At 41.5% G+C, this 111,367-nt stretch carries 115 protein-coding genes, 4 tRNA genes and 1 pseudogene (1 of these 120 cut by a window edge); 51 read left to right on the top strand and 69 right to left on the bottom strand.

Annotation, left to right across the window (positions count from 1 at the left end; translation table 11 throughout):
- Both CP948_RS00595 and hemN read right to left on the bottom strand, forming a co-directional pair.
- Positions 1-638: the 5' portion of an ABC transporter ATP-binding protein gene (locus tag CP948_RS00595; RefSeq protein WP_096600024.1), read on the bottom strand. 280 nt of this gene lie to the left of the window's left edge; the window shows 638 of its 918 coding nt (coding positions 1-638); its start codon is at positions 636-638; its stop codon lies beyond the left edge, outside the window.
- The gene (gene hemN / locus CP948_RS00590; RefSeq protein WP_096600022.1) at positions 635-2,005 is read right to left on the bottom strand and encodes an oxygen-independent coproporphyrinogen III oxidase; all 1,371 of its coding nucleotides are present in this window, start codon (positions 2,003-2,005) and stop codon (positions 635-637) included. The genes CP948_RS00595 and hemN overlap by 4 nt, the downstream gene beginning before the upstream one ends.
- A gap of 42 nt (positions 2,006-2,047) precedes the next feature.
- Here hemN and CP948_RS00585 point away from each other — a divergent pair, with 42 nt between their 5' ends.
- The 4 genes from CP948_RS00585 to CP948_RS00570 are packed head-to-tail and all read left to right on the top strand — an operon-like array spanning position 2,048 to position 4,799.
- Positions 2,048-2,602 (top strand): nucleotide exchange factor GrpE, encoded by a 555-nt coding sequence (locus CP948_RS00585; RefSeq protein ID WP_096600020.1) that lies wholly within the window; start codon positions 2,048-2,050, stop codon positions 2,600-2,602.
- A 7-nt stretch (positions 2,603-2,609) separates the two neighbouring features.
- Positions 2,610-3,107 (top strand): LabA-like NYN domain-containing protein, encoded by a 498-nt coding sequence (locus tag CP948_RS00580; protein ID WP_096600018.1) that lies wholly within the window; start codon positions 2,610-2,612, stop codon positions 3,105-3,107.
- Positions 3,104-4,051, top strand: coding sequence for a ketopantoate reductase family protein (locus tag CP948_RS00575; RefSeq protein WP_096600016.1), 948 nt, complete (start codon positions 3,104-3,106; stop codon positions 4,049-4,051). The genes CP948_RS00580 and CP948_RS00575 overlap by 4 nt, the downstream gene beginning before the upstream one ends.
- The gene (locus tag CP948_RS00570; protein ID WP_096600014.1) at positions 4,011-4,799 is read left to right on the top strand and encodes an HAD-IIA family hydrolase; all 789 of its coding nucleotides are present in this window, start codon (positions 4,011-4,013) and stop codon (positions 4,797-4,799) included. Before CP948_RS00575 ends, CP948_RS00570 begins: the two co-directional genes overlap by 41 nt.
- Here CP948_RS00570 and CP948_RS00565 read toward each other — a convergent pair.
- From CP948_RS00565 to CP948_RS00550, 4 genes are read right to left on the bottom strand one after another with little or no spacing between them, the layout of a single operon-like run.
- A complete protein-coding gene (locus CP948_RS00565) occupies positions 4,744-5,796 on the bottom strand; it encodes a polysaccharide deacetylase family protein (protein ID WP_096600012.1) in 1,053 nt (350 codons plus the stop codon). The genes CP948_RS00570 and CP948_RS00565 overlap by 56 nt on opposite strands.
- A complete protein-coding gene (locus tag CP948_RS00560; RefSeq protein WP_096600010.1) occupies positions 5,793-6,887 on the bottom strand; it encodes a glycosyltransferase family 4 protein in 1,095 nt (364 codons plus the stop codon). The genes CP948_RS00565 and CP948_RS00560 overlap by 4 nt, the downstream gene beginning before the upstream one ends.
- Positions 6,865-7,737, bottom strand: a complete 873-nt coding sequence (locus CP948_RS00555; RefSeq protein WP_096600008.1) for a SurA N-terminal domain-containing protein — start codon at positions 7,735-7,737, stop codon at positions 6,865-6,867. The genes CP948_RS00560 and CP948_RS00555 overlap by 23 nt, the downstream gene beginning before the upstream one ends.
- On the bottom strand, positions 7,680-8,510 hold the full coding sequence (locus tag CP948_RS00550; RefSeq protein ID WP_096600006.1) for a peptidyl-prolyl cis-trans isomerase: 831 nt from the start codon (positions 8,508-8,510) through the stop codon (positions 7,680-7,682). Before CP948_RS00550 ends, CP948_RS00555 begins: the two co-directional genes overlap by 58 nt.
- 70 nt (positions 8,511-8,580) lie before the next feature.
- On the opposite strand from CP948_RS00550, the gene CP948_RS00545 reads away from it, so the two are divergent.
- Positions 8,581-9,978 (top strand): FAD-binding oxidoreductase, encoded by a 1,398-nt coding sequence (locus CP948_RS00545; RefSeq protein ID WP_096600801.1) that lies wholly within the window; start codon positions 8,581-8,583, stop codon positions 9,976-9,978.
- Here CP948_RS00545 and CP948_RS00540 read toward each other — a convergent pair.
- The 3 genes from CP948_RS00540 to atpC are packed head-to-tail and all read right to left on the bottom strand — an operon-like array spanning position 9,975 to position 11,633.
- Positions 9,975-10,523, bottom strand: coding sequence for a DUF507 family protein (locus CP948_RS00540; protein ID WP_096600004.1), 549 nt, complete (start codon positions 10,521-10,523; stop codon positions 9,975-9,977). The two genes, CP948_RS00545 and CP948_RS00540, sit on opposite strands and share 4 nt — an antisense overlap.
- Positions 10,524-10,537: 14 nt before the next feature.
- Positions 10,538-11,245, bottom strand: coding sequence for a tRNA1(Val) (adenine(37)-N6)-methyltransferase (locus tag CP948_RS00535; RefSeq protein WP_245810028.1), 708 nt, complete (start codon positions 11,243-11,245; stop codon positions 10,538-10,540).
- Positions 11,235-11,633 carry an ATP synthase F1 subunit epsilon gene (atpC, locus tag CP948_RS00530; RefSeq protein WP_096600000.1) on the bottom strand — a complete coding sequence of 133 codons (399 nt, stop codon included), beginning with the start codon at positions 11,631-11,633 and terminating at the stop codon, positions 11,235-11,237. The genes CP948_RS00535 and atpC overlap by 11 nt, the downstream gene beginning before the upstream one ends.
- 42 nt (positions 11,634-11,675) lie before the next feature.
- On the opposite strand from atpC, the gene nadA reads away from it, so the two are divergent.
- Both nadA and ispG read left to right on the top strand, forming a co-directional pair.
- Positions 11,676-12,629 (top strand): quinolinate synthase NadA, encoded by a 954-nt coding sequence (gene nadA / locus CP948_RS00525; protein WP_096599998.1) that lies wholly within the window; start codon positions 11,676-11,678, stop codon positions 12,627-12,629.
- The gene (gene ispG / locus CP948_RS00520; protein WP_096599996.1) at positions 12,626-13,690 is read left to right on the top strand and encodes a flavodoxin-dependent (E)-4-hydroxy-3-methylbut-2-enyl-diphosphate synthase; all 1,065 of its coding nucleotides are present in this window, start codon (positions 12,626-12,628) and stop codon (positions 13,688-13,690) included. The genes nadA and ispG overlap by 4 nt, the downstream gene beginning before the upstream one ends.
- Before the next feature lie 9 nt (positions 13,691-13,699).
- Here the strand turns inward: ispG and CP948_RS09025 are convergent, their stop codons facing one another.
- The 4 genes from CP948_RS09025 to CP948_RS00505 form a co-directional block, all read right to left on the bottom strand.
- Entirely contained in the window at positions 13,700-14,497 is a 798-nt protein-coding gene (locus tag CP948_RS09025; RefSeq protein WP_338033535.1) for a transposase, read from the bottom strand.
- Positions 14,498-14,584: 87 nt separating this feature from the next.
- The gene (locus tag CP948_RS09020) at positions 14,585-14,749 is read right to left on the bottom strand and encodes a hypothetical protein (protein WP_338033534.1); all 165 of its coding nucleotides are present in this window, start codon (positions 14,747-14,749) and stop codon (positions 14,585-14,587) included.
- Between the two features lie 580 nt (positions 14,750-15,329).
- Positions 15,330-15,968, bottom strand: coding sequence for a 3'-5' exonuclease (locus CP948_RS00510; protein WP_096599994.1), 639 nt, complete (start codon positions 15,966-15,968; stop codon positions 15,330-15,332).
- 36 nt (positions 15,969-16,004) lie between these two features.
- Positions 16,005-17,075 (bottom strand): cytochrome-c peroxidase, encoded by a 1,071-nt coding sequence (locus CP948_RS00505; protein ID WP_096599991.1) that lies wholly within the window; start codon positions 17,073-17,075, stop codon positions 16,005-16,007.
- Positions 17,076-17,163: 88 nt separating this feature from the next.
- Here CP948_RS00505 and CP948_RS00500 point away from each other — a divergent pair, with 88 nt between their 5' ends.
- The gene (locus tag CP948_RS00500; RefSeq protein ID WP_096599989.1) at positions 17,164-18,357 is read left to right on the top strand and encodes a TRC40/GET3/ArsA family transport-energizing ATPase; all 1,194 of its coding nucleotides are present in this window, start codon (positions 17,164-17,166) and stop codon (positions 18,355-18,357) included.
- On the opposite strand, the gene uvrA is transcribed toward CP948_RS00500, so the two are convergent.
- Positions 18,321-21,125 carry an excinuclease ABC subunit UvrA gene (uvrA, locus tag CP948_RS00495; protein WP_096599987.1) on the bottom strand — a complete coding sequence of 935 codons (2,805 nt, stop codon included), beginning with the start codon at positions 21,123-21,125 and terminating at the stop codon, positions 18,321-18,323. The genes CP948_RS00500 and uvrA overlap by 37 nt on opposite strands.
- 161 nt (positions 21,126-21,286) lie before the next feature.
- Here uvrA and CP948_RS00490 point away from each other — a divergent pair, with 161 nt between their 5' ends.
- Positions 21,287-23,566 carry a DNA gyrase/topoisomerase IV subunit A gene (locus tag CP948_RS00490; RefSeq protein ID WP_096599985.1) on the top strand — a complete coding sequence of 760 codons (2,280 nt, stop codon included), beginning with the start codon at positions 21,287-21,289 and terminating at the stop codon, positions 23,564-23,566.
- On the opposite strand, the gene CP948_RS00485 is transcribed toward CP948_RS00490, so the two are convergent.
- Positions 23,535-24,791 carry a ComEC/Rec2 family competence protein gene (locus CP948_RS00485; RefSeq protein WP_096599983.1) on the bottom strand — a complete coding sequence of 419 codons (1,257 nt, stop codon included), beginning with the start codon at positions 24,789-24,791 and terminating at the stop codon, positions 23,535-23,537. The genes CP948_RS00490 and CP948_RS00485 overlap by 32 nt on opposite strands.
- Before the next feature lie 44 nt (positions 24,792-24,835).
- Between CP948_RS00485 and CP948_RS00480 the strand changes: the two genes are divergently transcribed.
- On the top strand, positions 24,836-25,147 hold the full coding sequence (locus tag CP948_RS00480; RefSeq protein ID WP_096599981.1) for a GYD domain-containing protein: 312 nt from the start codon (positions 24,836-24,838) through the stop codon (positions 25,145-25,147).
- Here the strand turns inward: CP948_RS00480 and CP948_RS00475 are convergent.
- The 3 genes from CP948_RS00475 to CP948_RS00465 are packed head-to-tail and all read right to left on the bottom strand — an operon-like array spanning position 25,128 to position 27,596.
- Positions 25,128-25,745, bottom strand: coding sequence for a phosphoribosylanthranilate isomerase (locus CP948_RS00475; protein WP_096599979.1), 618 nt, complete (start codon positions 25,743-25,745; stop codon positions 25,128-25,130). The two genes, CP948_RS00480 and CP948_RS00475, sit on opposite strands and share 20 nt — an antisense overlap.
- Positions 25,738-26,397 carry a type I 3-dehydroquinate dehydratase gene (gene aroD, locus CP948_RS00470; protein WP_096599977.1) on the bottom strand — a complete coding sequence of 220 codons (660 nt, stop codon included), beginning with the start codon at positions 26,395-26,397 and terminating at the stop codon, positions 25,738-25,740. Before aroD ends, CP948_RS00475 begins: the two co-directional genes overlap by 8 nt.
- Positions 26,391-27,596, bottom strand: coding sequence for an argininosuccinate synthase (locus CP948_RS00465; protein WP_096599975.1), 1,206 nt, complete (start codon positions 27,594-27,596; stop codon positions 26,391-26,393). Before CP948_RS00465 ends, aroD begins: the two co-directional genes overlap by 7 nt.
- A gap of 30 nt (positions 27,597-27,626) precedes the next feature.
- Between CP948_RS00465 and ychF the strand changes: the two genes are divergently transcribed.
- Positions 27,627-28,727: a redox-regulated ATPase YchF gene (gene ychF, locus CP948_RS00460; RefSeq protein ID WP_096599973.1), complete on the top strand. Its 1,101-nt coding sequence runs from the start codon at positions 27,627-27,629 to the stop codon at positions 28,725-28,727.
- On the opposite strand, the gene CP948_RS00455 is transcribed toward ychF, so the two are convergent.
- From CP948_RS00455 to dapF, 4 genes are all read right to left on the bottom strand, one after another.
- Positions 28,717-29,760: a glycosyltransferase family 4 protein gene (locus CP948_RS00455; RefSeq protein ID WP_096599971.1), complete on the bottom strand. Its 1,044-nt coding sequence runs from the start codon at positions 29,758-29,760 to the stop codon at positions 28,717-28,719. The two genes, ychF and CP948_RS00455, sit on opposite strands and share 11 nt — an antisense overlap.
- A 118-nt stretch (positions 29,761-29,878) precedes the next feature.
- Complete coding sequence (locus tag CP948_RS08935) at positions 29,879-30,004, bottom strand: ArsB/NhaD family transporter (RefSeq protein WP_245810027.1); 126 nt, start codon at positions 30,002-30,004, stop codon at positions 29,879-29,881.
- 71 nt (positions 30,005-30,075) lie between these two features.
- Complete coding sequence (locus tag CP948_RS00445) at positions 30,076-30,477, bottom strand: arsenate reductase ArsC (protein ID WP_096599969.1); 402 nt, start codon at positions 30,475-30,477, stop codon at positions 30,076-30,078.
- Between the two features lies 1 nt (position 30,478).
- Positions 30,479-31,318: a diaminopimelate epimerase gene (gene dapF / locus CP948_RS00440; RefSeq protein WP_096599967.1), complete on the bottom strand. Its 840-nt coding sequence runs from the start codon at positions 31,316-31,318 to the stop codon at positions 30,479-30,481.
- A gap of 63 nt (positions 31,319-31,381) precedes the next feature.
- Here dapF and CP948_RS00435 point away from each other — a divergent pair, with 63 nt between their 5' ends.
- Positions 31,382-31,753 carry a hypothetical protein gene (locus CP948_RS00435; protein ID WP_245810026.1) on the top strand — a complete coding sequence of 124 codons (372 nt, stop codon included), beginning with the start codon at positions 31,382-31,384 and terminating at the stop codon, positions 31,751-31,753.
- The gene (locus CP948_RS00430) at positions 31,753-32,406 is read left to right on the top strand and encodes an endonuclease V (protein ID WP_096599965.1); all 654 of its coding nucleotides are present in this window, start codon (positions 31,753-31,755) and stop codon (positions 32,404-32,406) included. The genes CP948_RS00435 and CP948_RS00430 overlap by 1 nt, the downstream gene beginning before the upstream one ends.
- Here CP948_RS00430 and CP948_RS00425 read toward each other — a convergent pair.
- Positions 32,403-33,383 (bottom strand): NAD(P)H-dependent glycerol-3-phosphate dehydrogenase, encoded by a 981-nt coding sequence (locus tag CP948_RS00425; protein WP_096599963.1) that lies wholly within the window; start codon positions 33,381-33,383, stop codon positions 32,403-32,405. The two genes, CP948_RS00430 and CP948_RS00425, sit on opposite strands and share 4 nt — an antisense overlap.
- 24 nt (positions 33,384-33,407) lie before the next feature.
- Between CP948_RS00425 and CP948_RS00420 the strand changes: the two genes are divergently transcribed.
- Positions 33,408-34,283, top strand: coding sequence for a DUF86 domain-containing protein (locus CP948_RS00420; RefSeq protein ID WP_096599961.1), 876 nt, complete (start codon positions 33,408-33,410; stop codon positions 34,281-34,283).
- A 4-nt stretch (positions 34,284-34,287) separates the two neighbouring features.
- Positions 34,288-35,316 carry a zinc-binding dehydrogenase gene (locus CP948_RS00415; RefSeq protein WP_096599959.1) on the top strand — a complete coding sequence of 343 codons (1,029 nt, stop codon included), beginning with the start codon at positions 34,288-34,290 and terminating at the stop codon, positions 35,314-35,316.
- Here the strand turns inward: CP948_RS00415 and CP948_RS00410 are convergent.
- The 13 genes from CP948_RS00410 to murB all read right to left on the bottom strand — a co-directional run bounded on the left by CP948_RS00410 (position 35,313) and on the right by murB (position 49,283).
- Positions 35,313-38,345, bottom strand: a complete 3,033-nt coding sequence (locus tag CP948_RS00410) for an efflux RND transporter permease subunit (RefSeq protein ID WP_096599957.1) — start codon at positions 38,343-38,345, stop codon at positions 35,313-35,315. The two genes, CP948_RS00415 and CP948_RS00410, sit on opposite strands and share 4 nt — an antisense overlap.
- Complete coding sequence (locus CP948_RS00405; protein ID WP_096599955.1) at positions 38,336-40,327, bottom strand: heavy metal translocating P-type ATPase; 1,992 nt, start codon at positions 40,325-40,327, stop codon at positions 38,336-38,338. The genes CP948_RS00410 and CP948_RS00405 overlap by 10 nt, the downstream gene beginning before the upstream one ends.
- Before the next feature lie 134 nt (positions 40,328-40,461).
- The gene (locus CP948_RS00400; RefSeq protein WP_096599953.1) at positions 40,462-40,890 is read right to left on the bottom strand and encodes a nitrous oxide reductase accessory protein NosL; all 429 of its coding nucleotides are present in this window, start codon (positions 40,888-40,890) and stop codon (positions 40,462-40,464) included.
- A complete protein-coding gene (locus CP948_RS00395; RefSeq protein WP_096599951.1) occupies positions 40,887-41,429 on the bottom strand; it encodes a DUF2231 domain-containing protein in 543 nt (180 codons plus the stop codon). Before CP948_RS00395 ends, CP948_RS00400 begins: the two co-directional genes overlap by 4 nt.
- Positions 41,426-41,620: a hypothetical protein gene (locus CP948_RS00390; protein WP_143441260.1), complete on the bottom strand. Its 195-nt coding sequence runs from the start codon at positions 41,618-41,620 to the stop codon at positions 41,426-41,428. The genes CP948_RS00395 and CP948_RS00390 overlap by 4 nt, the downstream gene beginning before the upstream one ends.
- A 16-nt stretch (positions 41,621-41,636) precedes the next feature.
- Positions 41,637-43,004 carry an efflux RND transporter periplasmic adaptor subunit gene (locus CP948_RS00385; RefSeq protein ID WP_096599947.1) on the bottom strand — a complete coding sequence of 456 codons (1,368 nt, stop codon included), beginning with the start codon at positions 43,002-43,004 and terminating at the stop codon, positions 41,637-41,639.
- Entirely contained in the window at positions 43,001-44,173 is a 1,173-nt protein-coding gene (locus CP948_RS00380) for a TolC family protein (RefSeq protein WP_096599945.1), read from the bottom strand. Before CP948_RS00380 ends, CP948_RS00385 begins: the two co-directional genes overlap by 4 nt.
- 40 nt (positions 44,174-44,213) lie before the next feature.
- Positions 44,214-44,486 (bottom strand): hypothetical protein, encoded by a 273-nt coding sequence (locus CP948_RS00375; RefSeq protein ID WP_096599943.1) that lies wholly within the window; start codon positions 44,484-44,486, stop codon positions 44,214-44,216.
- Positions 44,483-45,565 carry a cell division protein FtsZ gene (gene ftsZ / locus CP948_RS00370; protein WP_096599941.1) on the bottom strand — a complete coding sequence of 361 codons (1,083 nt, stop codon included), beginning with the start codon at positions 45,563-45,565 and terminating at the stop codon, positions 44,483-44,485. The genes CP948_RS00375 and ftsZ overlap by 4 nt, the downstream gene beginning before the upstream one ends.
- A gap of 13 nt (positions 45,566-45,578) precedes the next feature.
- Complete coding sequence (gene ftsA / locus CP948_RS00365) at positions 45,579-46,835, bottom strand: cell division protein FtsA (protein ID WP_096599938.1); 1,257 nt, start codon at positions 46,833-46,835, stop codon at positions 45,579-45,581.
- A 2-nt stretch (positions 46,836-46,837) separates the two neighbouring features.
- Positions 46,838-47,563 carry a cell division protein FtsQ/DivIB gene (locus CP948_RS00360; protein WP_096599936.1) on the bottom strand — a complete coding sequence of 242 codons (726 nt, stop codon included), beginning with the start codon at positions 47,561-47,563 and terminating at the stop codon, positions 46,838-46,840.
- A gap of 3 nt (positions 47,564-47,566) precedes the next feature.
- Entirely contained in the window at positions 47,567-48,424 is an 858-nt protein-coding gene (locus CP948_RS00355; RefSeq protein ID WP_245810059.1) for a D-alanine--D-alanine ligase family protein, read from the bottom strand.
- Positions 48,405-49,283 carry a UDP-N-acetylmuramate dehydrogenase gene (murB, locus tag CP948_RS00350; RefSeq protein ID WP_096599931.1) on the bottom strand — a complete coding sequence of 293 codons (879 nt, stop codon included), beginning with the start codon at positions 49,281-49,283 and terminating at the stop codon, positions 48,405-48,407. The genes CP948_RS00355 and murB overlap by 20 nt, the downstream gene beginning before the upstream one ends.
- A 34-nt stretch (positions 49,284-49,317) precedes the next feature.
- On the opposite strand from murB, the gene CP948_RS00345 reads away from it, so the two are divergent.
- A tRNA-Phe gene (locus CP948_RS00345) sits at positions 49,318-49,390 on the top strand.
- A gap of 154 nt (positions 49,391-49,544) precedes the next feature.
- Here the strand turns inward: CP948_RS00345 and CP948_RS00340 are convergent.
- Positions 49,545-50,306: pseudogene (locus CP948_RS00340) on the bottom strand (tRNA (5-methylaminomethyl-2-thiouridine)(34)-methyltransferase MnmD); the annotation flags it as partial.
- 15 nt (positions 50,307-50,321) lie between these two features.
- Between CP948_RS00340 and CP948_RS00335 the strand changes: the two are divergent.
- Complete coding sequence (locus CP948_RS00335; protein ID WP_096599929.1) at positions 50,322-51,230, top strand: tetratricopeptide repeat protein; 909 nt, start codon at positions 50,322-50,324, stop codon at positions 51,228-51,230.
- A 1-nt stretch (position 51,231) separates the two neighbouring features.
- Here the strand turns inward: CP948_RS00335 and pdxA are convergent, their stop codons facing one another.
- From pdxA to CP948_RS00315, 4 genes are read right to left on the bottom strand one after another with little or no spacing between them, the layout of a single operon-like run.
- Positions 51,232-52,197 (bottom strand): 4-hydroxythreonine-4-phosphate dehydrogenase PdxA, encoded by a 966-nt coding sequence (gene pdxA / locus CP948_RS00330; protein ID WP_096599927.1) that lies wholly within the window; start codon positions 52,195-52,197, stop codon positions 51,232-51,234.
- Positions 52,194-52,853: a rhomboid family intramembrane serine protease gene (locus tag CP948_RS00325; protein WP_096599925.1), complete on the bottom strand. Its 660-nt coding sequence runs from the start codon at positions 52,851-52,853 to the stop codon at positions 52,194-52,196. The genes pdxA and CP948_RS00325 overlap by 4 nt, the downstream gene beginning before the upstream one ends.
- 21 nt (positions 52,854-52,874) lie before the next feature.
- Entirely contained in the window at positions 52,875-53,693 is an 819-nt protein-coding gene (locus CP948_RS00320) for a DNA-methyltransferase (RefSeq protein ID WP_096599923.1), read from the bottom strand.
- Positions 53,690-54,160, bottom strand: a complete 471-nt coding sequence (locus CP948_RS00315; protein ID WP_096599921.1) for a hypothetical protein — start codon at positions 54,158-54,160, stop codon at positions 53,690-53,692. Before CP948_RS00315 ends, CP948_RS00320 begins: the two co-directional genes overlap by 4 nt.
- 84 nt (positions 54,161-54,244) lie before the next feature.
- Between CP948_RS00315 and CP948_RS00310 the strand changes: the two genes are divergently transcribed.
- From CP948_RS00310 to CP948_RS00295, 4 genes are read left to right on the top strand one after another with little or no spacing between them, the layout of a single operon-like run.
- Positions 54,245-55,447, top strand: coding sequence for a hypothetical protein (locus tag CP948_RS00310; RefSeq protein ID WP_096599919.1), 1,203 nt, complete (start codon positions 54,245-54,247; stop codon positions 55,445-55,447).
- A 20-nt stretch (positions 55,448-55,467) separates the two neighbouring features.
- On the top strand, positions 55,468-56,688 hold the full coding sequence (locus CP948_RS00305) for a baeRF12 domain-containing protein (protein WP_096599917.1): 1,221 nt from the start codon (positions 55,468-55,470) through the stop codon (positions 56,686-56,688).
- Positions 56,685-57,281 (top strand): LabA-like NYN domain-containing protein, encoded by a 597-nt coding sequence (locus tag CP948_RS00300; RefSeq protein ID WP_180764074.1) that lies wholly within the window; start codon positions 56,685-56,687, stop codon positions 57,279-57,281. The genes CP948_RS00305 and CP948_RS00300 overlap by 4 nt, the downstream gene beginning before the upstream one ends.
- Positions 57,248-58,216 carry a bifunctional riboflavin kinase/FAD synthetase gene (locus tag CP948_RS00295; protein ID WP_245810025.1) on the top strand — a complete coding sequence of 323 codons (969 nt, stop codon included), beginning with the start codon at positions 57,248-57,250 and terminating at the stop codon, positions 58,214-58,216. The genes CP948_RS00300 and CP948_RS00295 overlap by 34 nt, the downstream gene beginning before the upstream one ends.
- Here the strand turns inward: CP948_RS00295 and CP948_RS00290 are convergent.
- The 3 genes from CP948_RS00290 to yajC are packed head-to-tail and all read right to left on the bottom strand — an operon-like array spanning position 58,193 to position 60,356.
- Complete coding sequence (locus CP948_RS00290) at positions 58,193-58,486, bottom strand: hypothetical protein (protein WP_096599915.1); 294 nt, start codon at positions 58,484-58,486, stop codon at positions 58,193-58,195. The genes CP948_RS00295 and CP948_RS00290 overlap by 24 nt on opposite strands.
- 15 nt (positions 58,487-58,501) lie before the next feature.
- A complete protein-coding gene (gene purH / locus CP948_RS00285) occupies positions 58,502-60,019 on the bottom strand; it encodes a bifunctional phosphoribosylaminoimidazolecarboxamide formyltransferase/IMP cyclohydrolase (RefSeq protein ID WP_096599913.1) in 1,518 nt (505 codons plus the stop codon).
- A gap of 1 nt (position 60,020) precedes the next feature.
- On the bottom strand, positions 60,021-60,356 hold the full coding sequence (yajC, locus tag CP948_RS00280; RefSeq protein ID WP_096599911.1) for a preprotein translocase subunit YajC: 336 nt from the start codon (positions 60,354-60,356) through the stop codon (positions 60,021-60,023).
- A gap of 43 nt (positions 60,357-60,399) precedes the next feature.
- On the opposite strand from yajC, the gene accD reads away from it, so the two are divergent.
- Complete coding sequence (accD, locus tag CP948_RS00275; protein ID WP_096599909.1) at positions 60,400-61,248, top strand: acetyl-CoA carboxylase, carboxyltransferase subunit beta; 849 nt, start codon at positions 60,400-60,402, stop codon at positions 61,246-61,248.
- On the opposite strand, the gene CP948_RS00270 is transcribed toward accD, so the two are convergent.
- Positions 61,229-61,831: a TetR/AcrR family transcriptional regulator gene (locus tag CP948_RS00270; protein WP_096600793.1), complete on the bottom strand. Its 603-nt coding sequence runs from the start codon at positions 61,829-61,831 to the stop codon at positions 61,229-61,231. The two genes, accD and CP948_RS00270, sit on opposite strands and share 20 nt — an antisense overlap.
- Before the next feature lie 33 nt (positions 61,832-61,864).
- Between CP948_RS00270 and CP948_RS00265 the strand changes: the two genes are divergently transcribed.
- From CP948_RS00265 to CP948_RS00235, 7 genes are read left to right on the top strand one after another with little or no spacing between them, the layout of a single operon-like run.
- Positions 61,865-62,569: a dienelactone hydrolase family protein gene (locus tag CP948_RS00265; RefSeq protein ID WP_096599907.1), complete on the top strand. Its 705-nt coding sequence runs from the start codon at positions 61,865-61,867 to the stop codon at positions 62,567-62,569.
- A complete protein-coding gene (locus CP948_RS00260) occupies positions 62,566-64,587 on the top strand; it encodes a carbon starvation CstA family protein (RefSeq protein WP_096599905.1) in 2,022 nt (673 codons plus the stop codon). Before CP948_RS00265 ends, CP948_RS00260 begins: the two co-directional genes overlap by 4 nt.
- Entirely contained in the window at positions 64,584-65,192 is a 609-nt protein-coding gene (gene hisG / locus CP948_RS00255) for an ATP phosphoribosyltransferase (RefSeq protein WP_096599903.1), read from the top strand. The genes CP948_RS00260 and hisG overlap by 4 nt, the downstream gene beginning before the upstream one ends.
- Before the next feature lie 19 nt (positions 65,193-65,211).
- Positions 65,212-66,993, top strand: coding sequence for a cellulose biosynthesis cyclic di-GMP-binding regulatory protein BcsB (locus CP948_RS00250; RefSeq protein ID WP_143441259.1), 1,782 nt, complete (start codon positions 65,212-65,214; stop codon positions 66,991-66,993).
- Positions 66,990-67,766, top strand: coding sequence for a hypothetical protein (locus CP948_RS00245; protein ID WP_096599899.1), 777 nt, complete (start codon positions 66,990-66,992; stop codon positions 67,764-67,766). The genes CP948_RS00250 and CP948_RS00245 overlap by 4 nt, the downstream gene beginning before the upstream one ends.
- On the top strand, positions 67,741-69,621 hold the full coding sequence (locus CP948_RS00240; RefSeq protein ID WP_096599897.1) for a glycosyltransferase family 2 protein: 1,881 nt from the start codon (positions 67,741-67,743) through the stop codon (positions 69,619-69,621). Before CP948_RS00245 ends, CP948_RS00240 begins: the two co-directional genes overlap by 26 nt.
- On the top strand, positions 69,621-71,045 hold the full coding sequence (locus CP948_RS00235) for an LTA synthase family protein (RefSeq protein WP_096599895.1): 1,425 nt from the start codon (positions 69,621-69,623) through the stop codon (positions 71,043-71,045). The genes CP948_RS00240 and CP948_RS00235 overlap by 1 nt, the downstream gene beginning before the upstream one ends.
- A gap of 8 nt (positions 71,046-71,053) precedes the next feature.
- On the opposite strand, the gene CP948_RS00230 is transcribed toward CP948_RS00235, so the two are convergent.
- Genes CP948_RS00230 through smpB form a run of 3 tightly spaced genes read right to left on the bottom strand, consistent with a single transcriptional unit; the run spans position 71,054 to position 73,122 of the window.
- Complete coding sequence (locus CP948_RS00230) at positions 71,054-71,698, bottom strand: hypothetical protein (RefSeq protein WP_096599893.1); 645 nt, start codon at positions 71,696-71,698, stop codon at positions 71,054-71,056.
- Positions 71,695-72,633 carry a DNA polymerase III subunit gene (locus CP948_RS00225; RefSeq protein ID WP_096599891.1) on the bottom strand — a complete coding sequence of 313 codons (939 nt, stop codon included), beginning with the start codon at positions 72,631-72,633 and terminating at the stop codon, positions 71,695-71,697. The genes CP948_RS00230 and CP948_RS00225 overlap by 4 nt, the downstream gene beginning before the upstream one ends.
- Before the next feature lie 18 nt (positions 72,634-72,651).
- Positions 72,652-73,122: an SsrA-binding protein SmpB gene (smpB, locus tag CP948_RS00220; RefSeq protein ID WP_096600791.1), complete on the bottom strand. Its 471-nt coding sequence runs from the start codon at positions 73,120-73,122 to the stop codon at positions 72,652-72,654.
- A 52-nt stretch (positions 73,123-73,174) separates the two neighbouring features.
- Between smpB and CP948_RS00215 the strand changes: the two genes are divergently transcribed.
- From CP948_RS00215 to CP948_RS00200, 4 genes are read left to right on the top strand one after another with little or no spacing between them, the layout of a single operon-like run.
- Positions 73,175-74,035 (top strand): permease, encoded by an 861-nt coding sequence (locus tag CP948_RS00215; protein ID WP_096599889.1) that lies wholly within the window; start codon positions 73,175-73,177, stop codon positions 74,033-74,035.
- Between the two features lie 25 nt (positions 74,036-74,060).
- Entirely contained in the window at positions 74,061-74,414 is a 354-nt protein-coding gene (locus CP948_RS00210; RefSeq protein WP_096599886.1) for a roadblock/LC7 domain-containing protein, read from the top strand.
- A gap of 10 nt (positions 74,415-74,424) precedes the next feature.
- The gene (locus CP948_RS00205; protein WP_096599884.1) at positions 74,425-75,117 is read left to right on the top strand and encodes a DUF4388 domain-containing protein; all 693 of its coding nucleotides are present in this window, start codon (positions 74,425-74,427) and stop codon (positions 75,115-75,117) included.
- Positions 75,117-75,665, top strand: coding sequence for a GTP-binding protein (locus CP948_RS00200; protein WP_096599882.1), 549 nt, complete (start codon positions 75,117-75,119; stop codon positions 75,663-75,665). Before CP948_RS00205 ends, CP948_RS00200 begins: the two co-directional genes overlap by 1 nt.
- On the opposite strand, the gene argC is transcribed toward CP948_RS00200, so the two are convergent.
- From argC to CP948_RS00170, 6 genes are read right to left on the bottom strand one after another with little or no spacing between them, the layout of a single operon-like run.
- Positions 75,662-76,684 (bottom strand): N-acetyl-gamma-glutamyl-phosphate reductase, encoded by a 1,023-nt coding sequence (gene argC / locus CP948_RS00195; RefSeq protein WP_096599880.1) that lies wholly within the window; start codon positions 76,682-76,684, stop codon positions 75,662-75,664. The two genes, CP948_RS00200 and argC, sit on opposite strands and share 4 nt — an antisense overlap.
- Positions 76,669-77,109 (bottom strand): 30S ribosomal protein S9, encoded by a 441-nt coding sequence (rpsI, locus tag CP948_RS00190; protein ID WP_096599878.1) that lies wholly within the window; start codon positions 77,107-77,109, stop codon positions 76,669-76,671. The genes argC and rpsI overlap by 16 nt, the downstream gene beginning before the upstream one ends.
- Positions 77,106-77,540, bottom strand: a complete 435-nt coding sequence (rplM, locus tag CP948_RS00185) for a 50S ribosomal protein L13 (RefSeq protein ID WP_096599876.1) — start codon at positions 77,538-77,540, stop codon at positions 77,106-77,108. The genes rpsI and rplM overlap by 4 nt, the downstream gene beginning before the upstream one ends.
- A gap of 48 nt (positions 77,541-77,588) precedes the next feature.
- The gene (rph, locus tag CP948_RS00180) at positions 77,589-78,350 is read right to left on the bottom strand and encodes a ribonuclease PH (RefSeq protein WP_096599874.1); all 762 of its coding nucleotides are present in this window, start codon (positions 78,348-78,350) and stop codon (positions 77,589-77,591) included.
- Positions 78,347-79,768, bottom strand: a complete 1,422-nt coding sequence (atpD, locus tag CP948_RS00175; protein ID WP_096599872.1) for a F0F1 ATP synthase subunit beta — start codon at positions 79,766-79,768, stop codon at positions 78,347-78,349. The genes rph and atpD overlap by 4 nt, the downstream gene beginning before the upstream one ends.
- Positions 79,769-79,779: 11 nt before the next feature.
- Positions 79,780-80,649, bottom strand: a complete 870-nt coding sequence (locus CP948_RS00170) for a F0F1 ATP synthase subunit gamma (RefSeq protein ID WP_096599870.1) — start codon at positions 80,647-80,649, stop codon at positions 79,780-79,782.
- Positions 80,650-80,689: 40 nt separating this feature from the next.
- Between CP948_RS00170 and lysS the strand changes: the two genes are divergently transcribed.
- Entirely contained in the window at positions 80,690-82,384 is a 1,695-nt protein-coding gene (gene lysS / locus CP948_RS00165; RefSeq protein ID WP_096599868.1) for a lysine--tRNA ligase, read from the top strand.
- On the opposite strand, the gene CP948_RS00160 is transcribed toward lysS, so the two are convergent.
- From CP948_RS00160 to CP948_RS00150, 3 genes are read right to left on the bottom strand one after another with little or no spacing between them, the layout of a single operon-like run.
- On the bottom strand, positions 82,353-82,745 hold the full coding sequence (locus tag CP948_RS00160; RefSeq protein WP_096599866.1) for a RidA family protein: 393 nt from the start codon (positions 82,743-82,745) through the stop codon (positions 82,353-82,355). The two genes, lysS and CP948_RS00160, sit on opposite strands and share 32 nt — an antisense overlap.
- Entirely contained in the window at positions 82,742-83,491 is a 750-nt protein-coding gene (locus CP948_RS00155) for a YebC/PmpR family DNA-binding transcriptional regulator (RefSeq protein WP_096599864.1), read from the bottom strand. The genes CP948_RS00160 and CP948_RS00155 overlap by 4 nt, the downstream gene beginning before the upstream one ends.
- 17 nt (positions 83,492-83,508) lie before the next feature.
- Positions 83,509-84,348, bottom strand: coding sequence for a YicC family protein (locus CP948_RS00150; RefSeq protein WP_245810024.1), 840 nt, complete (start codon positions 84,346-84,348; stop codon positions 83,509-83,511).
- Positions 84,349-84,380: 32 nt separating this feature from the next.
- On the opposite strand from CP948_RS00150, the gene CP948_RS00145 reads away from it, so the two are divergent.
- The 3 genes from CP948_RS00145 to CP948_RS00135 are packed head-to-tail and all read left to right on the top strand — an operon-like array spanning position 84,381 to position 88,101.
- Positions 84,381-85,220 carry a DNA adenine methylase gene (locus CP948_RS00145; protein ID WP_096599860.1) on the top strand — a complete coding sequence of 280 codons (840 nt, stop codon included), beginning with the start codon at positions 84,381-84,383 and terminating at the stop codon, positions 85,218-85,220.
- 20 nt (positions 85,221-85,240) lie between these two features.
- A complete protein-coding gene (locus CP948_RS00140) occupies positions 85,241-86,197 on the top strand; it encodes an ABC transporter substrate binding protein (RefSeq protein ID WP_096599858.1) in 957 nt (318 codons plus the stop codon).
- Positions 86,194-88,101: a sensor histidine kinase gene (locus CP948_RS00135; RefSeq protein ID WP_096599856.1), complete on the top strand. Its 1,908-nt coding sequence runs from the start codon at positions 86,194-86,196 to the stop codon at positions 88,099-88,101. The genes CP948_RS00140 and CP948_RS00135 overlap by 4 nt, the downstream gene beginning before the upstream one ends.
- Here CP948_RS00135 and argJ read toward each other — a convergent pair.
- Positions 88,098-89,234, bottom strand: coding sequence for a bifunctional glutamate N-acetyltransferase/amino-acid acetyltransferase ArgJ (gene argJ / locus CP948_RS00130; protein ID WP_096599854.1), 1,137 nt, complete (start codon positions 89,232-89,234; stop codon positions 88,098-88,100). The genes CP948_RS00135 and argJ overlap by 4 nt on opposite strands.
- 27 nt (positions 89,235-89,261) lie before the next feature.
- Here argJ and CP948_RS00125 point away from each other — a divergent pair, with 27 nt between their 5' ends.
- The 4 genes from CP948_RS00125 to hemL are packed head-to-tail and all read left to right on the top strand — an operon-like array spanning position 89,262 to position 91,535.
- Positions 89,262-89,567 (top strand): DUF190 domain-containing protein, encoded by a 306-nt coding sequence (locus CP948_RS00125; RefSeq protein WP_096599852.1) that lies wholly within the window; start codon positions 89,262-89,264, stop codon positions 89,565-89,567.
- Positions 89,558-89,932 (top strand): fluoride efflux transporter CrcB, encoded by a 375-nt coding sequence (gene crcB / locus CP948_RS00120; RefSeq protein WP_096599850.1) that lies wholly within the window; start codon positions 89,558-89,560, stop codon positions 89,930-89,932. The genes CP948_RS00125 and crcB overlap by 10 nt, the downstream gene beginning before the upstream one ends.
- Complete coding sequence (locus CP948_RS00115; RefSeq protein WP_096599848.1) at positions 89,929-90,252, top strand: DUF190 domain-containing protein; 324 nt, start codon at positions 89,929-89,931, stop codon at positions 90,250-90,252. The genes crcB and CP948_RS00115 overlap by 4 nt, the downstream gene beginning before the upstream one ends.
- A 5-nt stretch (positions 90,253-90,257) precedes the next feature.
- Entirely contained in the window at positions 90,258-91,535 is a 1,278-nt protein-coding gene (hemL, locus tag CP948_RS00110; RefSeq protein ID WP_096599846.1) for a glutamate-1-semialdehyde 2,1-aminomutase, read from the top strand.
- Here hemL and CP948_RS00105 read toward each other — a convergent pair.
- The 5 genes from CP948_RS00105 to CP948_RS00085 are packed head-to-tail and all read right to left on the bottom strand — an operon-like array spanning position 91,527 to position 95,333.
- Positions 91,527-93,194, bottom strand: coding sequence for a lytic transglycosylase domain-containing protein (locus CP948_RS00105; RefSeq protein ID WP_096599844.1), 1,668 nt, complete (start codon positions 93,192-93,194; stop codon positions 91,527-91,529). The genes hemL and CP948_RS00105 overlap by 9 nt on opposite strands.
- Positions 93,191-93,400: a DNA-directed RNA polymerase subunit omega gene (gene rpoZ / locus CP948_RS00100; protein WP_096599842.1), complete on the bottom strand. Its 210-nt coding sequence runs from the start codon at positions 93,398-93,400 to the stop codon at positions 93,191-93,193. The genes CP948_RS00105 and rpoZ overlap by 4 nt, the downstream gene beginning before the upstream one ends.
- On the bottom strand, positions 93,397-93,900 hold the full coding sequence (locus CP948_RS00095; protein ID WP_180764073.1) for a DsrE family protein: 504 nt from the start codon (positions 93,898-93,900) through the stop codon (positions 93,397-93,399). The genes rpoZ and CP948_RS00095 overlap by 4 nt, the downstream gene beginning before the upstream one ends.
- An 8-nt stretch (positions 93,901-93,908) precedes the next feature.
- A complete protein-coding gene (gene metK, locus CP948_RS00090) occupies positions 93,909-95,045 on the bottom strand; it encodes a methionine adenosyltransferase (RefSeq protein WP_096599838.1) in 1,137 nt (378 codons plus the stop codon).
- Positions 95,046-95,084: 39 nt separating this feature from the next.
- On the bottom strand, positions 95,085-95,333 hold the full coding sequence (locus tag CP948_RS00085) for a hypothetical protein (RefSeq protein ID WP_096599836.1): 249 nt from the start codon (positions 95,331-95,333) through the stop codon (positions 95,085-95,087).
- Positions 95,334-95,414: 81 nt separating this feature from the next.
- Here CP948_RS00085 and trmFO point away from each other — a divergent pair, with 81 nt between their 5' ends.
- Entirely contained in the window at positions 95,415-96,743 is a 1,329-nt protein-coding gene (gene trmFO, locus CP948_RS00080) for an FADH(2)-oxidizing methylenetetrahydrofolate--tRNA-(uracil(54)-C(5))-methyltransferase TrmFO (RefSeq protein ID WP_180764072.1), read from the top strand.
- Here the strand turns inward: trmFO and CP948_RS00075 are convergent.
- Both CP948_RS00075 and CP948_RS00070 read right to left on the bottom strand, forming a co-directional pair.
- Complete coding sequence (locus tag CP948_RS00075) at positions 96,714-96,932, bottom strand: DUF2905 domain-containing protein (RefSeq protein ID WP_096600789.1); 219 nt, start codon at positions 96,930-96,932, stop codon at positions 96,714-96,716. The genes trmFO and CP948_RS00075 overlap by 30 nt on opposite strands.
- Positions 96,932-98,062, bottom strand: a complete 1,131-nt coding sequence (locus CP948_RS00070) for an NAD(P)H-dependent flavin oxidoreductase (RefSeq protein WP_096599830.1) — start codon at positions 98,060-98,062, stop codon at positions 96,932-96,934. Before CP948_RS00070 ends, CP948_RS00075 begins: the two co-directional genes overlap by 1 nt.
- A gap of 65 nt (positions 98,063-98,127) precedes the next feature.
- On the opposite strand from CP948_RS00070, the gene bioA reads away from it, so the two are divergent.
- Together bioA and CP948_RS00060 are read left to right on the top strand one after the other, a co-directional pair.
- A complete protein-coding gene (gene bioA, locus CP948_RS00065) occupies positions 98,128-99,474 on the top strand; it encodes an adenosylmethionine--8-amino-7-oxononanoate transaminase (RefSeq protein WP_096599827.1) in 1,347 nt (448 codons plus the stop codon).
- Positions 99,471-100,169, top strand: a complete 699-nt coding sequence (locus CP948_RS00060) for a biotin--[acetyl-CoA-carboxylase] ligase (RefSeq protein WP_096599824.1) — start codon at positions 99,471-99,473, stop codon at positions 100,167-100,169. Before bioA ends, CP948_RS00060 begins: the two co-directional genes overlap by 4 nt.
- Here CP948_RS00060 and fmt read toward each other — a convergent pair.
- From fmt to eno, 4 genes are read right to left on the bottom strand one after another with little or no spacing between them, the layout of a single operon-like run.
- A complete protein-coding gene (gene fmt / locus CP948_RS00055) occupies positions 100,166-101,062 on the bottom strand; it encodes a methionyl-tRNA formyltransferase (RefSeq protein WP_096599821.1) in 897 nt (298 codons plus the stop codon). The two genes, CP948_RS00060 and fmt, sit on opposite strands and share 4 nt — an antisense overlap.
- Entirely contained in the window at positions 101,059-102,147 is a 1,089-nt protein-coding gene (gene ribD / locus CP948_RS00050; RefSeq protein WP_096599818.1) for a bifunctional diaminohydroxyphosphoribosylaminopyrimidine deaminase/5-amino-6-(5-phosphoribosylamino)uracil reductase RibD, read from the bottom strand. Before ribD ends, fmt begins: the two co-directional genes overlap by 4 nt.
- Positions 102,134-102,463, bottom strand: coding sequence for an FtsB family cell division protein (locus CP948_RS00045; RefSeq protein WP_096599815.1), 330 nt, complete (start codon positions 102,461-102,463; stop codon positions 102,134-102,136). Before CP948_RS00045 ends, ribD begins: the two co-directional genes overlap by 14 nt.
- Positions 102,414-103,697: a phosphopyruvate hydratase gene (gene eno / locus CP948_RS00040; RefSeq protein WP_096599812.1), complete on the bottom strand. Its 1,284-nt coding sequence runs from the start codon at positions 103,695-103,697 to the stop codon at positions 102,414-102,416. The genes CP948_RS00045 and eno overlap by 50 nt, the downstream gene beginning before the upstream one ends.
- A gap of 45 nt (positions 103,698-103,742) precedes the next feature.
- Here eno and dnaX point away from each other — a divergent pair, with 45 nt between their 5' ends.
- The 7 genes from dnaX to CP948_RS00005 all read left to right on the top strand — a co-directional run bounded on the left by dnaX (position 103,743) and on the right by CP948_RS00005 (position 111,319).
- Positions 103,743-105,188, top strand: coding sequence for a DNA polymerase III subunit gamma/tau (dnaX, locus tag CP948_RS00035; RefSeq protein WP_096599809.1), 1,446 nt, complete (start codon positions 103,743-103,745; stop codon positions 105,186-105,188).
- On the top strand, positions 105,139-105,399 hold the full coding sequence (locus tag CP948_RS00030) for a hypothetical protein (RefSeq protein ID WP_096599807.1): 261 nt from the start codon (positions 105,139-105,141) through the stop codon (positions 105,397-105,399). Before dnaX ends, CP948_RS00030 begins: the two co-directional genes overlap by 50 nt.
- Before the next feature lie 69 nt (positions 105,400-105,468).
- Positions 105,469-105,541: transfer RNA gene (locus tag CP948_RS00025), tRNA-Thr, on the top strand.
- A 15-nt stretch (positions 105,542-105,556) separates the two neighbouring features.
- Positions 105,557-105,640, top strand: a tRNA-Tyr gene (locus CP948_RS00020).
- A gap of 2 nt (positions 105,641-105,642) precedes the next feature.
- Positions 105,643-105,717: transfer RNA gene (locus CP948_RS00015), tRNA-Gly, on the top strand.
- 18 nt (positions 105,718-105,735) lie between these two features.
- A complete protein-coding gene (locus tag CP948_RS00010) occupies positions 105,736-108,969 on the top strand; it encodes a helicase-related protein (protein WP_245810023.1) in 3,234 nt (1,077 codons plus the stop codon).
- The gene (locus CP948_RS00005; protein ID WP_096599802.1) at positions 108,959-111,319 is read left to right on the top strand and encodes an Eco57I restriction-modification methylase domain-containing protein; all 2,361 of its coding nucleotides are present in this window, start codon (positions 108,959-108,961) and stop codon (positions 111,317-111,319) included. The genes CP948_RS00010 and CP948_RS00005 overlap by 11 nt, the downstream gene beginning before the upstream one ends.
- Positions 111,320-111,367 lie beyond the last annotated feature (48 nt).

Raw genomic sequence — 111,367 nt, 5'->3', positions numbered from 1 at the left:
TCTGCTATCCTCTCTACAGCCCTTATATCGTGGGTTATGAGCAGAGTACTTATCCCTCTCTCCTTTAGTTCTGCAAAAAGGTCAAGTATTTCCTTCCTGACAGTAGCATCAAGGGATGCAGTTGGCTCATCTGCGACGATAAGCTCAGGAAACAGAGATACCGCTCTGGCTATGGCAACTCTCTGTCTTTGGCCCCCAGAAAGCTCATGAGGTTTTCTATTAAGAAGCTCCATAGGAAGCTTTACCATTTGAGCCACTTCTTCCACTCTCCTTTTTCTGTCCTTGAGTTTGTGGATCACCATTGGTTCTTCTATTATCTGCCTTACCTTCATGTAAGGATTGAGAGAGGAAAGGGGATCTTGGAAAACTGCAGAGACCTTTTTTGTGTATTCTTTGCCCATATTCCATATGTCTTTACCCCTTAGCTTTACGCTACCTTCTGTTGGTCTTTCGAGCCTTAGGATCACTTTACCTATGGTAGTCTTACCGGAACCACTCTCACCTACCAAGGCAAAGACCTCTTTTTCCTTTATACTAAAGCTTACTTTTCTTACAGCAGGATGATATGCGTGTGTAAGTAGCCCTCTGCTTATCTTATAAACTTTACTTAAGGAGATGACTTCAAGAAGACTACTCATATGGTTCTGGAAAACCTAAGCTCCTTTTTGTTTCTGATATGTTCATCAAAGACCATGGCTATGTTTCTTATGAGAAGCCTCCCTTCGGGCTTTATCTGTATCTTCCTATCTTTTACTTCAAGAAGACCGTCGGATTCCATAGCTTTAAGCTTTTCAAGTTCCTTTTCAAAGTGCTCCTCAAAACTTATACCAAACATATCTTCTATCTTCTTAAAAGAGCACTGGAAGTTGCACATAAGGTCCATGATCACCTCCCTTCTTATTATGTCTTCGTAAGTTAGCAAGTATCCCCTCATAATGGGTAGCTTACCCGCATCTATAGCCATGTAGTAATCCCTTATGGTTTTGTAATTTTGGAAGTACCCGTCATACAGCATACCTATGGAAGTAGCACCTACGCCTATAAGGTCCACTCCCTTTTTGGTGGTGTATCCTTGAAAGTTTCTCCACAGAGTGCCTTCCCTTTGGGCTACTGCCAACTCATCATTAGGCTTAGCAAAGTGATCCATGCCTATAAACACATAACCTGCTGACTGAAACATATCTACGGTCATCTCCAGTATGTAGAGCTTATCCTCCGGTGGTGGGAGCGTGGAAGGGTCTATCTTTCTCTGAAGGGGCTTTATCCAAGGCACATATGCAAAGTTAAAGACTGCAACGCGGTCTGGGTCCAAAGCTATAGTTTTCTCTATAGTGGTTTTAAACTTCTCAGGCGTTTGATAAGGAAGTCCGTAAATGAGGTCTATGTTTATACTTTCAAATCCCAAATCTCTTAGCTTCCTCATTACATCTTTCATAAGACTCTCTGGCTGAACTCTATTTATTGCCTCTTGCACCTGAGGGTCAAGATCCTGAAGTCCCATGCTTATCCTGTTAAAACCCAGCTCTCTGAAAGTCTCCAACTGACCCTCTGAGAGGTATCTTGGGTCTATCTCTACACTTATCTCCGCAGATGGGTCTATGTTGAAAGTGTCTTGTATCTTGCTAAAGAGCTCCCTTATCTCTTGATTAGTCAAAAAGTTGGGTGTTCCACCTCCCCAGTGTAGCTGAACCACTCTCCTTGAAGGGTCTATGTAAGTTTTTAACGTGTCCATCTCCCTGAAAAGGTAATCAAGATACCTCCTACTCACATCCTTCCTGTGAGATATGATCACATTACAACCACAGAACCAGCAGGCACTTTCGCAGAAAGGAATGTGAAAGTATAAAGAAAGATCCCTTCCTCTTTCGTTGCTTTCTAAAAGCTTCTTCTTGTATTCCTCTTCCTTTACCCCTTCATGAAATTCTGTAGCAGGTGGATAGCTTGTGTATCTAGGTCCGGGCTTGTCGTACTTCCTTATTAACTCTGCAGAGAAAACTGTTCTCATGATAGATTTAAATATATATTAAAACCTTCCAGGAGGTAAAAAATGGAGGAAAAGGAAAATCAAGAACCATTGATAAATGAGATTGAAGAGGTTAAAGAAGGTTTAAAGGAAGAAGAGAAAAAGATCAAGGAGCTTGAGGAAAAGATTTCTAAACTGGAGCAGATTGCTAAGGTTGCAAACCAGAGGTATGTAGAACTTCAAAGGGAGTTAGAGCTTTTTAAAGAGAGATACCGCAGAGACATGGAAGAGCAAAGAAAGTACGGATACGAAAAGTTTGCCCTCGAGATATTGGAAGTTGTTGATAACTTTGAGAGAGCCTTTGACAGTTTTTCTGAGTCCCATACGCCTATACTACAAGGCTTTCAGCTCATATACAGAGAGTTAAAGAGGATACTTGAAAAGTACGGCATAAGGGAAATACAGGTAGAGGGTAAAGAGTTTGACCCTTACCTTGCAGAAGCTGTAGAAAAAGAGTATAACCCTGATGTTCCACCCAACACAGTTATCAAGGTAATAAGAAAGGGCTACATGCTTCATGAGCGTGTGCTGAGGCCAGCCAAGGTGGTAGTTTCTGTGCAAGAAGAGGAGATTACCTAAGGGGAAGATGGGCAGAAGGGCGGGCATATTTATAGACGGCGCTAACTTCTACTTTATACAAAAGAACATACTGCACCAAAAGATAGACCTGATAAAGCTTGTGGAGTACTTTAAAAAGGACTACACCATTTACAACACCTTCTTTTACTTGGCTTATAGGGAAGGTGATGAAAAGCAGGAAAGTTTTATAAAACTCCTTGCCTTTAGTGGTATAACGGTGGTTAAAAAACCAATAAAACAGCTAAAGGATGGGACCTACAAGGGAAGCCTTGATGTAGATATGGCTCTTGATATGCTACTTACCAAAGACAATTACGATGTTGCTGTGCTGTGTTCAGGAGACAGCGATTTTGAAAAACTCGTGTGGGTACTTAGAGATTTTGGCAAAGAGGTCATATGCGTATCTACCAAAGAGAGCTCAGCGGTGGAACTCGTAAATGCCTGTGATAAGTACATAGACCTTGCGGACATAATGCCTTACATAAAGCTTGAGGAGAAAGAATGAAGTTTTTGGTTGTAGGTGTGGGTGCAGTAGGAAGTGTCTTTCTGTCCTTTCTTTCAAGGGCAGGATACAAAGCGGTAGGACTTGTAAAACCCGGAAGAAGCCTAAGCAAAATAAAAGTTGAAGGTATATGGGGAGAGTTTGAACAAGAAGTGATAACAGTAGAAGACCTGAGCCTTGTTGAATACACACCAGATGTGATAGTGCTGTCTGTAAAAAGTTATGACACACAAAGCGCCTTGGAAGGATTATCTTCTTTTGTGGAAAAAGGGTCTTACATTTTGATAGCTCAAAATGGCTACGGTAATTACGAAAAGGCAGTTGAGCTCTTTGGAGATGATAAGGTCATCCTCTCAAGGATCATCTTTGGAGCCAAGCGAACGAACGTGGATAGAGTAAGGATAACCGTGTGCGCTGACCCTGTAGTCATAGGCAGTCCTTCGGGTAATATAAAAGAAGAATTTTTAAATACGCTGGCAGACATCTTCAGTAAAGCAGGAATACCCACAAGGCACGATAGAGAAGTTTACAAATACCTCTGGGAGAAGATCATATACAACTGCGCACTAAACCCTTTGGGTGCTTTGTTTGAATTAACTTACGGACAGCTTGTAGAGAATCCATACACGAGAGAGATTATTAACGGTATAATAGACGAGATATTTATGGTGCTAAAGGCACACCGCATAGAGACCTTCCACACATCCTCTGAAGAGTACAAAAGGCACTTTTACGAAAAACTTGTGCCACCAACTGCTAACCATTATCCTTCCATGCTTGAGGATATAAAGAAGGGAAAGACAGAGATAGATGCCCTAAATGGTGCTATAGTGGAGCTGGGAAAGCAGGCTAACATAGAAACTCCTATAAACAGTGTAATAACCAATATGGTAAAAGGGGTGTGCTATGATAAGGCTTTTGGTGGATCTGGACGGTGTTTTGGTTAAGGACAAAGCACTAAATCCTTTTCCTGATGCGCTGGAATTTCTTGATTTCCTTGAGAAAAACTCTTTACCCTTTAGGGTGGTTTCTAACAACTCCACAAGACCACCCAAAGAGATGCTCGAAAACCTAAGGCAAAAGGGAGTGATCCTCTCAGAAGATAAGTTCATTTCTCCTCTAGTGGTGCTACCTGAGTATCTAAGAAACAAAAAACTCCACAGACTTTTTGTGATAGGCACACCTTCTTTAAAGTCATACCTACAGGAAGAGGGCTTTCAGGTAGTTGATGATCATCAAGCAGATGCGGTAGTTATAGGGCAGGACAAGTCTTTAGACTTTCAAAAGATAAAAACCGCTACATCTGCAGTATTCCTTCAGAACGCAAAGATAATACCCGTAAATTTAAGCAGGATAGTGAAAGATGACGATGGCCTTTACTTTCCCGGTGCTGGCTCTGTGGCAAATATGTTAGTGCATGCATGCAATTACTCACAAGAAGTTCCCAACTTAGGTAAGCCCTCACCGGAGTTTATAGGGTATGCTACAAAAGGCATGCCCGAAGGAGAAACATACCTCATAAGCGATGACATATACACGGACCTTATGGGAGCTAAAAGCCTTGGCATTAAGACGGTTTTTATGACTACGGGTAAATACAAAGAAGAAGAGCTTTCAAAGACAGAATTTAAGCCTGATTTTATCTTCTCAAGCCTGAGCGAACTAAAAAACTTCCTAAAAACTTTCCTAAGATAGCTAAAAAAGACCACATATCTTTTGGGACGGTAATTCTCGGAAGAAGATGTACATCTTCCTGCAGGGTTATATACCTTTTTTCTGTAGTGAAGGCAGAAACAAATCTCTTGGATAACTCTTCTTTTAGCAGAGGGTCGTAATCTCCAAAGGGATAAGCGGAATGAACCACATCTACTTTTGTGATACTCTTTAGATCTTGGATGGATTCCTCTATTTCCTTTCTTATTCTTTCCGTTCTCTCTTCCTGCGTTTCAAACTCTAAAAAACTATCAAAATTCTTCAAAAGTTCTTTTCTTAGCTCTTCTTTCCAGTTTTTTCTTTGGAAAAATTTGTCATCTAAGCTTTTTACAAAAGTCTTCACCTCCTCTCTGACTTTGCCTCTGAGTACGCAAAGAGAGCCCTTCATGGGAAACAAAGGAAAGCCTTTTACAGGCTCTTCACCGTAAGCGTGAATAACAGACCAGTGGTAATTTTTGCCATCAAAGATGTCTATGAGCTTTTCTTGAAAAAAGTCCTTTGTATGATACTTAGAATGCCAACCTATCTCAAAAACATCCATCATGCTCAAAAGTTCCTCCTGCGTCAAAAAATCCGCTTCTTTCCCTTCTTTTAGGAATAGGTAATTGGCTTGCCACATGCTCTTGGGTGAATAAAGCTCTCTAAAGGAGACTTTACCCTTCCAGTAATCTTCTAAGTTCTTTCTTTTACCAGACTCTTTAATGATCCTTGAGGAGGCAACAAAAAGTGTGGCTTTCAGGCGGTGCTTTTTCAAAATAGGATAAGCGTATATATAGTTATCTGCATAACCATCATCAAAGGTTATGGCGACGCTTGGTTCTTTGGGAAGTTTTCCACTGCTTAATGCTTCTACCACTTGGTCTAAGGTGATGACCTTAAAATGCTTTTTGAGTATAGAACATTGTAAATCAAAGGTTTTCCACCACAAATCAAAGGTGGGATACTTTATCACTTTATGATACACAAGAACCAATATCAAGACAAAAGCCTCTCAAAAAGGTCTTGATACTTGCTTGCTGTTGTGCTGATAGAAAAGTTTTCTGCGGTTTTTACGGCGAGTGTAGAAAGTTTTTTTATTTCCTCGTCGGAAAGTTCAATAGCCCTTTGCATTTTTTTAAGAAGGTGATCAAAGTCTCCTACGTCAACTAAAAAACCGTTCTCTCCGTCTTTTATCACCTGTCCTATTCCTCCTGCGTTTGTGGATATGACCACCTTACCACAAGCCATGGCTTGCAAAAGTGCGTTGGATATGCCCTCAAGGTAAGAGGATAACACAAAAAAATCCGAAGCGTTCAAAAGTGCTTCCACATCTTCTCTAAAACCAAGAGCCAAAACTTTGTCCTTTATTCCATACTTTTGCGCAAGCTTGGGAGCATACTGGTCTGTATCTATACCCACAAGTATGAGGTAGCAGTTTCTACAAGAAAGCTTGGAAAAAGTTTCTATGAGCTTATCCTGTGCCTTTACTTCAGGATTCCAGTTGGCAACATTGATAAACACCTTAGCATCCAAAGGTATGTGGAGTTTCTCTCTTGTCTGTATGCCAAGGAGTGAGTCGGGTCTAAAGCGCTGTGTATCTATACCACTTTCTATTACGCACACCTTTTGCTCAGGAAAGCCCGCCTTAACCAAGTTTTCTTTAACAGCAGGAGAGACCGCCACCACCATATGGGCATAAGCATACTTGAACCTAAGGGACATTCTGTTGGGTACTCTTGCGGACCTTTTGACTACCACCAGCTTGGGCTTTTTATCTAAAAAGGGATAGACTAATCTTACATAGTCAAAGGCATGAGGGGAGTTAGCCAACACTACATGAAATGCGTTTTCCTTTATTACTTTCCAAAGCCTGTAGTAGTTTGCGGGACTGTACCTTGCAAGCTTGTGATGACGCTCAAAAAAGTGAAACTTAATACCGTATTCCTTCAACTTTTCTACCATTTGGGTGTATTCAAAAGACAGAGCCATGTGAGTTTCTATTGCTCTTTTTGAGAGCTCTCTCGCCAAGAGATACACTTGCTCTTTTGTTCCACCCCACCCTATACCGTCAACTACCGATAGAATACGCATCTGGAAGGATTTTTACAAAACTCTTTTTTTTCAGGCTGCTAATGAGCTCTTCTCTTCTTTCCTCAAGCTTTTTGAGAAAGATCTGCTCTCTTAGCTGTTCTTCGGATACACCGCTGTAGGTTTCCTTTTGGTCTTTTATCTGTGCCAAGTAGATGTGCTGGTCATCCTCCGCTACTACCAAACTGCCTATACTTGCCTTCCATACTTCTTTATCAAGAGGCTCAACGAGATCACCCTTTTCTACACTGACGCTCTCCACATTAGTGGATAGAGCCTTGGCTATTTCTGGAAGAGTCTTTTTTTGCTCCATCAATTTGAGGAGTTTATCGCCATCCTTTTTATCCAATACCACGAGGTCTATATCCCTTTTTAGCTTTACCTGACCTTTTTTGAGTTTTTCAAGTTCCACATCAAGTTGGGAAACTTTGATTTCCTTAGAAAGATAAAAGTTTAGCCCCTGAGTGGCTAAGATTTCCTTTTCAAGAAACCTCCTTAGGTCCTCAACGGTGAGACCTTCTCTGGCAAGCTCTTTCGCAAGCCCTTCTATATCAGTGTTGTTAGCCTTGGCTATGTCAGAAAGCGCCTTATTTATGTATTCTTGAGGCACCTGTCCTCCTTTGCTTTCTAAAAACTGAGCAATAAGGTATGTGTCAATGAGCTTATCTATTACCTGTTTTCTATCCTTGGTGCCGTAAAAAAGCTCACCTAATTTTACATCACTTTCAAGTATGGGTTCACCGTTTACTGACGCTACCACTCTATCAACAAGCTTCTGTGCAAAGGCGCCGAGCACTATAACTGCCAGAAGAAGAACTCCACACGATAGTCCTTTGATACTCTTTGAAACCATTCTCTAAAAACCTCCTGTCTTTTTTCCTTTAAAAGTCTTTCTCTTACCAAGGGCTTTGCAGATTCAAGGGGCATGATGCCACCTCCTCTTTTGTCCACTATCTTGAGTATAAGATACCCTGCACCAGTATCTATGGGCTTTGAAACCTTGCCTATTTCGTACGGGTATAACTGCTCCTTTACTATCTCGGGCAGGGTCTGTATAGAGTACCACATGGGCTCTCCCTCTCTGACGGACTTTAAGTTTTCCACACTTTTTCCTGCTGACAGGCGGTAATACACTTCGTTAGCTGTGTCCAGATCATCTACCAAAAATCTTTTTACTAAAACCTGAGCGGGTAGTTTGAAGTCTCTCAGGTTCAGATAGTAATAGGCTATTACCTGCTTGTCATTTACCTCTATGTCTTTGGCTATCCTGTCTATGATCTTGTTGGTAATTATTTCCGTTTTTACTAATTCTTTTACCGCTTCGCTTAGTTTTTCACTTCCAATGTTTTTCTGTATATATTCTCTTAACTCGCTTTCTTTAACACTTATACCCATCTTTTTAGCTTCTTGCTGTATTATCTGGCTTCTTACATACTCTATGAGAAATTCTCTCATGTCCTTTTTTGTGGCTTGGGCTATAGGTAGATGTATTATCTCACGCCAGTATGCATTAAAAGCGTTAGTGAGCTCTTCCTTAGTTATCACTTTTGAGTTTATTTTGGCAACTACACTGCCATAGGAAAGACTAAGCACCACAAGTAATAGAAAAAGGACTTTCTGGAGCATGATATGAAATTATAGAGGAATGTTTTACATCATTGCAAGGTTTTATTCCTTTATTTATATTTACAAAATCATGTTGGGACTGCTGAAGAAAAAACCCATTGATAAGCTCGTGGAAGTTTTAGGCAAAAACAAAGTTATCACTTCCATCGTAGAGAGAAAGCTCTACTCTTATGATGCCACACCTATACCTGTGGAAAGGGCTGTGCCGTCAGCGGTTATATTTCCCGAATCTCAAGAAGACGTACAAAAGCTCGTGGAAATATGTTATCAAGAAGAGGTGCCTATATTCCCAAGAGGTGCGGGTTCTGGACTTACGGGTGGTGCTGTGCCTACTTTAGAAAAAGGTGTTGTTGTCTCCTTTGAAAAGATGAAGAAATTCAGTGTAGATGTGGACAACGCTACAGTTGTGGTAGAACCGGGTGTTATAACCTACGAACTACAACAGTATGTGGAAAAACTTGGACTTTTTTATCCACCAGACCCCTCTTCCTTTAAGTACTCCACTATAGGTGGAAATATAGCGGAGAATGCAGGTGGTCCAAGATGTCTCAAATACGGTGTCACAAGGGAGTATGTGCTTGGGCTAACCGCAGTTATAAAAGAAGGTAAGGTGTTAAAAACGGGCAATCCAGTCATAAAAGATGTGGCAGGATACGACATAACTAAATTTTTTGTAGGTTCAGAAGGCACTTTGGGACTTATAACTTCTGCAACTCTGAAACTAATTCCCAAACCCAAGGCAAGAGCAACAGCACTTGTTCTCTTTGAAAGGCTTGAAGATGTAGGAAAAGCGGTCACTAAGATAATGACTTCTGGCGTCTTTCCATCCGCTCTTGAGTTTATGGATGCAGATGCTATAAGGGCGGTAGAAGCTCACAAACCTGTAGGTCTTCCCAAAGATGTATCTGCACTTTTGCTTATAGAAATAGACGGTTCTGTTGAAGGCGTAAAAGAGGATCTAAATACGGTTGAAAAGCTTCTTACGAGCATGGGACTAAGAGTTCAAATAGCGCAAGATGAGGCTCAGGCGGAAAAGCTGTGGATGGCACGCAAAAACCTTGGACCTGCTCTTGCTAATCTCAGAACGGGCAAGATAAACGAAGACATAGTATTCCCAAGGATTTATCTCTCTGAGGCTATTCCTAAGCTCAGAGAAATAGCCAAAAAGTATGACCTTCTTATGGTGATCTTTGGACACATTGGTGATGGAAACCTTCATGTGAATCTCCTTTATGATAAGAAAAACAGAGAGGAGGAGGAAAGGGCAGAAAGGGCGGTAGATGAGGTGTTTGAACTGGCTTTGCGTTATAACGGTTCTATAACAGGAGAGCACGGCGTTGGACTTACCAAAAGGAAGTTTCTAAGGTGGCAATTGGGTGATGTGGGAATAGAGGTGATGAAGGGTATAAAGATGGTTTTTGACCCAAAGAATCTGTTTAACCCAGGTAAGTTGTTTTCGGAAAATTAAAGCAATCCTCTTCTTTTCAGAGCGTCCTCGTAAATCCTTCTGTAAAGATGATTCCACTCGGGGGTGCCTTCCACTATCCTTTTGGAGTATGACTTTATCCTTTCCCTGACTTCTCTGTCTATTTCTTCCTCTTCTTTTACTGCTTCCATGAGTATCTGTCTTATCCTGTTTCTTATGTATTGGGGTTCTTCGTATATTTCCACGCTATCTTCTGACATAATGAGATCCTTTATCATGTTGGCTATCTGATTCATTCTTTCTCTTCTACCTGTATGTATGTTCATCTCCTCTGCAAGCTTGGCTCTTACCGCTCTATAAGCAGTCCTGTAATCAAGGCTTGATTCCTCAAGCAGGTCAAGTTTTTCTTTTAGCACCTCTCTGGTTTTTTCATCAAGCATTCTCTCTTCCTCTTCCGCAGTTTTAAAAACCCCAATTATCTTTTTCTTAAATGTATAGGGGTCTTCTACCTCTATAACCCTCTCCTCTCCTAACTCTCTTATAATTCTGTCTGCTATCCTCTCTACAAGTTTTTCTGGCAACCTCATAGATGTTAATTATATCACAAGAAGCTCTCAAGGACACTTTTAACTTCTTTGGTATATTCACCATCGTCTTTATTTATTATTAAAGGTTTTTCAATAACTGTGTTTCCTCTGCGATTCTTGACACCATATATATGTAAAAATTTACCGTTTTTATCCATTTTTGGATAGAAAATACGCAAATAAAATGGGTTTATGTTGTTATTCAGTAGAATTAAAATCGCTTCAACACACCTGAAAGTAGTGTAAAGTAAGTTCAATTTTCCGTTATCTTTTAGCAAATACTTAACAGCTCTTATGAAATCTGTAAGCTGTGTATCCACTTCAAAATGGAATTTATTACTCTCAAAACCATAACTCTTAGGAAAGAAAGGTGGGTTCAAAAGAGCAACATCAAAAGAGTTTTTTTCCATAAACTTTTCTACAAACCGCACATCTCCCTCCACTATGTGCACTTTATCCTCAAGCCCGTTTATACGCACATTGTAGTCCAGAAGTTCCAGCATATGAGTGTCCCTCTCTAAAGCCCAAACCTCACAGCCATACCTGAGAGATGTAAGAATAGATAGCGTACCAAACCCAGCCCCTAAATCAACTACCTTACTTTTTCTTTTTATGCCCTTTAGGTTAGAAATAAAGAGTACCTCCACCACAGAAAGTCTGTGTGTTTTTGGTTGCCTGAACCTTACCTTTCCACCGAAGAAGGTAAATTCCTTAACTTCCAAATCTTTCAAGTATTTCAAGGAGCGTTTTAGCTCGCTCCTTTGTCCTTTCCCACTCTTGTATCTCCTCTAGGGTCTGTGCGGTTGCTAATTTCTTAATGGCTTGATCGAAAAGCTCTTTTTCCCTACCTGCGTCTATCTGTCCTACAGTGTAAGCTTCTTCCGCTAAAATGATCACCCTCTGTGGTGTTATGTCAACAAAACCGTAAGTGACAGCTATACCGTCCTTTGGGTTTCCGTCAAAATAAACAAGACCGGGTTTTAAAAGAGTCATTAGGTACATGTGCTTTTCTAAAACACCTATCTCTCCCTCTTGGGTGGGGATGTTTACCGAGTTTACCTGTCTTGAAAAGACTATTCCTTGTGGTGTGACTATCTCAACACTGATCATAAAAATTATTATAACACGGCAGTAGGTATATATTTAATTCTCATGTTTACCTTAGAGGTGATGACAGAAAAGGACACAAGGGAATTGCAGGAAGAAATAAGGAACCTTGCAAAGGAGAAAAATGCGGTAATATTGGCTCACTACTACCAAAGACCTGAGGTACAGGATATAGCGGACTTCATAGGCGACTCCTTGGAACTTTCAAGGAAAGCAAGCCAAACGGATGCGGACATAATAGTTTTCTGCGGTGTACGTTTTATGTGCGAGACCGCAAAAATTGTAAATCCTAATAAAAAGGTGCTCCATCCTAACCCTGAATCTGGCTGTCCTATGGCGGACATGATAACTGCAAAAGATGTGCTAAAGCTCAAAGAACAGCACCCTGATGGTGAGGTGGTAGCTTATGTAAACACTAGCGCAGAAGTAAAAGCGGTTTCAGATATTTGTGTGACTTCCGCCAACGCAGTAAAGATAGTTCAGAAACTTCAAAGCAAAAAGATCATCTTCATACCAGACCAAGCTCTTGGAAACTGGGTAAAAAGGCACGTGCCAGATAAGGAGTTTGTGATATGGCAGGGTTTTTGCCCACCACATTTTGAGTTCACAGCAAAAGAAGTCCAAAAGCTAAAGAACATGTATCCGGATGCGAAAGTTGCAGTTCATCCCGAATGTCATCCAAAGGTGATACAGATGGCAGATTTTGTAGGCTCTACTTCCCAGATAATTAACTACGCTACTACTTGCGACGCCAAAAGGGTCATAGTAATAACGGAGGTGGGTTTAAAGTACACTCTTATGAAAAGAAATCCCCACAAAGAATACATATTTCCGGAATCCATGAACTACTGCGGTAGTGTTTACTGTTGTACTATGAAAGCTATAACCTTGCCTAAGGTTTACGAAACACTAAAAAACGAGCTTAACGAGGTAGTTTTGCCAGAAGATATAATAGAAAAAGCCAAAAGACCCATTATGAGGATGTTAGAGCTGTCATGATCCAAAGGCGAAAGACCCGTCAGATAAATGTAGGTTGGGTTCCAGTAGGTGGCTCCGCACCCATAGTGGTGCAATCCATGACTTCTACCAAAACGCACGATGTGCCCGCTACTCTTGATCAGATAAACAGGCTTGCTCGTGCAGGCTGTGAACTAATAAGAGTTGCTGTGCCACACGAAGAGGATCTTAATGCCCTTGAAGAGATAGTAAAGAAGTCTCCTATCCCAGTGATAGCGGACATACACTTTGCGCCTTCTTATGCCTTTAGGTCCATGGAGAAGGGGGTTCATGGTATAAGAATAAACCCCGGCAACATAGGGAAGGAAGAGATAGTAAGGGATATAGTGCAAGAAGCAAAAGTAAAGAATGTAGCCATAAGGATAGGCGTAAACTCAGGTTCTCTTGAGAAAGACCTTCTGGAAAAGTACCGCTACCCGTGTGCTCAGGCCCTCTTTGAAAGTGCCATGCGCTGGAGCGAGAAGTTTGAAAAATGGGGTTTTTATAACTTTAAGGTTTCCATAAAAGGCTCCGATGTGCTTGAAAACATCAAAGCCAACAAACTTTTTGCAGAGCAAACGGACATACCCCTGCATATAGGCATTACAGAGGCAGGTATGGGGCAAAAGGGTATAATAAAGTCCTCAGTAGGTATAGGCATCCTCCTTTACATGGGGATAGGAGATACGGTAAGGGTTTCCCTAACAGATGACCCGGAGGTGGAAATAAAAACAGCTTACGAAATCCTAAGAGCCTTGGGACTAAGAAGGCGCGGTGTGGAAATAGTAGCGTGTCCCACATGCGGAAGGATAGAAGTAGACCTTCCAAAAGTGGTTAAGGAGGTAGAAGAAAAATTAAAAGAAGTAAAAACACCTATAAAAGTAGCCATAATGGGCTGTGTGGTTAATGCCATAGGTGAAGCCAAGGAAGCAGATATAGGACTTGCGTGTGGCAAAGGTTTTGCGTGGCTTTTTAAAGAAGGAAAACCCATCCGCAGAGTAAGTGAAGAAGAGATGGCTCAGGCATTACTTGAGGAGATTCTAAGAGACATCAATAGAAAATAGTATTGTGAACTACCTCGTATCACAGATCCGAGGCTTTGGGTGAGTTTGGACACTTATGGTGTCCCTTATCACCACAGGCAGGTTCACACTGCCCCTACTCCTACCTATCCTACCGTATAGCAGGATAGCGGAGCTACCTTTTAGCTTGTAAAAAACTCTCAACCTTACAGGCTTTCCTACTCCACTTATTAGGTCAAACTTTCCAAGCTTCTTGAGAAAGTTTCTGCATGCATTAATGTCTGCGTTTAGATAGCCTAAAAGCTTTGTTTTGTATAGTCCTCTCTTTACTCTTGCTTCAGGTGTGTAAGCTTCTTTGCAAACAGTCCCATCTATGGAACTATCCACACCTGAAGTAAAATGTTCTGAGATGTATTCAACTTCTATTCCATACTCTTTAGCTTTGTATTCCAAACACTCTTTGACTTTTCCATGTGGAAGCAATTTCCATATCTGATCTACTATGCTACTTAGCTTGCTTTCTTTGTTCTTGTTCTTTACCGCATCTCCTACATAGATTTTCTTAACTCCATGCTTTAGTGCAAGTTCCAAAATAAGGTTCGATACTGTGTGTGCGTAGTGTTTAAGTAATCTCTTTATCTTTAGCCAAGTTTTTGAAAGCCTCTCTTCCAAAAGATGCGTTTCAAATCCTTTCTTCTTAGCTCCGTCTAACCTCTTCTGGAGCTCTGCAATCTTCTTTAGATACTTCCTTAGCAAACTCTTTAGCCCTTTCCCATCAATCAGATAAGGCTCAGAAACTCCTTCTATTACAACTGCAAAGAAATTAGAAGAGTTTGGGTCTAAAACCATTACCTTATCAGTTTTAATGGTTTTTGCTTCCGTCTGTGGTTTTTCATAGATAATATGCAGTTCAAATTCTTTAGCTCTTGGGACTATCTAGACATTCTTAATCAATCTTGGGTCAAGCTCCAGTCCTGTTTCAATCCAAAGGTATGTAAGTTCTATAGAGTGCTTTTCCTTTAACCAGTTTCTTAGCTCTTTGGAAAGAGAAAGCCTAATCTTAGTTCCCACCACCTTAAAGCCAGTGCTATCGTAGGTCAAGGTTCTATGTGGTTTATTTTTTGGTCTGAACTTGGGGAACTTAGCATGACCATTGAAAGCGTTTTTGTAGGCTCTTACAAGCTCATCTAAAACAATCTGAGCGGTTCTTGACTGAAGATTTCTTAAGTGTAGGCTATCCTTTAGTTTTTAGCCTCTCTGTTCTTGAGTAGGTATAGCGCTTGATTGTAAAGCCTTCCAGAGTGATAAGTAAGATATCCTAAAACGATTTTGTATTCCTCAGGAAGGTTGCTTAAAGATATCGTTAAGCATCTCATAGCTGCTGACATTCCTCGATATACCTCCTGATTGATTTTTGCAATGTCATGTTATATTGATTTGACTTTAACTAATTCACATGTTCATTACTGTTATATGGTTTAACTATATTACGTGCAAAATAATTTTAAACTGTTAATGCAGGCTTTCTGTATCCTCGCATCATAGATACGAGGTTTTAGAAAGCGGTCTTCTATAAATAATATACACGCCCAGTAGAGAAATTAGAGAAAGCCAAGAGAGAGACAGCAAAAAGTCTTGTTTTTAGCCCACCGTGGGGGATTATAGAGGTTGTGTAGTTTTATTAGAGCACTCTAAGTGGAACAGCCTTGAGTTTTTTCTTTTCATAAGGCTTTATAAGTTTGAGGAATATAAGAGCGGTCATGTAGGCGTCCTCTAAAGCAGAATGACGAGCACTTAAGGGAATTCCGAGAGCAGAAAGCATACTCTCCATATCAGAAGGCTTTTCACCTGGGTAAAGGTCAAGTACATCAATAAAATACGGTAAGAATATAGAAGGGCAAAGATCTTTGAGGAGCTTTCTTATCATCTCAAGGTCAAAATGGAAAAAGTAGCCTACCAGCACACTACCCTTTGCAAAATTCAAAAGATCCTTACCTACATCTTCCTGTGTGTAAACAGATGTAAGGTCAGAAGGTGTTATACCATGGATTTCAATAGAGGATCTATCTGGTAATTTTTTGGGTTTTAGCAGTCTGTAAAATTTTTCGGAGAGATCCAAGTGAAGAGCTCTTATTTTTAGAGCACCTATGGCTATAGGCTCATCTTTTTTTATGTCAAGACCCGTGGTTTCTGTATCGCAAACTACAAAAGTTGTATCACTTACCGTTAAGTTCAGGTCCACATCCCAGTTGCACCTGTAAAACCTCTCACCATAAACCCTTTCGTATACGTACCTAATACACCTATCTAAGAGTATCATAAATGAAAAAAAGGTGGCACACAGCCACCGAAGAACTTATCTAACAGGTTTTGGCGTTTTAGATGTTGATGCTGGGAGTATAGGCACTTCCAGTGCATCTTTTGGAATCTCTCCATCTAAGGTTTTCAAAAAGGCAACAATTTTTTCTACCTGATCTTTATTAAGCTCTTTGCCTAACTGTACCTTTGCCATAACCTGCACAGCATCTTCTAAGCTCCAAACGGAACCGTCGTGAAAGTAAGGATAGGTCCTTGACACATTTCTCAAAGAAGGAACTTTAAAAACATAAAGATCCTCTTGTTTGTGAGTTACCGCAAACCTTCCCACATCTACCGGCACGGTAGGTTTATCCAAAGTGACAAAGTCTCTCGTTGCTTCCCAATAAGCTTCTACAACACCAAATTTCATAAACATATTACCGCCTAAAGCTGGACCGTTGTGGCAACCAGCACAGCCTACTTCTATAAAGGTTTTTAGTCCTTCTTTCTCTTTTTTCGTAAGAGCGTTAACATCTCCCTGTAAAAACTTGTCAAACCTTGAAGGAGTTATAAGGGTTCTTTCAAAGGCTCCTATAGCTTTTGCTACATTGTCATAGCTTAGAGCATTTTTATCGTTAGGAAAGGCTTTTTTGAAGAGTTCTACATACTCGGGAATGGTGCTAAGCCTTTGGATCACTTCCTGAGGTGAGTCCATAGCCATCTCTATTGGGTTGAGTATAGGTCCTTTTGCCTGCTCTTCCACATCCTTTGCTCTTCCGTCCCAAAACTGGGCTATGTGAAGTGCAGCATTGAGCGTAGTAGGAGCATTCCTAGGACCTATCTGCCACCTGTGTCCTACAGAGGTGGGTAGGTTATCTACACCGTAGGTTGCAAGATTATGACAGGTATTGCAGCTTATTAAACCACTCTTTGAGAGCCTAGGGTCGTAATAAAGCATCTTTCCGAGTCTTACCTTTTCTGGGGTGATGGGATTTTCCTTACTATCTGCTACCTTTGGAAGAGGTTGAAAGTATCTTTTTGCCTCTTCCAGTAGCTTTACATCCTCGGACTTACTTGCACCCAAAAGGAATAAACTCCCCGCTACCGCTATGACTACCTTTTTTCTCATGCCTTTCACCTCCTTAAACATCATTATATATTATCTGCAAATAATTTTCAATTGCCATCTACACACAGGAACACTAAAATATTTACCTATGAGAGTCATTTTATTTTCCGGAAAAGGTGGTGTAGGGAAAACCACCATATCTGCATCTACCGCCTACAGACTTTCACAGCTGGGTTATAAGACCATAGTGGTATCCTTGGACCCTGCTCACAGCTTGGGTGATGCCTTTGACATTCCAGAGAGTGAAAAGATTAAGGCAAGGGGCCTCCCCATAAAGATAAATGACAAACTTTACATTCAGGAGATAGACATACAGGAAGAGATAGACAGGTATTGGGGAGATGTGTACAGATTTTTGGAGCTTCTTTTTAACACAACGGGGCTTGACAAAGTGGTATCAGAGGAGCTTGCCATTCTCCCAGGTATGGAAGAGGTGACCAGCCTACTTTATGTAAACAAGTATTACAAAGAAGGAGAGTTTGATGTGCTTGTGCTTGACCTTCCTCCCACTGGTGAGTCTTTGCGCTTTGTGTCCATGCCTACAGTTCTAAAGTGGTATATGAAGAAAGTGTTTAATGTGGAAAGAACCATCTTTAGGGTGGCAAGGCCTGTGGCAAGAAGGATAACAGACGTACCTATACCCGATGACTCTTACTTTCAGGCTTTGGAAAACTTTTACGAAAAACTCAAAGGTGTGGATGAGATACTTATAGACCCTGAAATAACATCTGTTAGATTAGTTGCAAATCCTGAGAAGATGGTGCTCAAAGAGAGCCAGAGAGCTTTTTTATACTTCAATCTCTTTGGTGTAAATGTGGACGCAGTTATTGTAAATAAAGTTCTACCAACAGAAGCAGAAGAGTGCAACACCTTTCACAAATGGGTATCTATGCAAAGAAAGTATCTGGAGGACATAAAGGCGCTGTTTGCTCCTGTTCCCATATTTACCGTTCCCATGCTTGAGGACGAGGTGGTTGGTCTTGAAAAGCTCAGCATCCTCGCTAATCTCATATACGGAGATAAAGACCCATCTCATGCGTTTTTCAAGGAAAAGCCTTATGAGTTCCTGCAGGAAAAGGATAAGTATTTTGTAAGGCTCAGAGCACCCTTTTTAACAAAAGAGGGACTAAGTGTCCTAAAAGCTGACGGTGAGATCACCGTAAGATGGAGAAACTTCAAGAGCCACATAATGCTTCCAAGAAAGCTAAGAAACTACGATCCTGTCTCCGCAAAGATAGAAGGAGATTACCTCATCATAGAGCTACTACCAGAAGGCACATGAGAGAGATAACTCCTTAGGTACAAGCCTGTGTAAGAATTTGGGTTTTCTGACACTTCCTCTGGTGTGCCAAAAGCTACCACCTGACCGCCCTTTTCACCACCTTCTGGTCCCATGTCTATTATCCAGTCGGCACACTTTATCACATCCATGTTGTGCTCTATGACCACCACCGTATTGCCCTTTTCCACAAGTCTCTGAAGGACATGGATGAGCTTTTTCACATCGTCCATGTGAAGCCCAGTAGTGGGTTCATCAAGAAGGTAAAGTGTTCTTCCCGTGTCTTTCTTGGAAAGCTCTCTGGCTAACTTTATTCTCTGTGCCTCCCCGCCCGAAAGGGTTGTTGCAGGCTGTCCAAGTTTTATGTAGCCAAGCCCCACATCTCTTAAAAGTTCAAGCTTCCTTCTTATAGCTGTGTGGTGGTAGAAAAACTCGTAAGCCTCATCCACTGTCATGTCAAGCACTTCCGCTATATTCTTGCCTTTGAAGAGAATGTCCAAGGTTTCTTTGTTATACCTTTTTCCTTTACACACATCGCAGGTTACATAAACAGGTGGTAAGAAGTGCATTTCGACTTTTATAACACCTTCACCTTGACATGCTTCACACCTGCCTCCCTTTACATTGAAGGAAAACCTTCCTGCGGTATAGCCCCTTGCCTTGGCTTCTGGTGTGCTTGCAAAGAGATCCCTTATAAGGTCAAAAAGCTTGGTGTAAGTGGCAGGATTGCTCCTAGGTGTCCTTCCTATAGGAGATTGATCTACGTTTATTACTCTGTCAATGTGTTCAAGCCCCTCTATCCTTTCAAAACCATCTATTTCTCCTTCACCTTCGTAAAAGACCGCTTTTGCATACTTCCACAAGATGTCGTATATGAGTGTTGATTTTCCGCTACCTGATACGCCAGTGATACACACAAAAAGTCCCAAAGGTATCTCAACAGTAATGTTTTTAAGGTTGTGCTTTTTTGCCCCCACTATCCTTATCCACTTGCCCGTGGGTCTTCTCCTCTTTTGAGGGACTTCTATAGTGAGCCTTCCCGAGAGGTAAGCACCCGTAAGGGAATGAGGATGAGCCATTATGTCCTCTACTGTGCCCTGCGCTACTACCTGACCCCCATGCTTTCCTGCACCCGGACCCATATCTATGATCCAATCAGCAGACATTATAGTCTCTGGATCGTGCTCCACCACTATGACCGTGTTGCCCAGATCTCTCAGATGCTTCAAGGTTCTTATGAGCTTTTGCGTGTCCCTTGGGTGTAATCCTATGGAGGGTTCGTCAAGCACATAAAGGACGCCCGTGAGTTTGGAACCTATCTGGGTTGCAAGTCTGATCCTTTGCATCTCTCCACCAGAAAGAGTATCCGCAGACCTTGCGAGGTCAAGGTAATCAAGCCCCACATCTACCAAAAAGCCAAGTCTGTCGGTGATCTCTTTTATGAGCTTTTCCGCTATTATGTAATCCCTACCCGTTAAGTTTTCAATTAGGTTTTCAAAAAACTCTTTTGTCTTATATACAGGCATATTACACACTTCCCAAATGTTTTTACCCATTACCAGCACAGAAAGAGCCTCATCTCTCAGTCTTGCACCACCACAAGTAGGACAAGGTTTTTCCTTTATGTACTCATTTATCTCTTCCCTTATTCTTTCCGCATCTTCTTCCATAAACCTTCTCTCAAGGTGCTTGACCACTCCTTCAAATACCGCTCCCTTTACCTCACCTCCATAGAGTAGAAGATGCCTTACGCTCTGAGGAAGGTCCTTAAAGGGTATTCTGGGATCGTAGCCCAGCTGCCTGAGTATGTTGGATATGGGATACTTAAGGTAGTTAAAGAAGGAGGATTCGGTTATCCTAAAGGCATCTACTGCTGGCTCTTGTTCATCTATAAGAAGCTTGGTGTCTATCTCCCACTTTACACCCAAACCTTTGCACGTGGGACAAGCACCATAAGGTGAGTTAAAAGAAAAGAGCCTTGGGGATAGCTCCTGCAAAGAAAAACCGTGATCTGGACAGGTGAGCCTTTCGCTGAAAACCTCCTCTTTTCCTTTATCCACATCCTCAATTATTAAAAGTCCCTTCGATAGCTCAAGGGCTTTCTCTATAGCACCAAGAAGCCTTGCTCTTTCTTCTTCTTCAAGAGTTAGCCTGTCTATAACCACCTCTATGTTATGTTTCCTGTTTTTTTCCAAAGGTGGCACATCTTCTATCCTTTTGTACTCACCATCTACCCTTACTCTGGAAAAGCCTTTCATGTAAAGCTCTTTTATGAGCTCTTTGAACTCACCCTTTTTACCTCTGACCACGGGAGAAAGAACGGTGATACGCCTTTGTCTATACTTTTCCCATATTTTTTCAAGCATCTCGTGAGCAGAAAGACCTTCAAGTAATCTCTTACAGATGGGACAGTGAGGTTTTCCTATGTTTGCCCACAGAACTCTCATGTAGTCATAGATCTCAGTAACAGTGCCTACGGTGGAGCGTGGGTTTTTGGAAGTTGTTTTTTGGTCTATAGCTATGGCAGGAGAAAGGCCCTCTATGATATCCACATCAGGCTTTTCCATCATACCCAAAAACTGTCGTGCGTAAGAAGAGAGAGATTCCACATACCTTCTTTGCCCTTCTGCGTATATGGTGTCAAAAGCCAGAGAAGACTTACCACTTCCAGAAGGTCCCGTTATGACCACTAGCTTGTTCTTGGGTATGTCAAGGTTAATATTTTTTAGGTTGTGCTGTCTTGCTCCTCTTATGACGATGTGAGTGTACATGAAATAAAAAAATATAATTCTATACACGCCCAGTAGAGAAATTAAGCACAAAGCTTTACTAAAGAGCTTTATCCTCTTGCCTCTTTTATCCTTGAGTTTCTAAATTTAGCTTTAAACTAATTTCTCTACTGAGCGTATAATGTATAATTATAATATTACCCATGGAGATCACAACAGTCCCCATAGAAGAAGAGGTAAAGCAGTCCTACATAGACTATGCTATGTCCGTCATAGTAGGGCGAGCTATTCCCGACGCTCGCGATGGGCTAAAACCTGTCCAAAGAAGGATACTCTATGCCATGTACCAGATGAACCTAACACCGGATAAACCTTTTGTAAAGAGTGCAAGAATAGTAGGGACAGTTTTGGGATACTACCACCCTCACGGAGATCAGGCTGTTTATGACGCTTTGGTTAGGATGGCTCAGGACTTTAACATGAGATACCCTCTTATAAAGGGGCAGGGGAACTTTGGCTCTATAGACGGTGATCCTCCGGCAGCTATGAGGTATTCAGAGGCTAAACTTTCCAAGGTAGCCATAAAACTCCTTGAAGACATAGAGGAGGATACCGTTGATTTCGTACCTAACTTTGACGGTTCTACCTTAGAGCCATCAGTTTTGCCTTCTAAGTTTCCCAACATGCTTTGCAACGGGTCTACAGGTATAGCGGTAGGATTAGCCACTTCTATACCACCCCATAACCTCAGAGAAGTTTGTAAGGCTTTGATAGAGCTTGCAAAAAATCCAGACTTATCAACGGAAGAGATAATGAAACATATAAAGGGTCCAGATTTTCCCACAGGTGGCATCATAGAAAACTACTCTGAGCTTATTGAGTACTATCACACAGGAAAGGGACATGTAAGGATAAGGGCAAAGGCTCACATAGAAAAACTACAAGGGGGAAGACAGCAGATAGTCATAACGGAAATACCCTATCAGGTAAATAAGGCAGAACTCATAAAGAGAATGGCAGAGCTCGTAAGGGAAGGAAAGCTCAAAGAGATATCCGATATAAGGGACGAATCTGACAAAGAAGGCATAAGGATAGTCGTAGAGCTAAAAAGAGATGCGGACGGTCAAAAAGTATTGGAAAAGCTTTACAGATACACCGCTTTGCGGAAAAACTTTCCCATAAACTTTGTAGTGCTTATAGACAACGAACCCAAACAGGTAGGTATAAAAGGGCTTTTGCAAGAATTCCTAAGACACAGGCTTGAGGTTATTCTCAGAAGGTCCAAACATTACCTAAGAAAGGCAGAAGATAGACTGCACATAGTGGAAGGACTACTCACCGCTATAAGGCATATGGATCAAGTGATACAAGATATAAGAAGCTCTCAGGACACAGCACAGGCAAAGGAAAAACTCATACAAAAATACTCCCTTAGTGAAAAACAAGCCTATGCTGTGCTTGACATGAGACTCCAAAGGCTCACATCTCTTGAAAGCAAAAAGCTTGAGGAAGAAAGGGAAGAACTTATGCAAAAAATAGATTATTACAAAAAGCTCATAGGCAGTGAGGAAGAGAGAATAAAGGTGTTTGTACAAGAGATGGAGGAGATATCAAGAGAGTTTCCTTCCCCAAGAAAGAGTTTTGTTCTTGGATTTGAAGAGGAGAAAGTGGGACAACTTACGGTAGTCATATATTCCAACGGAAAGATCATGCCCCTTGAAGAGTTGCAGGAAGAAGAAGTGGTTAATGTATTAGATGTTCCCTTTGATGAAGGACTATTTATGGTATCCAACAAAGGTAGGGTTTATTGGATAGCGGGTTCTCAAGCTCTTCAAGGGAGCAAGGTGTCTTTTAAAGAAGAGGAGGAAAGTATCGTAGGTGCCTTTGTGAGGTCTCAGGCAAGTGATCGCATTATTCTGATAACCAAGTTAGGGTATGTGAAAAAGATACCTATCGTGGACTTTGAGTACAAAGCTCAAGGTATGTCCATAATAAAGTTTTCTGAAGAGGAAGATCAAGTGATCAGAGTTTTGCAGTCCCCAGAAGAAGGCGATCTTTTGCTCTTCACTCAGAAAGGCAAATGGCTCAGGTTTCCTATAAAAGAGATTCCTCCTGCCACAGTGGGTTCCAAAGGTGTTATAGGTATAAGGCTTGAGGAGGGAGATATACTCAAAGGAGCAAGGGCTTTAAAGGACTATCCATACCTTGTGCTTATAACAGAAAAGGGAAGTGTTAGGAAGGTAAGTCTAGATGATATACCAGTTAAAAGCAGAGGTTCTAAGGGTATGCGCCTTTTGATACATACAAAAAGTAAGCTCGTGGATGTGGTGCCCATAAAAGAAAGTGCAGAAGTTATGGTAGCGACCGAGAAAGGAAAGGTCTTTTACGATAAGCTTGAGGAAAGCCAAATACCCTTTAAAGAGGTGCCTCGCTGGGATGTGGGTGAGGACCTCATAACAAGGATCGTAATAAAAAAGGCATAAGCGGAGCTCCTGCAAGGAGTTTCCACCAATTTTTTAAAAAGTAAAGCATAAGTGCAGATAAAAGGGTTATAAAGATGGCTTCTTTTACAGAAAGGGGTGTGTTTACCGTAAGGCTCATATAAGACAGTAAGCTCACAAGGGATAGTATAGCTTTACCTAAGTACTCAAGGGGGAAAGAAGGAAGGCTGAAAAAAGTTAGAAGTTCCAAAATTCCGTAAGCGGTAAAAGGTACAAAGAGAATTCCCACTATGGGTGTAAACAGAACGCTGGCTGGTGTTGTCAGGGAAAAGGTGGAAACTATACTTGCAGTACCCAAAAAAGCAAAAAAACTACCCCAAAAAGATACAAATACGGGATAAAGGCGCTCTGGCAGGGAGTTTTTTATGCTCTCTATGTTCGTGCTAGACAGTATCAGATAAAGTGTAGCGCTAAAGGATAGCCAAAAGGAGTAAGATGTTAGATATTCGGGGTAAAGGAAAAGTATTACAGAGCCCGAAAAGAAGAGCAAATTTAGGTAATCGGGTCTTCTATCCAAGAGCCTTATTAGTATGGCAAAGAGAATCATTAGGTGAGCTCTCAAGACGGGTGGATCCATAGGTACCACAAAAAAAGCGTACCAACTAACTCCCAAGAGTGCAAGAAAAAAACCATACCTACCAGGCAGTAAATACCTTAGTATTAGTGCTATAAGTGTCAGGTGAAAGCCTGAAACAACCAAAAGGTGCAAAAGGCCTGTACGCCAAAAAGAAGCCTGATATTCAAAAGACATAACATCCTGAGCAGTACCAAAAAGATAAGAAAGTACAAGAGACTTAACATTTGCATCCTTTATCTTTTCTTCCATTCTTTTTATAAGCTTATCTCTTTGACTTTCTCCCACCAAGATGATCTTCTTTACATCTCTCCAGCTTGATGATATAAAAATTTTTCCGTTATGAACTTTTACGTGTCCAAAAACCTCAAACCTTCTTGATGGAAGGTCCTCTGCACCAAAAAGTGTAAGGTATCCTACTCTACGGTATAACTCGGGAATGTCTCCACCTAAAAGCTTTACCTTAACCTTTAGTCCTCTTTCATCTCCTTGTGGCACACCTTCTACGGACACAACCAATGAGCCACTGCCAAGATCATCTGGTAGATACCCCTTGTCCTTTTCTACTCTGAGAAAGCTCACCAAAAGAACTAAGAAGAAAAGTAGAAGATGTTTAATATGCCTTCCTTTCATAAGGCTCTTAGCTTATATTTTACTATCTAAGGAGGGAAGCAAGGATGGGTATATATGTGATGCTAACCAAGATCTCACCTTACGCGGTAAAAAATTTAGAGAAGCTCAAGGAGATAGAACAACACGCAGAAAAGCTCATTGAAGAGAACTGCCCTAGTGTAAGGTGGATCATGAACTTGGTCGTTTTTGGTCCATACGATTACCTTGACATCTTTGAAGCTAAAGATGATGAGGAGGCAGCAAAAGTTGCTATGATAATAAGATCGTTTGGTCATGCTACAACGGAAACATGGCCAGCCATAGAGTGGAAAGATTTTAAAAGTATAATAGAGAAGATCAAGATAGATTATTCCTGAGGGCTTCTACAAACGCAATCATTTTTTTGTGATCTTTTACACCTGGACTTACTTCTATACCAGAGGAAACATCAACAGCATAAGGATTTACCTTTTTTACTGCGTGGATTACATTACTTGGGTTTAGTCCTCCGGATAGAAAAACGCGAAATCCCTCCTTTACAAATTTTTCTGCTATTTTCCAATCAAAAGTCTTTCCTGTTCCACCGTAAGCTTTCTCTGAATATGTGTCCAAAAGGATCGCATAAGCCAATTGCCACTCTTGGGCTATATGTAAGTCATCTTTGACTCTAAAGGCTTTTATAACTCTGCTTATTCCTATCTTTTTTGCAAGCTGAAAACTCTCTTCTCCGTGAAGTTGGACCAAATCTATACCCGTATCAAGGGCTCTTTTCACTTCCTCATACTCAGGATTTACCATAACACCTACTTTTTTTATGCTGTTGCCAGCGCTATGCACCAATTCCTTTAGCTCATCAAAACTTACAAACCGAGGGCTTTTTGGGTAAAGCACAAAACCTATGTAATCAACACCCAGAGATAAAGCTTTTTCTACATCCTCACGCCTTTTTAGTCCACAGAACTTAACTTTAACCATAAAAGAGCTTCCTAAGTTTTACCATTTGTTCAAGATGTATCTGACCTTCTGCTACTTGTTTGTCTATAAAAGCATAGGATATTACAGATCCAAACACGAACCCAGCTAATCTGGAGATGCTCCCTATTTTACCCATGGAGATGAGTATTTTTTCTCCTTCTTCCTCCTTTCCTATGCATAAAAGTTCTGCTACATCTTTGTACGAGTTGGCTTTGACAGCAATTTTGATTATATCCGCACCCCATCGCCGTGCGGATCTGAAGACCTCTCTAAGTATCCATTTGGGTGGTGTAGCAGAAAAGTTGTGGTAAGAGATTATAAGCTTTCTGTTGTGGGCTTTTACTATATCTCTAACTTTCGACAAGATGCTGAGTGAAGATAGTTCCACATCCGTGTAATGACTAAGGGGTGATAACTCCTGAAAGAGCCCTTCACGGTTTTCTACTTTTCTGCCTCCCTCTTCTTCACTCCTTATGGTAAGAATGGTCATAAGACCTGCAGAGTGCGCTTTTTGTATTAGCTTGCGAACATGATCCACCTGTGTATTTTCAAACATGTCCACTCTAAGCTCAACTATGTCCGCTCCTAAGGTTTTACACTCTTCCAAGCGCTTATCAAATTCTATGTCAGTTAGTGGTACAGCTATTAACATGATGACTTTTTAACTCTCGCTAAGGTCTTTAGAGGTAAGCCAAAGACCTTTGTGAAGCCAGCACCAGCCTTATGGTCAAAAGTATCCCTTTCGGAATATGTGGCAAGCTCTTCCACATAAAGAGAGTTGGGCGAGCTTCTTGAAACTACTGCTATGGAACCTTTATACAGCTTTAGTTTAATGCTTCCTGTAACACACTTTGCTACTGTAAACACAAAGGCATCTAAGGCTTCTCTTAGCGGAGAAAACCAAAGTCCTTCGTACACCAGTTTAGCATACTCGTGGGGTATATGACCTAAAAAGTAATGGAAGGTAAACCTGTCCGTAGTAAGAGATAAAAGTTCTCTGTAAGCGGTATAAAGAAGCGTAGCACCAGGTGCTTCGTAAACCTCCCTGCTTTTTATACCTACCAGTCTATTTTCAACCATGTCTATCCTTCCTACGCCGTGCATTCCTCCTATGGCGTTCAGGTCAAGGATAAGCTGGCTTATAAGTTCGTATCTTTTTCCATTTACCGCTACAGGTGTGCCTTCCTCGAAGGTTATTTCCACATACTCTTCTTGATCTGGTGCTTTCTTGGGAGAGACAGTCCATTCAAAGGCATCTTCGGGTGGCTCTTCCAGCAGGTCCTCTATGGGACCACACTCTATGGAAACTCCCCACAGATTCTTATCTATAGAGTAAGGCTTTTCTTTTGTTATCTTTACAGGTATTTGGTGTTTGATGGCGTACTCTACCTCCTCCTCGCGAGATCTAAACTCCCACTCCCTAACGGGTGCTATCACCTCAATGTTAGGGTTCAAAGCCCACGCGGATACCTCAAACCTCACCTGATCGTTGCCTTTTCCCGTGGAGCCATGAGCTATGTAGTCCGCACCAAACTTCTCTGCGTACTGAATAAGCTTTTTAGATATAAGGGGTCTTGAAAGAGAAGCGCTAAGGGGATATTTGCCTTCATACAGAGCTAAAGCCCTGAGAGTAGGAAGACAGTAATCTTTAGCAAACTCTTCTTTGAGGTCTTCTACTATAGCATCAACAGCTCCAGAAGACCTTGCCTTTTGGGGTATATCGCTTAGTTCCTCTCCTTGTCCCACATCTGCGGTGTAGGTGATAACTTCGTATCCCTTTTGTGTGAGCCACCTTACCATTACGGAGGTGTCCAATCCACCAGAGTAAGCTAAGATAACCCTCTTTGCCATACACAAAATTATAACTATATTTAAGAGTTTATGGGTTTAAGTGTAGGTATTGTAGGATTACCTAACGTAGGCAAGTCCACGCTTTTTAACGCTATCACTCAATCCGCCAAAGCCCAAGCAGCTAACTACCCTTTCTGTACCATAGAACCCAATGTGGGAGTGGTAGCAGTGCCTGATGAAAGGCTCTACCAAATAGCAAAGATGGAAAAGTCTAAGAAGGTAACGCCCACATTTATTGAGTTTGTGGACATAGCGGGGCTTGTGCGTAATGCTAGTAAAGGTGAGGGTCTTGGCAATCAGTTTTTGGCTCACATAAGAGAGGTGGACGCTATAGCTATGGTACTAAGATGCTTTGAAAACCCGGACATAGTTCATGTGGAAGGTAGCGTAGACCCAATACGGGATGCGCAGATAATAGACTTGGAGCTCATAGCCAAAGACTTAGAGACCGTCAGCAAAAGGATAGAAAAGGTGGAAAAACCCGCAAAACTTGGGGACAAAAAAGCCAAAGAGGAGCTTGAAAAACTCCTGCGGTTAAAAGAGATCCTTGAAAATTTAGAACCTATCAGAAAACACACTGAACTTCCAGAAGATCTCTTAGAATACACTAAGAAAACCCTTTTCCTGCTCACTACCAAGCCTGTGCTGTATGTAGCAAATGTGGATGAAGAGGGTCTGAGTGGAAATGCGTATGTAAAACAGGTGATAGATTACGCTCAAAAGGAGAAAGCGCCTGCGCTTGTCATATGTGCCAAGCTTGAAGCTGAACTTGTAGAGCTCCCTGAGGAAGAAAAACTGCAGATGCTTAACGCTTACGGACTTGATGAGCCAGGTCTGAACAAGTTAGTCAGGGAAAGTTATGCACTGCTTGACCTTATAACCTTCTTTACTGCTGGTGAGAAAGAGACAAGGGCATGGACGATAAAGAAGGGAACAAAAGCGCCCCAGGCTGGTGGAAAGATCCACTCGGACTTTGAGAGAGGCTTTATAGCTGCTGAGGTAATAAACTACGAAGATTATATAAAGGTAGGTTCTATGAGCAAGGCGAAGGAACTTGGTCTTGTAAGGCTTGAAGGTAAAGATTACCAAGTAAAAGACGGCGATATAATTTACTTTAGATTTAATGTGTAAGAGTATCCAAGGCGGAAAGAAAACTTTTCATTACCGCAGACTTTGAGAACTTTCTTTCGTAGAGAGCCCTTGAGTTTTCAGATAGTTTTTCCCATTCTCTTATTGCCCTTTTGAGCTTATCAATCAATTCCTTTGTGTCCCCAGCACGGAACACAAAACCGTTGTAGCCTTCTTCTACAGCTTCTTTGGTGCCACCCACATCTGAAACCACTAAGGCACATCCGCAAGCAAGAGCTTCTATGGCAACTCTTGGAAAAGCTTCTGTTTCTCTTGATGGTATCACACATATATGTGCCCTTTTATAGTAGTCCTCAACTTGGGGGGTGTATCCAACAGCCTTAACCTTTTCACTCAAGCCATTGTGCGCTATGTATGAATCTACAGTCTTTTTTATCTTGCCATCACCTACAACCCACGCTTTGAGATTAAAACCAGCTTTTGTAAGCTCCTTAACGGCTTTTAAAAAATCCATTACCCCTTTCCCTTCATCAAGCTTTCCTACAAAGAGGAGTTCCACAATGTGTTCTTGCTTTTTGATGTAAGAAAACCTTTCCTCATCAACTAAGTTATAAACTACTCTTATTTTACTTTCCGCAACACCTTCTTTTACGAGATTTTCTTTTACATGCTCGCTTACTGCAAGAAACAGATCCACATGAGGAAACACAAGTTTTCTTACAAACCGCTGCTTCATCCTTTCCATATGTCTGAAAAAGACCACCTTTATACCACCAAGCTTTCCAGCCAAAAGCGCGTTTGGATACTCTTTTCCGTTGTTAGCAATCAAAAGGTCTGGTTTTTCTCTATTTATCAAGCTTATGAGTTTTATTGTGCTTAAAAGAGCTAAACTGTTGGGAAAGCTAATGTGATACTTTTTTACACTGCTGGCGTGCCTATCTACATAAGAGTTCTTAGCGCAAACCAAAAGGACTTGTATACCTTCTTTTGTTAGCTCTCTTACCATCTGCAAGGTGTGTATTTCCGTACCCCCAAACTTAGGGTTAGGGTTTCCGTTAAGCCAAAGTATCTTCATATTACAAAAACTAAGTACAAGGCTATGAGTGTAAAGAGAAGTACAGGAAGAGTTAGTATAAAGCCTGCCTTTATAGCTTGGATAGCACACCATTCAAAAAATCCTGCTTTATCAAGAACTATGGAAATAAATGTAAGGTAGCATCCCAAACAAGACCTGCTATATAAATAACATCGTGAATATCTACAAGTCCTAACAGAAGGCAAGCAATGGCTCCAGCCCATGCTGAGTATCCTATGCCCAATTTTTAGGTTTAGTTATGACTAATGAAAGAGTTGCAGAGAATATGACGACCGTGTATAACTTTACCATTACTTATAGGCTTTTGATAAGGTCTTCCACTTTTTGCTTTATCTGATCTCTTGCCTTTCTGAAAGCTTCAATGGTTCCTTCTTTTGCAGGGTCCTCAAGACCCCAATGATACCTCACGGTTCCCGGTACATAAGGACAGTTCTCTGATGCACCTCCACAAAGGGTTATGATCATGTCAAGCTCTTTGTAAGGTATGGATTCTATGGTTTTTGGGTATTGGGAAGAGATGTCTATACCTTCCTCCTGCATTACCTTAACGGCTAAAGGGTGGACACTTGAAGAAGGGAAGGAACCGGCAGAATAAACTTCTACTTGCTTTCTGTAGAGTCTTGCAAAATACTTAGCGTATCCTTCTGCCATTTGACTTCTGGCAGAATTACCCGTGCATATAAAGGCTATTTTCATTTTAATAGTAAAAGGCTTCTTTGTGCAAAAATCCGTCAAACACCTTATATACGCTACCTTCTAAAAACACTCTGCTTAGGTCATCGTCAAAGTCTATCCTTAGGATATCTCCTCCTTTTGTTCTTACCTCTACAGGTTTTCTCTTAACAAGTCCCCTTTTGTAGGCTACTATGGCTGAGGCTACTGCACCGGTTCCGCAGGCTAAGGTTTCATTCTCTACACCTCTTTCATAGGTTCTTATGCTTATGCTGTCTTCTGAGTTTACCTTTATAAAGTCCACATTAGTTCCGCCTGGCTCAAAAACCTGATGAAATCTTATCTCCCTTCCGTAAGATATCACATCAAAGCTCTCAAGGTTGTCAACCAGCATGACAAAATGTGGCACGCCCGTATTTATAAAACTTCCTTCCACACTTGTACCCCTTACTCTAAGGCTCACATCTTTTAAACCGTTAGGCTTTGTTAATAGCACCTTTACCCTTTTGCCCTCGTCCAAAACCTCTGCATGAATAACCCCCGCTAAGGTTTCAAATCTTACTTGCTTATCCACTATGCCTTCTTCGTAAGCAAAACGCACCGCACACCTTGAGCCATTACCACACATACTTGCCACAGAACCGTCAGAATTGAAAAACTGCCATTTGAAGTGATTCTCATAGTTTTCCGGATTTTCTATGAGTATGAGTCCGTCCGCACCTACACCCGTATGAAAAGCACAAACCTTGACAACAAATTCCTTTAAACTTAAGTTTAGGCTTTTCACAAAATCGTACACCTCACCTTGTCTGTTATCAAACACAACAAAGTCGTTTCCAGAACCATGAAGCTTAACAAACCTCATGCTAATATTATATTTGAGAATCTAAAAGTTGACATGCTTTGTAAAACAGAGCATAATAGTAGTGTGCGTCTTTTTCTGTTGGTTCTTTCTTTAATAGGTTTTTCTTTGGCAGATGAGGTGGAAAGTATAATGAAGAAAGATGTTTTTCCAAGTCTTTCAAAAAGCACAAAAGGACAGCAGAAAGAGATTGTAGGCTATGTGAAGGTGGGACATAAAGGTTATGTATTTTACGAAGATGGTGGGAAGCTGAAGCGAGAACCTTTTCACAGCATATTGGACATAAGAAAGGGTAAGATGTACATAAGGGAAGATGGGAAGGTCAAAGTAGAAGAATTTAAGTTTTCAAGAAGGTCAAGCGCTGATAAGCAACAGCCACAGATACCTAAAAATATCCCACCTTTGAAAGAACTGCTTGAGGGAAACCAAAGCAAGTGATGGACCTTGAAGAACTAAAGAGGATTCAGCAAGAGTGTGCAAAAAAGGTAGTGCAGAAAGATGACTTTCAGGAAATTCGCACGGTAGGAGGCATAGACCTCACTTTTCAAGATATAAGGAATAACCCTACAAAGGCTTGGGCAAGCTTGGTAGTGATAGACATAAACACACTAAAACCCATTTATGAAGATGTGGTTGAGGGTATAGTGGATTTCCCTTACATACCCACCTTTTTAGCTTTTAGGGAGCTTCCCCTGATGCTGAGTTTACACCAAAGGGCGAAAAAGAAACCTGATGTTTACTTTATAGATGGACAAGGTGTAGCTCATCCAAGAGGATGCGGTATAGCTTCACACTTTGGTGTGATCACGCAGAGCGTAAGTGTTGGTGTTGCAAAGACTAAGCTTTTTGGATACTACAAGGAGCCATCTACAAAAAGGGGAAGTTGGTCTTACCTGACATACAGAGGGAACATTTTGGGTGCGGTCCTCAGGACAAGGGATGATACAGAACCCATCTATGTGTCTGTAGGACACAGGATAAGCCTAAAGACCGCTATTGAGCTTGTGCTTAAAACCTCCATTTACCGAATACCAGAACCTACAAGACTCGCTCACAACCTCTTGCAAAAAGTCAGAAAAAAATTATCCTAAAGGTTTTCAAACTCTTCTTTTGGAGGCCTCAAAAGGAGGGATCTTACTATCTTATAAAGGTCCTGACCTTCAACCACTACCTGATAAACCGCCAAGCATATGGGAGTGTATATATCTAGTTCTCCTGAAAGTTTTTTTACCGCTTTTACAGTATGCGCACCTTCTACCACCTGTCCTATCTCTCTGAAGGCATCTTCTGGTTTTAATCCTTTACTTAGCAAAAAACCAAAAGTTCTGTTCCTTGATTGGCTTGAACTTGCAGTGAGAAAGAGATCCCCCATACCAGAAAGCCCATAAAAAGTCTCCCTTTTTGCCCCTAAGCTTATGCCTATTCTTACCATCTCCGCAAGACCTCTTGTTATAAGACTTGCCCTTGCGTTTTCACCATAGCCTAGTCCATCAGATATACCGCACGCTATGGCAATTACGTTTTTTAACGCTCCACCAAGCTCCACACCTATAATGTCTGTAGAGAGATAAACTCTAAAGTTTTCAGAAAAGAATATGTCTCTTACCCTTCTTAGCTCCTCTAACTCCTCACCTGCCAGCACCAAAGCGGTAGGCAGGCCCTTTGACACTTCTGACGCAAAGGAAGGTCCAGAAAGAGAAAATACCACAGCAGAACTGTGAATCTCTTTAACTATTTGGGACACCCTTTTGTAAGTGCCTACCTCTAAGCCCTTTGATGCGGATATAACCACCTTTTTTGAAAGGTCTATGTGCTTGATGACTTCTCTAATTGCCTGCACAGGAAGAGCTATTACCAAGTAATCTGAATGGCTTTCCGCATCTTTTAAATTCTGCGTAGCTGATACATTGCTGAGTGTTATATCCTGTATGTAAGGATGCCTGCCTTCGTTGATCTTTTTTACTACATCCTCATTTCTTTCGTAAACTAAAACTTCGTGGCCTAACCTTCCTAAATGCGTAGCAAGTGCAGTGCCCCACCTACCACCGCCAAGCACAGAGACTTTCATAGAACTTAGCGTATATTATAAATCATGAAAAAGAGCCCTAAAATAAGCCTCATATTAGAGAGCTTTCAAAACCTTGAAAAGGCATATGTAGACCTTAAAAAGAACCTCTCCCTCCCAAAGGAAGAGTTTGTGAGTAATAAGCTCGTCCTTGATAAGGTGCGCGTGGACTTTAACTTAGCCTTTGAGAGTTGTATGAGGCCCTGTAGACACCTTTCTACCCTCTATGGACTTAAAACTACATCTAAAGACTGTCTCGTCAAATTAGCTCAGCACATAGGTATGCAAGACATACAGACACTTGAGAAGTTCACCGAGTTTTACTTCAAGTATAGAGACCTAAAAGACACTGTATCGCCAGAAGAACTTTACGACTTTTTGAAAGAAAACCTAGTTGTGTTTAAAAATTACGCTCAGGCTGTAGTAGACTACATAAAAAAGACTACTGGTAATTATCTTCTTATAGACTTTGACCTCCTTAACGAAAAGGCAAAGCACATAAAGGACTCTGTGAAGAAAATAGAATTTGTCTTATCTCAGGGTATACAGGAATTCAGGGAAAAGCCCATGTATTACGATAGAGTCAAGTATTTTTATCAGGTTGCTTACGATAGCCTCTTTGACATATGCAAACATCTTGCCCCTAAGTTTGGTGTTAAAAAGTTCGGAGATGACTGCCTCTCTAAACTTGTGGAGATAGGCGTTATACCTCAGGATTACTACATGGACATCTTTAAGATGACACAGCTTAAAAACAAGCTCATAAGCACCTGGGAGGTATCCTCTGATGAGCTCTATGGCGCTCTTTATGAACTAAAAGACAAGTTTGAACCTGTAATGAAGGAAATAGCAAAAAGCCTAAAGAAACTGCTTGAAGAAAAATCAAAGAGTGTGGTAAAATAACATTATGAAAGCAGTACTACTCAAAGCCTTTGGGGGAGTAGAGCATCTTGATTATGTAGAAGATTTCCCAATGCCAGAGATAAGAGAAGATGAGGTGCTCATCAAGGTAAAAGCGACCGCTCTAAACCATCTTGATATCTGGGTTAGAAAGGGTGCTTTAGCCATAAAGCCTGAACTTCCTCACATATTGGGTTCGGATGTTAGTGGTGTTGTGGAAAGGGTGGGAAATTTGGTAAGAAACGTAAAGGAAGGAGATGAGGTGATAGTCTCTCCGGGTCTCTCCTGTGGTGTCTGTTATGAGTGCCTGTCTGGTAGGGATAACTTGTGTAGGTATTACGATATACTGGGTCTTAAGACAAAGGGTGGCTATGCGGAGTATGTGAAAGTGCCAGCAAGGAATGTTATCCCAAAACCTAAGAACTTGAGCTTTGAGGAATCTGCAAGCTACCCTCTTACCTTTTTAACTGTTTGGAACGCTCTTGTAAGGAAGGGACAGATAAAACCATACAGCAAAGTGCTCATATGGGCTGGCTCTTCGGGTGTAGGTGTGGCAGGTATTCAGATAGCTAAATTGATGGGCGCTTTTGTTGTAGCTACCGCAGGAAGTGAGGAAAAGGCAAGAAGATGCAAAGATCTGGGTGCTGATTTGGTGATAAATCACTATCAGGAAGATGTGCCCAAGAGGGTAAGGGAGGTTTTCAAAGAGGGTGTTGATGTGGTGATGGATCATGTGGGAGAACAAACTTTCTCAAAAAGTATAGAGTGTCTCAAAAAAGGTGGCAAGTTAGTGTTCTTTGGGACTACCACAGGAAGCAATGCAAACATAGATATAAGGTACTTATTCGTAAGGGAGATAGAGCTCATAGGCACTTACATGGGACCATCTGCTGACCTTTTGAAGATATCAGAGCTTTTTGAAAGGGGACTTTTAAAGCCAGTAGTGGACAAGGTGTTTCATCTTTCACAGGCACGCGAAGCACACGAGTATTTAGAAGCATCAAAACACTTTGGCAAGGTTATACTCAAAATCTAACTGCGGTGTTTGAGGCTATAAAGCGCTGGTAAAACGAGTAGTGCTGTTAAAAAGGCAGAAACTACACCACCCAACATGGGTAGGGCTATTCGGGATATGACCTCCGCTCCAACACCTTTTAGGTATATGGCTGGTAACAAACCTGCTACAATGGCCATCATAGTCATAGCCTTGGGTCTTATCCTCTTTACCGCACCTTCGTATATGGCCTCTTCAAAGCTCCTGTCCTTTCTTTCCTCCAAGGACTTCATTATATAAACCACCATCACTATACCCATTTCTGCTGCAATTCCCAAAAGAGCTAAAAAACCAGCCACACTTGCCAAAGAAAGCTTATAGTCCAAAAGGTACATGAGCAAAAAGCCACCCAGCAAAGAAGACGGAAGGGTAAGAAGCACCAAAAAGGTCTCAAATACTCTACCGAGACTCATATAAACGAGGGCCACTATCAGAAGCAAAACAAGGGGCACTATTATTTTTAAGTCCTCCATGGCTTTTTGGTAATACTCAAACTGTCCGCTCCACTGATAGTAGTATCCTGCAGGAAGGGTTATTCCTTCCTTTATCCTTCTTTCACCATTTTTGACTATCTTTTCCAAGTCAGCAGATGGCTTTGGAGTTATGTATATGTAAGCGGTAAGCAAACCATTTTCTGATTTTATTTCCATGGGACTTTCCACCCTTTTTACCTGCGCAACCGCTCTTAGTGGCACGAGTTTGTCGCCAAGGGGCAAAATCAAATTCTCTATATCTTGTCTGTAATCTCTTGGAACACCAACGGTTATACCGTAGCGCTCTCTTCCAGAGATATAAACAGAAATGGGGCTGTTGGCAAGTAAGCTCTCCACCGCAGAGCTTAGTTCCTCTAAGTTCAAACCGTACAGCGCCAGTTTGTCTCTATCTGGGACTATCTCAAAGTAAGTAGCACCTGTAAGCCTATCCGCGTATATACTCATTACACCTTCCATGCCTCTGAGTGCTTTTTCAAGTTCAAGCACTAAGGTAGATAAAGTTTCTATGTCCTTCCCAAAAACTTTTATACCCAAAGGGGTCCTTATGCCTGTGCTAATCATGTCTATTCTTCCTTTTATAGGCATAGTCCAACTGTTTACAACACCGGGGAACTGTAAAGCTTTGTCAAGCTCAGAGATGAGCCTTTCATAGGTCATTCCCGAACGCCATTGGCTCTCAGGTTTTAGGGTTATGGTGGTCTCTATCATGGAGAGGGGTGCTGGGTCTGTGGGTGTATTTGCCCTCCCTGCTTTTCCAAAAACCGTATCTACTTCTGGAAAACTCTTTATGATCTTGTCTTGCAGAGTTAAGAGCCTTTGGACTTCTTGTATGGATATGCCGGGTGCGGTAATGGGCATGTAAAGAAGGGTGCCTTCTTTAAGGTCTGGCATGAACTCCCTACCTATACTTTTATAGAGCAGGTAGGTCAGGGGGAAGGACAAAAGCACAAGCACAAGGATAAGGTATCTTAGCTTTATAGAGACCTTAAAAAGGGGTGTGTAGGCTTTTATAAGTGCATTGACGATGGGATTTTTGTGTTCAGGCCATATCTTACCTCTACCCAAGTAGTAAAGCAGCGTAGGAAAAACTAAAAGGGATAATAAAGAGGCAACCAGCATGGAAAAAGTTTTAGTCAGCACCAGAGGACCAAAGAGCTTACCCGCTTGCCCTTTTAGAGCAAGCATGGGAAGGAATGAAACAGCAACCACCAGAAGCGCAAAAAATATGGGTTTTCCTACTTCCGAAGAGGATTCTATTATGGCTGTTTTTAGGTCTTTGCCTTCCTCTCTTTCTCTGCTGAAGGCTTCTACTAGCACTATACCCGCATCCACCATAGTGCCTATAGCTATGGCTATACCACCAAGGGACATGATGTTGGAATTTATACCCGTGTGGTTCATCAGGATAAAAGTGCCAAAAAGAGAAAGCAGTAAAAAGATTATCAAAACCAAGCTCAAGCTTATACTAAGCAGGAAAATACCTATAACTAACACTACCACTATGGATTCTTCTATCAACACCCTCCAAAGGTGCTTTACCGCCTTGTGTATGAGGTCTGACCTATCGTAGACGGGAACTATTTTTACATCTTCAGGAAGCCCTTTTTTGATCTCCTCAAGTTTCTTTTTGACCTCCTGAATGGTCTTGTAAGCATCTGCTCCGTAGCGTACAACCACAATACCACCTACCGTGTTGCCAAGACCGTTAAAGTCTGCGGTCCCCATACGCAAAGCGGGTGTTTCTATGACCTTTCCCAGATCTCCTACTCTTATGGGAATGCCGTTTACCTCTTTAACCACTGCTTTTTCTATGTCCTGCTTATCTTTTACATAACCCCTTGCCCTGACGAGAAACTCCCTGCCGTTTACCTCCACGTACTTACCACCCGTTTCAAGGTTTGAACCCTTGATAGCTTTAATGACATCCTCTAAGGATACACCGTAATGCATAAGGTGCTCAGGTTTTAGGATAAGTCTGTATTCTTTCTCAAAACCTCCTACATCTGCTACTTCTGCCACGTTGGGAACAGAAAGCAAAGCGTACCTTATGTAAAACCTCTGAAGGCTTAAAAGTTCATCAAGGCTTCTGTTTTCTGAGTACAGAGCGTACTGATACACCCAGCCTATACCCGTAGCGTCCGGTCCTAATTGAACCTTTGCCTGAGGTGGGAGCTGGTTTATCACGGAAGATAGCTTTTCAAGAACTCGCGACCTTGCCCAGTATATGTCAGTACCGTCTTCAAATATTACATAAACTAATGAATAGTTAGGAACAGAGTAGCCCCTTACCGCTTTAACCTTTGGAAGCCCAAGCATGGAAGAGACAAGAGGATATGTAAGCTGATCCTCTATCACCTGTGGTACCTGTCCCATCCATTCAGAGTATATGATGACCTGCGTATCTGTAAGATCCGGTAGAGCATCCAAAGGGGTATTTTTGATGGAATTAAGACCATAGAGGAAGATAAAGGCGAGAAAAACAATGACCACAAACCTGTAGCGCAGGATCAGTCCCACAGTGACCTCCTCAAAAGCAGGGAGTTCATAGCAACGATGAGTGTACTTACGCCCATGAGAACCGCTCCTACTGCTGGTTTTAGGACAATACCCCACGGGATAAAAACTCCAGCAGCCAAGGGAATGGCAACCACATTATAGCCTGTTGCCCAAAAGAGGTTCTGTAATATCTTTCTCGTACTTACTTCCGAAAGCTTTATGAGTCTTACCACATCTTGCGGGTCGTTCCTCACAAGTATGATATCCGCACTTTCTATGGCTATATGGGTACCAGAACCTATGGCTATACCCACATCAGCTTGGATCAGTGCAGGAGCGTCGTTTATGCCATCACCTACCATAGCAACCTTCATACTCGTTGATTGAAGATCCTTTACTTTTTGAACCTTTTCGTGAGGAAGTACCCTTGCGAAAAATTCGTCAATTCCAAGCTCCCTGGCCACATAACGTGCAGTCTCTTCTGAATCGCCCGTGATCATGATGACTTTTTTCCCCATTCTTTTTAACTCACCAACTGCCAAGTAAGATGCCTCCCTTATTCTGTCCGCTAAAGCTATAACACCAGAGAGCATGCCATCAATTGCTATTAAAACTACTGTTTTACCTTCGGATTCAAGCTCTTTAATCCTTTTTAGAAGCTCTTCGTCTTCTTTTACTTCCAGATCTTTCATAAGTAGTGTTGTACCTACTGCTATGTGATAACCCTTTACCTTACCTACCACACCCTTTCCAGGCACTGCTTTGAAGTCCTCAACTTCCTCAAGCTTTAATCCTTTTGAGTTTGCAGTTTCCACTATAGCACGCGCTATGACATGTTCCGATACTTTTTCAATACTTGCAGTTAACCTCAAAAGCTCATCCTCGGAAAGTTTTGAAGATAATACGTTGGTTATTCCAAATTTTCCTTCTGTAAGAGTTCCCGTTTTATCAAACACAACCGCATGAACATCCTTTAAGGTTTCAAGGGCCAGCCTATTTTTTACAAGTATGCCTTTCCTTGCAGAGTAAGATGTAGAAAAGGCAACTACAAGGGGTACTGCAAGACCAAGAGCATGTGGGCAGGCTATAACCATAACTGTTACTGCCCTCTCCACCGCAAACTGAAAGTCTTCTTTCAGGTAAAGCCAAAAAGCAAAGGATAGGACACCAACGCTGACTGCAATAACGGTGAGATAGAAAGCTCCTTGGTCTGCAACGCCTTGAAGTCTTGTCTTTGATTCTTGAGCGGACTTAACAAGCTTTATGACCTGACTTAAGTATGTTTCTTCACCTGTCTTTTCAACCCTAACTTTTATAGCACCTTCCATGTTTATAGAACCACCTATAACCTTATCACCCACGCTCTTCATTACTGGTTTAGATTCACCGGTAAGCATAGATTCGTCCACATGAGATACACCTTCCTCTATGGTGCCGTCTGTGGGTATTTTTTCTCCGGGTTTTACAAGGAGTAGGTCTCCGGGTTTTAGCTCAGATACAGGAACTTCAAGTATCTGAGAATCTTTTATAAGATTAGCTTTTGTAGGCATAAGCTTTACCATTTCCTCCACAGCCTTCTTTGCACCAAGAGTTGACCTCATCTCTATCCAATGTCCCCACAGCATGATCACTATGAGTGTGGTAAGTTCCCAGAAAAAATCCATACCGCCGAAGGCAGTGGTTGACATGCTGTAGATAAAGGCTACACAGATGGCAAGTCCTACAAGAGTCATCATACCGGGTTTTTTACGAGAAAGCTCTTGTACCATACCTTTTATGAAAAATGTGCCACCGTAAAGAAACACTATGGTAGAGAAAATAGGTACTATCCACTCACTGCCGGGGAAAGATGGCATGGAGAAACCTATAAGCTCCTGAAAGCTCTTTGAGTAAAGAAGAACAGGCACAGTCAGAAGAGTTGAGATTATAGCCCTCCACATTATATCTTTTGTGTGTTCTGTGTGCTCTGTGTGCGCTTTGTGTTGGTGATGATGGTGCTTCATGCTTCAGCCTTTAAGCAGGTACTTGGCAAAAGCAAGTATGCCAAGGATCAGAAACAAAACCGCTAACAGATAAAAGATGCCCATACCCCATCCCATTCCGTGCATATCCCACATCATCTTCATCACCTCCTCTTTTAGCGTATGTGTCCCATTTCAAGGTGCTGTAAAAAGTCCTTTGTTATGTCTCTAAGCTGGTATATCTTTCCTCTTTTTGCAAACTTCTGGGCAGTTATCTTGCTCTGAAAGGGGGCAAGGTCATATCCCATAGGTCCTTCCTTGATCACCACATAATAAGCCTTTGTGCCATCTATCCACTTACCGCTTTCGTAATCCTTAACCCAAAGCTCCGCTACTTTATCCTTGTTCTCAAGGTAATACTCAAGTATGTGTTTGGGAGACTCAGCATACTTGTACATACCGTCCTTGAGTTTCACTTGAGAGGTAAGCCTGGGGTCTATATTTACATCCATACCACACACCACGCATCTTGTTCCTTTAGGTGGTTCCTTAGGCTGTGCAAAAACTAAGGAAAGGCTAAGCAGTATCAAAAGTAAAGTTCTCATCTTTTTACCTCCACAGGTACTCCCACTGAATACTCATACACTAACCTGCCACCTAAGTATCCTTGGTACCAAACGCCAATGCAGAGAATTAAGTTTACGATTAAGAAAAGGTACATAAGAACCTTGCGTTTTATCATATGGTATAAAACTGCTGTTAAAAAACCAATAGAAGAAATAAAGAGCAATACAAAACCTACTTTCTGATGCAGGTGTAAGAGATCCATGGCTAGTTTTTGAGGGATAATGCCTTCTATATTTTCGTGTATAAAGTATCCTGTTAAAAGGGAAAGTGTTAAGGAGAATAGCGTAAGGAAACTCAGTATAGAAATCAAAGGTTCAAACCTTCTTCCTTTTAAAACGTGATAAGCACCAACAAGCAAAGTAGTAAAAGGCAAAACAATCCCAAAGTGAACCGCAGGTGGATGCAGTTTTACAATAGTCGGATAGGTTATAGTGCTATACTCTACATCTTCTTTGCCTTGGTGGATCTCATGAGAGAAGGAGAAAAGAAACATAAGTAAGAGTATTAACACCTTCATCTGAACACCTCCTCCATCTGCTTTTTAAGTTGTGGGTTATTCTCCAGAGCCTTTCTTACAGCATCTTTGTGCATAAGCATCATGGAAATTGACTGTTCTTGCTGACTTTGAGGAACATGTTGATGGCTTTCCTCCGCATAAGCAACTGCAAAGGATACATATAGAGCGCCGACAATTAAAGACTTTATCATGATGCACACCTCCTTTTTAATGATGATGCTCATGGCTTTTTGCTTCCTCTCCGTAAAGACCCTTTATCTGTGCCTCTGAGTCTAAGAGGAAACTACCCTTTACCACAACCCTTTCACCTTCTTTTAGACCTTCAAGAACCTCACACATGTCCTGAGTGCATCTTCCTACTCTTATATATCTTGGTTCGTATACGCCCCTCTCCTTCTCTACAAAAACCACCTGCCTTTTGCCTGTATCTACAACAGCAGATGAAGGCACCGCGAGCACAACTCCCAAAGGCTTTTCAAAGTAAACATCCACCAACTGGTTTATCTTGAGCTTTGTTTCTTTATCTGGTATGCTTATTCGTACCTTTATAGTCCTTGCTTGTCTGTCCGCCTCTGGGAAGATATAGTCTACTCTTCCCGTAAAGCTCTCTTCGCTACCCACTGGACTTATAAGCACCTGAGTGCCCCTTTTTACAAGGCTTGAGTATTCCTGAGGTACCTCTGCAATAACCCACACACTGCTTATGTCAGCAATTTTATAAGCTGTATCGCCCGCTTTGGTGTAGCCTCCCGCATAGACCTTCTTTTCTAAAATAACACCCCTATAAGGAGATGTTATAACTTCGCCAACTTTCAGGTAGTTTAATTTTTCAAGCACCGCTTTTTCCAGATCCTTCCTTCCAAGCTCCTTAGCAAGCTTTAGCTCCTCTTTTGCTATCTGCACATCAGGGTTTACTACCCTCATAAGGGGTGTGCCCCTGTTTATAAGCTCTCCTTCAAATCTTCCGAATGTATCAAGCACCCACCCATCGCTCCTGAGAGTTATCTCATAAACCCTTGAAAGGTCATAACTTACATACCCTACAGCGTTAAAGCTATCCATCAACTCTTGCTTTCTCACCTCCTGAGTGTATATGCCTATAAGCTGAAGCTTTTGCGGGTCAATAGTTATACCTTCTGTCTTACTTTCTTCGGAGCTTGAGGCTTTCAAAGGTATGGAAAGGGTCTTTTTTATAACTTTACCATCTGTTTGAACCACTAACTGCCACTGTCCAGCCATACTTATGTTTACCTGTCCTCTGTAAACTCCTTCTTTTACCTTTTGTAGCAAAGCATCTTCTCTCATCTCACCCATTCCAGGCATGGGTGGCATGTAAAAATAAAGGCTTTCTATACTTCCTGAAGGTTTAACCACAATAAAAAGTTCGTTTTTACCAACTTGGAGCTTCCCATCCCGAGCGTAAAGGTCTATCTTTTTGCCTTCCTCAGAAAGAGAAAGAACCTTTACATATCCTGAAGGTATCTCTCCCTTGTTTCCTTTCTTATTTAAGTAGAAGAAGACACCACCAAGCACAACAAGTAAAGCCAAAAGCACCAAAGGTATAAACTTTTTCATAGAAGTGCCTCCAGCTGAGGTATCAGCTTTTTCAAGCTTAGTTCCAGTTCAAGCCTGCCAAGTTCCAGCTCCCATACTTCCCTGTAAAGCCTCAGAATGTCCCTAAAGTCTGCTTTCCCAAAGCTATAAGAAAGCTCCAGAGCCCTAAGTTCGTTCCTTTTTTCTTTTAAGAGTTTCTGTGTAAGTTCCAAAAGTTCTCTGTTTTTTTCGTATTCTACTTTGAGGTCTTTAAGCTGTCTTTTTAGCTCAAGCTGTAGTTCCCTTATTTCCTCCTCCTTTGATCTTATCTCTTCCTGCTTTTCCAAAACCATCATATTTTCCTTGCTTGACTTGTATATAGGAAGCGTAAAACCAAGCCTTACACTAAACATGTCGCTTAAAGAAGGCCTTGCCATGTATTCAACCATAAGTTCTATGTCTGGCAGGTATTCCACTCTTTTTCTCCTTAGCTCTAACTTTAGACTCTCTAACTGCGCATACCTTTCCCTAAGGTACGGGCTTCTGGTTAGGTCTATTCCTTCAAAGTTAGGAGTATCCCAATTTACTTCTTCACCTTTTAGCTCAAAGCTTTTACCCACTAAGTAGTCTATGCGATTTTTGTATATCTCCCTTTGATAATGCAAGTCTGATATTTCTCTCATCAGCTTTATTTTGTCTGCTTCTACGGAGAGGATATCTGCAAGATTGGCTTTCTGATACTTGTAGTTCTCCTCCGCTATCCTTTTTAGGTTATTTAGCTCTTTTTCTATGGACTTAAGAATCTCTTCCTTTTTAAAGGTATACGTCCATTCAAGATAAGTAATTTTTATGTCTCTTATTAGCTCTCTCTTGATAACTTCTATACTTTTTTCCACCTCAAGCATTTTGTTTTTTGTTATTAAAGCTTCAAGGTCTCTTTTTACAGGCAGAATGTAAGTTTGAGAGAATCCTACTACAAAGCCACTCATGGGCTCTGTTGAGTTGGGGTAGGGCTTGTTTAAAGGTAAGTTGTTAAAACCAGCGTAGATAGTGGGATTAGGAAGAGTTTTTGAATACCTTTCTTTGTATCTTATGCTCTCTTTTAATCTCTCGTATTGCCTTACTTTTGGTGAGTTCTCAAGGGCGTAAGATATTAAGTTATCTAACTCTCCTCCCCAAGATAAGGCAAAAAGCAGGAGAAGTAAAAGCATAGGCTAATGTTAAAGCTCTTGAGATTTAAAGTCAATACTTTTATTTAACTTTATTTTTATACACAAATAACACCACTTTTTTATTAATTTTATCTTCCCTTATAACGCAGACGTGCGTGATGCTCTCGCAAAAGTGTGGGAAAAGTTCTCCTGTCTGTCTGTTTAGGTAATAAACCCTGTCATCTTTATGCAGGTCCTGAGAAAAGCTTTTTAGGTCCTTTACAAAAAGTTCTATGCTTGGAGCGTTTTTGTAGCCGTAAACTAAACCCAAGATAAAGGATAGAGCCTTGTTTTTGGTCTCTACTCTTCTCATAGCTTTCTCTTTCTTCTTAGATACGCAGGTATGTCCTCTATCTCTGGCTGTACTGGTTCTATGATGGTTTCTGGGACTACCTTCTTTATCTCCTTAGGTTCTGGTTTTTTAACCACCTTAAGGTGTGTGTGAGTTTGTGCATCCTCAAAATCCGTTGCAACCACCGCAACGCGCATAAAGTTTTCTTTTGTATCCTCCAGCACAGCACCGAATATTATGAGAGCGTCTTCGTGAGCTGACTCTCTTATCCTGCCTATGGTTTCTTCCACATCTCTGAAAGGCACATCCTCACTGACCCAAAGGGTGATGAGGAGTCTTCTGGCACCTTCAACACTGTTGCCTTCTAAGAGAGGACTTGTTATGGCTTGCTCTATGGCATAGTCTCTTCTGCCATCGCCTTTTCCTTCTCCCATACCAATAAGGGCAAGTCCTCCTTTCTCCATAACAGTTCTCACATCTGCAAAGTCTACATTTATAAGAGCAGGTGTCACCACTATACTGGTTATACCTCTTACCGCCTTTGAGAGCACATCGTCCACCATCTTGAAGGCATCTTTTATACTAAAGTTTCTATCTGCCATCTCTGCAAGTTTCTGGTTGTTTATGACTATGTAAGTATCTACCACATCCTTTAGTCTTTCAAGGCCTTCTAAAGCGACCTGCATTCTTTTGGGACCTTCAAAAGAGAAGGGTTTGGTAGTCACCGCAACGGTGAGGATACCCATCTCCTTGGCAGTTTCTGCGATCACCGGTGCTGCACCCGTTCCCGTACCACCACCTAAGCCTACCGCCAAAAAGAGCATATCTGTACCTCTGAGGACCTCCCTTATCTTGTCTATGTCCTCAAGAGCTGCTTGTTCTCCTATCTGAGGTTTTGCCCCCGCACCTAATCCTTTTGTGACTTTTTCTCCTATCTGTATTTTGTTAGGTACACTCAGTGAGGTTAAATGCTGTATGTCCGTATTTATGGCAAAGAGTTCCACACCTTCTATTCCATCAAGGTACATACGGTTTACAGCATTTGAACCACCTCCACCCACACCGAACACTTTTATACGTGTAGGATTAACGCTTTCCATATCTTTTTACCTCCTATATTACATCCTTAAAAAAATCCTTTATCTTGGTGAAAATAGACCTAACATCCACTTTTCCTTTTACCACGCTATTTTCTTGAGAATTCCGCAATAGGTCTTTTTTACCTGAAAACTGTTCCTCGTAAGCAAGCTTGAGAAGACCTACACCTGTAGAAAAGGACGGATCCTGGATCTTCTCCTTTAGTCCTATCACACCAGTAGGATATCCCACCCTTACAGGAAGGTCAAAGTACCTCTCAAGAAACTCCCTCATACCAGCAAGTTTAGCACACCCCCCCGTGATCACCACACCTGCGTTTACCGAGTCAAGCTTTATCCCCTGTGAGCTCATGAGTTCTAAGACCTTGTCCATGATCTCCTCAAGCCTTATCTGTATGACTTCCGCCAGCTGTTTTTTACTTATCATGGTTTCCTTTTCCTCTCCTCTGGGTTTTATTTTAATCCTTTCTGTTTCGCTCACAAGGTCCGCTATGGCAAAGCCTTGCTCTATCTTTATCCTCTCTGCCTGTTCGCTTGTGATCTTCATAAAGTGTGCTATGTCTTTTGTTATGTTTATGCCTCCCATGGGGACGCTTCCCGTCATAATGGGTGAACCTTCAGCGTAAAGTATAAAATCTGTAAGCCCTGCACCCATGTCTAAAAGAAGCACACCCTCCTCTTTTTCCTCCAACGTTAGCACCGCTTCTGAAGAAGCTATAGAAGATAAAAATCTGTTAGCGATCTTAAGTCCGCTTGAAGCGATGGCTTTTTCAAGATTTCTCAGCATGCTACTGCCTACCTTGACTACATGCACCTCTGCAGATAGCCTTGAACCCAAAAGTCCCACTGGGTCTATAACCCCTTCTTGGTCGTCCAATACAAACTTCCTAGGAATGGCGCTTATTACCTCAAATCCGTCTTCCTTAGCTCTGGTTATGGCTCTTTCTATGAGCCTGTCTATGTGCAGATGGTCTATCTCTATGGGTTGCGGTGATACACTTATGGTATCTTTCTCATTCTGGCTTTTTATGTTAGGACCAGAAATGCCTATAACAACAGTGTCTATGCGCTCACCAGACATCTCCTGAGCCTCTTTTAGAGCACTCAGTATGGTATGGACAGCAAGGTCCAACCTTGTTATGTATCCCCTGTCTATACCTTTTGATGGCACCTCTCCCACACCCACTATGTGTATATCTCCATAACTGTCCACTTCACCTACAAGCAGGGCAACCTTACTGGTACCTATATCCAAGGAAGTTATTAGTTTCATGATTACTCCCCACCTTTTATTACTGCCATGCCTTGTGTTGTTAGGTCAATCTCTTTTGCCTTCATACTTATATTATAGATACGCTCTAATCTTTTTAAAATGTCCTGGTCTATTTGCTCTAAAGGAGGAAGAAGTACTTTGGTGTCATCAGTTGTGTAAACAAAAGTACTTACATCGCTCAAATAAATGTCCTTTAAAGGTAGATGATTTTCACACACTTCTACCAAGTTTTTCAATACAGAAAAGTTGTCTTTTACGAGTTTTACACTGTGCGTGTATATGTAAGGTTTCTTTTCTGTAATGTATTTAGAAAAAAAAGGTACGCCTTTATCATCGAAAAAAACAGTCTTTTTTCCTTCAAAGACAGTTATAAAAGGTGTTCTCTCCTTCACATGTAGCCTTAAAAAAACACCATCCTTATGAAAAATCCTATCTATTCTCACATCTTCTACGGAATTACCCGTGAGGGTGTTAAGAACATCTAAGAGCCTGCCTTCATTTATGAAAAGCCAGTTATTTTTTAGTTCCACTACCGCCTCGGAAAATACATAGGTTGGTATGGTGGTATTGCCTTCTACCTCAACGGCTTTCACTTTGAAGTAGGGTAGTGTATCCACAAAAACAGGCAGGAAAAAACCCGCCAGAGCCATGGAGGAGATCCAAACCATTGCCAAGACATAGCTTACCCCAGTATACTTACTCCCCGTGCTCTTCCCCTCTTTTTTCATAGCTTAAAATAATAACATATGTACCATTCTTTTAAAATCAATGCCTTTTTTCATGCACATCATAGGAAATAGGCTTAGCTCCGTCATACCGGGTATGGTATTGGCTTCTAACACATACGGAGTACCATCTTCTGAAAGTCTAAAATCTATCCTTGATATATCTTTGAGCTCCAAGTATTTGTGCACTTTTAAAGCTATATCCTGAAGCTTTTTTATTAGCTCATCGTCTTCTAAAAAGATATACTCAGACATACCCTTAGTGTATTTGCTCTCATAGTCATAAATGTTTCTTTTTGGGCGCACTTCTAAAGGTGGTAGGGCTTGATCTTTGAGTATACCTACTGTTATGTCTCTACCTTCTATATACTCCTCTATAAGTACCTTTTGGGAAATGTTAAAGATTTTTCTTATTGCTGAGTTTAACTCCTCTTTTTCCTTTACTAAATAGAGCCCTACGCTTGAGCCTTGATCTGCCGGCTTTACTATGGCTGGGAACTTGTCCCAGTTTATTTCCTCACCTCTGCGCACACACACTCCGTTGGGTACTGGTATATGGTGATAGGTAAGTATCTTTTTGGTTATCTCCTTGTCCATGGCAAGACAGCTACCCAGAACTCCTGAGCCTGTGTAGGGAATACCGAGGATATCCAGAAGTCCCTGCACTCTTCCGTCCTCTCCGTAAGTGCCGTGAAGTGCTATAAACACCTTATCAGGTTTTAGCTCAAGGAGTTTTTGGCAGAGGGTTTCGTCTAAGTCAAGAGGAATAGCTTCGTGTCCTAACTCTCTCAAAGCTTTCAAGATGGCATTTCCTGTTTTTATGGAGATCTCCCTCTCTTGGGACTTACCTCCCATAAGCACCACAACTCTCAATTAGCCTTACCTCCTCTTCAAGCTCTATGCCAAATTCTTCGTAAACTCTCTTCTTGGCTTCTTGCAGTATCTTAATCACTTCTGTAAATTTACCTCTTCCTAAGTTCACTAAGAAGTTGGCATGCAAGTCAGAAAGAGCGGTATCACCTACCCTATAACCTTTCATACCCACTTTTTCAAGAAGCTCTCCTGCGTAAGTACCAGGGGGATTTTTAAAAGTAGAGCCTGAAGTGGGCATGTTTATGGGTTGTGTGCGTTTTCGCCTTTCCTTTATAAGTTGGTACTCATTTTTTACATCAAAATCTGCAATGTCAAACTCAAAATCAGCTCTTAGCACTATACCCATCTTTGGAAAAGGAGAAGACCTATATCCAAAGCTAAGTTCTTCAGCAGAAAACCTTTCTATAGTGCCGTCCCAAGCCATAACCAAAAGGCTCTTTATGTGTTGGGATATTTCACAGCCGAAGGCTCCTGCATTCATAGCAACAGCACCACCTACGGTGGCAGGAAAACCCGCAAGCCTGTAAATACCCTGTAGGTTCATATCTACTGCAAGTTTGATGAGCTGTGAAAGGAGCACCCCGCACTCTGCAGACACATAAACTTTATCCCCTTCTCGCCTAACCTTCATTTCTCTGAGCTCTCGCGTCACTATAACTACACCTTTGTAGTCTCCAAATATGGTATTAGAACCCCTTCCGAGAAAAAACACAGGAAGGTCCTTATCCTGAGCAAAACTTATAGCATGATATACCTCCTCGTAGGTGGAAGGAAAACACAAAAAACTTGCTTTTCCACCTATCTTTATAGTGGTGTAGTTTGTTAGGTCTGCTTCCTTTTCTATGCGCATCCTTTTTAAAATCTATTATAATGTTTTCTTATAAGGCCCGGTAGCTCAGTTGGTAGAGCACCCGGCTGAAAACCGGGGTGTCGGCGGTTCGATTCCGCCCTGGGCCATTTTGAGAAGTTCCACATTTATCCTATAGTTTATGAGTATCTCAAGAGGCTCTGCCTTTAGCGTCTCATCCCTGAAGGGTGTTGCGTAAGGTGATGTAATTAGCTTTTTTAATTCCTCTGCGGTCAGAAGATCCCTTAAGGTAAGAGATGCTACAGTGCCTCCTTTTTTCCTCCCTACGCTTTGTGAAGTTGCGATACCAAAGCCTAACATCTTTAGAGCCTTGCGCACCGCTAAAGAAGAGGTGTAGGATACCCAAATGCCTTCCAAAGATATGTGTATTTTTATTTCTCTTAAAAACTCATAGGTCCATAACTCTGGATTTCTGTAAGGAGAAAATCCGTCGTGAAACACCGCATCTGCAAAAAAGTTCTCAATTTTTCTTATGCTCTCTCTTGCATCCCCCAAAAGAAGCCTAAAACTTATCCCATCTTTACAGAATTCTGGAAGTCCATCAAGCAAAAGCTTCTGATAGCCTTTATAAGGTTCAGGCAAAAGGGGTATGATTTCTGGAAGTTCCTTTTCAAAGGATATTATCTCCACCTGCGCGTAAGGATTTACAGTTTTTATACGCTCCAAAGCAACTGCCAAGTTATAACCTAAACCAAACCCCACATCTAATATTCTTACCTTTCCCTTTTGTGCCTTTTTGACTATCTGAGAGGGCTCTATAAACTTTACAAGACACTCACTTATAGCTCCTGCTGTTAAGCTGTGGTAAGGCTCTCCGTACTTATCGCTTATGAGGGTCAAACTACCATCTTGGGTAGCTATAATACCCCTTGCCTCTACAGAAGGCTTGAGCCAAGCTTTTATATCTTTGATGATGTTATCTGTGCTTCTTTCATCAAGAGTGAGTCCTCTTTCTGAAAGACATCTTTCAAGGGTTGAAAAAATCTGGTAATCTAAGCTTTCCATGATACAATTTTACCCGTGAAAAAACTTAGGAACAAAATCTTTTTTTTGCCCTTTGTGTTTTTAACATCGTGTGCTCAGGTGGTTTTTTATCCAGAAGAGTGTCAACATTACATAAAAGCTGGGAACTATCAAAAAGCTATAGAAATAAGCAAAACCGCCATAGAGGCTTACCCCAGGAACGCAGAACCTTACTTGTGCCTGAGTACGGCATACCTTCATAAAGGGGAACTGGAAAATGCTATAAACACCATGAAAAAAGCAGAGCAAGTGGCACCATCTTACGAAGATCTTGCTGTTATTTATAATCGCTTAGGCTTTATGTATCATCTGAAAGGAGACACAATTAAAGCGCTTGAATATCACCAAAAGCACCTTTCTATAAGCAGGGAGTTAGACGATACAAAAGGTCAGTTTATTGCTAATGTAAATATAGCGGATATATACCAGAGTATGGGAGATTACACAAAAGCAATAGAGTATTACCAGAAGTCCACACATTTCATTTCTGACCCAAAAGACGGAGTTTTAGTCTACAGAAACATAGCTCAAGCTTATGTTAAACAAGGAAAATACAAGGATGCTATTGAAAATTATAAGATGGCTTATAAGTATGCAGAAAAAACAGGTGATAAAAAACTTATTGGAGCTTTGCTTATAGATTTGGGGGATGCATATAGGTTAAATAGGGACTTTAAGAGTGCTTCTGAATATCTCATAAGAGGCTTGGAAATAGCCAAGGCACAAAAAGACAAACAGCTTATGGCGCATGCATACTTAAAATTAGGCCTTTTCTACAGAGATAGATCAGACCTTAGCTCTGCAAAAGAGTTTCTCAAAAGAGCTTACGAAATCTATATTTCTACAAACAATAAAAGGAAAGCTCAAGAAGTACTTGAGCAGATAAAGGAAATAGAAAGAAGGTAAACTACTCTAAACATCTCTCTGCCAATTTTTCACACAGCTTAAGAGCGTTCAAAGAGGATGAGACTTCCGCTATACCCTTCCACGCTATGTCGTAAGCGGTTCCGTGATCCGGAGATGTTCTTACAAAAGGTATACCAATGGTTAAATTCACACCTTCATTAAAGGCAAATATCTTGAAAGGAATAAGCCCTTGGTCATGATACATACACAAAAACACATCAAAAGCATCAGGTTTTAGAAATGCACTATCCGGAGAGAGAGGTCCTTCTACCTTAAAACCTTCACCTTTTAACTTTTCCACAGCAGGTAGGATCTCTTCCATATCCTCTCTACCTATCTGTCCCATCTCTCCCGCATGTGGATTCAAACCAAGAACGCCTACAGATGGCTCATAGCCAAAGAGCCTTTTAAACTCACGCACTACAAGTCTTACCTTCTGATCTATCTTTTCCTTTTTCACATGCGTTATGGCTTCACTGAGGGGTATGTGTGTAGAAAGAAGAACCACTTTTATCCTCTCTGAATACATGAGCATGGCATAATCTTTTGTACTAAAAGCCTGAGCAAGAAACTCTGTTTGACCTTCGTAAGAAAATCCAGCAAGCTTAGCCCAGAACTTGTTTATAGGCATGGTCAAAAGCCCATGTATTTTACGGTAAACAGCATCTACCACAGCCCTTCCCAAGTAAGCAACAGCAACTTTACCAGAAGTTAAAGAAGGCATGGGTCTTTCTGTTTCGCATATATCAAGGTCCGCTATATAAATACCCGGAGCATTTACTTCATCTATCGTGTATATGTCTTTCATCTCAACACTCTTTCCCAAAAGCTCTTGTGCGTGTTTTATTATCTTTTTCTCACCGTACACTATGTAAGCTTTTTGGGGATCTAAGTGATCCAAAAGCTTTACGATCAGTTCTGGACCAACTCCTGCAGGATCTCCTATGGTTATACCTATCCTTATCATAAGTAGTACCACCCCTTTCGGTAAAAGAACCTAACAAGCAAGTATCCCACACCAAACCCACCTATGTGAGCAAACCACGCTACACCACCCCCATGCGCAAAAGGAAGGGTAAGAATACCATTAAACACTTGAATAAGTATCCACAGACCTATGAAAAGAACAGCAGGCACCTCAACGAAAGTTAAAAAGATAAATATGGGGACCAAAGCTAATATTCTGGCATGAGGGAAGAGCCAAAGGTATGCACCCAACACCCCACTTATGGCACCACTTGCCCCCACCATAGGCACATCAGCTCCACCAAACAAGAAGCTCACTATAGTTTGCAAAAGTGCAGCACCCAGACCTGAAAGCAGATAAAAAACCAAATACCTTAACCTCCCAAGCCTATCTTCCACATTATCCCCAAAGACCCACAAAAACCACATATTGCCTATGATGTGTAGCCAGCTTCCGTGCAGAAACATGTGAGTGATCAAAGTGTAGGGTCTATAAAGGATATCAACAGGTACAAGTCCATAGTGGTATATAAAAAGGTTCATTTCCTCCTCATCAAGACTAACCTGATGCAACCAGACAGCGGAACAAATTAGTATGATCAGAAGATTCACCAAAGGAAAACTTCTGCTCCTATTGATGTCCTTTATAGGAAACATTCTATAAGTATAACAAGATTTTTATCGTGAGCTTCTTTTGTTCCAGAGTCCCATACTCTTCCTCTCTTTGAAGGTGAGTTCAGTAGTATGCAAAGCTATCTCCCTAAGAACCGCCTGTCTCTCTTTGTGTGCCTGAGCGAGCCTCTCTTGAGCGTAGCGCACATACTCTTCTGATATATCTATACCTATGTAGTCCTTACCAAGCAATTTGCTCGCCACTAAGGTAGTTCCAGTCCCGCAAAAAGGATCTATTACCACACCTTTTTCTTGTCCAAGAATGGAATAAATGATCCTCACAGGAAGCTCTAAGGGGAAAACCGCAGGATGATCCTTGTGTCCTGTTTCAGGTCTTATTTCCCACACAGAGGTAAGTTTGGCATGCTCAGGTTTTAGTTCTTTTGGTTTTCCCTTTACCAGCCAGTAAATCCTCTCATCTACATGCCAAAAGCGCCATCCTCTTATATTGCCTGCTATCTTTCTGTTCCATATGATCTCCTGCCACAAGTCCCACTTGGTTTTACTAAGCCACTCCAAAGGATGTATCATCTTACCCTTTTCGTACCTTACCTTGTGGTTGTAGAAAAAGCTTCCCCCCTGTTTTATAACCCTGTGGAGTTCGTTAAGCACTTCTACCTGCCAAGCTTGGTATTCCTCTTCTGGCATGCTGTCTTTAAAGCCCTTGTAAATCACTCTACTAACTAACCATCCACCGTTTTTCTCCTTTTTGTTGTAGGGGGGAGAAGTGATACCCAAGTCTATGCTGTTGTCTGGTATTTCCCTGAGGACCTGTAGAACATCACCACATATCACTTTGTTTAGAAAGTTCTCAATAGCGCTCATGATGTTTTTACCTCAAAAAGAGATATAAGGTCTTTTGAAAGGTATTCTTTAAAATCCTGCCAATCTCTTCTTAGATACGCTAACTTAAAGTGAGGGCAGTTTATGTAGTCCTTGAGAGAAAAGCTCGCAGACCTTAAGTATTCGCCTGACTTTCTTCCGCTCGGAAACCGCTTTTTCAGAAGCTTTTCAAGTCTGTCTTTTAAGCACTCGAACTTAACCTCTATGATGTAGATGAGCTTTCCTTTTACAAATCCAGAGATCAAAACATTAGGGTTATTTCTAAGATCTGCTAAAAGCCTTTCTTCAGTGTAGTCATTGAAGCTTCCCCCGCCGTTTAATTTTTTCTTAGTATTTTCAGTGTTTTGAGGCTTTACTTCACAGTGTTGAACCTTACCCGTTTGAACATCCATTCTATACCCATTGTAGCCAAGCTTTTCTAAGTTAGGCTCAAAACCGCATAGCCACAAAGTAGTTAGCTCTTTTTTTGAGGGTTTCGTTCATGTTTTTTATGATACTACACTATATTCCCAATCAAGCACATATTTTTATGTATGAAGGAAAGCTTAAAACTTCTTTTCCTGATAGTAGCCTATAACTTTATACTAGAGTACATCTCAGAGAAACTTCCAATAAAACTGTTTCCTGATGACCTTCAAAGCTTTGTGATGTTAATGTCTTTTGATTCTGCACTTTACCTTGCGTGGTTTTTTGGTTATAGATACAGCACTTTGGCTTGGCTCTCTTACCTATTTTTCTTCCAAATACTGGGCTTATCTTTGATCACGCAGAGTTTTGACCCAATAACCCATTTTACACCATCTTTTCTGATCACGCTTATATTTCTGTCGCTATTCGAATCCCCAACGGAAAGACACACAAAAGAGCTCCTTGAGGAGAAAAAAAGACTTGAGAGTGAGTTAGAAAGAAACAGAAGGGAGCTGGAAAACATAAAAGAGCAGGTAAGGTTAGCGGAAGATCTGGTGAATCTACTAAGAAGGGAAAAGGAGCAAGTGGAGGTAAAACTCAGTCAGCTTGAAGAAAGCCAAAGTATGGAAAAACAGAAGCTTTTAAAAGAGAGGGAAGAGCTTATACAGAGAATAAACCAAGCACAGATGCATCTGAATGAATACCGAAGCAGGCTTGAAAGGCTCACAGAAGCCAACAGAAAGCTCTTTGAACTTATTGATTTATTACAGAGACAGGAAGATAAAAACCAAAAGGGAGAGATAGCACAGCTAAGAAAGGAAAGAAAAAGATTAGTAAAGGAACTTTTACAGTTAGAATCCCTTTTGGAAGAGTATTCAAAAGAGAACACAGAGCTGAAACTTGAAATATCAAAGATAAGATCTCATTTAGAAGATGTGAGCCAAAAGAAAGAACTTTTAGAGTTGGAACTTCAGGAGCTGAAAAAACAGATTAATACCAAAGGAGAAATATATAGGGAGATCTTAAACGTCTTTCTTGAAAACATAGAGATGGAAGACAGAGCCATAAGCGAGTTTATGCACCTTCCGATAGAGAAAAAGCGCGAGTTTATCAAAGAGCTTTTGATACTAAACATGAAGGAAGAGGGAGAACCTTTGGAAAGTATGAAAGGGCTTAAAAATGTTTTTAAGCTAAAACCAAGGGGTGGACGAATATACTTCACCTTTGGAGAAAAAAGAAGATGGAAGGTGTTAGGGCTTATAGCTTCTGAAGATGACAAGGACAAAGAAAAATACGCAAAGGAGATTTTGATAAAATATATGCAGTAAAACTCAAGCGGAGGTAGAGTATGAAAAGCTTAAAAGAGTCACTTGATGTGCTAACATCCTTTAAGCCAAACAAATACATGGTTGCAAGTCTCTATCTTAGGCTCATGCCTGAAGACAGAGTAGATAGAAAGTACCTTTTAAACTTTAAAAACATGGTAAAAGAGCAAAAGGAGTATCTTTCAAAGAGAAATTTAGAAAAAGAGGTGATGGAATCACTGGACAAAGATTTTTCAAAAATGGAGTCTTATCTGTCTGAATTGGAGAACTTAAAAGGGTCAAGGGGTATAGCCATATTCTCATCAAGTGCCAAAGGGCTTTTTGAGGTGATAAAACTTCCTTATGTTTATAGGAACAGACTTATGGTATCTCCAAACCCAAGAATAAGAGAAGTAGCAGCCATAGACGAGGAGTTAGGACGGGTAGGTGTTCTGCTAATAGACAGGAAACACATAAAGTTCTACATAATGGATATGGAGGGTATTTACGAATTGGTGGACTTTCTTGAACCTTTGGCAACAAGGTCTCACAAATTTCATAGTGGTGGTGGGCTTCTTAAAGGTGCACAAGGCGTTATGAGATACACTATGCCTGCAAGGACAGGAGCTCCCAATATGGTACAGCATTCCTATGGGGAATACAGATTTCACATGAGGATAAGAGAGGAAAAGCACAGGCTTTTTAAGATAGCCAACGACGCACTTATGGAAGCTTGGAAGGAGCACAAGTTTGATAAACTCGTGATAGGTAGTGATAGAGAAGACATAAAGGAGATAGAGAACCATCTGCATCCTTACCTTTTGAGTAGGCTTTTGGGATATGTTCGTGCAAACCCAAGTGAGATTACAGAAAAAGAGCTCATGTCTTTAGTTATAGACCTGCTTTGGCAGAAAGACAGGGAGCAAGAGAAAGAGCTCTTGAAAGAGCTTGAGGAGTTAAAGGGTAAAGGGCTTGCGGTAAATGGAACCAGTCAAGTTTTGGAACAGTTAGCCATAGGCAATGTGAGACTACTTTTAGTACCAGAAAACTTTGAAAAACCCGGGTACTTATGCCCCGAATCTAACCTGCCCATGCTCAAACCCGAGTGTCCTGTAGAAGGCGAGGTAGCCTACGAAGTACCTGATATAGTAGATGAAGCGATAGAGCTCGCCTTAGAAGAAAAAGCGTTGGTAGAAGTAATAATAGACCCACAAGCACAGAAAAAGATAGATGGACTTTCTGCTTTTCTAAGATTTGCAATATGATCGATGAGAGGGTAGCCCTTTTCATAGATGGCTCTAATATATTTCACGCTATAAGGTATTTAAACATTAAGATAGACTATCAAAAGCTCGTAGAGTTTTTAACAGAAAGCAGAAGGCTTATCAGAGCTTACTTTTATGGTGCCATACCTCAGGAGAAGGATGTGAAAAAAAACACTCCCGAATGGGAAAGTCTTATGAGACAGAGAAGATTTTTAGAAGAGCTTTCCCTTCTGGGAATAAAGGTTAAGATGGCACACCTTAGGAAACTACCCTCTGGTGAATATGTGGAAAAAGAGGTGGATATTATGTTGGCTACCGACATGCTCAGTATGGCGTACATGAACGCTTACGATACTGCGGTGCTTGTAAGTGGTGATAGTGATTTTTCTTACACAGTTGAGGAGGTACAAAGGATAGGAAAAAGGGTTGAGAACGCATCTTTTAAGAGAACAAGCTCTTATCAACTGAGGAAGGTGTGCGACAGGTTTATACTGCTTGATGACTATCTTGATAGGTTTGTGGTAGAAGAGAAACCCATTATCACGCAAGAGGTAAGCTTTTGGGAAAAGATAGCAAAGCTTTGGAAGAGATGAAAACGCTCTCTTTAAAATGGAACGGAGAATGTATAAAAAAGCTTGAATGCATAGAAGAAATCTTAGAACCTTGCGCTATAACTGTTGGAAACTTTGACGGCGTCCATCTTGGGCATAGGTTTCTCATTGATAAACTCAAAGAAGAGGCTTTCGCAAGAAATTTAAAAACTGTTGTGCTTTCCTTTTATCCACATCCTCTCAAAGTGCTTGCTCCCAAACAGCTTCCTTGTGAACTTACAAGTCTTGAAGAGAGGGCAGAGCTGTTAGCTACCTTAGGAGTAGATTACACGGTATTTTTGAAGTTTGACGAGAAGTTTTCTCTCATGAGAGCAGAGGACTTTCTTTTGGATATACTTTATAACAGATTAAAGGCGAGGTTTTTGCTTGTTGGGTACGATTGGAGATTTGGCTACAAGAGAGAAGGAGAAATAGAGCTGGCAAAGGAAGTAGGGCAAAGATTGGGTTTTGATGTGCTTTCGGTAGAACCTTTCAAACTGGGTCAACATGTAGTGAGTAGTACTTTGATAAGAAGATTACTTCGTGAAGGTAGATTAGAAGAGGCACGCAATTATCTTGGAAGACCCTACTGGATAAGAAGAAGGGTTATAAAGGGAGATGGTAGAGGTACTTCTATAGGTGTTCCTACCGCAAATTTAGAAGGAACAGAAAATCTGTGTTTGAAAGAAGGCGTGTATGCAGTGGTAGTTGAAGAGCACCTTATAGGCGTTGCCAATTATGGCTACAGGCCTACCTTTGACGGTAATAAGAAGGTACTGGAAGTGCATATCCTTGACTTTGAAGGAAACTTAAGAAACAAGAAGATAAAGGTGGAGTTTGTAAAGTTCCTAAGGGAGGAAAGGAAATTTGATTCTGTGCACGAGCTTTTGCATCAGATACACCAAGATGTAGCATTAGCTAGAAGCCTCTTGAAATAGGTAAGATACGTATCTTATCTCGCCATTTCTCAGAAGGGCAAAACCTTTTTCCATTCTGTCTTTTAATCCTTTCTTGTTTTCTAAGAAGTCCTGTAGTGTCTTAGGCTCTCCGAAAGCTTTTAACATATACTCCCTTTTTTCACCGTTGTCAAAGTGAATGATCACAGGAAGACAGTAAAACCTGGAGTTGGTCCCCTCTTTGCATCTGCTTATCTCTCCTACTACCTCTATGCTTACACTTCTGGCAATTATGTCTTCCTCTCGCACCATTTTAAGATTATTATATCAGTGTCTGAAGTGTCTTGTGTGTGTAAAAACCATACACATACTGTGCTCATTTACCGCTTGAATGACTTCTTTGTCTCTTATGGAACCCCCAGGTTGTATTACCGCACTGATACCCACAGAGTGAGCAAGGTCTATGCTGTCCCGAAAAGGAAAAAACGCTTCTGATGCCAACACGCTACCTTTTAGGTCAAAGCCGTATCGGACAGCCCTTGATATGGCACACCTTAAACTATCCACGCGAGAAACATTACCTGAGCCTATACCCAAGGTTCTACCATCCTTTGCTATAACCACTGCGTTAGATTTAATGTATTTGCAAACCTTCCAAGCAAAGAGCATATCTTCCATCTCTTCGTGCGTGGGATGTCTTTGAGAAACTACCTCCAACTTCTGATAGTCTATAGTGTCCTCTTCTTGAAAAAGATATCCTCCGCTAACTTTCTTTATATCAAAGGCATAAGAATATCCCATAAACTGTATTAGTCTCAGATTTTTCTTTTTTGAGAGCACCTCAAGAGCTTCCTGTGAGTATTCTGGAGCTACCACTATTTCAAGGAACATATCTGCAAGCTTACCTGCCAAAGCTTTATCCACCCTGTCGTTAAAGGCTACTACTCCCCCAAAAGCAGACTCTGGGTCTGTACTGATGGCTTTTTCAAAAGCAGAAAGGAGGTCTTCTCCTAAAGCTACACCACACGGATTGCCATGCTTGACTATAACACAGGCTGGTTTTTGAAACTCGCTTACCAGTTTGGCACATGTATCTGCATCAAGGTAGTTATTGAAAGACATTTCTTTTCCTTGAAGCACTTTTGATCTAGTAATACCTAGGTTTTCTAAGGGATTTAGTAAGAGCCATCCCTTTTGATGAGGATTCTCTCCGTACCTTAAGGCATTTGCCAACCTCAAAGGTAGGGCAAAATGTTCTGAAAGTTGGTCTATCTCAAATAAAGATGAAAGGGCTCTTGATATTAATGCATCATAATAAGCGGTAAGAGAAAAAGCCTTATAAGCTAAATACTTTCTGTCTTGAAAGCTTAAGTTTCCACTTTTTAGTTTCTGCGCTACCCATGAGTAGTCCTTAGGATCACAGACTACCAAAACTCTGTAGAAATTTTTAGCGGAGGCTCTAAGAAGTGTTGGTCCACCTATATCTATAAACTCCACGAGTTCCTGTTCTGTCAGGTCCTGGTTTAGCTTATTTTCAAAGGGGTAAAGATTTACAACTACTACATCTATAGGCTTTATGTTAAGCTCCTGAATCTGAAGTGTATCTCCTTCTACCCAATCCCTGTAAAGTATGCCCGCGTGTATTGTTGGATGTAGAGTTTTTACCCTTCCACCCAATATTTCTGGAAAACCTGTGAGTTCTTCTACCTTTATAACTTTAAGTCCATGTTGGGAAAGAAGTTCGGCGGTACCACCCGTTGATACGATCTCATAGCCAAGGTCATCAAGCGCTTTGGCAAACTCAAGGATACCTTCTTTGTTGTAAACGGAGATCAGAGCTCTCATATCACTCTTTTTCTGTCTTTTCCTCCTTGGCTTTGGGTTGATAGCTGATTATAGCATCCTTGGTGAAGGTGATTTTGGTATTTGCATCCACTTTTAAGGTGATGGTATCTTCCCCTATATCTACTACAGTACCCCATATGCCTCCACTTGTTATCACCTTATCACCTCTCTTTAGCTGTGCAAGGAACTCTTGATGCTTTTTTCTTGCTTTCTGCTGTGGTCTTATTATAAGAAAGTAAAAAATAGCAAAGATACCTATGAGAAAAATGAGCTGAACAAAAAAGGCTCCAGCTGGTCCTCCTTGTGCTGACTGCTGTGCGTAAGCTATGTCTATCATGTTATCCATTATAGCATAGCTAAGTGGTAAAATTAAGTTCTGTATGGGAATACTTGATAGGTTTTTCAAGAAAAAAAGGGAAGAAAAGGAAAGCCTGTGGACCAAATGCCCTGAGTGCAAGACCATACTTTACATGCCAGAGCTATCTGCAAACCTAAAGGTGTGTCCCAAATGCAACTACCACTTTCCTATGAGCGCAAAAGAGCGCATAGAATCCCTCTTAGATGAAAATGCGCAACTGCTCTTTGAGAACATACTTCCTAAGGACCCACTGCGCTTCAAAGACACGAAACCTTATAAAGACAGACTAAAGCAGGCGCAGGAAGATACAGGTCTTAGCGAAGCTATAGTGGTGGTGCGCGGAAATTTAAAGGACATAAATGTGGTCCTTGCGGTTATGGACTTTAACTTCATAGGAGGAAGCATGGGTTCTGTGGTAGGAGAGCGCTTTTACAGAGCTTGCAAACTGTGTTCCAACGAAGAATTACCCCTCATATCCGTGATCACTTCTGGTGGTGCAAGAATGCAAGAAGGTATCCTATCTCTCATGCAGATGGCTAAGACCTCTATAGGTGTAGGTTTTCTCAGAGAGAAGGGCGTTCCTTACATAACGGTGCTTACAGACCCTACCATGGGGGGCGTTTCTGCGAGTTTTGCTTTCTTAGGTGATATCATCATAGCGGAGCCTAAGTCTCTCATAGGCTTTGCAGGTCCAAGGGTTATAGAACAAACTATAAAACAACAGCTTCCTGAGGGCTTTCAAAGAGCGGAATTTCTATTAGAGAAGGGTATGATTGACATGGTAGTCCATAGAAAGGAGCTCAAAGATACTCTTTACAAGCTTTTGAGTATGGCAACCTATTGGAAAAGGTTTAATCTAACGGCGCTTTAAGAGCGTTCCATATGTTTTCCGCAACCTCTTCTGAGTACTCCATAAGAGGCTTGTCCAGGAGTCCCTCATTGTGCAGAAATACCATCCCTCCTAAGGGACCCATTATGGTAGTAAAAGCAGGGAAAAAGCTTTGGTTTCTAAGCTGTCCTTTTTCTACTCCATCGGACAGAAGAATCATAACTTCAGTTATTACTTCGCCTACACATGCAAAACCCTCACACCCTTCTTTGAATACTTCTCTGTTTACCAGAAAAACTCTTAGAAAGTAGTTTATCAGCTCAGGCTCAGTAAGTGCTATTTCAAAGAAAGCCTTTGTAAATTCGTAAATCTTCTCTTTAACTGGTATTTCCCTCTCGTTTACCTTTTTAAGCCTTTCCGCAACCCACCCAGATACGGTAATCATGATCTCCTTAGCCAGTTCTTCCTTAGATTCAAAGTAATTGTACAGATTCCCCACGCTCATACCAAGTGCTTGTGCGATGTCTGGTATAGTTGTGTTGTAATATCCCTTTTCGGAGAAGAGCTTACAAGCAACCCTTATGATCTCAAGCCTTTTTTTCTCCTTAAGTATGGCTTTACGCATCATCATTATAATATATGCTTAGGAGGTGGAAAGATGGGTAGAGAATTAAAATTTACTAAGGATGGTGTTGAGGTAAGGGGATATCTTGCGGAACCAGAGCTTGTTAAAGGTCCTTTAGTTATAGTGATACACGAGTGGTGGGGGCTTGTACCTCACATAAAGGATGTGTGCGACAGATACGCACACGAAGGCTTTTTTGCTTTTGGTATAGACTTATACAGAGGAAAAACTGCGGACAATCCAGAAGATGCAGGAAAGCTTATGCAGGAGCTCTTTAAGGAGAGGCTCTCTGAAGCCTCTGCCATGGTAAAGGCTTCCTTAGATTACTTTAAAGAAAATGACATAGGTTTTGTGGGAAGAGTGCAGGATTACAGGATAGGTATGACAGGTTTTTGTTGTGGTGGGACTTGCACTTGGTACTTTGGAGCACAGTTTCCAGAAGACTTTCATGCCCTTGCTCCCTACTACGGACTTTATTCCATAGTTCCCATAGATTTTTCCAAAATTAAAGCACCAGTCCTTGCAGTGCATGCTGGTAAAGATGCCTTTGTACCTCTGAGCGATGTGTTAAATGCCATAGAGGAGTGCAATAAACACAATGTTAAAGCTCAATTTCTTATTTACTGCGGTGTTGACCATGCCTTCTTTAACGACACAAGACCAGAAGTCTATAACGAAGAGTACGCGGTAGATGTGTGGCTCAAAACCGTTGAATTCATGAAGAGACACCTAACATGAAGCTAAAAGATTATCTGCTTTTAGCCTTAGTTTCTTTTATAGGTGCTTTTGCCTTTGGCGTTATAGCCCTGAGCAGGGGTGAGCGCATAGGAGCTCTGTGGATACTAATAGCTGCCCTTTGCATATACTTCATAGGATACAGGTTTTATAGCTATTTCATAGCCTATAAAGTTTTTGAGATAAACGACCAAAACATAACTCCTGCTCACAGATACTATAACAAACTGGACTATGTACCTACTAACAAGTGGGTGCTTTTTGGACATCACTTTGCATCCATATCAGGTGCTGGACCTTTGGTGGGACCAGTGCTTGCTGCCCAAATGGGATACCTACCGGGAACTCTGTGGATTCTTATAGGTGCGGTGCTTGCAGGGTGCGTTCAGGATATGGTGATACTCATAATCTCCATGCGCAAAGGTGGTAGAAGTCTGGGTAATATTGTAAAAGAAGAGCTTGGCAGTATAGGTGGCATAGTTTCTCTCATAGTCATATACACTATCCTTACCATACTACTTGCAGTTTTGGCTCTTGTTGTGGTAAAGGCTCTTGCCCAAAGCCCATGGGGAGCTTTTTCCGTCCTTATGACCATACCTATAGCCATGCTTATGGGTGTTTACATGTGGCACATAAAGCCCGGCGCGGTACTGCAAGCTTCTGCATTTGGTGTGATAGCTCTTTTACTTTCCCTTTATGTGGGAAGGCTCATCGCCCTAAACCCATCTATCGCTAAGCTTTTTACCTTTTCTGAACCTCAGCTTGCAGTAGCTCTCATGATTTACGGATTTTTTGCGTCAGTTCTTCCCGTATGGTTTCTCCTTGCACCAAGAGATTACCTGAGTACCTTTTTAAAACTTGGCACTGTGCTGTTTATAGCGTTGGGTGTTCTTATAGTGAACCCTGAGATAAAGATGCCAGCAATCACACAGTTTGCCCTCACAGGCTCAGGACCTGTGCTTAAAGGGGATCTCTTTCCCTTTCTCTTCATAACCATAGCGTGCGGTGCGGTGTCTGGGTTTCACTCCCTTATATCCTCAGGCACATCTCCCAAGCTCATAGACAAGGAGAGCCACGTTAGGTTAGTAGGATATGGCGGTATGATTGGTGAGTCTTTGGTTGCCATTATGGCTATGATAGCTGCGGTTTCTATGGAGCCGGGTATATACTTTGCTATAAATAGTCCAGCCAGCGAAATAGGAAAGACAGTCTTTTCCGCAGCTCAGAAGATATCCTCATGGGGCTTTTACATAACGCCTCAGGAGCTTGAAAGCTTGGCACGCATGGTAGAAGAGAAGACCATACTCTCAAGAACAGGTGGCGCACCTGCCTTTGCTATCGGTATGGCTCTTATCTTTGCCAAAATTACAGGAAATGCCCTTTTGGCCTTTTGGTATCACTTTGCCATACTCTTTGAAGCGGTGTTTATCCTTACTACAATAGATGCAGGAACAAGGGTAGGAAGGTACATACTTCAGGATCTTCTTGGGACTTTCTCATCCTACTTTAAGAATTACGGAGACCTGAAAGTTAACTTACTCACAAGCTTAATAACAGTGGCAAGTTGGGGATACTTCCTGTATGCAGGCGTTATAGACCCATACGGAGGAATAAAAACCCTTTGGCCCCTTTTTGGGATAGCTAACCAGCTACTTGCCACATTGGCGCTCACGGTAGCTACCGTTTACCTTGTGAATTCAGGAAAGGCAAAGTACATGTGGGTTACAGGTCTTCCTGCTCTTGTTGTGTCCATAAACACTATAACTGCCGGTTTGCAAAAGGTGTTCCATCCGGATAAAGACATAGGTTTTTTAGCACACGCACAGTGGCTTTCAGAAAAGTTAAAACAAGGCACTCTTCCCCCTTCCATACCTTCGGTTGAGATAGCCCAAAGGGTAATATGGGGTGATTATCTGAACGCAGGTCTTGCAAGCTTGTACATACTGCTTGTATCTCTCATAATACTTAACTCCGTGTATGTAGTGTTAAAAAGGGTAAGATACAGAGAGGTCCCAGCTTGAGTCTTACTATAGCTCTTCCAAAAGGTAGACTTTTTGAGGAAAGCGTGGAACTCTTACTAAAAAGGGGAATCATCTCAAAACCCATTAAAGAGGGGAGAAAGCTTCTCATAGAGTGCCATCCTTTTAAATTTCTTTTGGTAAAGCCTGCGGATGTGCCCGTTTATGTGGAAAACGGTGTGGCAGACCTTGGTATAGCAGGCTACGATGTGCTTCTAGAGAGAGAGCCCAATCTTTACACTCTTCTTGATCTGGGTATAGGCTTTTGTAGAATAGTTGTGGCTGGCAGAGAAGAAAGTAAGGAAAGGTATTTCAAAGAAACCTACATAAAAGTTGCTACCAAGTATCCCAGAATTGCCCAGAGTTTTTTTTCTAAAATGGGTATAAAGAGTAAGATTTTGTACCTCAGTGGGTCCGTAGAACTCGCCCCTACTATAGGACTTGCAGACTACATTCTTGATATTGTTCAAACGGGTAGAACCCTCAAAGAGAATAACTTGGTGATTATAGAAGAGGTGGCTCAATCTACCGCAAGGCTTGTGTGCAACAAAGCCAGCTACAGAAACAAACACAAGCAAGTTCTGGAGTTTTTCAACAAATTAAAGTAAATTTAATATAATCTACATCATGCTAAGAACTTGGCTATTGGTCCTTCTATTTCTTAGCCTTGCCTTCTCTAAGGAGAGAATGTCAGTCTTTACTTTTGAACAGATGAACTTGCTCTCAGAGGACCTTGTGATAAAGGGAGTAAATCCCAAGTATGACTTTTACATACCCACACTTCCTCAACTTATAGAAGGACGGGTGCATCTTAGACTCTCTCTACCAGAATATCTCAGGAAAGATAGTAGTGTGATGATACTTGTAGATGATGTGCCTTATGTAAGTTATAGTTTGATGTCTGTTCCTGCGGATGTGGTGATCCCAGTGCGCAGAAACAAAAACAGGGACTTTGTGAAGATAAGCATCATTGGAAATTTGCGCATTTCTAACAACATATGCGAAGATGTTTTTTCTGACAGGATATACATGGTGGTGCGCAAGGACAGCTACGTATCCTTTTATTACCAAAACTACAGGAATATAAGAGAGTTTCTCAGGGACTATGACAATAACTACTGCATAGACTCACACTACCTTTTGCCCTTTATATACCAGATGTGCAAGCAAAACCCTATACCCTGTAATGTTAAATACACAGCTGGTCAAACTCCCAGTGATTGCAAACTAATAAAGCTTTCTACTGATGAAAAGATAAGTCTAAAGCCAGATGGACTTTATGTCCCTAAGGAAACCTACTTGGTTTTTGAGGAAGATATTTTTTACCCTTTACTGTTTTCTCGGGATCAGGCTTTAACTGGTGTAGATAGGGAAGCAAAGATACAGAGAAACGAGATCTCTCTGCGTGAGCTGGGCATAAGGACTGCCACTGTGGAGGGTTCTGGCAATATTAGCTACACTATACCGCTGGACCTTTCTCGCATAGGTGGCATACCAGATAGGTTGTATTTAAAATTGGACATAGCAAACTCTCCACCCCACCAAAAAGATAAGATGGAGCTAAGGGTTTATGTTAATGGTTTTGTGCTAAATGTTTATAAGCTTGAAGATGGTGGTAGGCACAGCTTTAATATAGAGATTCCCACAGACCAGCTTCATTATGGCATGAATTATATAAGCATAAACTTGGTTAATTTTACATCTTCTGATAACTGCTTTGGTGCTATAACCCATACTGTCCTGACTGTCTTTGATACTTCCTATCTATACTGGAACAGTCTGGAAAAAGACCCAAAAAGCATCTCTGAGTTTTTCAATGCGCTGAGCGGTTATGTAGCACTGGTGGTTGAAGATCCAGCCTTTTATAGAGTAGCCACTAAGCTGATAACGGACTTAGCCACATATAACAAGAACATAAAAGTTTTGGACATAAACCCAAAAGACCTCTCTATGTACGACTTTTTGATACTTTTCAAAAAGCCCCAAGACACTAAGGGTATGCCCATAGACCTAAGCAAGGGTGAGTTTCAGATTATTAACCCTCTCACAAATAAGGTGCTATTTGCAAGCATGCCCACTGAGAGCTTTGGAGTGCTTATGTTGAGCAGTGTGGATAAAAGACCAGCTTTGGTATTCTCTTACTTTCTGAGTCCAGAAGGGATAGAAAATGTATTAAACTACTCCTACACAGACATGCTTGGACTGGCTGGTAATGTAGCGGTTGCTACTGAAACCTTTTTAGGCTCCTACCAAGTTGGGGAAAAAATGAGAGTGCGCTATCCTCAGGAGAAGGACATTAGCTACTATTGGAATAAGTATAAGATTTGGATAATGCTACTTCTTGCAGTACCCATAGCTCTATTTCTTAGTTATACTTATAGAAAGCTCACAAGGAGACAGATCACATGAGATACCTTTTTTACTTAGTGCTCATACCAGTTGTTGGCTTTTCTTCCGCTTGGGTAAGAAAGGAAGGAGAGGTTTTTATTGCTCCCTTCTTCTACTACTATAGTGCAAAGGATTACTATGACAGGAATGGCAACAAAAAGCCTATTGGTTGCACCTTTGAAAAGCAGGAGATACAACTCTACGGAGAGTATGGTCTTACCAACAAGACAACCCTTACCTTTAAGCTACCCTACGACAGGCTAAAGTGCGCAAAAGAGACCTCTGGCTTTTCCGACTTGGAAGTAGGCTTTATAAGACAGATAAGAGCCTTCCCAAATAGCTCTTTTTCTGCATATGGCAGTGCCATAGTACCCACTGGATACTCCATACACAAAGACCCTCGGTTGGGTTATGGAAGGTTGGGTTTGGAGGGTGGGATTCTTTATGGCATTTCTGGAAACTTGGGCTTTTTGGATACGGGTTTGGGCTACCGATACTACTTTGGCTATCCTTCTTCTCAGGTGAGGTATTATGCGACTGGCGGACTAAATCTTTACAAAAACTTACAGCTGATAACCACCTTAGACCTACAGATAGGCCTTGGAAACGGCAAAAGAAAACAAGTAGGCAGGAATGTACTTTTGGAGCCTGACTACAAGCTGGCTCAGGTTTATATAGGTCCAAGGCTAATTTTGGGAAACATATCTTTGGTAGCTACCTATCAGCACGTTTTTTATGGTAGGAACACAGGAGCGGGTAGGGGCTTTAATGTGGGCGTCTGGTGGAACTTCTAAGGAGCGCATAGGTGAGGTGCTCCTCAAAAAAGGTCTAATAACCCAGCAACAGTTAGAAGAAGCCCTTGATTATCAGAAGAAGTACGACGGTAGGCTTGGCTGGATACTAGCTTCTTTGGGATACATAAGGCGCATAGACTTCTTTAGAACACTCGCAGAACACTTAGGTCTTGAGTTTATAGATGACCTTGAGAAGATAAAAAGCCTGGTGGATAAGAACTTTTTGATGAGATTTGATCCAGAGGAGCTTGCTCGCTGTGAGGTTATCCCTGCAAGGCAGACCCAAGAGGGTGTGCTACTTCTTACCTCTTACCCAAACAGCGAGAAGTTCCATGAGTTTGTGCGCAAGCACTTTGGAGATGAGCCCATCAAGGAGATAATCATAACAGACCTTGACTTGATAAAAACCCTTGAGACCTATTTTAAAGACCACTTTGTGGATCGCGCAGTGCATGGACTTTTTTACCTAAGTCCCGAGTACTCCGCATCTCAGGTGTTTTCTAAGGGACAGGTTTTCTTTATGGGTCTTTTTCTTTACGGTTCTCTGTTGTGGATATACTACGATGCTGTTTCTTATGTGATAACTCTTATAGCGTTAATTCAGGTCTTTTATGTGATCTCCATACTCTTTAAACTTTTGGCGAGCTTGGCAGGTGCAAAATCGGAAATGCAACAGTTTATAACAGAGGACGAGGTCAAGAACCTTGATGAGAAAGACCTGCCCGTTTATACGGTGCTTGTGCCCGTTTATAAAGAGCCTGAAGTGATAGGCATACTCATAAATAGCCTAAAGAAGATGGATTATCCCCAAAACAAGCTTGACGTGATACTCCTCTTAGAGGAAGATGACAAGGAGACCCTTGAGGCTGCAAAGGCTCAAAAACCTCCGGCAAACTGGAGATTTATCATAGTCCCTCCAAGCCTTCCAAAAACAAAACCAAAAGCTTGTAATTATGGGCTTTTCTTTGCACGTGGAAAGTACTTGACCATATACGATGCGGAAGATATACCAGAACCAGACCAACTTAAAAAGGCGGTAATAGCCTTTGAGAAGGGTGGTGGGCAGTACATATGCTTTCAGGCAGCACTCAACTACTTCAATAAAGATGAGAACTTCCTGACCAAGATGTTTACCCTTGAGTACTCCTATTGGTTTGATTACCTACTGCCAGGGTTATACAACCTTAAGCTTCCCATACCTCTTGGTGGTACAAGCAACCACTTTGATGTGGAAAAGCTCAGAGAAATAGGTGCTTGGGATCCTTTCAACACTACAGAGGACGCAGACCTTGGTGTAAGGGCATTTGGAAAGGGCTACAAGGTGGGTGTTATAAACTCCACTACCTACGAAGAGGCAAACGCAAAGGTTAGAAACTGGATAAGGCAGAGGTCAAGATGGATAAAGGGCTACATGCAGACCTGGCTGGTGCATGCCAGAAACTCCAAAAAACTCTACAAAAATGTAGGGCTAAGGGGCTTTTTAGCTTTTCATCTTCTCATAGGTGGAACTCCCTTTACTTTTCTAATAAACCCAATTATGTGGATCATCTTTATTTTCTGGTTAATAACCCAGACCAAAGCGCTGGACATTTTCTTTCCACCCTGGCTACTCTATCTTTCCCTCTTTAACCTTCTCTTTGGGAACTTTATGGGCATATACCTAAACATGATAGCGGTGTTCAAAAGACGCTACTACAACCTACTTCCTTATGCCTTCCTAAACCCCATCTATTGGATGCTCCACTCAATAGCCTCTTACAAGGCTCTATATGAGCTATTCACTAAACCCTTCTACTGGCAGAAAACACAGCACGGCATTACCAAGTACAAACCACCTATTGCTGGAGCGGTCTGATGCGTCCCCTTTTGGTGCTCTACCTTCTGTTTCTATGCCTGATCTTTTTGTTCTATACAGCTTCCCATACCCTTTACCAAGCTGGCTATGTGCATCTTAATGTGCTCTTTTATGCAGAGAAGGTGCTACTTGCAAAGGAAGGAGAACCACCACGCCTTGAAAACATAGGTCTTGTGTACCCACCTCTTGCCTTTCTGCCCTTTTGGTTTGTAAGCGACTATCTTATGGCATCCCCCTTTGCGTCCGCTCTTATACTCACGCTGTTTTTTTCATTCCTGTTAAAAAGGTGTCTCAGTCCCGTTTACTTTATAGTTGGGTCTTTACTGCTCAATCCACTGGTTATTTTTTTGGCGGTATACAGGTTTGAAGTGCTTTCCTTTTACATACTACTTACCCTGTCTGTAATGTTTCTTATACTCCACATGGAAATGGGCTACTCCATCTATCTTTTTGTAGGTGGTTTTCTGCTGGGTCTTTGCTTCTTCCTTGACTTTAGGAGCGTGTTCCTAATACCCTTGTTTGTGCTTTTTATATTTTTAACCACAAAACGGGCAGGAAAGGACTACACCCTTGCTCTAACCATGGTCAAGCTAACACCCATTGTATTCTTCGTTTTCATATGGCTCTACCTAAACTGGGTCTTCACAGGAGACCCCCTAACCTTTATAAAGAGTCCATACTCCTTCTTTAAGGGAAGGGCACTTGACACTGATGTCCTTCTTGCAAAAAGTAGCATCTTTGAAAGCCTAAAGTATAGTGCTTTACAGCTTTTTTATTTGCTACCCCTAATACTGCCGTATGTAGTAGTTCTTTTTAAACTAAGAAAGTACAGGATGTTGTATCTTTTCCCAGTGTACCTTCTTTACCTGTCTCCCATAGTTCTTATGCTCTTTTCCATTTACTTATCTTACTTTTTCCCTTCTTATTACTACTCTGTTCTTTTCTTAGCCTTTGCGATAACCTTTGCGGTAAGTCTCAATATAAGAGGGTCTAAGGCACTGGCTGTTGCCTTTATAGTGTCCTTTCTTGCAAGCTGGGTACTGCCTTTGTATTCAAGGGAAGAGAACGAAAAGAACTTTGTGAAATTTCTGCTCACCGGAAGAGTAAAGGAAAATATTAAAGAATATATAAATGTCGCAAAAGTGTTAAAAGACCAAGGATGTGAAAAGACACTCTTGGATGATAAAACAGACTTTCCTGTAGTAGTCTTTTCCCAAAACCCCAAGAAGTTTTATCTTCCTTATATGTATGAGTACTACTCTGTGATCTCCACACCTATTGCCTTTGCGGACTGTATCTTGGTAAATAAAGTCTCACAAAACATCATCTCAGATCGCTTTCCCACCTCCAAGATGGGCTTTCTAAAGGGATACATACTGGTCTACAGCGATGAAACTTATAACGTTTTTAAGAGGGTAAGGTAGTGAAGTGTTCAACAAGTTATAGTAGGCTTATCTACAGGAGGCAATTGCAATTCACCGTCCTTTAGTTTGATGGGTTTAGTAATGAGCTCCTGTATAAACCTCAACTTGTCCTCAAGACTTTGCAGATTAACACCGTAGATTTGTGCTAACTGTTCCAAATCTGGCGCATAGCCCTTTACTTTAGATATCTCTCTTGTTATCACATAAAGCTTGCTGTCCACCTCAGGATACACGTCCTTTATGTATGTGACCACATCGTAAGAATAAACCACCACCCTTGGATACTTTGCCATCTCCTTTACCATGTTTTCAAGATGTAGATGGTCAAAGATGGCTGGGTTGGAGTCTTTTGGCAAAAGTCCCGCAAAAAGCTTATTATCCTCAAAATGTGCATGATAGATAACATAGCTTTCTGGAACAATTTCCCATCCATACTCCATAGCGTTGCTCAAAAAAGCTCCCATGGCTTCTTCCTTGCTCTGAAATATGCCCACAAGTTTTTCAAAGTCTTCGTCTGGAATTTCTAAAACCGCTATGTAGCAGTTTTCGTAGGGAATCATCTTGGTGGTATATGTGAGTTCCTCCCAATTTTTGAAGAACTCCAGCTTTTGAGCATGCTCTTCTGGCTTATGTAAAACCGTCTGTATCTTCATTTTTTAACCTCCGTTAAAGATGTATTTAGGTAAAAGAGGAATAAGCTCAGCCTTATACCCCTCTTTAAATTATCCAATACAAAAGCGATCCTGTCAATGATAGGCTCGTAGAATTCCCACTTTTCCTTGTCTTGCAACAGCTTTTTGTGTAGCATGATCTCAAGCAGTTGAAGAAATAGCTTTTGATCTTCATACTCCATCTTCTCCACCTGAGTGGATACGTTGTAAAGTTCAAGAGGTGAGCCAAAAAGCGCCACCCTCGCCAATTTTATAATGTGTGTTTTCTGCAAGAGCTGATTAGCCTTTGTGATACTACCCTCACAAAGCTCAAGGATCTCTTCATCCTTTATGCCAGTTATTTTTTTTATATCTTCCTTTGAGAGTTCCTTAAACTCTATCAGATAACAACGCGACCTTACTGTGGACAGTAAATTATTAAGATTGTTAGCAACTAAAATAAAGTGTGTGTCTTGGGGCGGCTCTTCTAAGGTTTTGAGCAAGGCATTCTGAGAGTAAGGGTTCATGCTTTCTGCGGGTGCAATCAAGACAACCTTTTTTTGTGATAAAGCAGGTTTTAGGTTCAAAAAGTCCCTAACTCCTCTCACCTGATCTATCTTTATCTCGTCCTTTTCTGGCTGAAGGTATATAAAGTCTGGATGCTCTCCCTGAAGATAAAGAAAAACTTTTTTACCAGTCTCCTTGTCTGAATACACTCGCAACTGTTCAACGGGCATTTGGTTAAACTGGTTCATATAGTGGCAGGATGGACATGTATTACACGCAGGGAAAGTGCCTTTTATACACAGCAGGGCTTTAGAAAAATCAAAAGCCATCGTTTTTTTCCCTATACCTTCCTTGCCATAAAACAAAAGAGCTTGCGGGACCCTTTTGAGCCTGTACATGCGTTCAAGAAAAGTGCTTACTCTTTCGTGCATAGAGTTATATTGTAAAAGTCAGAGTTTGAGCTTTCCACTTTTTAGCTCTCTTTCCAACTGTCTTCTTAGGTCTTTCTCCCTTAGTTCTTGTCTTCTGTCATAAGCCTTTTTACCTTTGGCGAGGGCTATTTCCACTTTGACTTTGTTGTTTTTAAAGTAGATGGATAAGGGTATGAGTGTGTATCCTTTCTCCTGAACTTTTCCCATAAGCCTGAGTATCTCCCGCTTGTGAAGTAAAAGTTTCCTCTTCCTAGAAGGGTCTGGAGGTTTTATGGTGGCATGTTTGTATGGTGCTATGTACAAATTGTAAAGCCAAGCTTCTCCTTTTTCTATCCTGACGAAACTGTCTTTAAAGGAAACAGTTTGTTTGTTTCTTAAAGCTTTCACCTCTGAACCTTCAAGCACTATACCTGCTTCGTAAGTTTCTATTATATCGTAGTTTGCCTTTGCTTCCTTATTTACCGCTATTATGTACTTTCCACCCGACATCTTAGCATATAGTATAATACTTTTGGAAAAACAGAACTTATTATATAATCCTATGGTAAGCATCGACCTTTTGCTAAATACCTTCTATCGGTATACTCTTGACATCTTCCCTTACTTCATCTTAGCATCGTTCTTAACTTCTCTTATTCAAGCTTATCTAAACCTCAATATACTCAGAAGTATTTTGGGCAATAGCAAGCTTGCACCTCTTTTTACCGCTTCTTTTGGCGCTTTATTGCCCGAGTGTTCGTGTTCCATGATACCTGTGGCACACCTAATAAACAACCTGTCTAAATCTTACTCCCCAGTAATAGCCTATCTTATGGTAGCGCCTATTTTATCACCCATTACTGTCCTGCTAACTTATGGCTTTTTTGGACTTGAGCTTACTGTAATTAGAGTTTTCGGCACTATTATTTTTGCGCTTGTGGTTGCCTACACTGTAGGTATTTTTTTCAAAAAAGAAAAAAACATACATCTGAGATGGGCTTCTAACCAAGATGTTTCCCAAAAAAGGTTTACAGTCTTCTTAAAATCCCTTAGGTACAACCTACTTTTTACTGGAAGATATATACTGACAGGTATAGCTATTGCTTCTATGATAAAAGCCTTGGTCCCAACTCATGTAGCAAGTTATGTAGCAGGTAGTCCTCTTTCTTATCCTCTCATCTCTCTTGTATCCACACCTATATATGTCTGCTCCGGTGAAGATGTTCCTATAGCAAAAGCTCTCACACATATAGGTTTTACTCATGGTAATGCTTTAACCTTCATGCTTGCGTCCAGTGGAACATGTTTGCCTACCATCTTTGCAGTTAAAAGTTTCTTACCGATAAGAATCATTTTTATTTATGTTCTGTCGTGGTTCATCTTTTCCAGTTTACTTGGTTTTATATTTGATTTATTATTTTGATATACTATAAAAATAGGAGGGAAATATGGACAAGTACATGCAGGTACTTCAGGAACTTATAAAAAACACTGGTTTGGAAGGTGCTTCGCTTGTGTCCGCAGACGGTCTTCCCATATCTTCTGTGTTAAAGCCTGGACTCGAAGAAGACAGGATAGCAGCTATGAGCGCGGCTATTCTGTCTCTTGGCGAGAGAGTATCGGAAGAGCTTGCAAAGGGGGGGCTTGAGCAGATAACCATAAAGGGGGAAAATGGATATGTTATACTTACGGGTGTAGGTCATGATGCGGTTATGGTAGTTCTTGCAGATAACAATGCTAAACTTGGACTTTTGCTAATGGAGATAAAAAAGGCACAAGAGAGACTGAAGGCACTCATATAAAAGGGGAATTATGGCACTTACAGGGGATTTAAGCACTTTTAGTTTTGTGGACATCTTCCAGATACTTGCAAGAGACAAAAGAAGCGGTATCCTGCTTGTAGAATGGACAGATATGACTGTAGCTTACTATGTTAAAGAAGGGGAAATAGTTTTTGCAAGGCCTGTTGACAGGGTCTTCAGAGTTTATGCGGAAAGAGATTTTGATAACCTCATAGATAAGCTCAGAATCTCTAAGGAAAACCTACCAAAAACCATAGAGCGTTTTTTGATTACCAAACTCGGTAGCAAAGAAGGCGTTTTTTCCTTCACACCGGGATTTATAAGATACAATTCGGACATCCCCGTTAATTACCCCATAGAAAAACTCATAATGATAGCATCAAGAACACTTACACCTGAGGAGGTAGAGAGAAAAATATCAGACGAGCTCTTGACCTTTGAGAGGTCTCAGGACTACATGGAAAAAATACGCAAAGCTGAGCTAACGAGGGAAGAGGAAAAGGTGCTTATGCTCGTTGACGGAGAGAGGAGCGTTATGGACATAAGACGCGAATCTGGACTGGACAACTTAACCGTGGACAGAACCCTTTACGGACTTTTGGCACTAAGCGCTATAAAGAGAAAGAGGAGAGAGAAAAAGCAAAAACCTTCTATCACCCTTGAACTGCTTGCAAAGATCATAGAGAGGATAAAGGAGCTGTGATGAAGCCCATAAAGAAGATAAAGATAGTTGTTGCTGGACCTTTTGCAGCAGGGAAAACACAGTTCATAAACACTGTCAGCGAGATAAAGACTGTGAAGACAGAAAGAAGGACGCAAGCGGTAGGAGAGAGAAATGTGAAAGACTACACCACGGTAGCTATGGACTTTGGGAAGATTAGGATAGATGACGAGCATGAGCTTTACCTTTTTGGCACACCTGGACAGTCAAGGTTTGACTTTATGTGGGAGATACTGGGTGAAGGTGCTCTTGGAATTATCATTCTTGTAGATAGCACAGACCCTTCTACCTTCCACGAAGCTAGAAGAATCATAAACTTCTTCCAATCAAGATTTCCAGTACCTATAGTGGTAGGTGCGAACAAACAAGACCTCCCTAATGCGTGGTCTCCAGAGGATGTAAGGACTGCCCTTGACATAGATGAAGAGGAGGGTATTCCTGTGCTTGCAGTTTCTGCAATTGATAAGGAAAGCGTTAAAAACACTCTACTCACCCTTTTGAACATAATAAAGGAAGAACTCCTCCATTAAGGAAAGAGCGCTGGCTTTTCTATGCTTGTAGCTTCATCCATTCCAAGCATAATGTTCATGTTTTGGATAGCCTGTGATGATGCACCCTTACCAAGGTTGTCAATAACAGTTATGATAACAGCGGTTTGAGTCCTTTCTTCGTAGTAGGGATAAATAAGGCATAGGTTTGTCCCTATTACATGTTTGGTTGCTGGAGGTTCGTGAATAATTTTTACAAACTTCTCACAAAGATAAGTTTCCTCAAATAAATCCTTCAGGCGTTTCTCTGAAGTCTGTACATAAAGGCTACATAACATGCCTCTTGATGCAGGTATTACTTTGGGAGTAAACCTTATCTTCACACTTTTTCCTGATATTTTTGTTATAACATCTTCCATTTCAGGTACATGTCTGTGTTTCTCTACAGAGTATGCCATGATGTTTTGCTCCATCTCAGGATAGTGAAAGTGTTGTGCAGTCTTTCTTCCTGCTCCGGACACACCAGAGATGGCGTCCACTATAACTCTGTCCAAGTTTATCCCTTCTTTAAGAAATGGGTAAAGTCCCAAAAGTGTAGCGGTAGGATAGCATCCAGGATTAGCTACAAGCGTTGCATTTTTTATACTGTCTCTGAAAACTTCTGGAAGGCCATAAACCGCAAGCTTTAGAGTCTCTTCGTGTACATGTTCAAATCCGTAGAACTCTGGATAAAGCTCTTTCTTACTGATCCTATAAGCTCCAGAAAGATCTATAACTTTTTTACCCTTTTTTATTAGCTCAGGCACCAGGTTGAGGGATATTTCGTGAGGAAGACACAGAAAAGCTAAATCAAAGTCCTCTTGAGGTTCTTCGGTGAGGGGAATTTTTGAAAGGTAAGTATTAAAAAAAGAGGGCAGTACATCAGAAAGGTATCTTCCTGCATAAGTCCTTGAGAGAACAGAAACCACCTTTACATAAGGGTGTTGGGACAGGTATCTGAGGAGTTCTATACCTGTGTATCCTGTAGCACCATAAACACATACTCTTAACGCTTGCTCCATCTGTAGCCTTTTCTGGCTTTCATAAGTCCATACTTCTTTCTTTCTTTCTCTCTTGCGTCCCTTCTAAGGAGTCCAGCCTTTTTGAGGGTTTGCCTGAGGTCTGGATTGTATTTAAGTAGGGCTTTTGCTATACCATACATTATGGCTTCTGCTTGTCCAGAAATGCCTCCACCTTCCACCGTTGCGTATATACCGAATTTACCATTAAGGTTTGTGAGCTTGAGGGGATAAAGTACTTTGCTAAATAAACTTTCTCTTTGCAAATAATCCTTCATAAGGAACTCTTTTCCACTGTCTTTTGCCTTGACTATCATCTTATCAGTGTCTTTAAGAAGCCAAACCCTTGCTATGCTCTCTTTTCTTCTGCCTGTGCCGTAGTACGCATTGTCAAAGCCTATACGAAAATCTTTTAACTTTGTGATCATCCTTTAACCTCCAAAGGTTGTGGTTTTTGCGCTTGATGTGGATGATCAGTACCACGATACACTTTTAGTCTTTTTAGCATCCTGTGTCCTAACCTGTTTTTGGGAAGCATCCTTTTAACCGCAAGCCTAATAACTTCTTCTGGTTTGTTTTCAAGCATCCACCTGAGGGAACGCACTTTTAAACCCCCAGGATAGTTGGTGTGAAAGCTGTAAGTTTTTTGCTCTAACTTTTTTCCTGTCACTTTTATCTTTTCTGCATTTAACACTATTACAAAGTCTCCACAATCCACATCAGGCTGGTAGTAAGGCTTGTGTTTCCCTCTCAAGATCTTTGCCAACTCAGATGCAAGCCTTCCCAAGGTTTTACTTTCTGCATCTACAACCCACCATGTTCTTTCCACATCTTGAGGTCTAACTCTATAGGTCTTCATCTTTCAACTCCTTCTTTCTTTCATTATTAAAAAATTATACTAAAAAAATTATAGCCTTGCTTCCTTTATGTTCTTCTTACGCCATATACCTGCGTTTATTTCGTAAAAGGCTTTCTGAAGCTCTACAAGTTGAGATATGCCATCAAGAGCTAAAGATAGCATTTTATCAAACTCATCTCTTGTGAAAGTGTTCTCCTCACCTAAAGCCTGTATCTCCGATATACTGCCAGTGCCTGTGGCTACAACATTCATATCTACCTTTGCACTTGAATCTTCCTCATAGTTAAGGTCCAAAAGGATCTGCCCTTCCACTATACCTACACTTACTGACGCTACAAAGTCCTTTATGGGTGTAGAGATTAGAATACCTTCGTTATAGAGCTTTATAACTGCATCTGCAAGAGCTACAAAGGCACCAGTTATGGAAGCGGTTCTTGTGCCACCGTCTGCCTGTATCACATCACAATCTATCCAAAAGGTTCTCTCACCAACCTTTGTAAGGTCAAGAGCTGTTCTCATAGCTCTTCCTATCATACGCTGTATCTCGTGAGTTCTACCGCTTATCCTTCCTTGAACGGACTCCCTTATGTTTCTGGTGGCAGTTGCTCTGGGTAGCATGGCGTACTCTGCGGTAATCCACCCCTGCCCTTTTCCTTTTAGGAAAGGTGGTACTCCATCTTGCACGGATACAGTGCATATAACCTTTGTATTTCCAAACTCAACAAGACACGACCCTTCGGGATGCTGTAGGTAGTCCCTGACGATCCTTATGGGTCTGAGTTCGTTAGGTTTTCTTCCGTCTTTCCTCAAACCTTTGCTCCAAGAGCTTTGGCTTTCTCAACTACTTCCTCTATGGTTCCTACCATATAGAAAGCCATCTCGGGAAGATGGTCATACTTACCAGTGAGAATCTCTTTAAAACTCCTAATGTTGTCCTCTAACCTTACATACTTTCCTGGCATGCCGGTAAACTGCTCCGCTACATGGAAAGGTTGAGCCAAAAATCTCTGAATTCTTCTTGCCCTACCTACTATGGCTTTGTCTTCTTCGGAGAGTTCTTCCATACCCAGTATGGCAATGATCTCCTGAAGCTCCTTGTATCTTTGCAGTATCCTCTTTACTTCCATAGCTACCGTATAGTGTTCTTCACCTACAAACTCAGGAGCTAAGTACTTGGATGTGGATTCAAGGGGATCAACTGCAGGATATATGCCAAGCTCTGCAAGTCTTCTGGCAAGGACTGTTGTAGCATCAAGGTGAGCAAAAACGGAGTAAGGAGCTGGGTCCGTGATGTCGTCAGCAGGCACATAGACCGCCTGTATGGAGGTAAGAGATCCCTTCTTGGTGGAGGTGATCCTCTCCTGAACTTCTCCTACGTCCGTGTTGAGCGTGGGTTGGTATCCTACAGCGGAAGGGAGTCTTCCTAAGAGTGTGGAAACCTCTGAACCCGCCTGAACGAATCTAAAGATGTTGTCTATGAAAACCAAAACGTCCTGACCTTCTACATCTCTGAAGTACTCCGCCATGGTTATACCTGTTTGGGCAACCCTAAAACGCACGCCTGGTGGTTCGTTCATCTGCCCATAAACCATCACCGTATAAGGAAGAACTCCCGACTCTTTCATTTCATGCCAAAGGTCATTTCCTTCTCTCGTCCTTTCCCCCACGCCTATAACTACTGAAAAACCTTTGTGGAATTTAGCTATGTTGTGTATGAGCTCTTGCATAAGCACCGTTTTACCAACTCCTGCACCGCCAAAGAGACCTACTTTTCCACCCTTCACATAAGGTTCAAGGAGGTCTACCACCTTTATGCCCGTTTCTAATATCTCCACTTTTGTGGACTGCTCTTCAAGGGGTGGGGGTTCTCTAAACATGGGCCAGTACTCTTCCGCCTTTACCTCTCCTGCTTCGTCAATGGGTTGCCCCACCACATTGAATATCCTTCCCAGGGTAGCTCTTCCTACGGGCACCTTTATGGGACCACCAAGATACTCTACTTCCTGACCCCTTACCAGTCCGTCAGTAGCACCCATAGCAATGCATCTTACCCTTCTTTCGCCTATGTGCTGAGCCACCTCAAGGTATAGGTCCTCTTCCGCCCAGTTTCCCCTATCGTCAATAAAGCGCCTTCTTGTTTTAAGTCCGTGCCTTACGGGTGGAAGGTTTTCACCTTCAAACTCTACGTCAATAACCGCTCCAATAATTTGTACCATCTTTCCCTTCATATCTTTCCTCCTTACTTCATAGCTTCTACCGCATTAACTATATCAATAAGCTCAGAAGTTATAGCTTCCTGTCTTGCTTTGTTGAAAATAAGTGTCCATGTTCTTATGATCTCATCTGCGTTCCTTGTAGCATTATCCATAGCCACCATCCTCGCAAAGTGCTCAGCAGCGTTAGACTCCACCATAGCCCTGTATATCTGGTAATTCAAGTAAAGGTCTATAAGTTTGCTGATAAACTCTTCTTTATCCACTTCAAACTCGTAAATTCCGTAGTCCTCACCTTTGCTTTCTGGCTTTTCAAAAGGTAAGAAGGTGCGCACCACGGGTTTGTAGCTTACCCTGGTGATCATCTCGTTGTTTATAAGATAAACCGCATCCGTCTCTCTGTTTGCGTATCTTTCCCTTACCATCTGTCCCACTTCCTTGACCACAGAGAAGTTTATCTCTTTTCTAAAGACCTCTTCGTAGCCCTTTATGATGGGATAGTCCCTTTTGGAAAAGTGCTGATAGCCTTTCCTTCCTATCAATATAAGGCTCACATTCACACCAGAAGACACTTTTTCCTTTATGAGCTCCTCCGTTCTCTTTATAACATTAGAGTTAAAAGCTCCCGCAAGACCTCTATCTGCGGTAATGAGAATTATGTCCGCTCTCCTTTCCTGTCTTCTCTCAAGAAGGTGGTGCGTTTGGGAGTCTATGTGAGCAGATAGGTCTCTTATGACATCGTAGAGTTTTTCAGAGTAAGGTCTTGAAGCGTAGAGAAGTTCCTGTGCCCTTCTGAGCTTTGCTGCGGACACCACTTTCATAGCGTTGGTGATTCTTCTGGTGTTCTTTATACCCTGTATCTTTCTTCTTATGTCTCTTGGTGATAACTTAGGCATGTGAAAGATTATAGCACAACTTTTGTTATAATGCTAAGGAATGGAGCAAGAAAGGCTCAAAAAGCTTGAAAAAATAAAAGAACCCTATCCACACAAGTTTGAGGTAAGCCATTTTATAGGTGAAATAAGACAGATGTTTGAGAAAGACCCTACAGGAGAAGAGGTAAGCGTAAGGGGCATTGTCAAGAGAGTATCTAAGATAGAGGATGGATTTTTGGTAAGGCTTAGTGATGAGGAAGGAGTGGAGATACTTGCCATAACGGAGCATTCTCTAAAACAGGGCGAGGTTTATAATCTCAAGGGAAAGCTCGTAAGGAATGAGGGAAAGCTCACTCTTGAGTCTGCTGAACCATCAGATAGTCCCACAACCACAATAAAAGACATAAAGATCACATACGATTTTGATCCTAACTTCTATCAGATATCTGTGGCAGGGAGGCTTGTCTCTCTCAGAAGTATGGGAAAAGCCATATTTGGACACCTTCAGGATGCCACAGGAAGGATACAGATATACATAAAAAAGGACATAGTGGGAGATGATAAGTTTCAGGCTTTTGATGATCTTTTTGATGTGGGGGACATAGTGGGAGTAAAGGGTAAGCTCTTTAGGACCAACACGGGAGAGCTAACTGTTGAGGTCAATGATTTTAAGATGTTAGCAAAGAGCCTAAGACCCCTTCCAGAAAAGTGGCATGGACTCAAAGACGTGGAAGTAAGATACAGACAGAGGTATTTGGACCTTATATCCAACGAAAGGGCGCGCAAAATAACTATTCTCAGAAGTAGGCTTATTTCAGAGATAAGAAGATTTCTTGATGAGAGGGGATTTATAGAAGTAGAAACACCCATCTTGCAACCTGTAGCATCTGGAGCTAATGCCAAACCCTTCATCACTTACCACAACTACCTTGAGCAAAATCTTTACCTTAGAATAGCACCAGAGCTTTATCTAAAAAGGTTAATAGTGGGAGGCTTCAACAGGGTTTATGAGCTTGGTAAAAACTTCAGAAATGAAGGCGTGGATACAACACACAACCCAGAATTTACCATGCTTGAGTTTTACTGTGCTTACTGGGACTACAAGGACCTTATCAAGTTTACGGAAGAGCTTTTCTCTCACCTTCTTAACAGGCTCTTGGGCACTCTCAAGATAACCTATCAGGGCATTACTCTTGACTTTACACCCCCTTATAAGGTGGTTAGATACTTTGACCTGCTCAAAGAGAAAACAGGAAAGGACAAGGAGTTCTTCCTCAGAGACATTGAGGGTCTTAGAAAGCTCGCTATAGAAATAGGCGTGCCAAAAGCAGAAACACTGACTCACGCAAAACTTCTTGACAAGGTGTTTGACCTTCTTGTAGAAGATGAGCTCATTGGTCCCGTTTTTGTTATAGACTTTCCTAAGATACTCTCCCCCTTGGCAAAGACCCACAGAGAAGACACTGACCTTGTGGAAAGGTTTGAGCTTTTCGTAGCAGGCAGGGAGATAGCTAACGCTTACACAGAGCTCAACGACCCAATAGAGCAAAGAAGTAGGTTCTTAGAACAGTTAAAAGAGAAAGAGATGGGAGATGAAGAAGCCATGCAGATGGACGAAGACTTTATCATAGCCTTGGAACACGGCATGCCCCCTACCGCAGGAGAAGGCATAGGCATAGACAGATTGGTCATGCTATTGGCAGATGTGGATTCTATAAGGGAGGTTATTCTTTTCCCTGCCCTAAGACAGCGATAATGTCCATCTCTACATATGCACCCATAGGAAGGCTGTTTACACCCACTGTGGTCCTTGCAGGTTTAACCTCAACATCTTTGAAAAAATCCTCATACAAAGCATTCAGCTGTGGAAAAAGGGAAAGATCTGTTATGTAGATGCTCACTTTGGCAATGTTCTTTTTGTCTGCGCCAGCGCTCCTTAGTATGGCATCTATGTTAGTAAATATCTGTTTTACCTGTTCTTCAAAGGTCTCCCTGAGCCTGCCCATCTTTGGGTCTATGCCAATCTGTCCCGATACAAACAGTAAATTACCGTGTATTACAGCCTGTGAGTAAGGACCTACGGGCTTAGGTGCTTCCCGTGTATGTATCTTTTTCATGCGGATTCCTTTAGAACTTCTTCCGGTATGTCAAAGTTAGATATAACCATCTGCACATCATCAAGGTCATCTAAGGCATCAAGTAGTTTTATGAGCCTTTTGGCTGTTTCTGGGTCTGTTATCTGAACTGTGCTTAAGGGTTTGTAGTTTATGCTTGCGTTTTCCACAGGTATGCCCCATCTGGACAGACTGTCTTTGACAGTGTATAACATCTCAGGCTTTGTGTACACTATGTAATGAGTATCTCCTGTTTGAATGTCTTCAGCTCCTGCTTCTATAGCTTTTTCGTAAAGTTCATCCTCGGAGACGCTTTCTTTGGGAATTTCCATGTACCCTACCCTTTCAAACATGTAGGATACGCACCCCGAAGAGCCAAGGTTCCCTCCGTACTTAGAAAAGGTGTGTCTTATCTCTGCGGTAGTCCTATTTCTGTTGTCAGTAGCGGCAAGCACCATTATGGCTGCCCCTCCCGGACCGTATCCTTCGTAAAGAACCTCTTCGTAGGTTTCACCTCCGAGCTCTCCCGCACCCTTTTTTATTGCTCTCTCTATTGTTTCCATAGGCATATTAACTTTTCTTGCGTTTTCTATAGCTGTTCTGAGCCTAGGATTGGATTCCGGGTTTGGACCTCCTTCCCTAACCGCAACAGTTATCTCTCTGATTAGTTTGCTAAAAAGCCTACCCCTTTGTGCATCAATCTTAGCCTTCTTATGCTTTATTTGAGCCCAATGACTGTGTCCTGCCATAGGTTAATATTATATTCTCATTCTACATTTGCGACCTGTTGTTTTAGTCTATCTATTTCAGACTTTATCTCCACTACTACCTGAGAAAACTCAGGCAGTTTATTCCCAAGGGTGTTTATCTCTCTGTGCATTTCTTGTAATACAAAATCCAGCTTTCTACCTACTTCTCCTTCTGAGTTCAGAAGAGACTTTATCTTTTGCAGGTGCGACTTTATTCTAGTTATCTCCTCATCTACATCTATCCTTGAGAGAATAAAGGTAATCTCACTTAGCACCGTATGGTGTGTATCGGGAAGCCCAAGCTCCTTAGCTTTTTCAATTACCCTGTTTTTAATAAGGTTTAAAACCTCTTCCTTTTGCCTTTCTATGCTCTCTAAAAAGCTCTCTATTCTGCGTATTCTCACTTCCATGTCTTCCTTTAGGTGTTGTCCTTCTTCCTTTCTGCTTCTTATAAGGTCATTCAAAGCAGATTGCAAAGATGCGTAAAGACAATCTTCAAGCTGCGGGCTTAACTCTTCCATAGTTCTTTCGGAATGTTTCCAAGCTATCTGGAATATGGTATCGTCCATAAGCTTAAGTCCAAGCTCTTTTGCTATGATCTTTATCATTTCAGCGTTCAAAAGAATTTTCCCTATATCCACAGGAGTTTCTGCTTTTTTGGGTGTTATGTCAATTTGAACAGAGACGGTGCCTCTGGCGATGAAATCTCTTATGAGCTTTCTTATGCTCATCTCTATAGGTGATAGGTTATAATTGGACTTTATAAATATGTCCAAACCTCTTGAGTTTACGCTTTTTATGAGGGTTGATACTTTCCAGCTTTCGTTTTCGCATACAGCTTTTCCTACTCCTGTCATGCTTTGCATGTCTCTTATATTAACATAACTATATGAACAAACACGCAGTGATTAAGCAGTTGGTAAAACCTAAACCTTTTGTTAAGTGGGCTGGTGGAAAAAGACAATTAATTAAGGTGTTAATTAATAACTTACCACCTTCGTTCAACAGATACATAGAGCCTTTTGTTGGTGGTGGTGCATTGCTATTTGAGGTTTTACCCCACAAAGCCATTATCAACGACATAAATACAGAACTTATAAACGCCTACAGGGTAATAAGAGATAACATAGATGCACTCATTGAAAATCTAAAAAAACATAAAAACGAAGAAGAATACTACTACAAGATAAGGTCTTTAGATCCTGAGAAATTATCTGCTGTGGAAAGGGCAAGTAGGTTTATTTACCTGAACAAAACATGCTTCAATGGACTTTATAGAGAAAACTCAAAGGGTAAATTTAATGTTCCCTTTGGGAGGCATAAAAATCCTAAAATTTTAGATGAAGAAAATTTAAGGGCTGTCTCTGAATACTTAAACACCGCAGAAATTTCCATACTAAATTTGGATTATAAAGAAGTTTGTAAGTTGGCGGAAAAAGGGGATTTTGTTTATTTAGACCCACCTTACTATCCCATATCAAAAAGCTCCTCTTTCACCAGATACCACAAACTTAATTTTACTGAAAGAGATCAGATGGAATTGACAAAAGTTTTTAGAGAGTTGGACAGAAAGGGCTGTTATGTTATGCTATCTAACTCCAACACAGAATTCATAAGAGAGCTCTATAAGGAATATGATATTTGGGAAGTATCCGCAAACAGATTCATTAACTGCAAAGGTGATAAAAGAGAAAAGGCAAATGTAGAGGTTTTAATCAAGAACTACTGAATGAAATTATATTTTACCTTATGAGGGTTTTCATACTCTTCTTATTACTTCTTTCACTCTTTTCGTGTTCAAAAGACGAGAAAAAAATAGCCATACTTATATCTGGTGAAGGAAGAATGAGCAAGGTAGAAGGTTTTAAGGATGGGCTAAGAGCACTGGGGATTAAAGATGTAGAGTTTGACCTTTATACTGGAGACAACAATCTAAAGAAGCTTGAAGAGAAGGCTATTGAGATAATAAACAGGCTTGACGAGTATAGCATGATAGCAGTAGGGGGAAGCATAGAAGCTTATTACCTGAAAAAACTAAAGCCAGACATGAAAAAGCCCGTAGTCATTATGGGAGGTACAGCCATAAAGACTTGGGGCCTTACGGAGAGCCTTAGCAGACCCTCTTACAATATAACTGGTGTGGACAACCTTAACGCGGAGCTTATGGAAAAAAGGATGGAGATACTCCACAAACTCTTTCCAAGCATAAAAAAGGTGGTAGTTTTTTGTACGCCTCAGTTTGAAGCCTCAAAGGTAGCAACAAAGATAACTGTAAAGGCAGGGGAGAAGTACGGCGTAAAGGTAGTTCCCATATCTGTCAGGGATGCTCTTGATTTGGAGTATGTGATAAGTCATATGAAAGAGGACGGATTTGATGGCATAGTGATAACTCCCTGTTTTTATACAGAAAACTTTCTGACTTCTTACATACTTCAGTATGCAAGTTTCTATCAGCTACCTGTCTTTTGCCTATCACCTGAACAGGCAAAGAAGGGTTGCACTGTAGCTTATGGAAGCTCTGGTTATCAGCAAGGATATCAAGCATCTTTCATAGCTTACAGACTGTTAAAGGGTGAACAAGTCAAAAATGTGCCTTTTGAAAAAGTAAGAGACATAAAGCTCGTTGTGAACGAAAGATCCCTCAGGGAACAGGGAGTGCAGTACAACTCTGCCATACTATCCTTTGCGGATCAGATGATCCGATGAGGATGAGTTTAAGAACCAAGATACTTCTACTTTTTACCTTTGTGCTTACTGTTCAGGTAATATCATACTTTCATCACTTTTATGTTCTTAAGCAGGAGCTCATACAAAGGTGGAAAGAAGAAGCAAATGTGCTTGTCAGCATCATGTCAGATAAACTAAGTTCTCTCTTAGAAGAAAAAGTCAGTCAGATAAACACCCTCACTGCCAAGTACGAAAGGTTAGGGCTAAGTCCCGAAGAGGTCTTGTGGCGCTTATCTGGGGATATAGCTGGCGTTTCTGAAGGGGCTTTCTATGATACTTCTGGTAGACTTTTAGCTTTTTCAAGTAGATTAAAAACTGTGCCTGAGTTTGAAAAACAACTAAGCTCGCTTCTGGAAAGAGTAGAAAAGGTAGGATACTACAAGGACAGCTATGGGGAGCTCTATGTGAGGATCAAAGTACCAGACTTCCAAGACAATGTATTCAAGGGTTTTTATGTTGTGAGTATAAACCTGAACAGTCTTTTGAAAGATGTGTATTCTTTGAGCATTCAAAATGCTAACCTTTACCTTCTGGATAGCTTTGGAAGGACTCTTTTGAGCCTGCAACACGCAGTTAGCAAAGATACCTTAAGAGCTACTAGTCCCGTAAAAGGTACTGACTGGACATTAGTACTTGAAGAGCCTTACCAAACTGTTTTAGAACCAGCTTACCAGTTTTTGTTGAGAGCTTTGCTATTTGGATTACTGAGCACTACAGGAGTAGGAGTTATAGTCTTTTTAGTAATAAGGCGCATATTCAAACCCCTTGACAGACTAAAAGAAAGTCTTCTTGATTGGAATGAAAAGAGGCGTATAAGCTTGCAAGGAAGTGATGAAATAGGTATGCTTTCTAAAACTTTTGAGGAGCTTGTAAACCGCTTAGAAAGAGAAAAAGAAGTTTACATGAAGATATTCAACGGTTCTGTGGACGGTATGCTACTTGTAAGCAAAGATGGTAAGATAAAGAGAGTAAACAAGAGCTTTTTAGAGAGATATTCTGTAAAGGAAGAAGAAGTAGTAGGCAAGAATATATCACAGTTTTTAGAACACAGTTCCCATCAAACCCTCTTCATTCCTGAGGCACTTCTGACTATAGGGGGTAAAAGGTATGTGGTGAATATTTGCACAGTACCTATAAATGTAGAAGACGGGGAGTTCCTTCTTTACCAGATAAGAGACATAACGGAGAAAAAAGAGCTTGAGCTTATTCTTTACAGAACATCCAAACTATCCTTTGCAGGAGAGATCGCATGCTGTATAGCTCACCAGCTTAATAATCCTCTTGCTTCCATACTTGTTTACGCGGAATACATACACAACACTGTCCAAGATGAGAAACTAAGGGAGAAGGCAGGCATAATAATGAGGCAGGCACTCAAAAGTGCAGAGACAGTAAAAAAACTTCTGGATATGGCAAAAGTTTTTGATGGGAAACCTCAAGAGATAAACCCGTACGATATTACCAGGGAAGTTATAGAACTTTTGTCCTTCAAAGCAAGAAGGAAGAGAGTAAGCCTTGAGTTTACTGCTGATATAGACGCGCATGTGGGGATGATGTGTTCTTCGTGGAAATTGGAGCAAGTTCTTATAAATGTCATAGAAAATGCTATAGATGCTTCTCAACAAGGTCAAAAGGTGGAGATTAAACTAAAGTCGGAAAACTCATGCTTTGTTTGGACAGTAAGGGACTATGGCGAGGGTATACCAGAAGAAGACCTTCAAAAGGTATTTGAGCCCTTCTATACTACCAAGAAAGAAGGTACGGGTCTTGGTCTTTCCCTTGTGAAGAGGTTTTTGGATGACATGAAGGGTAGCATCAGTATGCACAACACATCACAGGGTTTAGAGGTGGTAATAAGCTTACCTTCAAAAACTCAGTGCTAAGTAGTGTATTCTGCGTTGATTTTTATGTATTCGTAAGAAAGGTCTGAAGTATAATAAGTCCAACTTTCTTTACCTTCCATAAGATCAAGCACTATCTCAATCTCCTTGTTTTCTTCCATATACCTTTTGGCACTTTGGACCGCTTTGAGGTGTGGTTTTCCGTCGTAAACTAGGTGATTGCCTATATAAAGCTTTAGCTTAAACTGATCTATAGGAAATGCGGTGGAGCCTGCTGAGGCTAATATCCTACCCCAGTTGGGATCTCTACCAAAGACTGCGGTCTTTACAAGATTTGAAAGGGCTATCTTTTCCGCTATAGTTCTGGCTTTTAGTTCAAGAGATGCGTTTTTGACAACCACCTTTATTATCCTTGTTGCTCCTTCACCATCCTCCACTATCTTTTTGGCAAGGTCTAAAGATACTTGATGAAGTGCTTGTCTGACCTTTTCAAGATCCTCTTTTATAACTCCAAGGCTTATTATTCCAAAACTATCATTAGTGCTGGTGCACCCATCAACGCTTATGGAATTAAAGGTCCTTTCAGTTATTTCTTTGTGCAATTGGTTTAGGGTGAAGGGATCAAGATCTGCATTAATAAAGATAAAGGCTAACATGGTTGCCATGTTGGGATGTATCATACCCGCACCTTTTGCAAAGCCATAGACTTCAAGTAGTCCCGTCTTTACAAAAGTATACTTAGGAAAGCTGTCTGTGGTAGAGATCACTTCGCTGGCTCTCTTTATGTCCAAAGGCTCAAGCACATTGCAGGCATCATCAATTGCTTTTAGGACATTATCTATGGGTAGAGGTTTGCCTATAACTCCTGTGGAAAACACAAGTACCTGATCCTCTTCAATATCAAGGTTCTCCGCAGTCCTCTTTGCCATAAGCTCTGCGTGGATTATTCCTTCCTTACCCACACCACAGTTTGCGTTACCGCTGTTTATTACAATAGCTCTAACTACTCTACTTTTTTCAAGCACCTTCTGGGAATATATGACACTTCCTGCTTTGAAGTGATTGTTTGTAAAAAGGAAGGAAGCATTGCATGCCTGAGGAAGGAGCACCACAAGTAAGTCAGGTTTGCCTTCCCTTTTTAGTCCTGCCTTTCCTACTCCCATTAAAACTTGCATAGATAAATTCTAACATATAATATTCATGTGGCTGTCCTTGTCCGTATATTCCTACGAGAAGGAGATAAACTAAGTGGAGAGCCTCTTTATTCCACAATATTGAGTATGCTCAAAAGTAAGGGTATAAGGGGTGCCACAGTTCTAAAAGCCATACTTGGATACGGTACTACAGGCCAGTACCATTATGAGGGAATAGAGGTACTCTCTTACGACCTTCCCGTTGTTGTGGAGTTTGTAGATGAGGAAGAGAAAGTTCAAAGTGTGATAGAAGAGATAAGCAAGTATCTAAAAAGTGGACTCATAACCATGGAGAAGGCTGAGATATGGGACTAATGTTTGTTATCGCCATAGGTGGAGCCCTGGGATCTGTTTTGAGGTATGAGCTTTCTAAAATAATACAGAAAAAAGCTGGTTTGGATTTTCCTCTTGGGACCTTTGTAGTTAACTTGCTGGCTTGTTTTTTAGTGGGATTTTTCTTCTCGTACTTGGTTGAGAAAATAAATGTTTCCTCCAGTATGAGGGCTTTTCTAATAACAGGCTTTTTGGGTGGCTTTTCTACCTTTTCTACCTTCTCTTACGAAAGCTATTACTTACTTGTGAACGGTGAACTGCTAAAGTTTCTGCTTTACATATTGGGAAGTGTTGGCGGAGGTATATCTATGACCTTTTTGGGCTACAATTTAGGAAGGGTGCTATGAAGTGCGAGCATGCTCTTTTAGTCCGTATATTCTTTGGAGAGGATGATAAGTACGAAGGTAAACCTCTCTACAAATACATAGTGGAACTCTGCAGGAGTAAAAAAATTGCTGGTGCTACTGTGTTCAGAGGCATATTAGGTTATGGAAAGTCTTCCGTTATACACAAAGCGAGCCCCTTAAAGCTATCTTCGGACCTACCCATAGTGGTTGAGATTATAGACTGTGAAGAAAACCTTAAAGATGTTCTTCCTGAGATAGCCAAGTTGGTGAGCAACGGACTTATAACTCTGGAAAAAGTGAAGATTTTGAGGTATCCTTAATACAGATGAGTAAGAATGCTGAGCTCTTTAGTATAGCAAAAAGGTATATGCCGGGAGGTGTTAGCTCTCCAGTAAGGGCTTTCAAGTCTGTTGGTGGAGATCCCATCATAGTAGAAAGAGCACAAGGTTGCAAAATATGGGATGTAGAAGGTAAAGAGTACATAGACTTTTTGTGCTCTTGGGGTCCCATCATACTAGGACACGCTCATCCGGAGGTAGTTCAGGCGGTATGCGAGCAGGCACACAAAGGCCTATCTTACGGGCTTACTAACCCTCACGAAATAACTTTAGCCACTATGGTTGCTAATTTAGTACAGTCTATAGATAAGGTGAGGTTTGTCTCGTCTGGTACAGAAGCGGTTATGTCCGCCATACGACTTGCAAGAGGTTATACGGGTAGAAATTATGTGGTGAAGTTTGAAGGATGCTATCATGGGCATTACGATAGTCTTCTGGTAAGTGGTGGTTCAGGAGTTGCCACTTTTGGTATCCCAGGTACCGCTGGTGTGCCTGAAGAGATGGCTAAACTCACCCTTGTACTTCCTTATAACGACTCCCATGCACTTATAGAGACCTTTGAAAAGTATGGAGAAGATATAGCCTGTGTTATTTTAGAACCTGTAGCTGGGAATATGGGAGTAGTGCTTCCTGAAGAAGATTTTCTAAAAGTCATAGCAGAGCAGACCAAAAAATACGCTTCTTTACTTATTTTTGACGAAGTTATAACAGGCTTTAGGTTATCTCTCGGAGGTGCTCAGGAGCTTTTGGGTATAAAACCCGACATGACCTGTCTGGGTAAGGTGTTAGGCGGAGGTATGCCTTTGGGTGCTTACGGTGGTAAAGAAGACATAATGAATAAAGTGTCTCCAGAGGGTCCTGTCTATCAAGCTGGTACGCTGTCAGGAAACCCCCTTTCTATGGTGGCAGGCATAAAGACCCTTGAGGTGCTTATCAGAGAAAAACCTTACGCGTATCTTGAAGAACTCACCCAAAGGCTTTCTGACGGTATTTCTGATCTTTTGAGGGAAAAGGGTATACCCCACAGAATAAACCGCATTGGTTCTATGTTTACCGTATTCTTTACAGACCAAGAGGTAAAAGACTTTCAAAGCGCCAAAAGTTCAGACACCCAGATGTTTGCAAGATTTTTCCGAGCTTTACTGTCTGAGGGAGTTCTTATTCCACCCTCCCAGTTTGAAGCTTGGTTTTTAAGCATGGCTCACACCCAAGAAGACATAGACAATGCGCTGGAGAGGATAAAAAAAGCCCTTAGCTCACTTTAAAAGCTCTGCATAAACATAGTAGTTGTAAAGAACCTTCATCACATAATCCCTTGTCTCTTTGAAGGGTATGCTTTCTATAAAAAGGTAAGGATCTGAATAATCTGTCCAAGATTTTACCCTGTTTGGTCCCGCATTGTAGCTGGCAAGGACTTTAACAAGGTTGCCATCCCACATATCGTAAAGATGTCTCAGGTAAGCACTGCCAAGCAGTATGTTTGTTTCTGGATCAAAAATGTTTTTGGGTTCAATACCTACCTGTTTATAAAGCCATCTGGCTGTAGAGTCTATAATCTGCATAAGCCCCTTTGCTCCAGAAACAGATACTGCTGAAGGATCAAAAAGGCTCTCCTGCCTCATCACAGCCCATATGAGCTCAGGTGCCATCCCGTATCTTTCTGACGCTCTGTAAACATACTGCTTGTAAGGCAGTGGAAAGGCTACATATTTATAGACATCTGAAGTGCTCCCGTACTTCCTTATTGCCAATCTTATGCTGAGGAAAGGGTCAAACTGTGATATGGCTATTATGTCTGTTGGAGAAAGCTCCCCAAGTCTTTTGAAAGCTTCAAGCCGGGAGTAGTAATAAAATCCTGCTGATCTTATTGCTTTTATGATTTCAGCTTGCACAGGAGTATCTCCTTCTGAAAAGACACGCCTGACACTTTTACTTATTAATGGTTCTCCAGACATGATCTTAGCTACAGCAGAATAAAATCCTTCACCCTTACTTGCCATAACTAAATACTTAAGCCCTAAGTCTTCTTTTCCTTGTATTGCGTATGATCTATAAGCCCAAAAACAGGCTTTAGATGATTCTGCTTCATTTCTTGCAAAATAGTACGCTCTGATAAAGTAAGAAAGAGCATCTTGATAGTCCTTTTGCACAAAGCTAAGGAGCCCCAAGTTAAAAAACTTGTCATGATCATCTACCATCAGAGAGAAAAACTCCTTAGCTCTTTGGTAATCTCCACGTTGAAAGTAGTGTCTACCAACCATCAGAAGTATGTTGTCCCTAATCTGGGTTTCCCTTATCTTCAAAAGCGTATCTCTTAAACTATCTTCCTCGTCTCTTTTTAGGTATATAAGCGCAAGGTACTTGTAGCCTCTCTCATCTTTACAAGAGCTGAGAATTTCCTCTGCCCTACTTTCATCACCTATGCGAAAATAGGACACACCCAAGTAATAACACACTCTTTCGTCCTTTAAATCAGATAGAACTTTTATAACATCTCTGTAGTGCCTGCTTTTCAGGAGTTTATCGGCTACCTGCAGAGCTTGGTTATCGGTGAGCTTTACACTGCCTATAAAATCTCTGAAAAGGACAGGATAAGAAAGTAGGGCACTTTTTTTATCAAGGCTGAGATCCTTCCAAAGCTGAGCGTACTTATCAAGAAGATCAGGCTTTAACTTGTTTGCGTTTATGCTTTTAAGATAGTTTCTTGCAGTCTCAAGGTCTCCCCTTTGGTAAGCGTTTTCGGAAAGCATCAGCTTTAAGTCTTCTGAAAAGACCGCATCTGGATATTTCTCCAAAAGATACTTACCTATGTTTTCATCTTTGGTTTTCATGTATTCAGAAAGAAGTCTGTACTCCTCTGGTAGGATGGTCTGAGAAAAGGAAAGAGCGGAGAAAAAATAGAAAAGTAAGATAAGGAAGGTCATTCCTTTATCACTTTAACCTTACCGTTTGCTATGTCTTCTATAGCCTGAAAGGTCTTTTTTACGAGTTCTCCCTTAGTTTTGTCTCTGATGAATATGTCTTCCCCTTCCTGCATGAGCTGTTCCACCCTTTTTGCCACTGCATGCACCAGCTCGTATCTGGAAGACACAAGCTTTAAAGCCTTTTCTATGTTAGGTCTTCTACTCATGGTACACCTCCTTGCTTAATTTCTATAATCTGCGGTATTAAAAGTCCATAACCCATGTGTTGCCAGTGAACTATTTCTGTAAGGGCAGAAGGCACTAAACTAACAAAAGGGTAAAAGTCCTTTTCCGAGTATCCATAAAACTGCTTGGCTGCCATAGAACAAACCATAAACCTTACTCCATACATACTGAGGCTCTCTATCCTTTCAACTATGCTTTCGTATTTCTTTCTGTTTTCTTTGGCAAATACAGGCAGTTCTCTACCGTGAGATATAACCACAATGTCTATGTCCTCCTGAGAGTAATCGTAAGGTGGATTGGTAAGCACATACACGAGGTTAGAAACCCAACCTAAAGCTGGTCCTATCTTCTCTGGGTGATCAAAGTAAAACTCCACAACCGCTTTAAAAGGCTTTGAGTATGGAGTTTGTATTAACTTGGCTCCTTCAGTGGCAAAAGACCACCCTACCATAAGTAGAAAAATCAGAAAGTGCCACATCATCATTACTATTATAAAGATAACCTTGATTTAAGGTCCTCTACCTTTGTGAGCTTTTCCCAAGATAGGTCTTCCTTACCAAAGTGCCCATAGCAAGCGGTCTTTTTATATATGGGTTTTCGTAGATCAAGGAAGTCAATGATCTTCTTAGGTCCTGTTGGGAACACATCAAGTAGGGCAGACTTGATCCTCTCTTTGTCTATAACCTCCGTGCCGTATGTCTCCACATCAAAGGCTAAGACTTCACTCACTCCAAAAGCGTAAGCCATCTGAACCATACATCTTTTTGCAAAACCACAAGCGACTACATGCTTTGCCATCATCCTTGCAAGGTAGGATGCAGACCTGTCCGTTTTTGTAGGGTCTTTTCCTGAAAAGGCACTTCCTCCCGAATAGGCCACATCTCCGTAAGCGTCAGATACTATTTTCCTACCAGTTTGTCCTGCATCAGCAGCAGGTCCACCCAGCACGAACCTTCCTGAGGGATTTATCATGATCCTTGTGTCCTTCTGTAGCAAATCCTGTGGTACCACCCTCTTGATAACCTCTTCATGTACAAACTCCCTGAGGTTATCTAAGGATACATCTGGGTCATGTTGGACAAACACTACGAGGTCTTTTAAAAACAAAGGCTTATCGTCTTCATACACGACAGTGAGCAAAACTTTACCGTCTGGTCTGAGAAAAGGTGCTTTTCCTGCCTTTCTCATATCAGATACCTTCTTAGAAATGGCATGAGCCAAGCTTATAGGGAGAGGCATGTAATTGGGTGTTTCGGTGCAAGCGTATCCTACAACCGTAGCGGTATCTCCTGCTCCTTCTGAGGATATACCGAGCACTATCTCAGGGCTTTGCTCTTCTATAGAAGTTATCACTGCGGATGTATCTGCGTCAAAACCATACTCGGGCTTGTTGTACCCAACTTCTTTTATGGTGCTCCTTACAACACCAGGAATGTCCACATAACTTTCTGTGGATACATGCCCCGATACAAAAGTCATACCGGAGATAAGAAGAATTTCTAAGGACACTCTGCTGTATGGGTCTTTTTTGAGAAATTCGTCAAGAAGAGCATCAGCAATAAGGTCCGCAAGCTTGTCTGGGTGTCCTTCCGTTGGTGATTCAGCCATCTTTATGTATCTTCCCATGAGAATATTATAAACAGCAAAGGAAAGCTTGTAATCAATTCAATCCCAAGAGGAGAAATCCGTGTGGTTAAAAATCCAGTACATGGGACAAGAAGGGTCGTACATGGACCTTGATATGTCGCAATCATCCACCCACGGATTGTTTTCGTGGTAAAAATGATGATCCAAAGGACAAGAAGAGTCATACATAAAACTGTCTATATTGCAATCATCTTGCTGTGTATGTTTTCTGTGGCGATAAGGGGTTAAGAACAGTCCTATGACACCTATTATCAATAACCATATCATGGTTTACCTCCTTACAATAACTTATAACCCTTTAGCACTTCCTTTTCTGACACTACGACCATAGAATTAAAATAAAAATTGATGGAAAGAGTTATTGTAATAGGTGCAGGTCTTGCGGGTTCGGAAGCGGCATACAGGTTAGCTGAGGAAGGCTTCCCAGTAGTTCTTTATGAAATGAGACCAAAAAGACAGACACCTGCACACAAAACGGATAAGTTTGCCGAGCTTGTGTGTAGCAACACACTTGGCAGTATGGAGATAACTTCAGGAAGTGGTCTTTTAAAAGCTGAGATGGAACTTTTGGGATCGCTTACTTTGTCTGCAGGAAGGCACGCTTATGTACCTGCAGGGAGCGCCCTTGGTGTTGACAGGAATATTTTCTCTGAATACATCACCCAGAAGCTCTTGAGCCATCCCAACATACAGGTTATAAGAGAGGAAGTCAAGAAGATACCCAGAGATGAAGTAGTCATAGTAGCAACGGGACCTCTTACCTCCGAGGAGCTCTCAGAAGACATAAAAGAGCTAATAGGACAAGACTATCTATTCTTTTACGATGCCATATCTCCCATAGTGGAAGCAGAAAGTGTGGATTTTACAAAAGGCTTTTGGGGCTCGCGCTACGGCAAAGGTGGAGAGGAGGATTACTTTAACTGCACGCTTACAGAGGAGGAATATAAAGTTTTTTACGAAGAGCTTCTTAAAGCTCAAAAGGTAGTGCCAAAAGATTTTGAAAAGGCTGTGTATTTTGAAGGATGTATGCCTATAGAGGAACTCGCAAGAAGGGGTTTCAAGACTTTGCTTTTTGGTCCCATGAAGCCGGTGGGTTTGAAAGCTCCTGATGGCAAAACTCCTTTTGCGGTGGTGCAACTCAGAAAAGAAAACAAAGAAGGCACTCTCCTGTCTTTGGTAGGCTTTCAAACCCAGATGACTTATTCGGAGCAGAAGAGAGTATTGAGGCTAATACCGTGTCTTAGAAATGCTGTTTTTGTAAGGCTTGGCTCTATGCACAGAAACACATTCATACAGTCCAACAAGGTTTTAACACCTTTTTTAGATATGAGGAAAATGGAGAACATATTCTTTGCGGGTCAGATAACAGGCGTTGAAGGTTATGTTGCTTCTGCAGCGACGGGTATAGTTGCAGGTATAAACGCAGGAAGGCTCTTAAGAGGAGAAAGGCTTTTGCGTTTTCCTGAGGAGACTATGATAGGTGCTCTCATAAACTATATAACGACCAAGGAAGGACAGCTTGAGCCCATGTCTCCGGTTATGGGACTTTTGCCACCTCTTGAGGAAAAGGTGAAGGATAAAGCTCTTAGAAAAAAGCTTTTAGCAGAACGCTCCTTGAGGGTTTTGAAGAACTTTTTGGAAGAGTTTTCACTTTCTGAAAAGGAGGTTAAGTATTAAAGTGAGGATAAGACTCAAAAGCAGAGAAGTTGCCAGAGGAAAGTAGAAAGTAAAGTTATCTCTCTTTATGACTATGTCGCCGGGAAGTTTGCCAAGTCCCAAAGGTAGTTTTTCAAAGAGCATCATGATAATACCCATCAGAAGAAGCACCGCACCAATGAGCGCTAAGAATTTACCCATGCTCTCCATCATGCACTAACTGTTAGACTCTCCACTGTAGGATCAGGCCTTTTCCCTGTGAGCATTTCCAAAAGCTCCTTTACTGAGATAATGCCCTGCTTTTTGAGAAGGTGACCGTTTGCACCACTTATGAATATACCTTCTTCGTAATTTCCAAGCCATGCAGCGCCCAGTCTGTCCGCTATGCAAAAGCCCACTTTTTTGGCTTCCTCACCTTTGTTGCAAGGGGTTATGCAGTGAGAAACGCATCCGTTCCACCCGTTGTATCCTGCCATCAGCCTTTCTACAAAAGGAGTTCTTATAACCCTTAGAGGATAGCCCACCGGAGACTTAAGGAGTATTATGTCTTCTTCTTCTGCATTCAGTACAACTTCTTTGTATATAAGCGGTGCATCGCATTCGTGCGTTGCTATAAATCTCGTTGCCATCTGAACACCAGCTGCGCCTTGCTTTATGTAAAAGAGTATGTCTTTGTAGCTCCATACACCACCAGCCACTATAACAGGAATACCACCCCACCTTTTAGCTTCTTCCAGTACCGAAGGAAATAGGTTTTCAAGCTGGTATTCTTCCATAAAACACTCTTCGTACTTAAAACCCTGGTGTCCCCCAGATTTTGGACCTTCTAACACTACCGCATCAGGCAGTCTTTTGTACCTCTTTTCCCAAGTTCTGCATATTAGGTTCATGGCTCTTGCGGAAGAAACTATGGGTATGAGCGCCACATCTGCGCCTTCCACATACTCAGGAAGCCTCATGGGAAGACCTGCCCCAGATATGATGAGGTCTGTGCCAGCCTCTACAGCATCACGTGCTACCCTACCATAATCCGTTATAGCACAGAGTATGTTTACTCCTATGAGACCTCTACCTTGAGATATCCTTTTGGCATCCTGTATTATTTTCGTTAGGGCTTCCTTACTGTGTGTATAAACAGAACCTATAGGTCTTCCAAACTTGTCCCTTTTTACCAAGTTGGGATGCCTATAACCTGTACCTACCGCAGATACTACGCCTACAGCGCCTTCTTTGGCAACTGCACCTGCAAGCTTCTCCCAAGATATACCCACTCCCATACCACCTTGTATAATGGGTATCTCTGCAGTTTTCTTTCCCAGCTTAAGCGGTGGTAAATTCATGATAAGCTCCTCTTTTGTCTTGCTTATATTATAATTCCTTAGATAGTTTAGTCAAGGAGAAACAAATGCTTGACCCTAAAGTTCTTGAAAGTTGGGACAAGGAGTACTTTTGGCATCCCTTTACCCAAATGAAAGTATACAGAGAGGAAGAAAACCTCATCTTTGAAAGAGCAGAAGGTGTTTATCTTTACGACATTTACGGGAGGAAGTTTATAGATGCCATATCTTCTCTTTGGTGCAATGTTCACGGACACAACCACCCAAAGCTTAATCAAGCCATTACTGATCAGCTTAAAAAAGTAGCGCACACCACCACCTTAGGCTCTTCCAACATACCTGCCATACTTCTTGCCAAAAGACTTGTAGAAATAGCCCCTAAAGGTCTTACGAAAGTTTTCTACTCGGAGGACGGTGCGGAAGCTGTTGAGATAGCCATAAAGCTTGCCTACCAGTATTGGATAAACAAAGGAAAAAGGAAAAAGATCTTCATTACTTTATCGGAAGCCTATCACGGAGACACCATAGGTGCGGTAAGCTTAGGAGGGATTGAGCTCTTCCACGGCGCCTACAGAGATCTACTTTTCAACACCATAAGACTCCCTTCGCCTTACCTTTACTGTAAACAAAATTACCAAAAACTTTGCGATGAGTGTAAAAATGACTTGCTTCAGATGCTTGAAGAAATCCTAAAGGACAAGGCTCAAGATGTGGTAGCCATAAGCTTAGAGGCGGGTATTCAAGCAGCAGCTGGTATGCTACCCTTTCCCAAAGGTTTTTTAAAGGGCGTAAGGGAACTTACTAAAAGGTATGAGGTTTTGATGATAGTGGATGAGGTAGCAACGGGCTTTGGAAGAACAGGAAGCATGTTTTACTGTGAGCAGGAGGGGATAACACCTGACTTTATGTGTTTGGGCAAGGGTATAACAGGCGGATACCTTCCTTTGGCTGCTACGCTGACTACTGATGAAGTTTTTGATGCTTTTTTGGGAGAGTTCGGAGAGATGAAACATTTCTATCACGGACACACATACACAGGAAACAATCTGGCATGTGCGGTAGCTCTTGCAAACCTTGAAGTGTTTGAAGAAGAAAAAACCTTAGAAAATCTCAAGCCTAAAATAAATTACCTGTCAGAAAGGTTGCAGGAGTTTTGGGAACTAAAGCACGTGGGAGACATAAGACAGCTGGGATTTATGGCAGGTATTGAGCTTGTAAAAGACAGAGACAGAGGTGAGCCCTTTCCTTACGGAGATCGCACTGGCTTTAAGGTGGCATACAAATGCAGAGAAAGGGGAGTTTTTATGAGGCCCTTGGGTGATGTGATGGTACTTATGATGCCTCTTGTCATATCCTTTGAAGATATGGATAAAGTCTTAGAAGCTCTTTTTGATACCATAAAGTCATTGGAATGAGTAGGTTTTCCTGCCTTGTTTGGCTTGAGGAGGTGAGCTCAACACAGGACTTTTTAAAAGAAAGGGAAGATTTAAACTGTGTAGTTTGTGCAAAAAGGCAAACATTGGGTAGGGGAAGGTACGGAAGGAGCTGGCACTCAGACGAAGGTGGTCTGTACCTAAGCTTTCCTCTGCAGGAGGAACTAAAAGATGAACAAACTTTGCCCCTTGTGGTGGCACTTTCTGTTTGCCAAATGCTTGAAGATTACGGTTTTTTAACAAGCATAAAATGGGTAAACGATGTGTATGTAATGGGTAAAAAGATATGCGGTGTCCTTGTAGAAAAGCTCAAAAACAGAAGTATAGTGGGTATAGGTATTAACGTAAATCAAAGGAACTTTCCCCAAGACCTTCCTGCTACATCTATGTTCTTAGTTTCTGGGAAGGAGTACAGTGTGGCTTGCGTGCTTTTTTTCCTTTTGGACAAAATAGAGGTGAATCTTGACCTTTTGAAAGAAGAGGGCTTTAGAGCCTTCAGAGAGGACATAAAGAAAAGGCTTCTCTTTTTGGATCAGGAGGTTATCCTTCACACAGAGCCTCCTGTTGTGGGAATACTCAAGGATATATCAGAAGAAGGATACCTCATGCTTCTTACTGCTCAAGGTGAAAAGAAAGTAGTCAGTGGAGACATTACTTTGAGGGGAAGCATACCTTAAAGCAACTTTTTTGGTCTGTAACCTCTCATGAAGTCCTCACCACTGACTTTTTTACCCTTTGGGTTTATAAGCTCAAGGATTTCAACAGAACCTTCACCGCAGGCAACCTGAAGTTTTTTTTCGTGTATAACCTCACCGGGTTCTCCCCCTTCCTCACACACCTTTACCTTCAGGATCTTTATCCTTTCCCCTCCTTCTAAAAAGGTATAGCAGTCAGGGTAAAGTCCCCTTATTCTGTCTTTTACGCTAGTTGCGGGTGCTTTCCAACATATGCGGTATTCCTCTTTTAGAATGGGAGGCGCATAAGTTGCCTCTTGGTGAGCTTGTGGTATGGGTTTTATCTCACCTGCAAACCATCTTTTTAGAGTATCAACAAGCAGTTTTGCCCCTCTTGTGGAAAGCTTTTCGCTTAGGCTCACAAAGTTATCATCCTCTTCTACTGGTAAGCCTTCTGCACTCAGTATGTCTCCAGTATCCATACCTTCGTCCATAAGTATAACTGTATTGCCTGTTAGCTTTTCACCTGCCATAAGACATCTCTGTATGGGTGATGCACCTCTGTACTTAGGAAGTAAGGAAGCGTGAAGGTTTATACACCCATAAGGTGGAATCTGGAGAATTTCTTTTGTTAGAATCTTTCCGTAAGCAACCACAACGACACAGTCAGGTTTGAGTTCCAAAAGTATATCACGAACTTGGCTTTTAGTAGCTGGCTGATGTACTTTAAGGTTTAACTCCAAAGCGCTTACTTTTACTGGTGGTGGTGTAAGTCTAAGCCCCCTTTTTGCAGGTTTGTCTGGTTGCGTGATCACTCCAACTACTTGAAAGTGTTCATGTAGAGCTTTAAGACTCGGCAGTGCAAAGGAAGATGTACCCATAAAGATTAGCCTCATAGTTTTCTGTACTCCAGAGCTATATCATCCCCAAACCTGTAGAGATTTACCAGCTTATGTCTCTTTGCTTGCGATAGGTCCTCAACACCTATATGTCCAATGCCGAGCCCCTCACCTATCAAAATGGGTGCTACAAAGACAAAGAGCCTATCATACAGTTCTTCCTTTATAAAGTTCGTGATGGTTATGCTACCGCCTTCCACCAAAAGGTGCATGATCTCTTTAAAATAGAGCTGTCTGAGTACTTCTTTTAAACTTAGTTTTCCATCAATAGCCTCTGCAAGTATTACTTCCACGCCCTCTTTTTGGAGGTTTTCTATCTTCTCTTTATCCTCCAGCGCAGTTATTACTATGGTGCTTGCGGACTTGTCCTTGACCAGTTTAGAGTCCAAGGGTATTCTCAAGCGTGGATCAAGCACTATCCTGATGGGTTGCCTTTCCCAAGGAAAGGCTCTCACAGTGAGTTGAGGATCATCTCTTAGCAGGGTGTTAATACCTATGAGTACCGCTGTAGCCTCTGACCTTAGCTTGTGAGCAAAGTCTCTACTCTCTTGGTTTGTTATCCACTTACTCTGACCACTTTTTAGTGCCATGCGCCCGTCTATGCTCTGAGCCATCTTAAGAGTTATGTAAGGTCTCTTCTGAGTTATGTAAGTAAAAAAGTCTTCGTTTAACTCTTTTGCTTCTTCTTCCAAAACTCCCACAGACACCTCTATACCTGCCTGTTTTAGCCTTTCTGCTCCCTTCCCCGACACTAAGGGGTTGGGATCAAGCACCGCTATTACTACTCTTTTGACCTTTGCCCTTATGAGAGCATCCGCACAAGGTGGAGTTCTTCCGTAATGACTGCAAGGTTCTAAGGTAACATAAACGGTGGAGTTTTCCGCTTGTTTTCCAGCCTTTTCAAGAGCTACTACTTCTGCATGCGGCATACCAGCTCGCTCGTGGTAGCCTTCTGCGATGATCTTTCCGTCTTTTACTATGACACAGCCCACGGTAGGGTTGGGATGGGTGAGTCCCTTCCTGCTTTTTGCAAGCTCCAAAGCCTTTTTCATAAAGTATATGTCTTTTTCAGTTGGCGTCATCACTAAAAAGTATTATCTTCTCGTCCTTTTTCTGAAGTTGCATGTATCTTCTTATGAATCTCTCTTTGTATGTGTCTGGGTACTTATTTACAAGATCAAGCATGTTCTCAAGCTTTGCGTTTTTGTTTTTAACTTCTTCTAACTTCTTGTCTATGCTGTGCAAAGACTTTTGCATCTTTAATATGTTAAAGATATTAAAGGTGCTGAAAAAGAGGTTATACACCGTTAAGATAACCACTACGAGCATAAAAACAAGAGGTAAAGACTCAGGAGATAAACCTCCAAAATTCCTCTTTCCCTCCGAACTTTGACGCATTACCAAGTTCCTCCTCTATTCTCAAAAGCTCGTTGTACTTGGCTATCCTATCCGTTCTGGAAGCAGAGCCCGTTTTTATCTGACCGCTACCTACACCTACTGCAAGGTGAGATATAAAAGTGTCTTCTGTTTCTCCAGAGCGATGGGATACTATGGTAGAATAGCCTCTTTCTTTGGCTAAGCTTATGGTTTTGAGGGTTTCTGAAACAGTACCTACCTGATTGAGCTTTATGAGAATTGCATTAGCTATACCCTCCTCTATGCCTTTTTTGAGAAGCTCTGCGTTAGTGACAAAAAGGTCATCTCCTACTAACTGTACCTTCTTCCCAAGAGCTTGGGTTATTAACTTCCAACCCTCCCAGTCATCTTCAGCCATAGGATCCTCTATGGAGATGATGGGATACTTCTCTATCAAGCGTGAGTAAAAATTACAAAGGTCCTCTCTGCTAAACCTTTTTCCCTCAAGGTGATAAAGCTCATCCTCGTAATAAAACTCAGAAGAGGCACAATCAAGAGCTATAAATATGTCTTGACCAGGAGTGTAACCAGCATTTTCTATGGCAAGCATGAGCATATCAAGAGCCTTTTCTGTATTTTCAAGCTGGGGTGCAAAACCCCCTTCATCTCCCACATTTGTAGAGTAGCCCCTTTCTTTCAGAAGATTCTTTAGGGTGTGAAAAGTCTCTACTCCCATGCGTAGAGCTTCTGAAAAGCTACCTCCACCCACAGGCACTATCATGAACTCCTGCAGATCAAGAGGATTATCCGCGTGAACACCGCCGTTTATCACATTCATAAGAGGTACGGGGAGTTTGTTGGCACTTATACCACCCAAGTATCTATAAAGGCTAACACCCAATTCCTGCGCACTTGCTTTTGCCACTGCCATGCTCACTCCCAGTATAGCGTTAGCGCCTAACTTACTTTTGTTATGAGTACCGTCCAAAGATATGAGTATGCTGTCTATGTCTTGCTGGCATGTGGATTCCAAGCCTTCTATCTCTTTTGCTATTATACTGTTCACATTATCCACAGCCTTTAAAACACCTTTTCCCATATACCTATTCGGGTCATGATCTCTAAGTTCCAAAGCTTCCTTTTCTCCCGTGGATGCCCCACTTGGTACTATAGCTCTGCCTACCGCTCCGGATTCTAAAAATACTTCCACCTCTACAGTGGGATTCCCTCTTGAATCTAAAACTTCCCTTGCTCTGACTTTCTTTATAGCAGACATGATTTAGATTATATCACCGAACCTCTTGAGTTAAAATTTTAAGTCATGTATATACCCTTTGCGAGGAAATACAGACCAAAGTTTTTCAGAGATTTGGTGGGTCAGGAGCCAGTAAAAAAAGTGCTTTTAAACGCTATAAAATTAAACAAAGTTTCTTCCGCATACATTTTTGCTGGTTCAAGGGGTACAGGTAAAACTACGGTGGCTAGATTGCTCACTAAGTCCCTCAACTGCCTTAACTTGCAGAAGGATGGTGAGCCGTGTGGAGAGTGTGAAAACTGTGTTTCTATAGATAAAGGAAACTTCCCTGACCTTATAGAAATAGATGCAGCATCAAGCAGAGGAATAGATGACATAAGAGCTATAAGAGATGCAGTCTCTTACACTCCCATAAAAGGCAAGTATAAGGTGTACATTCTTGACGAAGCTCACATGCTAACCAAAGAGGCTTTTAACGCTCTACTTAAAACCTTGGAAGAGCCGCCACCTAGGACTATTTTCATACTGTGCACTACTGAGTATGAGAAGATCATACCCACCATACTTTCAAGATGTCAAAGGCTAATTTTTACAAAACTAAGTGAGGATCAAATTGTACAAAGGTTAAAAGATGTGTGTCTAAAAGAGGGTATAGCTTATGAAGAAAGGAGTTTGTATAGTATAGCCAAGCTCAGTGATGGAGGTATGAGGGACGCACTTTCCTTGTTAGACCAAATAAGCACTTATGGAGAAGGTAAAGTTGATGAAAAGAGTATAGAGGGGTTTTTAGGTATAGTATCCCAAGAGAAGGTAAGAGAGTTTCTAAATATGCTGTTAGACTCCAAGGTGGACGAAGCCATTAGGGTTCTTAGAGATATGAGTATGGGAGGGTTTAATCTTACAAGGTTCTGGGATACTTTAGAAGAAGAGATAAGAACTCTTTTGCTTTTCAGGAGCTTGAAAGAACCAGAAAGAGTTATCAGAGTAGAAGACTTTCACAAAAAAATGGCAGATGTCCCTCTTAACGCACTCCTTTATCTTGAGAAAGTAATAAACACAGCCAGAGCAGATGCAAAAACCAGAGACTTTTTGAGAGCTTGTGAACTCGCCATAATCAAAACTTTGATAGTCAAAGACATTCTTCCTATAAAGGAACTGCTCAAAAAAAGTGATAACACACTTAAGGAAAATCAAAACCTAAAAGAAAATATCCTAAAAGAAGTAGAAAAAGCTTTTGGTGTGCTTGAAGCTGAAAAACTCAAAAAACTCAGTGCTAAAGAAGAAGGAGGAAAGTTGGTGTTTCTTGTCCCAGAAGAAGATGCCAAAACCATAGAGATGAATAAGATAAAAGCAAGGTTTCCCGAAGTAAGTTTTGAGATAATACCTTCTGAAAAGAAAAGTGAAGAATTGCCAGAGTTTTCTCAGAAGGTAAAGGACTTATTTTCCGCAAAGGTAATAAAACATGGGAAAAGCGATAAGAGCGAAGGTTCTTCTGGTAAGAATACCACCTGAGTTTATAGGTCTACTTACTTCTTTGATAGACGGCTCTGGTAGAAAGGCTATAGTGAGAACAAAAGAAAGCAAAAAGGACGAAGTTTATCTGATAGCCACTCCAGATACGTACCAAGATATCCTTTCCACAGTATCTTACATAAAAAGGCACATACCCCAACTTGAGATCATAGAAACCCTAAACGATGGATCGGAAACCCTTGATTTTTAATGTTTTAATATCAAGGTTCAGCCATGTGCTTAAATTCTCATTCGGTGTATAATATATTATAGTGTTTTAGCTGGCGTAGCTCAGTCGGCAGAGCGCGGGATTTGTAATCCCGCGGTCGTGGGTTCAAGTCCCACCGCCAGCTTGTAAGCTACCCTCAGGAGGGGTGGCCGAGCGGTCAAAGGCAGGGGACTGTAAATCCCCCGGGCTCCGCCCTACGCAGGTTCGAATCCTGCCCCCTCCACAGCGGGCGTAGCTCAGTGGTAGAGCAGCTGCCTTCCAAGCAGCAGGCCGCGGGTTCGAGTCCCGTCGCCCGCTCCAAAATAAAAGAGACTGATCATGGGTTTTATAACCAACTCAGGGAGTCAAGGCCTATCAGAGCGCCTAAAGGAGCTCATAAGCGTCTCCAACGAGATAAAGATTTTGGTAGGCTACTTTTACTTCTCCGCCCTGCCAGTGATATACGAAGAGTTGAAAAAGCTATACGATGAGAAAAAGCTAAACCAAGAACACCTCAAGGTCTTGGTAGGTCTAAAGGTGGATAGGGGTCTTTATGGGCTTTATGAGGTGTCAACCTCCGAAAACTCAGGGGAGCAGAGAATAAGAGAGTTCAAAAAATCCTTAGAAACCGCACTTACCTCTGAGGAGTTAGACAGCAAAGAGCTATACCAACAGGCAGAGTTTTTCCTGAGGCTTTTGGAAGAAGGATACATGGTGCTTAGAAAAACTAAAAAACCTAACCACGCAAAGCTCTACCTTTTTAAGCTAAACGAGAAAGGTGCAAAGCACTCCATCATCACAGGGAGCAGTAATCTAACTAAGTATGGACTTAGGGAACAAGAGGAGTTCAATGTAGAAATAAGGGATTACGGATTTGAGGAGGCAGAAAGGTACTTTGACAAACTTTGGCGGGAGGCTCAGGAGATAAACCCAAAGGATGTGGTGGAGACCATCAGGCAAAAGACCATGTTAAGGTGGGTAGAGCCCTACACAGCCTACGCATACCTTGTAAAAACCTACCTGGACCTTCACACACTCAAGGAGTTTTCAGAAGAGGCAGTAAAATCCATCTTGGAGGAAGCGGGTTTTAAGCCTTACTCTTACCAAGTGCATGCGGTAATGGAAGCTCTTTCCATACTAAAAGACCACGGAGGAGTGATCCTCGCAGATGTGGTGGGTTTGGGAAAGACGGTGATTGCCTGTGCCATAGCCAAGCTTTTGGATCTGAAAGGCATAGTGATAGCTCCACCGCACCTTGTGGGAGAAGAGGAGGACAGAGGTTGGAAAGATTACCTGAGCAGGTTTGGACTTTATGATTGGCGCGTCTTTTCAGTAGGAAAACTGGAGAACGTTCTTGAGTTCGTGAGCAAAAACCCCCACTATCAAGTGGTCATAGTAGATGAAGCCCATCGCTTTAGAAACGAAGAGACCCAATCCTACGAACTTCTAAAGGCTATAACCACTCACAGGAAAGTTTTACTCCTTACTGCCACACCCTTTAACAACAGACCCGAGGACATATTTGCCATGCTAAAGCTTTTCACTCTGCCCAAAAAGTCCACCATAGTGTTGGATGGAGACCTTCAAGAAAAGTTCAAAAAGTTCCAAGATGTTTTTGAGGAGCTCAGCTACATAAAAAAGTACTATCTTTCCAAAGACAAGGAGAAGAGAAAAAGAGCCCTTCAGAAGTACGAAAAGCTCTTTGGATCAACAGATGTAGAAGTGAATGAGGTAGACCTATCCCTAAAAAGTATAGCTCAGAAGATAAAAGGGATGATATCCCCAGTGGTTATACGCAGAAACAGGCTTGATTTAAGGTGGTACAAAGAAGAGATACCCCTATCCCAAGTGAAAGACCCAGTAGTGAAGTTCTACAAGTTATCCAAAGACCAGAGCGAGTTTTACGATGAGGTCATACAGACCTTTAGCTCACCAGAAGAAGGAGGGAGCTTTGTGGGAGCTCTTTACATGCCAGAGAGATACCTAAAGGGAGACCAAAAGGACGATTTTAGGGAGCTAAGCCAGAGAAACCTCTATGACTTTATGCGCAGACTGTTGGTAAAAAGGTTTGAAAGCAGTTTTTACGCCTTTAATCAGAGCATAAAAAACTTCATACAGCTTCACGAAACCGCTATAGAGTTTGTGCAAAAGAGTAGGAAGTATGTTCTTAACAGAGACCTGATAGAAGACCTATACACCGCAGAAGAAGAAACCATACTTAAGGAGTTAAAGGAATTTGAGGAGAGTCTAAAAGCAAGCAGTTCTCCAAAAGGTAGATACGAGTACATCTACGACGAGACCAATGCGGACATAGATAAGCTCTTAGAGGACCTAAAGAGGGACAAAAAACTCTTTGAGAACATACAGAAAAAGCTTGAGGATTCTGGGCTTTTGGAACAGGACCCTAAACTTGAGGAGCTATCAAACACCCTAAGGGAGTTTATAGAGCAAAACAGAAAAGTGGTCATCTTCAGCGAGTATGTGGATACCGCAGAATATCTGGCAGAGAAGCTCCAAGAGATGGGCTTTAGAGTTCTAAAGGCGGTAGGCAGTCTCTCAAAGGGCAGACTTGAGGAGATAAGACAGAACTTTGATGCACAGCACGAAGATAAGAGAGATGATTACGATGTGCTTGTAAGCACGGACAAGCTCTCCGAAGGCATAAACCTAAACAGGGCGGGTGTTGTGATAAACTACGACATACCTTGGAATCCTGTGAGAGTAATCCAGAGGGTGGGAAGGATAAACCGCATAGGACAAAAGGTATATGAGGAGCTTTACATAGTCAATTTCTTCCCCACAGAAAAGGGAGCGGACCAGACTCGCATAGTGGAGATAGCCAAGAACAAGATGTTTATGATACACAAAGTGTTGGGAGAGGATGCTAAGATATTCACCCCCGACGAAGAGCCAACCCCCTCTGAGCTATACACAAGACTAAGCACATACAGAGAAGATCAAGAGAAGAGCTTTTACACCATCATGTTAGAAGAGTGGGAGAGGATAAAAAAAGAGACCCCAGATATAGAAGAAAAGATAAAGGACATGCCCAACCGAGTAAAGTGCGCAAAGCCCTCAGATAAAAGTGAGCTTTTTGTGTTTGTAAAAAAGTACGGCGAGCTATTCTGCATACACTGTGATTACCAAAAGGACCAAACCCAAGAAGTGCCCCTTGAGGAAGCCTTCTCAAGAATAAAGGCAGACCCACAAACCAAATCCTTGAGCCTTAGCGAGCACTTCTGGGAGTTTTACAAAAAAGTAGAAGATTACACGAAAGAAAGAAGAAAAGATTATCAAGATGTGGAAAAATCAGCCATAAGAAACTTAAAATACTTCAGAGACCACATAAAAGACGAGTTTATAGATGTGTTAATATCTGCCATACAGGATTATGGAGTGCTTCCAATAAAAACTCTGCGGGACATATCCAACATAAAAGACAAAGAGGAAATGGAAAAATACCTTGAAGGGATCAAAAGGCGATTTGGGACCGCACTCCAAAAGCTTGAACAGGACCAACAGAGTCAAAAGGGAGAAGTTATAATATCCATAGAGAATAAAGATGTCCAGTGAAGAGCTGTTAGAAGAGTTAATACAGGATTTCTCTTGGGAAAAGCTCATACACTTTTTGAGCAAAAAGAACAAAAAGCTTGAGGAGAAAGAAGAAAAGCTATCAGATAATGTCCTGCTTATCGGTGAGCTTGAACTGGAGGACAAAAACCATCTTGGAATTTTTGCGGTAAAGTGGGAAGAGGAGCTTTCTGAGAGAACCAGCAAAAAAGAACAGTTTGAGATAGCAAAGAAGGTTTTAGACACACCTGAGTTTGATGCGGGCATATTTGTCTTTTACAGGAATGGAAACTTTAGGTTATCTTTTGTAGAAAAAACCTACAAACCCGGCGGAAAGGTTCAGCTTAGCAGTTATAAGCGCTACACCTACTTTGTGCAAAGGGGAAAACCCTACAGAACCTTCCTGAAGAGGATGATGGATCTTGAGTTAAAAGACCTAAACTCCATAAGGTCTGCCTTTTCCCTAATGCCACTCACAGAAGAGTTTTACAAAGAGATAGAGTTTTGGTTTGCGTGGGCACTAAAAAGACCAGATGTGCAGTTTCCCGGTGGCAAAAAAGAAGAAAACCTAATAAGACTCATCACAAGGCTCATATTTGTGTGGTTTTTGAAAGAAAAGAGCTTAGTGCCAGAGAAACTTTTTGATAAGGAATCTTTAAAAGGTGTGGTAAAGAACTTTCCACACGGAAATTATTACTACAATGTAGTTTTGCAAAACCTCTTTTTTGCTACCCTAAACAGACCACAAGGTGAGAGAGGCTGGGCTTACAAGAAGGACTTTTTACAAAACAGAAACCACTTTGGAGTAAAAACCCTTTTTAGGAACGAGGACTTTCTTTTGATAGACCCACAGGAGTTTTTGGAACTTTTTAGGGAAGTGCCTTTTGTAAATGGTGGTCTCTTTGAGTGCTTAGATGAGGACAAACAATACATAGATGGCTTTTCAAGGGAAGAGAAAAAAAGAGCCAAAGTGCCCGATGAACTTTTCTTCTCCCAAGAGATAGAGGAAGACCTAAGCGAGTTTTACGGACAGAAGAAGAAAGTGAAAGTCAGAGGCATCATAAACATACTAAAAGACTACAACTGGACCGCAGACGAAAGCAGTCCCATAGACATAGAAGTTTCTTTGGACCCAGAGCTTTTGGGACACATCTTTGAAAACCTACTGGCATCTTATAACCAAGAGACCCAAAGCACCGCCAGAAAATCCACAGGCTCTTATTACACACCCAAGGAGATCGTAGATTTTATGGTTGAAGAGGCTCTCACAGAATACTTCAAAGAAAAGACAAAGCTACCAGAAGAGAAGATAAGAAGCGTCTTGTCTTACTCAGAAGACCAGCAAGACCTAACAGAAGAAGAAAAGGAGAAAATACTAAGAGCTATAGACGAGGTAAAGATCATAGACCCAGCGGTAGGCTCAGGTGCTTTTCCCATGGGAGCGCTTCACAAGTTGGTGCATGCCCTTTCTAAAATAGACCCAGACAACCAAATTTGGAAAGACCTACAGCGCCAAAGAATAGAACAGGAAGCAAAAAAGATATTCCAAAAAGAGGATAAACAGGAAAGGGAAGAGCTATTTAGGGAGCTCAACGAAAACTTTGATGAGAGCATGAACTACCCCGATTATGCCAGAAAGCTCTACCTTATACAGAACTGCATATACGGAGTGGATATCCAACCCATAGCCATACAGATATGCAAGCTAAGGTTTTTCTTATCCCTTCTGATAGACCAAAAGGTGGATAAAACAAAAGATAACCAAGGCATAAGACCACTTCCACACTTGGAGACCAAGTTTGTGTGTGCCAACACACTAATAGGTTTAGAAGGCAAAAACCAAAGAACCCTTGCCCACAGCAAACTAAAAGACCTAAAGGAAGAGCTAAAAACCCTTTACAAGAAACACTTTAGCATAAGGACAAGAACAGAAAAGGAACGCATAAAAGAAAAAGCCAAAAAGCTAAAGGAAGAACTAAGGCAGGAACTCCAAAAATTACGCTTTCCTGCAGATGATATACAAAAAATAGTGGAGTTTGACATCTTTGATCAAACCGCAAAAGCAGACTGGTTTGACCCCGTTTGGATGTTTGGAGTGGAAGATGGTTTTGATATAGTGATAGGAAATCCGCCACATGGTGCAAAAATAGATAGCTTTAAAGACTATATAGTGAAGCATTATAGCTATTACGAACAAAAGAAAAATTCAGCAAGTTTATTTTTGGAAAAAGGTTTTGAATTACTAAAACCAAGCGGAATACTTGCATATATTGTTCCAAAATCTATAACATTTGTCAAAAGCTGGGGAGGCTGTTTGAAAAATCCCAGAGCATTGACAAAACTTGATTTCTAAAAACAGCCCTCAAAAGCTCAAAAAATAAGTAAATCCCCCAAAGCACCA

It is taken from the genome of Hydrogenobacter hydrogenophilus (genome assembly GCF_900215655.1).
Lineage (GTDB): Bacteria > Aquificota > Aquificia > Aquificales > Aquificaceae > Hydrogenobacter > Hydrogenobacter hydrogenophilus.
This window is presented reverse-complemented; position numbering and strand designations above follow the sequence as displayed.

What these genes read in the sequence shown, in the direction of transcription:
- hemN (WP_096600022.1), bottom strand. Translation starts at nt 2,005, where the DNA reads ATGAGAACAGTTTTCTCTGCAGAGTTAATAAGGAAGTACGACAAGCCC.
- CP948_RS00585 (WP_096600020.1), top strand. Translation starts at nt 2,048, where the DNA reads ATGGAGGAAAAGGAAAATCAAGAACCATTGATAAATGAGATTGAAGAG.
- CP948_RS00580 (WP_096600018.1), top strand. Translation starts at nt 2,610, where the DNA reads ATGGGCAGAAGGGCGGGCATATTTATAGACGGCGCTAACTTCTACTTT.
- CP948_RS00575 (WP_096600016.1), top strand. Translation starts at nt 3,104, where the DNA reads ATGAAGTTTTTGGTTGTAGGTGTGGGTGCAGTAGGAAGTGTCTTTCTG.
- CP948_RS00570 (WP_096600014.1), top strand. Translation starts at nt 4,011, where the DNA reads ATGATAAGGCTTTTGGTGGATCTGGACGGTGTTTTGGTTAAGGACAAA.
- CP948_RS00560 (WP_096600010.1), bottom strand. Translation starts at nt 6,887, where the DNA reads ATGCGTATTCTATCGGTAGTTGACGGTATAGGGTGGGGTGGAACAAAA.
- CP948_RS00555 (WP_096600008.1), bottom strand. Translation starts at nt 7,737, where the DNA reads ATGGTTTCAAAGAGTATCAAAGGACTATCGTGTGGAGTTCTTCTTCTG.
- CP948_RS00550 (WP_096600006.1), bottom strand. Translation starts at nt 8,510, where the DNA reads ATGCTCCAGAAAGTCCTTTTTCTATTACTTGTGGTGCTTAGTCTTTCC.
- CP948_RS00545 (WP_096600801.1), top strand. Translation starts at nt 8,581, where the DNA reads ATGTTGGGACTGCTGAAGAAAAAACCCATTGATAAGCTCGTGGAAGTT.
- CP948_RS00540 (WP_096600004.1), bottom strand. Translation starts at nt 10,523, where the DNA reads ATGAGGTTGCCAGAAAAACTTGTAGAGAGGATAGCAGACAGAATTATA.
- atpC (WP_096600000.1), bottom strand. Translation starts at nt 11,633, where the DNA reads ATGATCAGTGTTGAGATAGTCACACCACAAGGAATAGTCTTTTCAAGA.
- nadA (WP_096599998.1), top strand. Translation starts at nt 11,676, where the DNA reads ATGTTTACCTTAGAGGTGATGACAGAAAAGGACACAAGGGAATTGCAG.
- ispG (WP_096599996.1), top strand. Translation starts at nt 12,626, where the DNA reads ATGATCCAAAGGCGAAAGACCCGTCAGATAAATGTAGGTTGGGTTCCA.
- CP948_RS09025 (WP_338033535.1), bottom strand. Translation starts at nt 14,497, where the DNA reads ATGGTTTTAGACCCAAACTCTTCTAATTTCTTTGCAGTTGTAATAGAA.
- CP948_RS00510 (WP_096599994.1), bottom strand. Translation starts at nt 15,968, where the DNA reads ATGATACTCTTAGATAGGTGTATTAGGTACGTATACGAAAGGGTTTAT.
- CP948_RS00505 (WP_096599991.1), bottom strand. Translation starts at nt 17,075, where the DNA reads ATGAGAAAAAAGGTAGTCATAGCGGTAGCGGGGAGTTTATTCCTTTTG.
- CP948_RS00500 (WP_096599989.1), top strand. Translation starts at nt 17,164, where the DNA reads ATGAGAGTCATTTTATTTTCCGGAAAAGGTGGTGTAGGGAAAACCACC.
- uvrA (WP_096599987.1), bottom strand. Translation starts at nt 21,125, where the DNA reads ATGTACACTCACATCGTCATAAGAGGAGCAAGACAGCACAACCTAAAA.
- CP948_RS00490 (WP_096599985.1), top strand. Translation starts at nt 21,287, where the DNA reads ATGGAGATCACAACAGTCCCCATAGAAGAAGAGGTAAAGCAGTCCTAC.
- CP948_RS00485 (WP_096599983.1), bottom strand. Translation starts at nt 24,791, where the DNA reads ATGAAAGGAAGGCATATTAAACATCTTCTACTTTTCTTCTTAGTTCTT.
- CP948_RS00480 (WP_096599981.1), top strand. Translation starts at nt 24,836, where the DNA reads ATGGGTATATATGTGATGCTAACCAAGATCTCACCTTACGCGGTAAAA.
- CP948_RS00475 (WP_096599979.1), bottom strand. Translation starts at nt 25,745, where the DNA reads ATGGTTAAAGTTAAGTTCTGTGGACTAAAAAGGCGTGAGGATGTAGAA.
- aroD (WP_096599977.1), bottom strand. Translation starts at nt 26,397, where the DNA reads ATGTTAATAGCTGTACCACTAACTGACATAGAATTTGATAAGCGCTTG.
- CP948_RS00465 (WP_096599975.1), bottom strand. Translation starts at nt 27,596, where the DNA reads ATGGCAAAGAGGGTTATCTTAGCTTACTCTGGTGGATTGGACACCTCC.
- ychF (WP_096599973.1), top strand. Translation starts at nt 27,627, where the DNA reads ATGGGTTTAAGTGTAGGTATTGTAGGATTACCTAACGTAGGCAAGTCC.
- CP948_RS00455 (WP_096599971.1), bottom strand. Translation starts at nt 29,760, where the DNA reads ATGAAGATACTTTGGCTTAACGGAAACCCTAACCCTAAGTTTGGGGGT.
- CP948_RS00445 (WP_096599969.1), bottom strand. Translation starts at nt 30,477, where the DNA reads ATGAAAATAGCCTTTATATGCACGGGTAATTCTGCCAGAAGTCAAATG.
- dapF (WP_096599967.1), bottom strand. Translation starts at nt 31,318, where the DNA reads ATGAGGTTTGTTAAGCTTCATGGTTCTGGAAACGACTTTGTTGTGTTT.
- CP948_RS00430 (WP_096599965.1), top strand. Translation starts at nt 31,753, where the DNA reads ATGGACCTTGAAGAACTAAAGAGGATTCAGCAAGAGTGTGCAAAAAAG.
- CP948_RS00425 (WP_096599963.1), bottom strand. Translation starts at nt 33,383, where the DNA reads ATGAAAGTCTCTGTGCTTGGCGGTGGTAGGTGGGGCACTGCACTTGCT.
- CP948_RS00420 (WP_096599961.1), top strand. Translation starts at nt 33,408, where the DNA reads ATGAAAAAGAGCCCTAAAATAAGCCTCATATTAGAGAGCTTTCAAAAC.
- CP948_RS00415 (WP_096599959.1), top strand. Translation starts at nt 34,288, where the DNA reads ATGAAAGCAGTACTACTCAAAGCCTTTGGGGGAGTAGAGCATCTTGAT.
- CP948_RS00405 (WP_096599955.1), bottom strand. Translation starts at nt 40,327, where the DNA reads ATGAAGCACCATCATCACCAACACAAAGCGCACACAGAGCACACAGAA.
- CP948_RS00400 (WP_096599953.1), bottom strand. Translation starts at nt 40,890, where the DNA reads ATGAGAACTTTACTTTTGATACTGCTTAGCCTTTCCTTAGTTTTTGCA.
- CP948_RS00395 (WP_096599951.1), bottom strand. Translation starts at nt 41,429, where the DNA reads ATGAAGGTGTTAATACTCTTACTTATGTTTCTTTTCTCCTTCTCTCAT.
- CP948_RS00390 (WP_143441260.1), bottom strand. Translation starts at nt 41,620, where the DNA reads ATGATAAAGTCTTTAATTGTCGGCGCTCTATATGTATCCTTTGCAGTT.
- CP948_RS00385 (WP_096599947.1), bottom strand. Translation starts at nt 43,004, where the DNA reads ATGAAAAAGTTTATACCTTTGGTGCTTTTGGCTTTACTTGTTGTGCTT.
- CP948_RS00380 (WP_096599945.1), bottom strand. Translation starts at nt 44,173, where the DNA reads ATGCTTTTACTTCTCCTGCTTTTTGCCTTATCTTGGGGAGGAGAGTTA.
- CP948_RS00375 (WP_096599943.1), bottom strand. Translation starts at nt 44,486, where the DNA reads ATGAGAAGAGTAGAGACCAAAAACAAGGCTCTATCCTTTATCTTGGGT.
- ftsZ (WP_096599941.1), bottom strand. Translation starts at nt 45,565, where the DNA reads ATGGAAAGCGTTAATCCTACACGTATAAAAGTGTTCGGTGTGGGTGGA.
- ftsA (WP_096599938.1), bottom strand. Translation starts at nt 46,835, where the DNA reads ATGAAACTAATAACTTCCTTGGATATAGGTACCAGTAAGGTTGCCCTG.
- CP948_RS00360 (WP_096599936.1), bottom strand. Translation starts at nt 47,563, where the DNA reads ATGAAAAAAGAGGGGAAGAGCACGGGGAGTAAGTATACTGGGGTAAGC.
- murB (WP_096599931.1), bottom strand. Translation starts at nt 49,283, where the DNA reads ATGCGCATAGAAAAGGAAGCAGACCTAACAAACTACACCACTATAAAG.
- pdxA (WP_096599927.1), bottom strand. Translation starts at nt 52,197, where the DNA reads ATGATAAGGATAGGTATAACCATAGGAGATCCTGCAGGAGTTGGTCCA.
- CP948_RS00325 (WP_096599925.1), bottom strand. Translation starts at nt 52,853, where the DNA reads ATGTTTCCTATAAAGGACATCAATAGGAGCAGAAGTTTTCCTTTGGTG.
- CP948_RS00320 (WP_096599923.1), bottom strand. Translation starts at nt 53,693, where the DNA reads ATGAGCGCTATTGAGAACTTTCTAAACAAAGTGATATGTGGTGATGTT.
- CP948_RS00310 (WP_096599919.1), top strand. Translation starts at nt 54,245, where the DNA reads ATGAAGGAAAGCTTAAAACTTCTTTTCCTGATAGTAGCCTATAACTTT.
- CP948_RS00305 (WP_096599917.1), top strand. Translation starts at nt 55,468, where the DNA reads ATGAAAAGCTTAAAAGAGTCACTTGATGTGCTAACATCCTTTAAGCCA.
- CP948_RS00300 (WP_180764074.1), top strand. Translation starts at nt 56,685, where the DNA reads ATGATCGATGAGAGGGTAGCCCTTTTCATAGATGGCTCTAATATATTT.
- CP948_RS00290 (WP_096599915.1), bottom strand. Translation starts at nt 58,486, where the DNA reads ATGGTGCGAGAGGAAGACATAATTGCCAGAAGTGTAAGCATAGAGGTA.
- purH (WP_096599913.1), bottom strand. Translation starts at nt 60,019, where the DNA reads ATGAGAGCTCTGATCTCCGTTTACAACAAAGAAGGTATCCTTGAGTTT.
- yajC (WP_096599911.1), bottom strand. Translation starts at nt 60,356, where the DNA reads ATGATAGACATAGCTTACGCACAGCAGTCAGCACAAGGAGGACCAGCT.
- accD (WP_096599909.1), top strand. Translation starts at nt 60,400, where the DNA reads ATGGGAATACTTGATAGGTTTTTCAAGAAAAAAAGGGAAGAAAAGGAA.
- CP948_RS00270 (WP_096600793.1), bottom strand. Translation starts at nt 61,831, where the DNA reads ATGCGTAAAGCCATACTTAAGGAGAAAAAAAGGCTTGAGATCATAAGG.
- CP948_RS00265 (WP_096599907.1), top strand. Translation starts at nt 61,865, where the DNA reads ATGGGTAGAGAATTAAAATTTACTAAGGATGGTGTTGAGGTAAGGGGA.
- CP948_RS00260 (WP_096599905.1), top strand. Translation starts at nt 62,566, where the DNA reads ATGAAGCTAAAAGATTATCTGCTTTTAGCCTTAGTTTCTTTTATAGGT.
- CP948_RS00250 (WP_143441259.1), top strand. Translation starts at nt 65,212, where the DNA reads ATGCTAAGAACTTGGCTATTGGTCCTTCTATTTCTTAGCCTTGCCTTC.
- CP948_RS00245 (WP_096599899.1), top strand. Translation starts at nt 66,990, where the DNA reads ATGAGATACCTTTTTTACTTAGTGCTCATACCAGTTGTTGGCTTTTCT.
- CP948_RS00240 (WP_096599897.1), top strand. Translation starts at nt 67,741, where the DNA reads ATGTGGGCGTCTGGTGGAACTTCTAAGGAGCGCATAGGTGAGGTGCTC.
- CP948_RS00235 (WP_096599895.1), top strand. Translation starts at nt 69,621, where the DNA reads ATGCGTCCCCTTTTGGTGCTCTACCTTCTGTTTCTATGCCTGATCTTT.
- CP948_RS00230 (WP_096599893.1), bottom strand. Translation starts at nt 71,698, where the DNA reads ATGAAGATACAGACGGTTTTACATAAGCCAGAAGAGCATGCTCAAAAG.
- CP948_RS00225 (WP_096599891.1), bottom strand. Translation starts at nt 72,633, where the DNA reads ATGCACGAAAGAGTAAGCACTTTTCTTGAACGCATGTACAGGCTCAAA.
- smpB (WP_096600791.1), bottom strand. Translation starts at nt 73,122, where the DNA reads ATGTCGGGTGGAAAGTACATAATAGCGGTAAATAAGGAAGCAAAGGCA.
- CP948_RS00215 (WP_096599889.1), top strand. Translation starts at nt 73,175, where the DNA reads ATGGTAAGCATCGACCTTTTGCTAAATACCTTCTATCGGTATACTCTT.
- CP948_RS00210 (WP_096599886.1), top strand. Translation starts at nt 74,061, where the DNA reads ATGGACAAGTACATGCAGGTACTTCAGGAACTTATAAAAAACACTGGT.
- CP948_RS00205 (WP_096599884.1), top strand. Translation starts at nt 74,425, where the DNA reads ATGGCACTTACAGGGGATTTAAGCACTTTTAGTTTTGTGGACATCTTC.
- CP948_RS00200 (WP_096599882.1), top strand. Translation starts at nt 75,117, where the DNA reads ATGAAGCCCATAAAGAAGATAAAGATAGTTGTTGCTGGACCTTTTGCA.
- argC (WP_096599880.1), bottom strand. Translation starts at nt 76,684, where the DNA reads ATGGAGCAAGCGTTAAGAGTATGTGTTTATGGTGCTACAGGATACACA.
- rpsI (WP_096599878.1), bottom strand. Translation starts at nt 77,109, where the DNA reads ATGATCACAAAGTTAAAAGATTTTCGTATAGGCTTTGACAATGCGTAC.
- rplM (WP_096599876.1), bottom strand. Translation starts at nt 77,540, where the DNA reads ATGAAGACCTATAGAGTTAGACCTCAAGATGTGGAAAGAACATGGTGG.
- atpD (WP_096599872.1), bottom strand. Translation starts at nt 79,768, where the DNA reads ATGAAGGGAAAGATGGTACAAATTATTGGAGCGGTTATTGACGTAGAG.
- CP948_RS00170 (WP_096599870.1), bottom strand. Translation starts at nt 80,649, where the DNA reads ATGCCTAAGTTATCACCAAGAGACATAAGAAGAAAGATACAGGGTATA.
- lysS (WP_096599868.1), top strand. Translation starts at nt 80,690, where the DNA reads ATGGAGCAAGAAAGGCTCAAAAAGCTTGAAAAAATAAAAGAACCCTAT.
- CP948_RS00160 (WP_096599866.1), bottom strand. Translation starts at nt 82,745, where the DNA reads ATGAAAAAGATACATACACGGGAAGCACCTAAGCCCGTAGGTCCTTAC.
- CP948_RS00155 (WP_096599864.1), bottom strand. Translation starts at nt 83,491, where the DNA reads ATGGCAGGACACAGTCATTGGGCTCAAATAAAGCATAAGAAGGCTAAG.
- CP948_RS00150 (WP_245810024.1), bottom strand. Translation starts at nt 84,348, where the DNA reads ATGACAGGAGTAGGAAAAGCTGTATGCGAAAACGAAAGCTGGAAAGTA.
- CP948_RS00145 (WP_096599860.1), top strand. Translation starts at nt 84,381, where the DNA reads ATGAACAAACACGCAGTGATTAAGCAGTTGGTAAAACCTAAACCTTTT.
- CP948_RS00140 (WP_096599858.1), top strand. Translation starts at nt 85,241, where the DNA reads ATGAGGGTTTTCATACTCTTCTTATTACTTCTTTCACTCTTTTCGTGT.
- CP948_RS00135 (WP_096599856.1), top strand. Translation starts at nt 86,194, where the DNA reads ATGAGGATGAGTTTAAGAACCAAGATACTTCTACTTTTTACCTTTGTG.
- argJ (WP_096599854.1), bottom strand. Translation starts at nt 89,234, where the DNA reads ATGCAAGTTTTAATGGGAGTAGGAAAGGCAGGACTAAAAAGGGAAGGC.
- crcB (WP_096599850.1), top strand. Translation starts at nt 89,558, where the DNA reads ATGGGACTAATGTTTGTTATCGCCATAGGTGGAGCCCTGGGATCTGTT.
- CP948_RS00115 (WP_096599848.1), top strand. Translation starts at nt 89,929, where the DNA reads ATGAAGTGCGAGCATGCTCTTTTAGTCCGTATATTCTTTGGAGAGGAT.
- hemL (WP_096599846.1), top strand. Translation starts at nt 90,258, where the DNA reads ATGAGTAAGAATGCTGAGCTCTTTAGTATAGCAAAAAGGTATATGCCG.
- CP948_RS00105 (WP_096599844.1), bottom strand. Translation starts at nt 93,194, where the DNA reads ATGACCTTCCTTATCTTACTTTTCTATTTTTTCTCCGCTCTTTCCTTT.
- rpoZ (WP_096599842.1), bottom strand. Translation starts at nt 93,400, where the DNA reads ATGAGTAGAAGACCTAACATAGAAAAGGCTTTAAAGCTTGTGTCTTCC.
- CP948_RS00095 (WP_180764073.1), bottom strand. Translation starts at nt 93,900, where the DNA reads ATGATGTGGCACTTTCTGATTTTTCTACTTATGGTAGGGTGGTCTTTT.
- metK (WP_096599838.1), bottom strand. Translation starts at nt 95,045, where the DNA reads ATGGGAAGATACATAAAGATGGCTGAATCACCAACGGAAGGACACCCA.
- CP948_RS00085 (WP_096599836.1), bottom strand. Translation starts at nt 95,333, where the DNA reads ATGATATGGTTATTGATAATAGGTGTCATAGGACTGTTCTTAACCCCT.
- trmFO (WP_180764072.1), top strand. Translation starts at nt 95,415, where the DNA reads ATGGAAAGAGTTATTGTAATAGGTGCAGGTCTTGCGGGTTCGGAAGCG.
- CP948_RS00075 (WP_096600789.1), bottom strand. Translation starts at nt 96,932, where the DNA reads ATGGAGAGCATGGGTAAATTCTTAGCGCTCATTGGTGCGGTGCTTCTT.
- CP948_RS00070 (WP_096599830.1), bottom strand. Translation starts at nt 98,062, where the DNA reads ATGAATTTACCACCGCTTAAGCTGGGAAAGAAAACTGCAGAGATACCC.
- bioA (WP_096599827.1), top strand. Translation starts at nt 98,128, where the DNA reads ATGCTTGACCCTAAAGTTCTTGAAAGTTGGGACAAGGAGTACTTTTGG.
- CP948_RS00060 (WP_096599824.1), top strand. Translation starts at nt 99,471, where the DNA reads ATGAGTAGGTTTTCCTGCCTTGTTTGGCTTGAGGAGGTGAGCTCAACA.
- fmt (WP_096599821.1), bottom strand. Translation starts at nt 101,062, where the DNA reads ATGAGGCTAATCTTTATGGGTACATCTTCCTTTGCACTGCCGAGTCTT.
- ribD (WP_096599818.1), bottom strand. Translation starts at nt 102,147, where the DNA reads ATGACGCCAACTGAAAAAGACATATACTTTATGAAAAAGGCTTTGGAG.
- CP948_RS00045 (WP_096599815.1), bottom strand. Translation starts at nt 102,463, where the DNA reads ATGCGTCAAAGTTCGGAGGGAAAGAGGAATTTTGGAGGTTTATCTCCT.
- eno (WP_096599812.1), bottom strand. Translation starts at nt 103,697, where the DNA reads ATGTCTGCTATAAAGAAAGTCAGAGCAAGGGAAGTTTTAGATTCAAGA.
- dnaX (WP_096599809.1), top strand. Translation starts at nt 103,743, where the DNA reads ATGTATATACCCTTTGCGAGGAAATACAGACCAAAGTTTTTCAGAGAT.
- CP948_RS00030 (WP_096599807.1), top strand. Translation starts at nt 105,139, where the DNA reads ATGGGAAAAGCGATAAGAGCGAAGGTTCTTCTGGTAAGAATACCACCT.
- CP948_RS00010 (WP_245810023.1), top strand. Translation starts at nt 105,736, where the DNA reads ATGGGTTTTATAACCAACTCAGGGAGTCAAGGCCTATCAGAGCGCCTA.
- CP948_RS00005 (WP_096599802.1), top strand. Translation starts at nt 108,959, where the DNA reads ATGTCCAGTGAAGAGCTGTTAGAAGAGTTAATACAGGATTTCTCTTGG.